Here is a 113,174-nt window from a genome sequence, read left to right as displayed (position 1 = left end):
GCGCAGCTGGTAGCGGGAGTACCGGCGGTGTCCGCCCGCGGAGCGCAGCGGGGTGATGAGGCGGGCCTCGCCGATGGCGCGCAGGAAGCTCTGCGTGGTGCCGAGCATCTCGGCGGCCCGGCCCATGGTGTAGGCGGGGTAGTCGTCGTCATCGAGACGGCCGAACGCGTCGTCTGCTGTCATCGCACCTCTCTGCGGAACGCGTAGGGGGCCCTGGTGCCGTACCTGGCACCAGGGCCCCGAAGGAACTGGAACTACTACACCATCTGCCGGCCCGGAACGTGCACCCGGCCCTGAACTCCGCCGGGTCCCGGCGGACCTCCCGGTGCGCGCGCCCGCAGCCGACGCCTTCACCGGGGTACTGCTCACCGACTTCGCTGCTGTGTCCTGCGAACCTGCACTTACGGGTACTGCCACTGCGGTACTGCCGATGGCGGCCCCTGATCACTGCGGGCCACCCGGTCCGGTCGTCAGTCCCGTCGCCGTCCTGCGACCGCTCTGGCTCCGGAACTCCACCACCGAACCGTCCTGCCAACTGCACCTTCGTGTACTGCTGCCCGGCAGTTCGTCTCCTGCCGGGCCTCGCTCGATCTCGGCTACGGGAGAAACCATAACCACACTGCCATCCAATGTCTACTGTGGCTGGCATAGATTTTCGCGCGTTCGAAGGCGAGGTAGTCCGCCTCGCTCGTTCGAGCCTCGCCGGGGGTACGGACGGTTCGGGCAGCTCCCGGGCTCGCGTCCGGGCGCCGCCGGGGCCGCCGCGCGCGGCCCGGTGGCGGTACCGCCCAAGCAGCCGAACGGCGGGCGAAATATAGTCCGCCTCATGTCGAAGCCTGACGAACTGCTCGTTGACGTCGCCGCCCTGGTGGAGTCCGCGCAGAGCAACCAGATGTCCCTGACCGTGGTCACCGGTGGCACTGTCATCACCGGCCGCCTCGCCCCCGAAGCGGTGTGGAGGGAGAGGGTGTCGGAGGTGCTGAAGGACTCCGCCCGCCTGGGCGGGTTCGCCGCCGTGTTCGACTCCCCCGCGGAGAAGGACGGCCCCCCCACCCATCTGCACTTCCACGTCGCCCGCATCCTGCAAGGGACGGTGGGCATTCCGGAGACGGGCGGGATGTACCGGGTGGCGATCGAGGACGTCAGCGCCTGGACGGTGGGTGACTTCAGCTACTCCGACCACTGAGCGCGGCCCCGGGAGCCCACCGCACGCGAAGGGTGGCCCGGCCGGTACGCCGGCCGGGCCACCGGCCGTGTCATTCGGGGGGAATGCGGAACTCGAACTCGGGGCGGTCCCACGGCACGGCGGGCGGGTTCGCGAGCACGGTCCCGGTCCGTACCGCACCGACGCGGTGGTAGAAGTCCTCGGCGGGTGCGTGCGAGACGACCGTGAGCCGGTCGAGCCCGGCGGCCCGGGCCTCGGACCGCATGTGCGCGACGAGCAGCCGCCCGATACCCCGTCCCTGCACGTCGTCGGCGACGAACAGCAGGTCCAGCTCGGGTGGATCGAGGACGAGCGAGTAGAACCCGAGGACCCGGCCCTCGTGCTCACCGGAGCCGGCGCCGACGGCCACGAAGGCGCGGTGGGCCTCGATGTAGTCGGGACCGACCCGGTAGCCCGCGACCGCGGCCGCGTACTTGCCCTCGTAGGCGCTCGAGCCACGCACCAGCCGCGTGAGCCGTCTGGCGTCCCGCGCGACGGCCCGCCGTATCGTGACCGCCTGGCCGACCGGGGAAGTGCGTGACCTCATCGGGCCAGTATGCGCTCCTCGGCGACCGGTCCGGTCGGTCGCGGCCACCGGCCGGTCGCGGTCGGCTGCCACGACCGGGACGCCCCTCCTACGCACCGGACGCCATCCGGTGCAGGCCCCGGGCACTGTCAGTGGCGGGTGGCAGCATCGGGCGCATGACGGACACCACCACGGCATTCGGCTGGCGCTCCTTCCTGCGCAGGTGGAGCGGGGAGTGGGCGGATTCCCTGCCGGACGACGAGAGCCGGAGCGAGGACGACGAGGCCGCGCGGCAGGCGCGGTGGCTGGGGTTTCCTCCCGCGTCCGAGGAACGGATCGCCGCCATGGAGCGGCGCCTCGGCCGGCGCATGCCCCCGTCGTACCGGGAGTTCCTCCAGGTCAGCGACGGATGGCGGCACGCGGGCGGGTTCGTGTGGCTGCTGGCGGGGACCGGGGAGGCGCGCTGGCACGAGGACGCGCCGGGACTCGGGGCCTCGTTCGAGGAGGACCTGGACGAGACTTCCGGACCCGAGGAACGGCAGGAGGCGGGAATCTGGCGGCGCGGGTTGCAGCTGGACCTCGCGTCCGACGCCACCTACGTCCTCATGGACCCCGAGGACGTGGACGAGGACGGTGAGTGGGCCGTGTACACCTGGGCGCCCTGGCGGGCGGCGCCACCCGAACGGCACGCGAGCTTCCTGGAGTTCATGCGGGACGCGTACCGGGAGTTCCACAGTCTGCGGGCCCGCCCGGCCGACGGGGTGCCGGTGTTCGCCAACGACACGACCCGAGAGCTGGACGCGCTGGTGGACCGGGCCCGGCTGGAGGCGCTGCGCGGCGACTGGGAACGGGCCGTGCGGACGCTGGACGAGGCCAAGGAGTACGGCAGGCCGCGGGCCGCCGGACTGGGCGACCAGATACGCCGCCTGCTGGGACAGGGCCACCCGGTCCACTTCGACGGGCTGGTGACCGATCCGCGGTACACGCCCGAACTGCTGCCACCGCTGGTCGCCGAGCACGCGGCCCACTCCTACCGGGACGATTCGACGCTGCGGTTCCTGCTGCGGAGCGCCGACGAGGATCTGCTGTCACGGGCTCACGTGCTCCTGGCCGAGGTGCGGGACGGCACCTACCGGTACTCGGCGACGGGTCCGTTCGGCGAGGCGGTCGAGCGGGCGCGGGAGCTGGCGCGCTGGGGGGACTGCGACGGTGCCTGGCGGGTCCTGATGCACGCCCTGCCCCGGTGGGAGCCGCTGGGACCGGACCACCTGGCGCCGCTGGGATGGGTGGCCGATCCGCTGCTCGGGCCCCTGCTGACCCCGGAGCGGGGCCGGGAGCTGCTGTCCGTGCCGAGGGGCGGGCAGGCGGGTGAGGCACCCGGACCGGCGGCCGGGCTCGACCCGGGCGGTCTGGGCTGGCTCGCGGAGCCGGACCCGGGTGCCACCCGCACGTCCTACCGGTTCGTCCTGGTGGAGGGGGTGGAGCCCGCGGAACTGCCCCGGCGCCTGGCGGACGGGGAGAGGGAGGGGAAGGGGGACGAGGTCGGGGAGGGCTTCCTGCTGGACGTGCCCATGGCTCACTGGGAGGCACGGCGGAAGTCGCTGCGGGGCCGCACGGAGTTCTCGTCGTACGACGACCGGGCCCTCATGGCGGTCGGCCGGGCCGGTTCCGGCTGGAGCTTCGCCTTCGACGCCGATCCCGCCGGGTTCGACCGGCGGCGGTTCGTCTCCCCTGCCGCGGCCGCCAGTGCGGGCACCCGCGCGGTGGTGGTGTGGAGCGGGCTGAGGCCGGAGCACCGGGAGCCGTTCTGCGCCCTGTCGGTGGCGCGCGACGGCGCCGTGGAGTACGCGTTCACGTACGTCGGCGGAGAGATCCGGCGGAGCGGGGAGATACCGCGGGCGCTCGATCCGGGCCGGTTCTTCGGCTCCCCGGACTCCGCGGGCGAGGCGGAGGGGCCGTTGCTGGAGGCGGTGGCCGGGGAGTTCGGGGTGTCCCTGCCGCGGCACGCCCTCGTGCGGGGGCGGCTGCACACGTTCACCAGCCGTTCCTGGACGCGTCCGCCGGAAGCCGGCGAGGTGTACGGGGTGATCCGGGTGGGTCTGGGAGTCACGCGCCCGGCGGAGGACCTGTAGGCGGAAGCCCGGCAGGCCGGGAGAGGTGGGCCGGGAGACGGTGGGCCGCGTCCGGTGGGCCGGCTGATCGCCGGCGCGTTTCCGTCGTCCGCGCAGGGGGACTCGCTTCCGCGCCCGGTGTCACCCCGGCGCCGGGGCAGCGCGAACGAGCGGCGGAGCGAGTCCGCAGTGCCAGGGAGGCCGACATGAGTGAACACACCCCGTCCCAGGCGGAGGGCGAGCGGCCGCAGGACACCTCGGCCGGTGACCGGCAGGAGTCGTCCGGGCAGCGGGACGTGCCCCGCACCACCCCTTCGCAGGCGGAGGGCGACGACTCCGAGGACGACGGCCCGGCGGGCCCGGCCACGCGGGCCGAGGGCGCGAAGGGCAGCGAGGAGTGGGAGGCCGGCTGGTCCGGGCCCTGAGGGCCCGGGCGCGTGCTGGGACGCGGGGCCGCGCCGGGGCGGGCGCGGCCCCGGCGCGGTCAGGGCATGCCGGCCTCGATGAGCAGGCCGACCACGGCGTCCATACCGCCCTCGGCCAGGGCCTGGCGCTGACGGTCCGCGCCGGTGCCCTGCTGGAGCAGCCGGTGCACCAGCGAGGTGACCACCCGGGTGTCACCCGCCGCCTCCAGCGCCGGGCCGACGTGCTCCAGCAGCCGGTACACGGCGTCGCCCGCGCGCCGGCGTTCGCCCCCCGGCAGCACCAGGTCGCCGCCGAGTCCGTACCGGGCGGCCTGCCACATCGCCACGTCCAGCAGCTCGGGCGGGGTGTCCGGCGCCTCCCCGTCCGCCGCCGCCTCCGACAAGGCGGTGTCGACCAGGGCCCGTACCAGCCCGGCGAACATCACCGCCTCGTCGGTGCGCAGCTGGACGTCCAGGCAGCGGACCTCCACCGTGGGGTAGGTCTCGGACACCCTGGCCTGCCAGTACAGCTGACCGGTGTCACTGATCACCCCGGTGGACAGCAGCCGCCCCACCCGGGTGTCGTAGTCCGTCTCGTCGAGGAAGCGCGGCGGGACACCGCTGACCGGCCAACGGTCGAACACCACCGTCCGCCAGCTCGCGAAGCCGGTGTCGTGGCCCTCCCACAGCGGGGAGTTCGCCGCCATGGCGGTCAGGACCGGGAGCCAGACGCGGATCCGGTTGAGCACCTGGACCGCCATGCGCCGGCCGGGCACCGCGACGTGCACGTGCATGCCGTTGACCAGCTGCTCGGCCACCAGTTGCGGGGCCTGCTGCTGCATGGTGCGGTACCGGGCGCGGTCGGTGACGGGCACCGGCAGGGCCTGACGCGTCGGCGGCGTACCGGCGGCCATGATGCGGCAGCCGTGCGCCTCCGCCGCCCCGGCCACGGCGTGCCGCAGCCGCAGCAGATGGCCGCCGACCTCCTCCAGCGACTCGCACACCGGGGTGGCCACCTCGACCTGCGCCTGGAGCAGCTCCGCCTGGATCTCCCGGGCGGCCACGAACGGCTCGAGTCCGGCCGCGGACCGCACCTTCTCCGCACGCGCCACCAGACGGCCCATCACCGGGTCGACCAGCATGTACTCCTCTTCGACACCGACGGTCGTCATCGAGGACCTCCCGTTCCGGCGGCGCGCCCGCCTGCCCGCCCACCTGCCGGCCCGCCGGCCTGCCGCCCCGAAGTACCCGGCCCCCGGCGACTCATTCTCGGCCACCGCGGGCCGCCCCGCCTGCCGAGGCGGGACGCGGCTGCCTACGACCCCGCCGGGCGGCGTCGCCGCCGTCCGGCGGGGTACTTGGCGCTCATGGGCCCTCTCCAGCGCCTGGCGGCGCCACCTCACCGTTCGGCAGCTCGTGCATCCGGTTCCGCCCGGCGACGGAGGTCCGGATGACGAACGGGATCACGAAGGCCGCCCGGCTCGTGACGCGGGCGGCGGCCGACGCACCCGTCCGGGACGTCCCCCGGCGGGTCTGCGAGGCCGTGCGCGACGGGCTCGGCATGGACGGCGCCACGCTCGCGCTGCTCACCGACACCCCCTCCCGGCAGCTGCTCGCCGCCTCCGACGACGCGGCGCTGCTGCTGGAGGAGATCCAGTTCACCGTGCTGGAGGGGCCGTGCATCAGCGCGGCGCACACCGGCGGTCCCGAGGCGGTCGACGACCTGCCGAACGAGCTGACGCCCTGGCCCCTGTTCGGGGCGACCATGCGGGAGCGGCTGCCGCAGGTCGCGTCGGTGTACGCGCTGCCCGTCTTCTTCGGCGACTACGTCCTCGGCACCGTCGACCTGCTGGCCTACCGGCCGTACGCCCTCAGCAAGGAGACCCTGGAGCAGGCCGCCGACGTGGCCGACGCCGTCTCGGCCGCCCTGCTGCCGACCCGCGAGATGATCATCACCGGCGCCGAGGGGCCCTCCTGGGAGCCCGAGGAGGTCGTCCGCGCCCACTGGTTCGACACCGCGCGGGCGGTGGGTGCGCTGGTGGCCCGCCGAGGGCTCACGCGCGAGGACGCGCTGGCCCTCATGCGCGCCGAGGCCTTCCGCACCGGCAGGTCCCTGGCGGAGATCACCACGGACATCCTGCGGGACTCACCGGGCGGCGCGTAGTCGCGCGGTGCCGGCTCACAGGTCCGTGGGGACGCCCAGGCCGGTGAGCGCGCCCACCGGGTCCAGGTCGGGGGTGCCGCGGGGCCACCAGTCGTCGTGGCCCGGCTCGGACTCGTAGGCGTACCACAGGCCGTCGCGGCCGAGGCGGAGCTGGACGTGGCCGCCCGGGTGGGTGAGGCGGTTGCGCCAGGGGCGGAAGGCGGGGAGGTCGGCGGCCAGCAGCAGCGGGCGCGCGCGGTCGAAGCGGCCCGCCGGCGGGTCCCAGGCCTCCTCCAGGACGGCCAGCCCTTCCAGCCCGCCCTGACGCCAGGCGGCGACCGCGCGCGCGAGGTCGGCCGGGGTGCGCCCGGTCGCGGAGGCGAGCGTGGCGTAGAGCGCGCGGGTGGCTGCGGTCAGTCCCGAGCCGGGGCGCGCGGCGGCCAGGCGCACCGCGTCCTGCCACAGGGTCAGCGCGCCGACCGGGTCGCGACCGGTGGTCAGCAGGGCGTGGGCGCGGGCGGCGGCGTCCGTGGCCAGCTGGTCCAGCGCGAAGGGGTCCGGTCCGCCGGGCGAGGCCGGGTACGCCGGTGGCTGCCCGGGGTGGGCCGGGGCCGGTGACGGCGGCGGCAGCGGGGGCAGCCGGCGCGGGGCGAGCGCGTCGGTGGCACGCACCCCGGGCAGGGACCGGGGCGAGCGCTCCCGGGCGGTACGGGCCGCTCGGGCGGCGCTGCGGCGGGAGAGCGCGTCCAGCAGCTCCCGCTCGCCGCGCCCGCGCAGCAGGAGCAGGACGAACGGGTCGGCGTCCAGCAGCCGTGCCGTCTGGTAGCAGAGGGCGGCGGCGTGCTTGCAGGGGTGGCCGGAGTCGGGGCAGCTGCACCGGGGGGCGAGGTCGCCGGGGCCGGGCAGCAGCGGCACCCCGCAGTCGGCGAGGGAGTGCGGCAGCTCCTTGTCGAGCAGCGCGGCGATGTGTCCGGGCCGGTCGGCGGCGGCGTCCAGGAACCGCTCCCAGTCGTCCTCGTCCAGGGTGCGCAGCCGCACCTGCACGCGGTACGGCCGCGGCCGGCTCCCGCGCACGTACGCCAGCACGGTCCCCGGCGTCACGGTGATCGCGTCCACGTGTCCCTGCTCGGCGTATCCGCGTCCGCGTGCCAGCCGCTTGGCGTCCAGGGCGCCCTGTTCCAGCGCCCCGACCCAGGCGTTGCCCCACCAGGTGTCGGCGAACCCGGGGTCTCCGGCCGCGGCCGTCCGGGACGGGACGGCGGGGAAGGCCGGGAAGGTCCGGCGGAGGTCGGTGTCGCGGTGCGGGGTGGCCATGCTCCGGGGGACCTGGGGGTGCGCGGGCACGGCGGCCGCCGGGGCGCCGGGCGGTGCGGGCTCCTGGGCCGCAGGCGCGAGGGCGGGGGGAACGGAGGGCTCGGGGCCGGAGGGCGCCGGGGGTGCGGGGGCAGCCGGGGCGGGGGCCCCGGGCGCGTCCGTCGGCTCCGGTGGGTCGTCGGCCGGGGGCATGCGGAAGGCGTCGGCGAGGAAGTGCCTCAGCTCACGGGCCGGCCGGGCTCGGTCGGGCAGGTCACGGGTGGCGCGGCCGGTGGCACCGGTCGGCCGGGAGGATGCGGCGGCGGAGCGGGACGTCCCGGACGAGGCGCCCGCCCCGGCACGTGACGCCGCTGCCCTGCGGCGGGCGGCGTGCAGCGCCTCCCGGGCCGTGTCACCGGGGCGCGTGCCTGCCCTCCCCGCTTCGGGGGAAGGGTCCGCCGCTGTGAGCCCGGGCGGGCGCCGGCCGACGCCCGCCTCCGCCTCGCCGCCGCCCTCGTCCGGCCCGCCCCGCCCGTCCGGGTCGCTCGGCTCGGTCCGCTGCTGGTCCCGTGCGTCCTCGTCCTTGTCCATGTCCTCCCGGGACGGGGCGTTCTCGGCGTTCGCCTCGTCCTGGGGGGCGCGCCGTGCGGAGAGGGCCGAGCGGAGCGCGGCCCGGGCCGCGTCGGCCGGCCTCGGGCCGTCGCCGGCCGACGACCGGTGCGGGGCATCCGTGGCGCCGGGGTCCGCCGCGGGCGCGGTGGACCCCGCCACCGCCTTCGGCGCCGCCGCTTGCTCCGCGTCCCCGGCCCCCGGCGCCGCCTCTTCCTCCGCAGCCCGGCCCACCGGTGCGGCGGCCTCCGCTGCCTCCCCGTCGGCCGCTCCCCCGGGCCCCGCATCCCGCAGGTCCTGCTCCGCCGCCCCGGCCTCCGCGTCCGCCGCGGACCGTTCACCGGACCGTTCCCGTGCCGCTCGCAGGGCGCGGCGGACGGCGTCCGCGGGACGCTCCCCGCCGGGCGTCATGACGTCCTGCGCAGGGAGACGAGGTCGGCCAGTTCGCGGTCCGTCAGTTCCGTGAGGGCCGACTCGCCGGAGCCGAGCACGGCGTCGGCGAGGGCGCGCTTGGCCTGGAGCATCTCGGCGATGCGGTCCTCGACCGTGCCCTCGGTGACCAGGCGGTGCACCTGGACGGGCTGGGTCTGGCCGATGCGGTAGGCGCGGTCGGTGGCCTGCTCCTCCACGGCCGGGTTCCACCAGCGGTCGAAGTGGATGACGTGGCCCGCGCGGGTGAGGTTGAGGCCGGTGCCCGCGGCCTTCAGGGACAGCACCAGGACGGGTGTCGCGCCGCTCTGGAAGCGGTCCACCATCCGTTCCCGCTCCAGGACCGGGGTGCCGCCGTGCAGCAGGTCGACGGGGACCGCGCGGGCGGTCAGGTGGGCGGTGATCAGGCGGGCCATCCCGACGTACTGCGTGAAGACGAGCGCCGAGCCGTCCTCGGCGAGCAGGGTGTCCAGCAGTTCGTCGAGGAGGGCCGTCTTGCCGGAGCGGGCGGCCAGCCGGTCGTCGTACGCCGTCTCCTTGAGGTACAGCGCGGGGTGGTCGCAGATCTGCTTGAGCGCGCCGAGCAGTTTGAGCACCAGGCCCCGGCGGGCGATGCCCTTGGAGGTCTCGATGGCCAGCAGCGACTCCCGGACCACCGCCTCGTACAGCGCGGCCTGTTCGCGGGTGAGCGGCACCGGGTGGTCCGTCTCCGTCTTCGGCGGCAGCTCGGGCACGATGCCGGGGTCGGACTTCTTGCGGCGCAGCAGGAAGGGCCGGACCAGGCGGGCCAGGCGCTCCACGGCCTCCGGGTCCTCGCCGTTCTCCACGGCGCGGGCGTGCCGGGCTCGGAAGGACTTCAGCGGGCCGAGGAGGCCGGGGGTGGTCCAGTCGAGCAGGGCCCACAGCTCGGAGAGGTTGTTCTCCACCGGGGTGCCGGTGAGGGCCACGCGCGCGGGGGACGGGATGGTGCGCAGTGCCTTGGCGGTGACGGAGTAGGGGTTCTTGACGTGCTGTGCCTCGTCGGCGACGACCATGCCCCAGCTCCGCTCGGCGAGCCGTGGCGCGGTGGAGCGCATGGTGCCGTAGGTCGTCAGGACGAAGCCCCCGTCGAGGCCGTCCAGGGTGCGGTCGGGGCCGTGGAAGCGGCGCACGGGGACTCCGGGGGCGAAGCGGGTGATCTCGCGCTGCCAGTTGCCGAGCAGCGAGGCCGGGCAGACGACCAGCGTCGGCTCGGTGCGCGCCCGCTTCAGGTGCAGGGCGATGAGCGTGATCGTCTTGCCGAGGCCCATGTCGTCGGCGAGGCAGCCGCCGAGGCCGAGGGAGGTCATGAGGTCCAGCCAGGCCAGGCCGCGCAGCTGGTAGTCGCGGAGGGTGGCGTGCAGGCCGGGGGGCGGTGCGGCGGGGTGCGGACCGGCGGTGAGGCGGTCGCGCAGGGCGGCGAGCGCGCCGACCGGGACCGCCTCGACGCTCTCACCGTCGACCTCCGCCGTGCCGGTGAGCGCGACGGACAGCGCGTCGACCGGGTCGAGCAGGCCCAGCTCGCGTTTGCGGGCCTTGCGGACCAGGGCGGGGTCGACCAGCACCCAGCGGTCCCGCAGCCGGACGACCGGGCGGTGGGCCTCCGCGAGGGCGTCCATCTCCGCGTCGCTCAGCGGGTCGCCGGCGAGCGCCAGCTGCCAGCGGAACTCGAGCAGTTCCTCGCTCTCGAAGAAGCCGCTGCCGTCGGTCGCCGAGCCGGGGGCGGGCCGTACGACGGCGGCGGCGGTGAGGTCCTGCGCGAGGTCCCTGGGCCAGTGCACGGCGACTCCGGCGGCCGCGAGCCGGGAGGCGGCCACGCCGAGCAGTTCGCCCAGTTCGTGCTCGGAGAGGGCGAGGACGTCGGGGACGTCCTGTTCGGCGAGCCGGTCCAGCGGGGGCCACACGCGTGCGGCGCGCCGCACGGCCAGGGCGGCGTCCACGCGCGCGCGTGGCCCGAACGCGGCGTCCGCCTCCCCGGCCCAGAGGGCGGCCGCGTCGGCCACCAGGGTGGGGTCGGCCAGGCTGTGCACCTGGAGGACCGCCGCGCCCGCCCCGCGCGCGTCCTCACCGCCGGGCGCGGCGTCGAACAGGTCGTGGGCGGACAGGTCCAGGCGCAGGGAGACGCGGACGCCCGCGTCCATGCCGGCGGCGACCTCCGCGGCCCAGTCCTGGGCTCCGGGCAGGGCCTGCGGTTCGCGGGCGGCGAAGGGCCGGCCCGAGGTGTGGGGGGCGGCCGGGGTGCGGGGCAGGGTGTCGGCGACCGCGTCCAGGAAGCAGCGGACCAGCGCCTCCGGCTCGGGCAGCTCCAGCGGTCCGGGGCCCGGCAGGGGGACCGCGTGGCCGTCCGGGGGCAGGGCGGCCGCCACCGCGCGCAGGTGGGCGATGTCGGCGGGCTCCAGCGGGCCGGCCCGCCACGCGTCGTGCCCGCAGGGGGTCAGGCCGGGCAGCAGGCGGCCGCGGGCGACGAGCCGCAGGGCATGCAGGGCGGCGGCGCCCCAGCAGGCGGTCGCCGGGTGGGCGGCCGGGTCGTGCCGGGCGCGCACCAGCAGCGGGAGGGCGTCGCCGAGCGGCAGGGTCAGCGCGGGCACCTGCCGGCGGCGCACGCCCGCGCCGTGCGGTCGTACGACGGTCAGGTCGCCGTCGGCGGCGGGCAGCGGCGCTCCGTCGGGGTCCCAGAAGGCGACGCGGCCCTCGCGCGGCAGGGGCGCGGGCAGGAAGACGGCCGCGAGGCGCGGCGGGACCGGCCGCCCGGTCTCCGGGGAGCCTCCCGCGCGCTCGGTCACCGCGAGGGTGCCACCACTCATCGTCCTGCCACCTCCCGCCCGTCCACGACCCGGCCCGACGGGGGACCGGTCGTCTTCGACTCTACGGGCGGGCTCTGACAATCGGTCCCGGCGGCCGGCCGGGGCGCGGGTCAGGGGACGGTGCGCGAGACGACGTAGACCATGGGGAAGTTCGGGTCGGACGTGTTCACGACCACGTCCTGGGTGGGCGCCGGGTTGCGCTGGGTGTGGGTGAGGCCCGCCCAGGGGCCGGGGCCGGTGAAGTGCCAGCCGCTGACCTTGCGGTCGCGGGCCCCGATGGTGATGTGGTCCTTCTTCAGGTCGTCCCGGGTCACGCCGGTGGCCTCCAGGAAGCTGTCCAGGCCCGCGCTGTTGGTGCGGAACTGGACGTAGAGGCGGCTGGTCTTCCAGTTGTTGGTCTCGTAGTAGGCGATGTAGTCGGCCGGGTGCGGCACGTTGACCTGGTAGAGGCGGCGCTGCACCTTCGAGGGCCAGCCCGCGGTGAGGCCGGTCGCCGAGTACTTGGCCTGCTTGTCCTTGCCGCTGTCGCGGCTCTGCGCGGCGGAGATCACCAGGTAGCCCGCGGGCACGCCGATGAGCAGCCCGATGATGAGCAGGGTGAGCGCGCGGCGGCGGGTCCGGTGGCGCGGGTCCTCGGGCGGCCGGGCCGGCTCGTCGGGGGGCGTCGCCTGGCGGGGCAGGGCGGCGGTCACATGGTGTCCTGGATGCGGCGGTCCTGGGTGTAGCGCTCGTAGCGCTCGTAGCGCTCCACCCGGCGCCGTTTGGCCCGCCGGAACCGGCGGGCGACCAGCCGGGCGAGGTCGGCGGCGCCGACCATGCCCGCCTCGGGGCCGAGCTGGGCGCGGGTGATGCGGGCCTCGGGGCGGTAGCCGCGGCCGGTGAGGTGGCGTTTGAAGGCGTCCCGGGCGGGGCCGATGAGGAGGTCGTCGGCGGCCGAGACACCGCCGCCGATGACGAAGCAGGACGGGTCTAGGGCGGCGGCCAGGTTGGCGATGCCGACGCCGAGCCACTGGCCGATGTCCTGGAGCAGTTCCACGCACATGGCGTCGCCCTCGCGGGCCAGCTCGGTGATCATCGGGCCGCTGATGTCGGCGATGCTGCCCTTGACGTGCTCGATGATCCCGTAAGCCACCGGGGAGTCCGCGGCGGCCATCTCGCGGGCCTCGCGCACCAGCGCGTTGCCGGAGCTGTACTGCTCCCAGCAGCCGCGGTTGCCGCAGGGGCAGCGGTGGCCGCCGGGGACGACCTGCATGTGGCCGAACTCGCCGGCGACGCCGTACTTGCCGCGCTTGACCTGGCCGTCCTCCAGGATCGCGCCGCCGATGCCGGTGCCGAGCGTGATCATGACGAGGTGGTCCTCGCCGCGGCCGGCGCCGAAGCGCCACTCGGCCCAGGCGGCGGTGTTGGCGTCGTTGTCCACGAGCACGGGGACGGAGAGGCGGCCGGAGAGGCGGTCGCGGAGCGGCTCGTTGCGCCAGGACAGGTGCGGGGCGAACAGGACGCGGTTGCGGTCGGCGTCGACCCAGCCGGCCGCGCCGATGCCGACCGCGTGCACGTCGTGCCGGTCGGAGAGGTCCAGCACCAGTTCGACGATGGTGTCCTCGACGACCTTGGGGCTCTTGGACTTGTCCGGGGTCTCCGCGCGGAGCTTCTCCAGGATGTTGCCGTCGGCGTCCACGACGCCCGCCATCACCTTGGTGCCGCCGATGTCGATGCCGACGGTGGGGACGCGGGGGGCGGTCAGGTGTGACCGGCGTTCCCGGGTGCCCGTGGTGCGCAGCACGGTGGCCCGGCGGGACCCGATGGGGGCGGTGAGGTCGCGGTAGGTGCTCATCGTTGGTCGATTCTGCCTCAAGCCCCCGCCGGGCGCCGTGCCGGGCCGCGGCCGGTGCCCGCGGGTGACGGGACCCGGCCGCGGCCGGGCAGGGCGCGGGCCGCGGCTCGACGGCCGGCGACGGTGCACCGGCTCGCGTCCGCGTCAGTCGCGTTCCAGCTCGTGCCGCAGGGCGTCCAGTTCCGAGCCGCCCGCCATCTGCTGGGTCAGTTCGTCCAGTGTGATCTCGTCGCGGGTGTGGCTGCCGACCATGGTTCCCCGCTTGAGCAGCACGAAGTGGTTGCCGACGAGGTAGGCGTGGTGCGGGTTGTGGGTGATCAGTACGACGCCCAGGCCCTGGTCGCGTGCCGCCGCCACATATTTGAGGACCACACCGGACTGCTTGACCCCCAGTGCCGCCGTCGGCTCGTCGAGGATCAGCACCTTGGCGCCGAAGTACACCGCGCGCGCGATCGCCACGCACTGGCGTTCGCCGCCGGACAGCGTGCCGATCGGCTGGTCCACGTCCCGCAGGTCGATGCCCATGCGCAGCAGTTCGGCGTGGGTGGTGCGGCGCATGAGGTCGACGTCGAGGCGCTTGAAGGGGCCCGCGCCCTTGCGGGGCTCGGAGCCGAGGAAGAAGTTCCGCCACACCGGCATCAGCGGTACGACCGCCAGGTCCTGGTAGACCGTGGCGATACCGCGGTCCAGTGCCTCGCGCGGGGAGGACAGGCGGGTCTCCTCGCCGTCGATGCGCAGGACACCGCCGTCGTGCTGGTGCAGCCCTGAGATGATCTTGATCAGGGTGGACTTGCCCGCGCCGTTGTCCCCGAGGACGCAGGTGATCTCCCCGGGGTGGACCTCCAGGCTGACGTCCTCCAGGGCCCGGACGCTGCCGTAGCGCTTGTCGACGCCGGACAGCTCCACGAGCGCCGTGCGTTCCGCGGTGATGGTCACTTCGTCGCCTCCGCGCGCTTGCGGACCCAGGCGTTGAGCAGGGTCGCGAGGAGCAGCATCGCCCCGAGGAAGAACTTGAACCAGTCGGGGTTCCACTCGGCGAAGACGATGCCCTTGCTGGTCATGCCGAACAGCAGCGCGCCGACGGCCGAGCCGACCGCGCTGCCGTAGCCGCCGGTGATCAGGCAGCCGCCGATGACGGCCGCGATGATGTAGATCAGCTCGTTGCCGACGCCCTCGCCGGACTGGACGACCTCGTAGCTGAACAGCAGGTGCTGGCCGGAGATCCAGGCGCCGAAGGCCACGCCCATGTAGAGGCCGATCTTGGTCTTCTCGACCGGGACGCCGACCGCGCGGGCCGCGTCCTGGTTGCCGCCGACCGCGAAGATCCAGTTGCCGACGCGGGTGCGCAGCAGGACCCAGGAGCCGGCGGCGACCAGGACGAGCCACCACAGGATGGTGACCTTGAAGTCGACGCCGCCGACGGTGAGGGTCGAGGCGAAGACGTCGTGGGCGCTGGTGAAGCCCTCCATGTCGGCGATCGTCTTGGTGGAGACGGTGCCGTCGATGAGCTTGGTGAGGCCGAGGTTCATGCCGGTCAGCATCAGGAAGGTGCCCAGCGTGACGATGAAGCTGGGCAGCCGGGTGCGGGTCAGCACGAAGCCGTTGAAGGCGCCGACGGCCAGGGTCACCAGCAGGGAGACGCCCACGCCGACCCAGGTGTTGGCGGTCATCTGGTAGCTGAAGATCGAGGAGATCAGCGCCGACGAGGTCACCATCACACCGGCCGACAGGTCGAACTCGCCGCCGATCATCAGCAGCGCGACCGGTACGGCCATGATGCCGATGGTGGACGAGGCGTACAGGACCGTGCTGAGGCTGGAGGCGCGCAGGAAGCCGTCGGCCGCGCAGGCGAAGAAGACGAAGACGGCGACGGCGCCGACGACCGACCCCAGCTCCGGGCGCGCCAGCAGGCCGCGCAGCGGCGAGGTCTTCAGCAGGCGCTCGTCGGTGGAGACGAGGGCGCTCATCGGGTGCCCCGCTGGGTGTACTTCGCCAGCGCGGCGGCCTGGTCCTTGGTGATGATCTGCGGGCCGGTGAGCACCGGCCGGCCACCGCCGAGGACGTCGTCGTTGTACTTGTACAGCCACAGCAGGTCGACGGCCTGGTAGCCCTGGAGATAGGGCTGCTGGTCGACGGCGAAGCCCAGCGTGCCGTCCTGGAGTCCGGCGGCGACCTTGGCGTTGAGGTCGAAGGTGTCGACCTCGGCCTTGCTGCCCGCGTCGGTCCGGGCCCGGACGGCGGTGTCGGCGTAGGGCGCGCCGAGCGTGACGACGGTGTCGATGCCCTTGTCGGCCTGGAGCTTGGCCTCGATGCCGGACTGCACGTCGGGCATGTCGGTGCCGTTGACGTAGAGGTTCTGCACCATGCCGTGGAAGGTCTTGGCGACACCGGCGCAGCGCTGCTCGTGGCCGACGTTGCCCTGTTCGTGCAGCACGCACAGGGCCTTCTTCCTGCCGCGCTTGTTCAGCTCGTCGCCGACGGCCTCACCGGCGATGGTCTCGTCCTGGCCGATGTGGGTGAGGGCGCCGAACGCCTTGGACTCGGCGGACCCGGAGTTCACGGTGATCACCGGGATGCCGGCCTTCTCGGCGCGGGCCACGGCGGCCTTCAGGGCGTCTGGCTTGGCGAGGCTGACGATGATGCCGTCGACCTTCTTGTCGACCGCCGCGTCGACCAGCTGGGCCTGCTGCTGGCCCTCGGCGTTGTGCGAGTACAGGAACTTGATGTTGTCCTTGACGGCGGCCTGCTTGGCGCCGCTCTGCACGATGTCCCAGAAGGTGTCGCCGTCTCCCGAGTGGGTGATCATGGCGAAGGTCCAGCGGGGTGTGCTCACCGCCGCCCTGCCCTGTGCCGCCGCGGCCTCGCGGGCGTCCTCGGCCCGTTTGCCGCCGGTGCTGCTGCACCCGGCCAGCGACAGGCAGGCCAGGGTCAGCACCCCCGTCGTCGCTATGCCCACCCAGGTCCGAAACCGTGTCACGAGGCCGTGCCCTCCTTGCTGTGTCCGTTCGTACGCGCGGGGCCGGCGCGGATCGTCGCGGCGGCCCCAAACGCTCCAGTATCGACCACGGCCCGTCCGCTTCCCACCCCCGGGCACGTCCCGCTTTCACCGGGTGAGGACGTCGTGATGTCCGGACATTGAGACGAAGGAGCTGCGACCGGAGCAGGCTCAAGGGCGCACGAGGAGCTGGAGACGGAAGCGGATTCAGGGGCGCACGAGGAGCTGGAACTCGAAGGAGTAGCGGGCCGGCCGGTACAGGTGGTCACCCAGCTCCACCGCGCGGCCGGTGTCGTCGAAGGTGGTGCGCCGCATGGTGAGCAGCGGGGCGCCCTCGGCCTCGGCGAGGCGCTCGGCCTCGGCCGCGGTGGCGGCGCGGGCGCCGATGGACTGGCGGGCGCTGTGCAGGGTGATCCCGGCGGCGCGCATCATCCGGTACAGGCCGGTCGCCTCGAGCCGGCCGGTGTCCAGGTCGAGCAGGCCGGACGGGAGGTGGTTGGTCAGGTAGGCCATCGGTTCGCCGTGGGCCAGCCGGAGCCGCTCCACCCGGTGGACCTCGCCGCCCTCGGGGACGCCGAGCGCGGCGGCCACCTCGGCGGAGGCCGGGACGAGGGTGTTGACGAGCACCGTGGTGGCGGGGCGCCGGCCGGCCGCCTCCAGGTCGTCGTAGAGGCTGCTCAGCTCCAGGGGGCGCCGGACCTGGCTGTGCACGACCTGGGTGCCGACGCCGCGGCGGCGGACCAGCAGGCCCTTGTCGACCAGGGACTGGATGGCCTGGCGGACGGTGGGCCGGGACAGGCCGAGCCGGGCGGCCAGCTCGATCTCGTTGCCGAGCAGGCTGCCGGGGGTGAGGCCGCCGTGCTCGATCGCGGCCTCCAGCTGCTGGGAGAGCTGGAAGTAGAGCGGCACGGGTGAGCCGCGGTCCACACGGAGGTCGAGCGCCGCGGTGGGGCCCGCATCTGGTTTCGGCACGGGCCCGAGCGTAGCCGTGCACCCGGTTGACGGGAAGTCGTGTAGTCCGATTGTCAGGACATACGCATTGACAGGGCGCGGGGTGGGCCCTCACTTTGGTCTCATGCGCATCGGGGTCATCGGTACGGGCCGTATCGGCACCGTGCACGCGAACACGCTCAGCCGCCACCGCGAGGTCGGATCGCTGATCCTGACGGATGCCGACCCGGCGCGGGCCCAGGAGCTGGCGCACCGCCTCGGGGAGACGGCGGCGCCGGGAGTGGACGAGATCTTCACCTGGGGCGTCGACGCGGTCGTGATCACCACGGCCACCGCGGCGCACGCGGAACTGATCGGCCGGGCGGCGCGTTCGGGACTGCCGGTGTTCTGCGAGAAGCCCATCGCCGTGGACCTGCCGGGCTCCTTGCAGGCGCTGGCGGAGGTGGAGGCGGCCGGCACCGTGCTGCAGATGGGTTTCCAGCGGCGCTTCGACGCCGGCTACGCAGGAGCCCGGGAAGCGGTGCGCTCCGGGCGGCTGGGCCGGCTGCACACCGTGCGGGCGATGACCTGCGACCAGTCCCCGCCCCCGCCGGAGTGGCTGCCGCTGTCGGGCGGGCTGTTCCGCGACGCGCTGATCCACGACTTCGACGCGCTGCGCTGGGTGACCGGCCGGGAGGTCGTCGACGTGCAGGCGACCGGGTCGGACGCCGGGCCCGCCATGTTCCGGGAGGCGGGCGACGTCGACACGGGCGCGGCCGTGCTCACGCTGGACGACGGCACGCTGGCCTCGGTCACGGCGACCCGGCTCAACGGCGCCGGCTACGACGTGCGGATGGAACTGGCCGGGGAGCGGGACACGGTCGTCGTCGGCCTGGACGACCGGACACCGGTCGCCTCCACCGAGCCGACCGGACCACCGGCCGCCGACAAGCCGTGGCCCGGATTCCTGGAGCGGTTCGGGCCCGCCTACGAGGCCGAGCTGTGCGCCTTCGTCGAGGTGGTGCGCGGTGAGCGCGCGAACCCCTGCGACGGCCGCGAGGCGCTCCAGGCGCTGCGCGTCGCGGAGGCCTGCGAGATCTCCCGGCGCGAGCGCAGACCGGTGGCGCTCGCGGAGATCCCGGACCGGCCGGCACCGGCGACCGGCTGACCACCGGGACCGCCGGGGCAGCCCTTCGCGGCGTACGACGCCGACGCCCGCGCCCGGCTACCAGCGCACCGGCAGGCTGCGCACCCCGCGCATCAGCGTGCCCGGGAGCCAGTCGTCGGCCGGGCCGTCCAGGGCCAGGCCGGGGGCGCGGGCCAGCAGAGAGCCGATCGCGATGCGCCCCTCCAGCCGGGCCAGCGGCGCGCCGAGGCAGTAGTGGATGCCGTGGCCGAAGGCGAGGTGGCCGCGGGTGTCGCGGCGGATGTCGAAGCGGTCCGGCCCGGCGTAGCGGGCGCCGTCGCGGTGGGCGGCGGCGAGTCCGATCATCACGGGCTCACCCTGGGCGATGCTGCGGCCGGCGATCTCCAGGGGCTCGGCGGCGAACCGGTAGGTGGCGTTCTCCACCGGCCCGTCGTAGCGCAGCATCTCCTCGACCGCGTTGTCGAGGAGGCTCGGGTCGGAGCGCAGGTCGGCCAGCTGGTCGGGGTGGGTGAACAGGGCGAGGACGCCGTTGCCGATGAGGTTGACCGTGGTCTCGTGACCGGCGATGAGCAGCAGGAAGGCCATGCCGCGCAGTTCGTCCGGGGAGAGGCGGTCGCCGTCCTCGGCGGTGGTCCGGATCAGGTCGCTGAGCAGGTCGTCGCTCGGCTCGGCGCGCTGCTTGTCGGCGATCAGCTCGGTCAGGTACTCGCCGAGGGCCACGAAGGCGCCGTACTCGCTGTCCGCGCCGGTGGGGGCGACGGCCTCCGTCGACAGCTTGCGGAACGCGGCGCGGTCCATCTCGGGGACGCCGAGCAGCTCGCAGATCACCGTGATCGGCAGCGGGTAGGCGAGGGCGTCGATGAGGTCGGCCCGGCCGTGCGGCAGCATCTCGTCCAGCAGCCGGTCGGTGATCTCCTGGACCCTGGGCCGCAGCCGCTCCACCCGGCGCATGGTGAAGGCACGCGCGATGAGACCGCGCAGGCGGGTGTGCTGGGGCGGGTCGGCGAACAGCAGGTGCTTGCCGATCAGCTCCTCCTCCTGGAACCGGACCCCGAGGGTGGTGGCGTCCTTGGCCAGCCGGGGGTCGGCGAGCGCGGCGCGCGCCTCCTCGTACCCGACCACCAGCCAGGCCTCCTGGTACTGGTCGGGGGCCGGTACCCGGACCCGGTGCACGGGACCGCGCTCGCGCAGCCGCGCGTACACGGCGTGCGGGTCGGTGCGGAACCGGTCCCCGAACTGGCCCAGGTCGATCACGTGCTCCATCGCTCCCCCATCGTCGCTCCCGGGCGTACCGGCGGCCCCGGCGTGGCCCGTGCACGGTCAACGCACGAGCGGCACGGCGGGTGCCCGGCTTCCCGCGGCGGGCGGCCGGCGCCCTGCCCTTCGTGTTCCTGCTCGCAGGGCGCGCGTCGTACACCGGCAGGGGCGGGCATTAGGGGGCGGCCGGGTCCGGCGGGGGCGCCCCTTAGGGGTGGCCGGCCGTCGCGTCCGGTGGGTCCCGCGGGGTGTCAGCCCGCCGCCCGGCGCCCCCACGCCGTCCCCAGCAGGACCAGCGCCCCGCCCGCGAGGCCCAGGAGCCCGAGCCGCTCCCCGCCGAGCGCGATCCCGGCCGCCGCGGCCCACAGCGGCTCGGTGCCCAGCAGCAGGCTGACCCGGGAGGGTGAGGTGCGGCGCACGGCCCACATCTGCACGAAGAACGCGAACAGGGTGCACAGCGCGGACAGGAACAGCAGGCCGGCCCACGCGCGGGGCCCGAAGCCGGCGGCCACGGTCCAGGGCGCCGGTCCGCCGCCCGCCGACAAGGCGGCGAAGACGGCGACGGCGGTGCCCAGCTGGACCGTCGTGAGGGACAGCGCGTCGGCGCCCCGGACGGCCCGGGCTCGGGACATGGCGAGCACGTGCAGCGTGCGGACGAGCGCGGCGAGCAGCATGAGGAGGTCGCCCGCGGAGGGCCGGGTGAAGCCGCCGGCCTGGGTGAGCAGGGCGACGCCGAGCACGGAGAGGGCCGCCGCGCCCAGGAAGGCCCGCGGGGGCCGGGTGCGGGTGACGGCGGCCTCGGCGAGCGGAGTGAAGACCATGGTCAGGCTGATGATGAGGCCGGCGTTGGTCGCCGAGGTGTGCACGACGCCGTAGGTCTCCAGCAGGAAGACACCGCTGAGGACGAGCCCGAGCAGGGCCGCGCCCCGCCACTGGACGCCCGTGAGGGCACGCAGGGACCGCCGTCCGGCGACGGCCAGCACGGGCAGCACGACGGCGAACCGCAGCACCAGGACGGCGAGCACGGTGCGCGCGGTGGTGATGTCCTTCGCGGTGAGGTAGCTGGCGCCCCAGAACACCGCGACGAGCAGGACGGGCAGGTCGGTGTGCCAGGCACGGCGGGGCGCCAGGGCGGCGCCCGGGACGGCGATCGACGACATGGGGGCGGCTCTCCCGGTCTCCGAGGGGCGGGGTGGAGACGTCGGCGGCTCGCACGCGGAAGCGCTCACCGTACCGGGCGCGATGATCTCCGGCCAGGGACTTTCACCGTCCGGGTCACCCGGTGTGGGTGGAGAACAGTCCGCCGGTCGGGCCCTGCTTGTCGCCGCCCTGGGCCTTCCTCAGGGCGTTGGCCAGGCTCTCGATGGTCAGGGACTGCAAAATGACCCGGCCGTGGCCCTCCAGGGTGGCCAGGGACAGGCCCTCGCCGCCGAACACCGCGTTCATGATGCCCTGCCGGTCGAGGCCGCCGATGCGCTGGACGCCGTACTGGATGCCCTCCTCGAAGGCGACCACGCAGCCGGTGTCGACCTCGATGCGGCCGCCGAAGTCGGCCGGGTTCAGGTCGATGAAGTTGCCGGCGCCCGCGATGATCACGGTGCCCCGGCCGGTGAACTTCTCCAGGACGAAGCCCTCACCGCCGCTGGTGCCGGTGCGTCCGCCCCGGAAGGCGATGCCGAAGTCGACGGTGGACTCGGCGGCCACGAAGGCGTCCTTCTCGGCGAACCAGGCGCGTGTGCCGTCCAGCTCCAGGGCGCGCATCTCCCCGGGCAGCACGCCCGCGAAGCCGACGGTGCCCTGGCCGCCCTGGGCGGTGAAGTACTGGAACGCCAGCGACTCGCCGGCCAGCATCCGCTGGCCCGCCTGCATGGCAGTGCCCATGGCCTGGCGCAGCATGCCGCCCATGCCGCCGCTGCCGCCCGCGCCGTCGGGCTGCCGGCCGCCGGACGGCCCGGACAGCCGCGTCTCCATGGTCACGTTCACCGTCTTGAACAGGAACTTCCCCGCCTCGCAGTACACGGTCTGCCCGGGGTGCAGGTTGACGACCGCCATCTGCATGGCGGTACCGACGATGTCTTGCTGAAGAGTCACGGGAGGGGAACGCCGCGGACGGAGTCAGAAGTTCCGGCCCGCCCGGGACGCCTGTCCCGGCGCCGCCGCCGGCTGCGGGCGACGCGTGGGGCGCACCGGTGCTGTCGAGCCGGTGCGCCCACGCGCGCGCGTGCGGGGGGTGTCAGCCGCCCAGTTCCTGGTGGCGGGCGGCCAGCCCGGCCGCGCCGTCCTCGGTCGGCGAGCCGAACAGGCGCAGCCGGGAGATGCCGCCGTCGGGGAAGATGTCCACGCGCGCGTGCGTGCCGACGGCCGGCTCCGGGAGGACGAAGCGGTGGTTGGTGTCGGGCTGGAGGCGGGTGCGCGGCAGGATCTCCCGCCAGGCGCCGTCCTCGCCGTCGCGCACCGACACGGCGGCCCAGCCCGCGCTGTTGCCCTTGAGGTAGGCGGTGTCGATCTCGACGGCGCGGATCCGGGACTGCGCGGCCAGCCGGTAGCGGATCCAGTCGTTGCCCCGGTCGCGGCGGCGGCGGGTCTCCCAGCCGTCGTCCATCTTGCGGGAGCGGCCCGGCTGGATGGTGTTGGTGGCCGGGGAGTAGAAGCGGTCGGAGGCGTCCTCGACCTGGCCGCCGTTCTCCAGGGCGACCACGTCGAAGGTGCCCAGGACGGCCAGCCACGCCGGGTCGGGGACGACCTCGCCGTACACCCGCAGCCGGGCGATGCCGCCGTCGGGGTGCTGGTTGACGCGCAGGTGGGTGAAGCGCTGCTCGGCACGGACGGCGAACCCGTTCGCCGCATGGCCGCCGACGGCCGTGCGCGGTACGAGCGTCGTCCACTTGACGTCGCCGGACAGCAGCTCCCGCGGCGACGGCGAGCCGGGCACCGAGGCGCCCTCGACCGACACGGCCTGCGGGTGGTTGCCGCGGAAGTGGGCGGTGTCGACGACGATGCCGCGGATCACGCCAGGGGCGCCCAGGCGTACCAGTGCCCAGTCGTGGTCCTCGGCGGTGGGCCAGGGGTCCTCGGCGCCGGTGCCGCGGCGGCGGCGGGTCTCCCAGCCGTCCATGATCTTGCCCTTGTGCCCGAAGTGCTCGGGGTCGAACTCGGCCCGCCCGGGCACCAGCAGGTTCTCGCGCTGGGCGAAGAACTCGTCGTTGGCGGCGATGACACCGGCACCGAGCCGCCGGTCGGCGAGGTCGGCGTACCGGGTGAAGGGGAAGTCGGCGGTGCGGTAGTCAGCGTAGGGGTCGCCGCCTCCGTAGGGGTTCGCGTCGCCGGTGAAGCTCGGTATCGCCGTCACGGTGATCAGGGGATCCTTTCGGGAGTCGGCCGCTGCGGTCGCGGAGGTCGGGAAGAGGTGGCCGGGGTCAGTGCGGGCGGGTGAGCAGCCGGCCCTTCGGCGCGGTGAAGCGGCCGTCCGCGAGGACGGGTTCGCCGCGCAGCCAGGTCGACCTCACCACGCCGGACAGCGTTCTGCCCGCGTAGGCGGTGACGCGGTTGCGGTGCTGGAGGCCGGCCGGGTCGACGGTGAAGGTCTCGTCGGGGGCGAGGACGGCGAAGTCGGCGTCGCGGCCCACCGCGATGGCGCCCTTGCGGTCCAGGCCGGCGAGTTCCGCCGTGCGCGTGGACATCCAGCGGACCACGTCCTCCAGGCCGTGTCCGCGTTCGCGGGCGGCCGTCCAGACGGCCGGCAGGCTGAGCTGGAGCCCGGAGATGCCGCCCCAGGCGGTGGCGAAGTCGTCCGTCTTGAGGTCGGCGGTGGAGGGCGAGTGGTCGGTGACGACGCAGTCGATCGTGCCGTCCGCGAGCGCCTGCCACAGCAGGTCCTGGTTGGCGGCCTCGCGGATGGGCGGGCAGCACTTGAACTCGCTGGCGCCGTCGGGGACCTCCTCGGCGGTCAGGGTGAGGTAGTGCGGGCAGGTCTCCACGGTGACCCGCACGCCCTCGGCGCGGGCGGCGGCGATCAGCGGCAGCGCGTCGGCGGAGGACAGGTGCAGGACGTGCACGCGCGCGTCGAGGCGCCTGGCCCGGTCGATGAGGCCGGCGATGGCCGTGTCCTCGGCGTCGTGCGGGCGGGAGGCGAGGAAGTCGGCGTACTTGGGGCCGGGGCGCTGCGGGGCGGCGGCCAGGTGGTGCGGGTCCTCGGCGTGCACGATCAGCAGGCCGTCGAAGCCGGCGATCTCGGCCATGGACCGGGCCAGCCCGTCCTGGTCGAGGTGGGGGAACTCGTCCACGCCGGAGGGCGACAGGAAGGCCTTGAAGCCGAACACCCCGGCGTCGTGCAGCGGGCGCAGGTCCTTGACGTTGCCGGGCAGCGCGCCGCCCCAGAAGCCGACGTCGACGTGCGCCTTGTCCCGGGCCACGTCCTGCTTGGTGCGCAGGTGGGGGACGGTGGTGGTCGGCGGGAGGGAGTTGAGCGGCATGTCGATCAGGGTGGTGATGCCGCCGGCCGCCGCGGCGCGGGTGGCGGTCCAGAAGCCCTCCCACTCGGTGCGGCCGGGATCGTTGACGTGGACGTGGGTGTCGACCAGGCCGGGCAGCAGGACGTCGTCGCCGAGGTCCGTCAGCCGGGCGCCGGCCGGCACCCCGGCGTCGTACGGCAGGACGGCGGTGATCGTGCCGGCGGAGACGGCGACCGTGGCCGGCCGCGTCCCTTCCGGGGTGATGACGCGCGTCGAGCGCAGCACCAGTTCGGCGTCGGACACCCGTACCCCTCTCTACGGAGCATGAAATTCAACGAACTGTTGAAGAAGTCTTCACTCCCGCTCGGGCGCCGTCAAGAGGCACACTTCTGGACGGCGGACCCCGAGTGCCCACTCTGGACGTTTCCACAAAGCGGAATTACAATTCCGATAGACAGAACGTAGCTACGTCCAAGCGGGGAGTCAACCGGCCGCCGGGTAGGCTTCTGCCCTTCCGCCAGTTCGAAAGGAACGTGCCGTGCCGACGTCCAGCGCCAGCACCACCGACTCCGCCCGGTCCGCCAACGGCGGCGGGGTCCAGTCCCTCGAGCGCGCCTTCGATCTGCTCGAGCGGATGGCGGACGCGGGCGGCGAGGTCGGCCTCAGCGAGCTGTCCGCGACCAGCGGGCTGCCCCTGCCGACCATCCACCGGCTGATGCGCACGCTCGTCGCCTGCGGATACGTACGCCAGCAGCCGAACCGCCGCTACGCCCTCGGCCCGCGCCTGATCCGCCTCGGCGAGTCCGCGTCCCGGCTGCTGGGCACCTGGGCACGGCCCTACCTGGCGCGACTGGTGGAGGAGACCGGCGAGACGGCGAACATGGCGCTGCTGGACGGCGACGAGATCGTGTACGTGGCCCAGGTGCCGTCGAAGCACTCGATGCGCATGTTCACCGAGGTCGGGCGCCGGGTGCTGCCGCACTCCACGGGCGTGGGCAAGGCCCTGCTGGCCGGGGTGCCGGACGACGAGGTGCGCGCCCTGCTCGCCCGGACGGGCATGCCGGCCGCGACGGACCGGACCATCACCACACCGGACGGCTTCCTCGCCGCCCTCCAGGACGTGCGCAGCCAGGGGTACGCCGTCGACGACAGCGAGCAGGAGGTGGGCGTGCGCTGCCTGGCGGTGTCGGTCCCCGACTCCCCCACCGCGGCCGCCATCTCGATCTCCGGCCCGGCCGGCCGCGTCACCGAATCGGCCACCGGCCGGATCATCCCGGTGCTCCAGCAGGTCGCCGACGAGCTGTCCGCCGCACTGGTCAGCCAGGGACAGGGCTGAGCCCAGGGCCCGTCCGCCCGGACGCCCGGGCGGGGCACACCCGCCACCAGGTCCGCGGGGCCACTCCGGCCCGGTTCGCGCTCCCGCGGTTCCTACCGCCGCGGCGGCTCGCCGAAGAGGTCCACGGCGGCGCGTACCTCCGACAGGTCCCGCGCCAGCGCGCTGACCGAGCCGACCGCGCCCGCGACCAGTAACAGGGAGCGGCGCAGGCGCCGGATCTCCGGCACGCCCCCGGCGGCCGTCGCGGCCAGCGCCGCCAGTTCGTCCTCGGCGACGGCCCGGTCGGGGAACCCCGCGGGGAGCGCGGCGAGTCCGCGGCGCAGCCGCGACACCGCCGTCCGCAGCCGCGCCACCCGCACGTCCTCGTCGCCGCCGGTCACCGGCCTCTGCTCCACGTCGTGCAACACAGTCCGCCCCCTCACGCCTCGCCCGCGCCCGCACCCCGCGATCCCCCCGTCGCCCCGGTGGCGTCGGTCAGGCGCCGGGGACGCGGGTCAGTAAACGCCACCCGGCGCCGCACGCGCCACAGCGCGGACCGAAATTCAGCCCCCCGCGACCGGCCGCCCGTCCCGGCGTCGGGTATGCAGGACGGATGACGGACAACCAGGACCAGCGCGCCCCCGAGGTGGCCGGGCTGCTGCTCGCCGCCGGCGGCGGCAGACGGCTCGGCGGACGGCCCAAGGCACTGCTCGAACACCGGGGCCGCCCGCTGGTGGAGCACGCGGTCGGGGTGCTGCGCGCGGCCGGCTGCGCCCGCGTCCACGTCGTCCTCGGCGCCCGGGCGGAGGAGGTGCGCGAACGGGCCGACCTCACCGGCTGCGTGCTGGTGGACAACCCCGGCTGGGCCGGGGGCATGGGCTCCTCGCTGCGTGCCGGACTCGCCTCGCTGGCCGGCACCGGCGTGCCGGCGGCCGTGGTCAGCCTGGTGGACCAGCCGGGCATCGGGGCGCGGGCGGTGGCCCGGGTGCTGGCCGCGGCCGGGGACGAGACGTCCCTGGTGTGCGCCGCCTACGACGGGGTGCGCGGCCATCCGGTGCTGTTCGGCTCCGCCCACTGGGCCGGTGTCGCCGAGGCCGCCACGGGGGATCGCGGCGCGCGCGCCTACCTCGCGGCGCGGGAGCGGCAGATCCGGCTCGTGGAGTGCGGCGACGTGGCCGAGCCGTACGACATCGACACCGCCGAGGATCTGGCGCGCCTGGAGTGAACCTCCGGTGAGCGGGGTGGCACCGAGCGCCACCTTGCCTCGACCCGGAGAATCTCGATATCAACAAACCATTGAACTTCCACCATGAGGAAACTATTATCCACTGTTCAGAAGCGCCTGGCCGCTCCGCGGGCGCCTTATGCCCCTGTTCCTGCCCCTTGGCACCCAGTGCCAGGGCATGGTGGCGTTGCCCATGGTTCGCTGAAACAGCTCGCTCGAAGGAAGTGACCGCTCATGTCCGCACCAGCGCCGTCCCCGCTGGCCATCGTCGACGCCGAGCCCCTGCCCCGGCAGGACGAGGTCCTCACCGACGCGGCGCTCGCCTTCGTGGCCGAGCTGCACCGGCGGTTCACGCCGCGCCGTGACGAACTCCTCGCCCGCCGCGCGGAGCGCCGCGCCGAGATCGCCCGCACCTCCACGCTCGACTTCCTGCCGGAGACCGCCGCGATCCGCGCGGACGACTCCTGGCGGGTCGCCCCCGCCCCGGCCGCGCTGAACGACCGCCGGGTGGAGATCACCGGCCCCACCGACCGCAAGATGACCGTCAACGCCCTCAACTCGGGTGCGCGCGTCTGGCTCGCCGACTTCGAGGACGCCTCCGCGCCCACCTGGGAGAACGTGGTCCTCGGCCAGCTGAACCTGATCGACGCCTACACCCGCCGCATCGACTTCACCGACCCGCGCTCGGGCAAGTCCTACGCCCTGCGCCCGCAGGAGGAGCTGGCGACGGTCGTGATGCGCCCGCGCGGCTGGCACCTCACCGAACGGCACCTCACCGACGCCGGCGGCCGTCCGGTGCCCGGCGCCCTGGTCGACTTCGGGCTGTACTTCTTCCACAACGCCCAGCGCCTGCTGGACCTCGGCAAGGGCCCCTACTTCTACCTGCCGAAGACCGAGTCGCACCTCGAGGCCCGCCTGTGGAACGACGTGTTCGTCTTCGCCCAGGACTACGTCGGCATCCCGCAGGGCACCGTCCGCGCCACCGTGCTGATCGAGACGATCACGGCCGCGTACGAGATGGAGGAGATCCTCTACGAACTGCGCGAGCACGCCTCCGGGCTGAACGCCGGCCGCTGGGACTACCTGTTCTCCATCGTCAAGAACTTCCGTGACGGCGGGGAGAAGTTCGTGCTGCCGGACCGCAACGCGGTGACGATGACCGCCCCGTTCATGCGGGCGTACACCGAACTGCTGGTGCGCACCTGCCACAAGCGCGGCGCGCACGCCATCGGCGGCATGGCGGCCTTCATCCCGTCCCGGCGCGACGCCGAGGTCAACAAGGTGGCGTTCGAGAAGGTCCGCGCCGACAAGGACCGCGAGGCCGGCGACGGCTTCGACGGCTCCTGGGTCGCCCACCCCGACCTGGTCCCGATCGCCATGGAGTCCTTCGACAAGGTCCTCGGCGACCGGCCGAACCAGAAGGACCGGCTGCGCGAGGACGTCCACGTCGAGGCGGCCGACCTGATCGCCGTCGACTCCCTCGACGCCCGGCCGACGTACCCGGGCCTGGTCAACGCCGTCCAGGTCGGCATCCGCTACATCGAGGCCTGGCTGCGCGGCCTCGGCGCGGTCGCCATCTTCAACCTGATGGAGGACGCGGCCACCGCCGAGATCTCCCGCTCGCAGATCTGGCAGTGGATCAACGCCGGCGTCGAGTTCGAGAACGGCGAGAAGGCGACGCCCGAGCTGGCCCGCGAGGTCGCGGCCCAGGAGCTGGCCCGCATCCGCGAGGAGCTGGGCGAGGAGGCCTTCGCGGCCGGGCACTGGCAGCAGGCCCACGACCTGCTGCTCCAGGTCTCCCTCGACGAGGACTACGCCGACTTCCTCACCCTGCCGGCCTACGAGCGGCTCAAGGGCTGACGGGCGGCCGCCCGGCTCATCCCAGGTGCGCCGACCAGTCCTGCCGGGCGGCGGGCTTCCCATGCAGGTCGGGGACGTGCCGGAGCCAGTCGGGGCGGGCCCGCCGGCTCCGCGCGGCGCGCCGGGCGTCCTCGTCCGCCAGCTCCTCGCGGCCGGGGAAGTCGGTCGGCAGCCAGTCGGCCGACGCCCGCACCCGCGCGAGCAGGTAGGCGACGTACGCCTCCCGCATCCGCTCCGGGGTGGCGAAGTCGGTCAGCCAGGCGTCGGGCACCTCGGCGACGACCGCGCGCAGCAGCTCCTCGGTCACCCGGGGGGCGAGCGCGGCGTCGGCGGCGCGGACGTCGGGCCCGTACCGCCCGAGGGCGTGGTGCCGGAAGTCGTACGCCTTCCGCGGTTCCGAGGTGTCCCAGCGGTGGTGGAAGACGAGGGCGGCGCCGTGGTCGATCAGCCACAGCCGCGGCGGCGCGACGCCGAGCGTGGGCCAGACCATCAGGTTCGAGCTGTGGACCGTGCGGTCGACGTTGACGGTGAGGGCGTCCAGCCAGACGATCCGGCCCGCCTCCAGCGGGTCGACGTCGAAGACCTCCGCGACCTCGGGGGTGAAGTCCCGGGCGCCCGGCAGCCAGTCCATGCCCAGGTTGACGCCCGCGCTGGCGCCGTGCAGCTCCCGCACCTCCTGGAGGGGCTCGTCCGCCGCGATGGCCGGGTCGAAGTGCGCCAGCACCAGCTCCGGGAAGCGCAGTCCGAGCGCCCGCGCCAGCTCGCCCACGATCACCTCGGCGACCAGCGCCTTGCGCCCCTGCGCCGAACCGGTGAACTTCACGACGTAGGTGCCGAGGTCGTCGGCCTCCACGACCGCGGGGACGGAGCCGCCGGACCGCAGCGGGGTCACGTATCGCAGGGCAGTCACGTCGCGCAGCACACCCGCAAGGGTAAGTCAGCGCTCACCCGGACAGCGGATTGGGCAGCGGCAGGTAGCGGGCGTCGGCGCCGTCCGCGCCGGTCCAGCGCAGCAGCAGGTTGGTCTTGCCGGGCAGGGTGGGGGCGGCCAGCAGCGCCGGGATCTCCGGCAGGGGGTGCCGGGCGAGTTCGCGGCGGGCGGCGGGCCAGGGGTCGAACCCGGGGTGCCGCTCGGCCAGGGCGGCGGCGATCTCGGTGAGGTGGTTGACGACCAGGCAGTACACCAGCCGCTCCCACCCCTCGGCCCGGGTGACCTCCGGCAACAGCTTGACGCCCTCGGCGTCCCGGAACAGCGCCCGCACGGGCAGACCGGCCGCGTCCACGGCGATCAGGCAGTTCTGCAGGTGCGCCTCCAGGACGACGCCGTGGTCGGCGAAGGCGGTCAGCGCGGGCGGCACGACCTGGCGCAGGTACGCCTCCCACCAGGCGGCCGGATCGGGGGCGGCGGTGAGCGGGTCGCCGTCGAAGCCCTCCGCGAGGGCGGCGGCCAGCAGCGGGGTCGCGCCGGGCGGCAGGTGGCCGCGCAGCCCGTCGCGGACCAGGACGGCGAGTTCCTCGAAGGCGAAGCGGGCGGTGCGGTAGCCGCGGTCGGCGAGCCAGGCCGCCGGGGAGCCGTCCGCCGCGAGGGCGAGCCGGGCGGCCCGGTCGGCGCGGCCCAGCCGGCGCAGGTCGTGGCGCCACAGGCGGCGGATGTCGTTGGTGATGCGGACGTCGAGGCTGAACTTCAGGAACAGGTCGCGGCCGGGCTCGTACACGGTGCGCACGGCCGCCGTCGGCCAGACCTCGAAGGAGGTGGTGCCCAGCCGGAGCAGCCGGCCGTCGGCGAGGGCCGGGGCGAGCACGGGGGCGACGAGGTCGAGCTGCCAGGGGTGGGCGGGCAGCAGCCGGTAGCCGGGCGGGGCGCTGCCCAGGGCGTCCAGCGCGCCGGTGTCGCCCTCCTCGGCCACCTGGTCCTCGCGCACGCCCAGCAGCGCCAGCGGGAAGCGGGCGTGCGCCTCGGGGGCGTACGGCAGCCAGGCGGTGACCGGGCCGCCGCCGCGGGCCTTGGGGGCGGGGTGGTAGGGGTGGCCGGTGATCAGGGACTGCTCCGAGCACAGATAGCGGTCGGCGGGCGGGGTGGCCCGGGCGCGGGCGGCGAGCAGCGCGGCGACCGCCTCCCAGCTGTCGATCATCTCGGTGGGCAGGTCGTCGTTGGGGACCCCGGTGTGCCGGCGCAGCTCCTCGGCCACCAGTTTGACCAGTTCCGTGTGGTCCAGGCGGTGCCAGGCGCCCCGCGCGCGCACCTCGGGGGCGGTGGGCCGGCGGCCGGGGCGCACCCGCAGCAGCCGGCCGCTGCCCGGCAGCCGGTGGACCGGACCGTCCCCGGCGGCGGCCGGGACCGGCTGGGCCACCTCGCGCAGCAGGCAGTTGAGCAGCGGGGCGGCCGCGTAGGCGTCGGCGCGCTCCGCGTCGGGGTCGCTGGGGGGCATGGGGTCCACGCGGATCCACTTTTCTGACGTCCGGGTCCGATCGCGATCAGTATGTCTTCTGTGCTGTCCGCTTCCGTGCTGTCCGGCCGACATGAGGAGCCCTCCGTGTACCGTCCCCCCGCCGCCGAGACCGAGGTCGCCGAGGAACTCGCCGCGGTGCGCCCCGCCCTGGTGGCCCGTTACGCGGCCGAGCTGCCCGGAGCGCGTGCCGCCGTGCTGACCCGGCTGTGGCGGGCCCTGGCCCATGAGCCGCTGCCCTGGATCACCGGCCGGTCGGCCGGGGCCGGGGGCCTGGCCCTGCGGCTCGCGGACGGGCGGACCCTGGACGGCCCGCCCGCCGACCCGTACGCGACCGGCGCGTACGTCACCGAGGTCCGGGCGGCGGGGGTGCGCCACGACGATCCGGCGCGTCTGATGGCGGACCTGGCGGTACCGCACGGAACGTCCTTCGCGGCCGAACTCGCGCACAGCGTCGCTTCGTTGGCGCTGTCCCGGGCCAACCGGGAGGATCACCCGAAGGAGTGGCCGGCGGCGGACTGGGAGTGGGAGCAGCGGGTGGTGGACGGGCATCCGTTCCACCCGGGCTGCCGTTCCCGGCCGGGGTTCACGGTGGCGGACGAGCTGGCCTACGGGCCGGAGCACCGGCCGGTGGTGGAGCTGGGGACGGTGCCGGTCGCGGCGGCGCAGTGCCTGGTGTCGGGGTCGTGGCCGGACGAACTGCGCGACCGCGAGCGGCTGTTGATCCCGGTGCACCCGTGGCAGGCGGCCCACGTGCTCAAGCGCGACTGCGACCGCTGGCGGCCGGCGCATCCGCTGATGTCGCTGCGCACACTGGCCCTGGCCGGCGGGCCGCAGGTGAAGACCGCGCTGAGCGCCCGGCTGACCTCGTCGGTGCGGGACATCTCCCGGTACTCGGTCGGCGCGGCGGCGGCCCTGTCGTCGTTCGCGGCCGGCCTGGCGGCCCGCACCGACGGGCTGCTGCACGTCACCCGCACGCTGGGCGCGGTGACGGCCGGCTCCCCCGACCTGGCGGCGATGCTGCGCGAGTCGCCGCTGCGGTACGCGGCGCCGGGCGAGCACGTGCTGCCGGTGGCCGCGCTCCCGGCCACCGGACTGCCCGCGTCCCCCGGCTGGCAGGCCGCGTTCACCCGGCTCGCCCTGACCGTCGGGCTACGCCTGCTGGACCTCGGGGTGGCGCTGGAGGCGCACGGCCAGAACCTCCTGGTCGTCCTGTCCGCGTCCGGCACCCCGCTGCGGCTTGTCTACCGCGACCTCGCCGACGTCCGGATCAGCCCCGCCCGCCTCACCCGGCACGGCATCGCACCACCACCCCTGACGGGCCGTCTGGTCACCGACGACCAAGCCGCGCTGCGCCGCAAGCTGTTCGGCTCCCTGGTGGCCGGGGCGCTGGCCGCGACGGCGGGCTCCCAAGCGGCGCTGGGCGCGGCGCTGCGGGCGGCCGTACCCGGGCTGCCGTCCACGCCCGACCTGACGGCGCTGTGCGAACAGCCGCTTCCGGCCAAGGCGCTGACGCTGATGCGGCTGTCCCCCGAGAGCCCGGGCGACCTGTGGACCGCCTTGCCGAACCCGCTGTGCTGAGCGGCCCGGGACGGGCCGTTTTGGAGCACGGCGCATCCGGTCAATAAGATCCGCCGATGATCACAAGACAACGGCTGGCGGCGGGAGTCGGTGCCCTCCTCGCCGTCCTGACGGCCGGGATCGCGTTCCCGCTCCCGGCGGCCGCCGGCGAGACGGACCAGGCCGCCCCCAAGGTGGAACTGGTGCTGGACGTCAGCGGGTCCATGCGCACGCGGGACATCGACGGCGGGACGCGGATGGCCGCCGCGAAGCAGGCGTTCAACGAGGTGCTCGACGCCACCCCGGAGGAGGTCCGGCTCGGCATCCGCACACTCGGCGCGAACTACCGCGGCGACGACCGCAGAACGGGCTGCCAGGACACCGCACAGCTCTACCCGGTCGGCCCGCTGGACCGCACCGAGGCGAAGACGGCGGTGGCCACGCTGTCACCGACCGGCTGGACCCCCATCGGTCCCGCGCTGCGCAAGGCGGCCACCGACCTCGACGGCGGGGACGGCACCCGCCGGATCGTGCTGATCAGCGACGGCGAGGACACCTGCCAGCCGCTCGACCCGTGCGAGGTGGCCCGCGAGATAGCCGCCAAGGGCATCGGGCTGACCATCGACACCCTCGGCCTGGTGCCGGACGCCAAGACCCGCGACCAGCTCAGCTGCATCGCGGACGCGACCGGCGGCACCTACACCTCCGTGCAGCACAAGGAGGAACTCAGCGACCGGGTCGGCCAGCTGGTGGACCGGGCCGCCGATCCGGTGGTGACGCCGGTGGCCGCCGAGGGCGCCGGCGAGTGCGCGAAGGCGCCCGCCCTGAAGTCCGGTCTGTACAGCGACCGCGAGGAGTTCGGGCAGCAGCGCTGGTACCGGGTCGACCTCGACCCCGGCCAGGAGCTGCGGGCCTCGGTGAGCGTGGCGGCGGACCGGGCCGTGAACCCCCACTACGGGGTGCTGCTGCGGGCCGTCACGGAGCACGGCCGGGAGATCGTGCGGGGCGAGTCGGCGGGCACCGGCCGTACGGACGTGATCTCGGCGGGGCTGCGCTATCCGCGGCCGGAGAGCGACGACGACACGGCGACCGCCGAAGCCGTCTGCCTCCAGGTCACCCACTCCTTCTCGGCGGCCGCGGGCGTGAAGACGACCCCGGGCCTGCCGCTGGAGCTGACGGTGGACGTCGTGGACGGACCGTCCCCGGCGCACGACGTGGCCGCCTTCGGTCTCGGGCGCGGCTGGTGGCTGCTGGGCGCGCTGGTACTGACCGGCTTCGTCGCGGGTCTGCTGTGGGGCTGGCTGTCACGCTGGCGGGTCGCGGTCTGGAGGACCAACTGATGCGTATCACCCGGGTGCTGAGCACCCTCCTGCTGACCCTCCCGCTGGCCGCCGGCCTGACCGCCGGGGCGGCCGCGGCCGACTCCTCGCCCTCGCCCGGCGCCTCGGACGACGCCGCCGCCCCCACCCAGGCGGGCACCTCGTTCCGCACCGCGGCCGAGATCGACCAGGGGCAGCGGGCCACCGCGTCCGGCTCGGCCGGCGACTACCTGTACTGGTCGTTCCCGGCCGACACGGGTCAGCGCCCGACCGTGAAGGCGACGGTCCGGCTGCCCGGCAGGCACGCCGCCCAGACCTGGCAGATCGACGTGTACGACGGTCTGCGGCGCCGCCAGGCCTGCCAGTACGGCGCCCAGACCCGCACCGCCGCCGAGGGCACCGCCTCGGTGGACCTCGCCTGCGTGCTGCGCACGGTGCGCGCCTGGTCGGAGCCGTGGGCCGACGACCCGCTGCCCGGCACGTACTACCTCCGGCTGACCGTGGTGAACCTCGGACAGGGCGACCTGGGCCAGCCGGTGAACGCCGAGGTCCGCGTCGACTCCAAGGACGTCGGGGGCGCGGCGGCCGTGGACGGCTCGCTGGCGAAGCCCCTGGTCCCGGGGATCGCGGTGAAGTCCGCCGACGACGAGGACGAGTCCGGTTCGCAGGCCGTGCTGTCGGCCGTCGACCCCGACGACGGCTGGTCCTCCGGCTGGTGGACCGGCCGGTGGGTGTGGACGGCCGTCGGCGGTGTGCTGGCCGCGCTGGCGGGCATCGGCGGCTACGCGCTGACCCGCGGCGCCGGACGGCCGTCCCGGGTGCCGCCGGGCGCCTGACCCCTCTCCCTCACCCCCGTCACGGCACCGGAAGGCCCGCCCCCGCGGCGGGCCTTCTCGTTTCCCGGGCGGCGCGTGTCCCGCGCCGCCGGGTCGCCTCTCAGCCGGTCGCCTCAGCGGTCCCGGGACTCCCGCAGGGCCTTGGCGACGGCGCCGTCCCCGGACACCTCGATCCGCCCGTCGCGGACCGCCTCCCGCAGGCTCGACTCGCCCCGGGCGACCGCGGCGCAGGTGGCGGAATCCATGACCAGCCGGGCGTCCGGTTCACCGGGGGCCCGCCCCTCGCCGTACACGGGTCCGGACTCCGCGCCGGCGTACAGGTGGAACTCGCCCTCCTCCAAGGACACTTCGACCAGACCGGTGCCCTCGATGCCGCGCAGCAGCGGCAGCGCGAACCAGTGGGCGCGCACCGCGTCGGTGGGCCGGCGCTCCCCCAGCTCGGCCTGCCCCCATGCGCCGAGGGCCTGCAGCACGGGCAGCAACGCGGCTCCGCGCGGGGTGAGTTCGTAGACGTAGGCGGCTCCCGGGGGCGGCAGCCGCCGCCGGGTGGTCAGTCCGTCCCGCTCGGTGTCCTTCAGCCGCGAGGCGAGGACGTCGGTGCTCACGCCGGGCAGGTCCGCGTGCAGGTCCGTGTAGCGGCGGGGGCCGCCCAGCAGCTCCCTGACGATCAGCAGGGTCCAGCGGTCGCCGACGAGATCGAGGGCGCGGGCGGCGGAACAGTACTGGTCGTAGCTTCGGCGCGGTGACATGCGACGCAGTCTAGACATGTTGTTGGACTTTCCAAGCTCGAACTTGGTAAAACCAAGCAACACATCAACCGGAGGGGCGAGCGCGCATGGAGTTCCGGCAGTCGAACAAGCTCAGCGAGGTCTGCTACGAGATCCGCGGCCCGGTGATCGAGCACGCCGACGCGCTGGAGAAGGCGGGCCACAGCGTGCTGCGCCTGAACACGGGCAACCCCGCGCTCTTCGGCTTCGAGGCGCCGGAGGAGATCCTCCAGGACATGATCCGGATGCTGCCGCGGGCCCACGGCTACACGGACTCGCGCGGCGTCCTCTCCGCCCGCCGGGCGGTAGCCCAGCGCTACCAGACGCTCGGCCTCGAGGTCGGCGTCGACGACGTCTTCCTCGGCAACGGCGTCTCCGAGCTGGTGTCGATGGCCGTGCAGGCACTGGTGGAGGACGGCGACGAGATCCTCGTCCCGGCCCCCGACTTCCCCCTGTGGACGGCCGTCACCACGCTCGCCGGCGGCACCGCGGTGCACTACCTCTGCGACGAGCGGGCCGAGTGGTACCCGGACCTCGCCGACATGGCCGCGAAGATCACGGACCGCACCAAGGCCATGGTGATCATCAACCCGAACAACCCCACCGGCGCCGTCTACCCGAAGGAGATCGTCGAGGGCATGCTCGACCTCGCCCGCCGGCACGGCCTGATGGTCTTCGCGGACGAGATCTACGACCAGATCCTGTACGACGACGCGGTCCACCACTCGGCCGCCGCCCTCGCCCCCGACCTGGTGGTGCTCACCTTCTGCGGCCTGTCCAAGACCTACCGGGTGGCGGGCTTCCGCTCCGGCTGGCTGGTCGTCACCGGCCCCAGGCAGCACGCGCGCGACTACCTGGAGGGCCTGACCATGCTGGCCTCCATGCGCCTGTGCCCCAACGCGCCCGCCCAGTACGCCATCCAGGCGGCGCTCGGCGGCCGCCAGTCCATCCGCGAACTCACCGCCCCGGGCGGGCGGCTGCGCGAGCAGCGCGACGTGGCCTGGGAGCGGCTCAACGAGATCCCGGGGGTCTCCTGCGTCCGGCCCAAGGGCGCGCTGTACGCCTTCCCGCGCCTGGACCCCAAGGTCCACCGCATCCACGACGACGAGAAGTTCGTCCTGGACCTGCTGCTCCAGGAGAAGATCCAGGTCGTCCAGGGCACCGGCTTCAACTGGCCCGCACCCGACCACTTCCGCATCCTGACCCTCCCGCACGCGGAGGACCTGGAGGCGGCGATCGGCCGGATCGGCCGGTTCCTCAGCGGCTACCGGCAGTAGCGGGCCCGGGCGGACGGATGCAGCGGCCCGGAAGGATCTAGCCTGGGACCATGGGTGATCTCTTTCTGGTCCGGCACGGTGAGACCGAGTGGTCGCGTTCCGGACGGCACACCGGCCGGACGGACGTGCCCCTCACCGAGCACGGGCGCGAGGAGGCACGCCGGCTGATGCCGCTGATCCGCTCGCACCGCATCGGGGCCGCCCTGGTCAGCCCGCTCCAGCGCGCCCGGGAGACCGCCCAGCTCATCGGGGTGCACGACGCGCGCGTCGACACCGACCTGCGCGAGTGGGACTACGGCGGGTACGAGGGCGTGACCACCGTGGAGATCCAGCGCGAGCGGCCCGGCTGGTTCCTGTTCACCGACGGCGTCGCCCCGGGACCGCCGGAGCGTCCCGGAGAGACCCCCGAGCAGGTCGGGGAACGCGCCGACCGGGTGCTGGCCAAGGTGGACGCCGCGCTCGCCAACACCGAGGGCGTCGTCCTGCTCGTCGCCCACGGCCACTTCCTGCGGGTGCTGACCGCCCGCCGGCTGGGCCTGCCGCCGTCGGACGGCGCCCTGTTCCAGCTGGCGACCGGGACGCTGGGCCGGCTGAGCACGGAACACGGGCGTCCGGTGATCGCGGGCTGGAACATCCGGCCACCGGGCTGAGGGGCGCGGCCGGCTGTCGTACCCCGGTCGTAGGCTTCCCCCGGGCCGTTCGCCGGGCGCTCGACGCGCGCGGGCGGCGGGTGTTCGCCGCGCCGGGTGGCAGGCGCCGGGGAGGAGTACGCCGTGACACGACCGCCGACCGCCGCGCAGCGGCGGGTGATCGACGCCGCCGATCCGGACACCGGGCGGCTGCGGGGCACCCCGGCGCAGCTGGCCGCGCTGGTGCGCCAGGGCCTCGCCTTCCGGCATCCGCGGCCGCCGCACGACCACTTCCTGACCCCGGCCGGGCACCGCGTGCGGGAGGCCCCGCCCGAGGCCGCCGAGCCGGTGCCGCGGGCGGCGCCCGCGGGGACGTTCGCCGCGCGCGTCGGCGGTGAGCCGGAGGCCGCGGACAGCGGCCCGGCCCGGCTGCGGGAGGTGCGCGGCGCCTGGGAGGGGCTGCTGGAGCTGCGCCGGATGACCCGTCCCGACGGCGCCACCGACCGCCTGTGCGGATGGGAGCGCGCGCACCTGGTGCGGGCCGCGGCGCTGGCCCTGGAGGCGGCCGGACACCGCCCCGCCGGGCCGGCGGACGACGGCTACCGGGTGCGCGTCACCCCGCAGCCGGAGGCCGTCGCGGTGTACGCGCCGGACGGCGCGGCGCTGCGGGCCTGCGCGGCGACCCTGGAGGCGGTGGGCTGGCAGGCCGGGGAGTACACCGAGCCGCGGACGCGCGTGCGCTACCTGCTGGCCTCCCCGCGCAGGGCGTGAGGCGCGGGGCGTGAGGCGCGGGGCGCCGGAGACCGGGCGGGCGGCGTGGGGCAGGCGGCGCGTGCCAGGATCGGCAGGGCAACAGTGCGGTGTACGAGAAGGGGAAGCCGTGAGCGAGCCGTTTTCCGTCCGGGTGACCGTCCGCGGGTACGAGACCGATACGCAGGGCCACCTCAACCAGGCCGTGTACCTCAACTACGCCGAGCATGCCCGCTGGTCGCTGCTCCAGGCGGCCGGGATCAGCCAGACGGGCCTGACCGGGCGGGGCGTGGGCCCGGTGGCGCTGGAGACGACGATCCGCTACCGGCGGGAGCTGCTCGCGGGCGACGAGGCCGACGTGAGCTGCGCGTTCGAGTGGGGCGAGGGCAAGACGTTCCGCATCCGGCAGACCGTCACCAAGGCCGACGGCACGGTGGCGGCCGAGATCACCGCGGTGGGCGGGCTGCTCGACCTGCGGGAGCGCAAGCTGATCGCCGACCCGAGGGAGATCTTCAAGGAACTGGCCGCCGAACCGGGCCTGTTCGGCCTGTAGCCGCCCGGCCCGGTCACCTCACCGGGCGTCCAGCAGCCCCGGCCGGTGCTCGGCGTCGTAGGCAACGGCGCCGTCGGATGGACGGTGCGCGTCACCAGGCCGTCGCGTTCGAGGTTGCGCACGGGTGGCGGCCGGGACCGCGCCGGCGGCGCCGGCCCTGGCGGCGGTCGTGCTGCGGCCGCGGCGCCGGTGAGGCGCGCCGCGAGGGGTGCGGCGCGCGGCCGTACCCCTCGGGCGGTCGGTGCGGGCCGGTCAGTGGGCCACCGCGATCTCCTCCCCCGCCTCCATCGGGTGCGTGACGTCCCGCGCCTCGTTGTTCCTGCCGAGGTGGTTGAAGACCAGGTTGAGGACGACCGCGGTGACGCAGCCGGTGGAGATGCCGGAGTCGAGGACGATCCTCGCCGTCTCCGGGAAGGCGTGGTAGAACCCGGGCGCCGTGATGGGGATGATCCCGACGGCCAGGGACACCGCCACGATCAGCACGTTGTTGTCCTTCTCCAGGCCGGCCCGGACCAGGGTCTGGATACCGCTGGCGGCGACCGAGCCGAACAGCACCACGCCGGCGCCGCCGAGCACCGGGCGGGGTACGACGGCGATGAGTGACGCGGCCATCGGGCACAGGCCCATCAGGACCAGGAAGCCGCCACCGGTGGCGACGACGAAGCGGCTGCGGATGCGGGTCATGGCGACCAGCCCGATGTTCTGGGCGAAGGCGCTGCACATGAAGCCGTTGAACAGCGGGCTGAGGGCGGAGCCGAGGGTGTCGGCGCGCAGCCCGGCCGCGATGGTCCGTTCGTCGGCGGGGCGCTCGACGATCTCGCCGAGGGCCAGCATGTCGGCGGTGGACTCGGTCATCGAGACCACCATCACCACGCACATGGACAGGATCGCGGCGATGTGGAACTGCGGGGCGCCGAAGTGGAACGGGGTGGGGAAGCCGACCACGTCCGCGTCCGCGACCGGGCCGAAGTCCGTGACGCCGAACGGAACGGCGATCAGCGTGCCCGCCACCAGGCCGAGCAGCACGGCGATCTGTTTGACGAAGCCCCGGGTGAAGCGGCGCAGCAGCAGCACGATCAGCAGGGTGACCCCGGCCAGGGTGAGGTAGGTCGTCGAACCGTAGTCGTCGGCCGCCGGGTTCGGGCCCTGGGCCCAGCCGAAGGCGACGGGCAGCAGCGAGACGCCGATCAGTGTGATGACCGTGCCGGTGACCACGGGCGGGAAGAAGCGGACGGCCTTGCAGAAGACGGGGGCCGCCAGGAAGCCGAGGAGGCCCGCGACGACGACGGCGCCGAAGATGACCGGCAGGGCGTCGGACTTGTCCTTGGTGGAGGCGACGACCGCCGTCATGGGGGCGACGCCGGCGAAGGTGACACCGTTGACGAAGGGCAGCCGGGCTCCGATCTTCCAGATGCCCAGGGTCTGCAGGAACGTGGCGAGGCCCGCGGTGAAGAGGCAGGCCCCGGTGAGGAAGGTCAGTTCGGTGCCGGACAGGCCGATGGCCGCGCCGACGATCAGGGGTGGGGCGACGACTCCCGCGTACATGGCGGCCACGTGCTGCAGACCGCTGGTCGCCATCTTCAGGGCGGGGAGTTTCTCGTCGACGGGATGGGTCCCGTCGAGCGGATGGGTGGCGGACACGGCGGCTCCTCCGGGCGGTTAACACGTCGGCTCTGACGTGGGTGTCATGGAGGTGGTGCGTGTGGTCGTGCGGGACCGGGGACGGGTGGGCGCACCGGGGCGGGAGGGCCCCGGTGGCGCGACGGTGACCGGTCCGGGACGCGCGTGTCACGCGCGTCCCGGAGGCGGCCGCCATGAACCCCGCTCGGGTCCACGGCTGCCGGCCAGGAGCCGTCCCTCCCGGCCGGAGTCCGGCGGTGCTCAGTCCTGGGCGGCGATCCGCGCCAGGCGCTGGGCCTCTTCCCGCGTGGAGCGGGCGATGGCGTCCTCGTCGGCGGTCAGCAGGCGGCCGTCCTCGACGATCTGGCGTCCGTCGACGAAGGAGGCGGTGACCGGGGCCGCGGCACCGAACACCAGGGCGGTGACCGGGTCGGCGATGGAGGCGTGGGCGAGCGTGTCCAGCTTCCACAGCACGAGGTCGGCGAGCTTGCCCGGCTCCAGCGAGCCGGTCTCGGCGGCGCGGCCGAGGACCTGGGCGCCGCCGAAGGTGCCCAGGCGCAGCGCCTGCCGGGCGGTGAGGGCGGCCTCGCGGTGGGCGCCGAGGCGGTTGACGAGGAGGGCGTTGCGCAGTTCGGTGTGGAGTTCACCGGACTCGTTGGAGGCGGTGCCGTCCACGCCGAGGCCCACGGGGACGCCGGCCCTCAGCATGTCGGGCACGCGGGCGATGCCGGCCGCGAGCCGGGCGTTCGAGGAGGGGCAGTGGGCCACGCCGGTGCGGGTGCGGGCGAAGGCGGCGATGTCGGAGTCGTTCATGTGGACGCAGTGGGCCATCCACACGTCCTCGCCGAGCCAGCCGGTGGACTCGAAGTAGTCGGTCGGGCCCATGCCGAACAGCTCGTGGCAGAACTTCTCCTCCTCCACCGTCTCCGAGCCGTGGGTGTGCAGCCGTACGCCGAGGCGGCGGGCCAGGTCGGCGCCCTGCTTCATCAGCTCGGTCGAGACGGAGAACGGGGAGCAAGGGGCGACGGCGACCTGGGTCATCGCGTCGAAGGAGGAGTCGTGGTGCTCGCGGACGGTGCGCTCGGTGGCGGCCAGCGCGCCCTCGAGGGTCTCGACGGCGAAGTCCGGCGGCAGGCCGCCGTCCTTCTCGCTGCGGTCCATCGAGCCGCGGGCGAGGGTGAAGCGGACGCCCATGTCGCGGGCGGCGCCGATGATCGCGCCGGAGAGGTCGCCGGAGCCCTGCGGGAAGACGTAGTGGTGGTCCATGGCGGTGGTGACGCCGCCGCGGGCCATCATGGCCAGCGAGCCCTGGGCCGCCGCGTGCACCATCCGCTCGTCGATGCGGGCCCACGTCGGGTACAGCGCGACCAGCCAGTCGAAGAGGTTGTGGTCGGTGGCCAGGCCCCGGGTGATCCACTGGTAGAAGTGGTGGTGGGTGTTGACCAGACCCGGGGTCACCAGGTGACCGGTGGCGTCGATGCGGCGTACGACGTTCTCCAGGCCCTCGGGGGCCTTGCCGGCGCCGACCGCCTCGATGCGGTTGCCGGCGATGACGACGTGTCCGCCGGCGTACTCGGTGTCGTCCGCGTCGACCGTCGCGATCGAACAGTTCTCGATGACGATGCGCCGGGCTGCTGCCATGACTTCGTCCTTTTCACTCAGTGGACTCGTGAGAGAGGGCACGGCAGGACCCTGGGAGTTTTGAGTGCCGCGGCCGGGGGACGGGCCCGCCGGCCGCGGGTGCCGAGAGAGGGGGTGGATCAGAGGTTGGTGAGGTCCACCGGGATCCTCGGCTCGCAGCCGTCCCGGATGACGGTCGCCTCGATCAGGCCGTAGGGCCGGTCGGCGGCGAAGTAGACCTCGTTGTCGTTCTTCAGCCCGAAGGGCTCGAGGTCGACGAGGAAGTGGTGCTTGTTCGGCAGCGAGAAGCGGACCTCGTCGATCTCGCTGCGGTTGTTGATGATGCGCGAACCCATCTGGTACAGGGTCTGCTGGAGCGACAGGGAGTAGGTCTCCGCGAAGGCCTGGAGCATGTGCGCCCGCGTCTGCTCGTAGGACTTCTCCCAGTGGGGCATCCGCTGCTCGTCGTCGCTCCAGTTGAACCGCCAGCGGGCGGAGACCTGGGTGGCCAGGATGCGGTCGTAGGCCTCGGGCAGCGTCGTGTACTTGTCCTTGACGTAGCCCCAGAACTCGGAGTTGGTCGAGTTCATCACGACCAGGTCCTTCAGTCCGGAGACGACCTCCCAGCGCTCGCCGTCGTAGGTGATCTGGGTCAGCCGGGTCTCCTGGCCCTTGCGGACGAAGGAGTGCTTGACCTCGTCGGCGCCGATGAACCTGCTGCCGGCGTCGGAGGCCTCGATCCGCTCCCAGCCGTACTCCTCGATGCGGATGCGGGCCTGGTGGATCGGTTCCTGCGAGGTGACGAAGTGACGGGCGAGGTGGATGCCGAACTGCTCGGCGGACTCGATGCCGTGCTCCTTGGCGAACGCGTACACCGTGTTCTTGGTGGTGTCGGTCGGCAGCACGTTGGCGTTCGAGCCGGAGTAGTGGACCTCCTCCATGTCACCGCTCAGCGCGACGGAGACGTTGAGGTCCTTGATGTGGTGGGTGGCGCCGTCCCGCGTGATCTTGACGACACGGTTCTCCGCCTTGCCGTACTGGTTCTGTCCCAGGATCACAGGGCGGGCAGGGCGGGAAAAGTCGGTCATGGTCTGCTAGCTCCCTCGGTAAACGGAGTAGCCGAACGGGTTGAGCAGCAACGGCACGTGGTAGTGCTCCCCGGGGCGCACGGCGAAGGTGATCGCCACCTCGGGGAAGAACACGGCACCGCTGTCCCGATTCGCGGGGGCGTCCTGCTGCGCATCGGCTCGCTTCTTCGCGGATGTCTCGAAGTACGGCTCCACCGCGAAGTCGAGCCGTACGTGGGTCGTGCCCTCCGGCAGGTCAGGGAGGTCCTTGCACCGGCCGTCGGCGTCGGTCGCCGAACCGCCGAGCGCCCGCCAGTCCGCGTCCGGCCCGGTGCGGGCCAGCAGCCGGACGGCGACGTCCTCGGCCGGCCGGCCGATGCTGGTGTCCAGGATGTGGGTGGACACGGAGGCGGTGGTGCTGGTGCTCATGGTGTCAGGCGTCCTCTTCGACGAGTCGGGCCAGTCGGATGCGGTTGATCTTGCCCAGCTCGGCGCGGACGATCTCCCGCTCCCGCTCCGGTGTGTTGCCGATCCGCGCCCGGACCGCGTCCCGCATCTGCTCGCCGGTCCGGCCGGTGGCGCAGATGAGGAAGACGTGACCGAACCTCTCCTGGTAGGCCAGGTTCAGTTCGAGCATCTCCGCCCTCAGGTCCGCGGACGCGCCGGCCATACCGCTCTGTTCCCGGGCGGAGGCCGGGTCGCCGGGCTTGGGGCGGCCGATCGGCGGGTGCCCGGCCATCGCCTCCGCGAGGTCCTCGGCGCTCAGCTCCGCCGTGGCGGCGTCGCTGGCGGCGAAGAGGCCGTCGGCGGTGGCGTACGGGCGGGCGGCCAGCAGCCGCTTCGCCCACGTCGTGGAGGCGCACGCCTCGTGGAGGGCGGCGAGGGCCGCCTGCTCCTCCAGGACGTTGAACCGGGCCAGGCCCGGGGGCGTGGAAGTCGACATCACGGGAGCCTCCGTGGCCGCGGTGGGCCTTCGTGCTGAACGGGCTGCCGATAGCTAACGCCCTCGGAAACACCACGTCAACACTTTGTTGAAAATTCCGCGTAACAAGCGGGGCGCCCCCGCGGGGGCCCGCTCCACGGGGGCCGGGACGGCGGGCCCGGAACGGCGGGGGCTCAGCCCTGCTTCTCGCGGTTGAGGTAGTTGTAGACCGTGAAGCGGCTGACCCCGAGCGCGCCCGCGACGGTCTCCACGCCGTGCCGCACGGAGAAGGCGCCCCGCGCCTCCAGTATGCGCACGACCTCCTGCTTGCCCTTGCGGTCCAGGTCGGCCAGCGGCCTGCCCCGCCGGCGCTCCATGGCGGCGAGGATGTGGTCCAGGGAGTCGGCGAGCTGCGGCAGCCGTACGGCGACGACGTCGACGCCCTCCCAGGCCAGCACCACGTCCTCCGGACCGGCCTCGTCGGGCGGCAGCAGTTCCCCGCCCATGGCGTCCACCAGCGGCTTCACCGCCGTGATGAAGGGCTCGTCGCCGCTCACCCCTCACCCTCCCCGACCACGTTGACCTGGAGCGAGATCCGGGTGGCCCCCGCCTCCAGGCTCCTGCGCAGCAGGACGTCCACGGCCGTCAGCACGGCGTCGGCGCCCCCTTCGGCCGTGTTGCCGAACGGCCCCACGTCCACGGCATCCAGCTCGGCCGCCTCGACGACCTCCCGCGCCACCAGCGCATGCGCGGGCGCCTCGTCCAGGTCGAACGGTTCGGTAGTGAACTCCACTCGCAATCGCACGCGCACAACCTAACCCGCCACCGGGCCGCGCGGGCAGGGCCGCCGGAGCCGGGAGCGGTCCCCGGCGCGGCCACAGGGCCCCCGGGTGGGCCGGCGGACAGGCGGCAGCCCGGGCGGCGCCCCTTGACAAGCGGCGACATGCGGCGGCAATCTTCCATTAAGCAGAAACGAACTTCCGTAATACGGAATTTAGACCCCACGGAAGGGAGCGCGGCCCGAATGGGATTCGCAGACCAGCGCTTCAACGTCAACCTGTCGATCCTCTTCACGGAACTCCCGCTCCCGGAGCGTCCCGCGGCCGCCGCCGCGGCGGGCTTCTCCGCGGTCGAGCTGTGGTGGCCCTGGATCGACACCCCCACCCCCGAGCAGTCCGAACTGGACGCCCTGCGCGGGGCCGTCGAGGACGCCGGGGTCCGGCTGACCGGCCTGAACTTCTACGCCGGCCGGCTGCCCGGCCCCGACCGCGGCGCCCTGTCGGTGCCGGGCGCGGAGTCCGAGCGCTTCCGCGCCAACATCGCCGTGGCGGCCGGCTTCGCCCGCTCCCTCGGCTGCACGGCGCTGAACGCGCTGTACGGCAACCGCGTGGACGGCGTCGACCCCGCCGAGCAGGACGCCCTCGCCCTGGAGAACCTCGCCCTGGCGGCCCGGGCCGCCCACGACATCGGCGCGGTGCTCCTGATCGAGGCGCTCAACCGGCCCGAGTCGCCGCTGTACCCGCTGGTGTCGGCCCCGGCGGCGGTCGACGTCGTCGAGCGGGTCAACGCGGCGACGGGCCTCGGCAACGCGCGGTTCCTGATGGACCTGTACCACCTGTCGATGAACGGCGAGGACCTGCCGTCGGTGATCGAGCGGTACGCCGCCACGACCGGCCACGTGCAGATCGCCGACAACCCCGGCCGCGGCGCCCCGGGCACCGGTTCGCTCCCGCTGGAGGAACTGCTCGACCAGCTGGCCAAGGCGGGTTACGACGGCTGGGTCGGCCTGGAGTACAAGCCCGGCGACCGCCCGAGCGCCGAGGCCTTCGAGTGGCTCCCGCGCGAAGCGCGCCCAGCGCGCTGACGGCACCGCACGCACCGAGGGCGCCGAAGGCCCCGCACGCGCCGGACCCCCGACTTCCGCACAGCAGCAAGAGAGGCACCCCCGTATGAGCACCCTTCCCAAGATCGCGTGGATCGGCCTCGGCATCATGGGCTCCCCCATGTCCGAGAACCTGGTCAAGGCCGGATACCCCGTCACCGGCTACACGCTGGAGCAGGACAAGCTGGACCGCCTGGCCGCCGCCGGCGGCGCCGTGGCCGCCTCCGTCGCCGAGGCCGTCCGGGACGCCGACGTGGTCATCACCATGGTGCCCGCCTCGCCGCACGTCGAGGCCATCGCCTACGGCCCCGACGGCATCCTGGAGAACGCGCGGTCCGGCGCGCTGCTGATCGACATGTCCTCGATCACCCCGCAGACCTCCGTGGACCTGGCCAAGGCCGCCCGGGACAAGGGCATCCGGGTCCTCGACGCCCCCGTCTCCGGCGGCGAGGCCGGTGCCGTGGAGGCCGTACTGTCGATCATGGTCGGCGGCGAGCAGGCCGACTTCGCCGAGGCGAAGCCCATCTTCGAGGCGCTGGGCAGGACCATCGTGCTGTGCGGCCCGCACGGCTCGGGGCAGACCGTGAAGGCCGCCAACCAGCTCATCGTCGCCGTCAACATCCAGGCGTGCGCCGAGGCGGTGGTCTTCCTGGAGAAGTCCGGCGTGGACCTGAAGGCGGCCCTGGACGTCCTCAACGGCGGCCTGGCCGGCTCGACCGTGCTGACGCGCAAGAAGGACAACTTCCTGAACCGCGACTTCCGGCCCGGCTTCCGCATCGACCTGCACCACAAGGACATGGGCATCGTCACCGACGCCGCCCGCACCGTCGGCGCCGCGCTGCCGGTCGGCGCCGTGGTGGCCCAGCTGGTCGCCTCGCTGCGCGCCCAGGACGACGGCGGCCTGGACCACTCGGCCCTGCTGCGGGCCGTGGAGCGCCTCTCCGGCGCCCAGGTCTGACCCGCGGGCCCACAGGCCCGCAGGCCCACCCACAGACTTCCGGGCGGCGCCGCCGCCGACACCTGTCCTGTCGCGCCCAGGCGGCGGCGCCGTCCGGAATCATCTTCAACAAAGTGTTGACGTTCAGATCGCCCGAAATCTAGGCTCCACGAAGCGGAAGCAGGTTTCCGCTGCCCCTCGCACGGAAGGTGCACGATGTCGAAGCGCGTGCTCACGACAGAGTCCGGCGCCCCGGTCGCCGACAACCAGAACTCCGCCACCGCCGGCGTCGGCGGCCCGCTCCTGCTCCAGGACCAGCACCTGCTGGAGAAGCTGGCCCGCTTCAACCGCGAGCGCATCCCGGAGCGCGTGGTGCACGCCCGTGGCTCCGGCGCGTACGGCCACTTCGAGGTGACCGACGACGTCACCGGCTTCACCCACGCCGACTTCCTGGACACCGTCGGCAAGCGCACCGAGGTGTTCGTGCGCTTCTCGACCGTGGCGGACTCCCTGGGCGGCGCGGACGCGGTGCGCGACCCGCGCGGCTTCGCGGTGAAGTTCTACACCGGTGAGGGCAACTACGACCTCGTCGGGAACAACACCCCGGTGTTCTTCATCAAGGACCCGATCAAGTTCCCGGACTTCATCCACTCGCAGAAGCGCGACCCGTTCACCGGGCGGCAGGAGCCCGACAACGTCTGGGACTTCTGGGCGCACTCCCCCGAGGCCACGCACCAGGTGACCTGGCTCATGGGCGACCGCGGCATCCCGGCGTCCTACCGGCACATGAACGGGTACGGCTCGCACACCTACCAGTGGACCAACGAGGCGGGCGAGGCCTTCTTCGTCAAGTACCACTTCAAGACCAACCAGGGCATCCGCTGCCTGAGCAGCGAGCAGGCCGCCGAGATCGCCGGCCAGGACCCCAACTCCCACCAGACGGACCTGCTCCAGGCCATCGAGCGGGGCGTGCACCCGTCCTGGACGCTGTACGTGCAGCTGATGCCGGCGGCCGAGGCGGCGGACTACCGCTTCAACCCCTTCGACCTGACCAAGGTCTGGTCACACCGGGACTACCCGCTCCGACGGGTGGGCCGCCTGGTCCTCGACCGCAACCCGGACAACGTGTTCGCCGAGGTCGAGCAGGCCGCGTTCTCCCCGAACAACTTCGTCCCCGGCATCGGCCCCTCCCCGGACAAGATGCTCCAGGGCCGCCTGTTCGCCTACGCGGACGCGCACCGCTACCGCCTGGGCGTCAACCACACCCTGCTGGCCGTCAACGCCCCGCGGGCGACGACCGCGCAGAACTACGGCCGGGACGGTCTCATGGCGGCCAACGCCCAGGGCCGCCACGCCAAGAACTACGAGCCGAACTCCTACGGCGGCCCGGTGGAGACCGGCCGCCCGCTCTCGGCCCCCCTCGCGGTCGCCGGCCACACCGGCACCCACGAGGCCCCGCCGCACACCAAGGACGACGACTTCTTCCAGGCGGGCGAGCTGTACCGGCTGCTGTCGGAGGAGGAGCGGTCGCGCCTCGTCGCGAACATCGCCGGCGGCCTCTCGCAGGTCTCCCGCGACGACGTGATCGAGAAGAACCTGGCCCACTTCCACGCCGCCGACCCCGACTACGGCAAGCGGGTGGAGGAGGCGGTCCGCGCCCTGCGCGAGGACTGAGCGGCCGGACACAGACCGCGCACGGGAGACTGACGGGAGGTCATGACCCCGGACGCGCAGCCCGCCGCCGAACGGCCCGGATGAGGGGTGGCCGAACGGACGGCGGGCAGGGCGAGGACCGCGGCGGCGTGCGAGCCAGTGCGGTGGTGAAGGTGCCGGATCTCCTTCTCGACCAGAGGGAAGGACTCCCGGCTCCGTCGCAGCCGCCGCGGTCCCAGCCATCACCCGCCCCGCCAGGGGCCCCGGCTCCGTCCGGCGGCGCGAACGTCCTGTCGCGCCCAGCCTCGCGCCGTCGGACGGCAACAGCAGGAACCGGCCTCACCGGCCACCGCGCACCGCGCGGTACGGGAGAGCGCCGGGTGCGGACGGTCCCGCACCCGGCGCTCTTTTCCGCGTTCCCCGGCACCCGTGCCGGCCTGCGGTGTGCGCCGCCGGAGGTGCGGGCGGCTCCGGCTCGCAGGACTCTGAAGGCATGACGTATCCACCGACGGAGTTTCCGCACATCGTGGTGCACAGCCCGGCCCTGGACGGCTCGCGGCGGGTCACCGAGGGCAGAACGACGCTCGGGATCGCCTCCCATCTGGACGACGTGGTCGAGATCCTGCGCATGGCCGACCTGGACCGCGTCGAGGTCGAGGAGAGCGACCTCATCGAGTGGCAGGGCGGCGGACCGGAGGACTGGCCGGGCCTGTCGGAACACGAGCTGTAGCGGCGGCCGGCGCCCCGGGCGGGCACGGCCGAGGGGGCGGCCGTCCGGTGCGGACGGCCGCCCCCTCAGGGTGCTGGGCCGGGTCGTGCTGTGCCGGGTCGTGCTGTGCCGGGTCGTGCTGTGCCGGGTCGTGCTGTGCTGCGCCGGGTCCGTCCGACGTGCGCGGTCAGACCTTCAGCGGGCGGATCGAGGTCGGGGCGTGCCCCGGCTCGGTCGCGATCTCCTCGAACTCGACGACGTTGCCGATGTCGTTGGTCTTCGACATGGCGATGTTGGTGACCCGCTCCAGGATCGCCTCGACGACCACCGGGACCTGGAACTGGGCGGCGAGCTTCTTCGCCTGCTCCAGGGCGGCGCCCAGCTCGCCGGGGTCCGTCACCCGGATGGCCTTGCAGCCCAGCCCCTCGACGACCTTGACGTGGTCGACGCCGTAGACGCCCAGCTCGGGCGAGTTGATGTTCTCGAACTCCAGCTTGACCTGGAAGTCGATGTCGAAGGCCAGCTGCGCCTGGCGGATCAGGCCCAGGTAGGAGTTGTTGACCAGGACGTGGACGTAAGGGATCTTGTGCTGGGCGCCGACGGCCAGTTCCTCCATCATGAACTGGAAGTCGTAGTCCCCGGAGAGGGCGACGACCTGGGCCTCCGGGTCGGCCTTGGCGACACCGAGCGCGGCCGGGACCGTCCAGCCCAGCGGGCCCGCCTGGCCGCAGTTGATCCAGTGCCGCGGCCGGAAGACGTGCAGCAGCTGGGCGCCGGCGATCTGGGAGAGGCCGATGGTGGAGACGTACCGGGTCTCGGGGCCGAAGGCCTTGTTCATCTCCTCGTAGACGCGCTGCGGTTTGATCGGGATGTCGTCGAAGTGCGTACGGCGCTGGAGGGTGGCCTTGCGCTCCTGTGCGGAGGCCGCCCACGCGGAGCGGTCGGGCAGCCGGCCGGCGGCCTTCAGCTCCTTGGCGACCTGCACGAACAGCTCCAGCGCCACCTTCGCGTCGGAGGCGATGCCGTAGTCCGGGGCGAAGATCTTGCCGATCTGGGTGGGCTCGACGTCGACGTGGACGAACGTGCGGCCGGCGGTGTAGACGTCCAGCTTGCCGGTGTGGCGGTTGGCCCAGCGGTTGCCGATGCCGAGGACGAAGTCGGACTCCAGGAAGGTCGCGTTGCCGTAGCGGTGCGAGGTCTGCAGGCCGACCATGCCGGCGTTCAGCTCGTGGTCGTCCGGGATGACGCCCCAGCCCATCAGGGTCGGGATCACGGGGGTGCCGGTCAGTTCGGCGAACTCCACGAGGAGGGCGGCGGCGTCGGCGGTGATGACCCCGCCGCCGGCCACGATCAGCGGCCGCTCGGCGGAGTTCAGCAGGCCGATCGCCTTCTCGACCTGCGCGCGGCCGGCGACCGGCCGGTAGACGGGCAGCGGCTGGTAGGTCTCCGGGTCGAACTCGATCTCGGTGAGCTGCACGTCGATCGGCAGGTCGATCAGCACCGGGCCGGGGCGGCCGGAACGCATCAGGTGGAAGGCCTGCTGGAAGACGCCGGGTACCTGGGCGGCCTCCAGGACGGTGACCGCCATCTTGGTGACCGGCTTGGCGATCGAGGCGATGTCGACGGCCTGGAAGTCCTCCTTGTGGATCACCGCGGTCGGGGCCTGGCCGGTGATGCACAGGATCGGGATCGAGTCACCGATCGCCGAGTACAGGCCGGTGATCATGTCGGTGCCCGCCGGTCCCGAGGTGCCGATGCACACGCCGATGGCGCCGGGGCGGGTGCGGGTGTAGCCCTCGGCCATGTGCGAGGCGCCCTCGACGTGCCGGGCGAGGGTGTGGTTGATCCCGCCGGAGGCCTTCAGCGCCGCGTAGAAGGGGTTGATCGCCGCGCCCGGCACACCGAAGGCGTCCGCGACGCCCTCGAGCTTGAGGATCTCAACTGCCGCTCGGGCAGCGGTCATACGAGCCATCGAGTACTCCTGCTTCGGCTGTCGGATGCCTGCTCCCGTCGCGCCCCGCGGTGAGCCTGGTCTCCAGATGTCCAACTCCGCATGTTTCCACATTGCGGAAATTAACTTCTACTATCTGGAAGCAATGTAGGGGTGGGGGCGAACGCCGTCAAGAGCGGGACAAGCGGGGCACGGCGGGAGCACGATGGGAGGCGCTGTCCGACGCGACGTCCTTCGGTGGGGGCCATGGAGAGAACCGTGCCGGTGCGCTGTCCGGCCTGCCGGCGCGAGCACCGCTACACCGCGCCGTCCTACCCGTGCGCCTGCGGCGCCCCGGTCGCCCCGTCGCTGGACGACGCGGCCCGGCCGGCCGTGGTGGCGCACCGCGCCTGGGACGAGGACTGGGTCACCGTGTGCTGCGGCTCCTGCGGGCGCCGGGACCAGTGGCCGCAGCCGGAACTGGGCTGCCCCTGCGGCACGGTGCTGCGCATCCCGGTCACCGGGGAGCCGGCCGGGGCCGCCGCCGCGCCGGGCTCCGGGCCGCCCGCGGCCGGGCCCCGGCCCGCCTTCCGGCCCGTCACGATCCGCACCGCCCGCGACGCGGTCACCGCCACCGCGCTGTATCTGCGCTGGCTGGGCTACCGGGACGTCCGCCGCGCCGAGCGGCGCCCGCCCTCCGGCGTCGGCCTCGCCGCGCCCGGGCTGCTGGCCCACGTGGACCCGACGGTCCGCCCGGCCTCGACGCGGGACGTGGAGTGCCTGTGGCTGACGGCCATGTCGGAGTCGGTGGCCTGCGCCTACTTCTCGCTCGCCGGGTACGCCGGCGACGCCCGCCGCGGCGCCGACGCGCTCGGCGTACCGCTGTTCGTGCTGGACCTCACCGGCGCCCCGCAACCGGTGAACGGCCCCGCCGCCGACCTGGACGCGGCGAGCACCTGAACCGGCCGGGACGAGCGGACCCCGGCCGGCCCGGGCGCCCGCTCACCCCACGGCCGTCACACCCGCTCCACCCCACCGCGTCACGCCTGCTCCGGGTCCGTTCCGGTGGCGTAGCGCCGGCGCAGTTCGACCTTGCGCACCTTTCCCGACACCGTCATCGGGAAGGCGTCGAGGATCTGGAGCCTGCTCGGGATCTTGTAGTGCGCGAGGCGTCCCCGGCAGAAGGACCGCAGGTCCTCCAGGGTGAGCGGGTCGGCCGGGTCCCGGGGGACGACACAGGCGAGGACCTCCTCGCCGTACGTCTCGTGCGGCACCCCGACGACCTGGACGTCCCGGATACCGGGGTGGGCGTAGAGGAACTCCTCGATCTCGCGCGGGTAGACGTTCTCGCCGCCCCGGATGATCATGTCCTTGATGCGGCCGACGATCTCGACGTACCCGTCCTCGCGCATCACCGCCAGGTCGCCGGTGTGCATCCAGCGCCCGGCGTCGATCGCCTCCGCGGTCTTCCCGGGTTCGTCCCAGTAGCCGAGCATGACGCTGTAGCCGCGGGTGCACAGCTCGCCCGCCTCGCCGCGCGGCCGGGTCACCCCGGTCGCCGGGTCGACGACCTTGACCTCCAGGTGGGGCAGCACCCGGCCGACGGTGGCGGTGCGGTGCTCCAGGTCGTCGTCGACGCGGGTCTGGAGGGAGACCGGGGAGGTCTCCGTCATGCCGTAGCAGATGGCGACCTCCGCCATGTGCATCTCGCTGATCACCCGTTTCATCACCTCCACCGGGCACGGCGAGCCCGCCATGATGCCGGTGCGCAGCGACGAGAGGTCGTAGGCGGCGAAGTCCGGCAGGTTCAGCTCGGCGATGAACATGGTCGGCACGCCGTACAGGGACGTGCAGCGCTCCCGCTGCACCGCCGCCAGCGTCGCCGCCGGCTCGAAGGAGGGCGCGGGGATGACGATGCAGGCGCCGTGCGAGGTGGCCGCGAGGTTGCCCATGACCATGCCGAAGCAGTGGTAGAAGGGCACGGGGACACAGATGCGGTCCTGCTCGGTGTAGGCGACGGACTCGCCCACGAAGTAGCCGTTGTTGAGGATGTTGTGGTGCGAGAGGGTGGCGCCCTTCGGGAAACCGGTGGTGCCCGAGGTGTACTGGATGTTGACCGGGTCGTCGCAGGACAGCTCCGCCTCGCGGGCGGCGAGGTCGCCGCGGTGCCCGGGCGTCGCGCGGGCGGTGAAGTCGTCCCAGCCGGGGTCGCCGAGGTGGACGGTCTCCCGCAGCCCCGGACAGCGCCCGCGGACCTCCTCCACCATCGCCCGGTAGTCGCTGGTGCGGTGGCGGACGGAGGCGAACAGCAGCCGGACGCCGGCCTGCCGCAGGACGTACTCGACCTCGTGCGTGCGGTACGCGGGGTTGATGTTGACCAGGACGGCGCCGACGCGGGCGGTGGCGTACTGCACCAGCACCCATTCGGGGCAGTTGACCGCCCAGATGCCCACCCGGTCGCCCTTGGCGATGCCGCCGGCCAGCAGCGCGCAGGCCAGCCGCTCGACGTCGGCGGCGAACGCGGCGTAGGTCCAGCGCCGGCCGGAGGGCACGTCGACCAGCGCCTCGCGGTCCGGCCAGGCGGCCGCCGCGCGGTCCAGGTTGACGCCGATGGTGTCGCCGAGCAGCGGTGTCGTACCGGTGCCGTGCGCGTACGAGAGGCCGCTCACCGCACGTCCTCCTCGCGGTACTCGTGGGCCGAGCCCGCGGCCGTGGCCTCGCGCAGCTCGATCCGGCGGATCTTGCCGGAGACCGTCTTGGGCAGCGGGGCGAACTCCAGCCGCCGGATGCGCTTGTACGGCGCCAGGACCTCGCGGGAGTGCTCGAACAGCGCCTTCGCCGTGTCCGCGTCCGGCTGCCAGCCCTCGGCGAGGACCACGTAGGCCTTGGGCACCGCCAGGCGCAGGTCGTCCGGCGCGGGTACGACCGCCGCCTCGGCGACCGCCTCGTGCTCCAGCAGGGCGCTCTCCAGCTCGAAGGGGGAGATCTTGTAGTCGGAGGCCTTGAAGACGTCGTCGGAGCGGCCGATGTAGGTGAGGTGGCCGTCCGCGTCCCGTGCGGCGACGTCACCGGTGCGGTAGTAGCCGCCCGCCATCGCCTCCGCCGTGCGGTCCGGGTCGCCGTGGTAGCCCGCCATCAGGCCCACCGGCCGGGCCGACAGGTCGAGCGCGATCTCGCCCTCGGTGGCGCCGGGGGCGCCGGAGACCGGGTCGAGCAGCTCGACGCGGTAGCCGGGGCTGGGCCGGCCCATCGAGCCGGGTTTTAGCGGCTGGCCGGGGCTGTTGGAGACCTGCACGGCCGTCTCGGTCTGCCCGAAGCCGTCGCGCACCGTCACCCCCCAGGCGGCCCGGACCCGTTCGATGACCTCGGGGTTGAGCGGCTCCCCGGCGGCGACCACCTCGCGGGGCGGGGTCCGCAGCCGGTCCAGGTCGGCCTGGATCAGCATCCGCCACACCGTCGGCGGGGCGCAGAACGTCGTCACGCCCGCCCGGTCCATCTCGGCCATCAGCCGGCCCGCGTCGAACCGGGTGTAGTTGTGGATGAACACGGTCGCCTCCGCGTTCCACGGGGCGAACAGGTTGGACCAGGCGTGCTTGGCCCAGCCCGGGGAGGAGATGTTCAGGTGCACGTCGCCGGGTCGCAGGCCGATCCAGTACATGGTGGCCAGGTGCCCGATCGGGTACGAGGTGTGGGTGTGCTCGACCAGCTTGGGGTGGGCGGTGGTGCCCGAGGTGAAGTACAGCATCAGCGGGTCGTCGGCGAGGGTCGGACCGTCCGGGAGGAACTCGGCGGGCGCCGCGTACGCGTCCTCGTACGGCTCCCAGCCCTCGGTCGGCAGGCCGCCGACCGAGATCCGCGTGTAGGCGCCGGGCACGTCGTCGAACGTGGCGGTGTCCGCGGCGCGGGTGATGACGTGCTTCACCCGGCCCCGTGCCACCCGGTCGCGCAGGTCGGCGGGGCCGAGCAGGGGGGTGGCCGGGATGACGACCGCGCGCAGCTTCATCGCCGCCAGGGCCGTCTCCCACAGCTCGGCCTGGTTGCCGAGCATGACGAGGACGCGGTCCTCGGCGGCGACGCCCCGGGCGCGCAGCCAGTTCGCCACCCGGTCGGAGCGCTCGGCCAGCTCGGCGAAGGACAGCCGGGTGTCCGGGCCGTCCTCCTCCACGATGTGCAGGGCGGTGCGGCCGTTGCCCCGGGCGATGACGTCGAACCAGTCCAGGGCCCAGTTGAACCGGTCCGGGCGCGGCCACTCGAACCCGGCGTACGCGGTGGCGTAGTCCTCGCGGTGTTCCAGCAGGAAATCCCTGGCGCTGCGGAAGAGTTCCGTCGCCGTCGTCATATGCCCTCCTCGCTTCCTCGGTCGCTCGCCCCGGGGACACGGCCCCCCGCGGTTCACTCCCGTGCTGCCGGACCATTGCCGGGCGGCTCTCTGGCATCGTGTAATCCGTGACGCAGGTCTCACTACCCCCGAACGGGGGTGTGGGCCTCACCCGAGCCGCGACGAAGGGGCGAACAGGTGGCAGCAGATGCCGCTGGGGCGGTGGACATACGCAGCGCGCTGGCCCGGCTGCGGTACGCCACGGGCCTGCCGGTCGCCTTCGGCGGGCTGGTCGACTCCGGGCGGCCCCGCATCCGCATCAGCGAGCTGAGCGGTACGGCCACCCCGGCCCTGCGCTCGCTCGCGGTGACCTCCGGCAACGGCCTGGGCGGCAAGGCGGTGGCGCTGGCCCGCCCGTGCGCCGTCACCGACTACTCCGTCTCCCGGCAGATCAGCCACGAGTACGACGCCCCGGTGGCCACCGAGGGGCTGCGCTCGGTGCTGGCCGTGCCGGTGGTGGTGCGGCGCCGGGTGCGCGGCGTGCTCTACGGCGCGCTGCGCACCGCCCAGCCGCTGGGTGACCGGGCGCTGGGCGCGGCGGTGGCGGCGGCGCGGGACGTGGAGCAGGCGCTGGTGGTCCGGGACGAGGCGCGGGGGCTGCTGGCGGCGCTGCGGCCGGCGCCTGCCGCGGTGGAGGCGGGGGCGGCCGCCGCGTGGGAGCAGGTACGTGAGGCGCACGCGGCGCTGCGCGCGCTGGCGCCGCGCATCGACGACCCCGTGCTGCGCGCCGACCTGCTGGCGGCGTGCGGGCTGCTGACCGCGCCGGGCGGGGTGGCGGCGGTGGGCCTGGCGCCGCGCGAGCTGGACGTGCTGACCTGTGTGGCGGCGGGCGCGACCAACGCGGCCGCGGCGGAGCAGCTGGGCGTGCGCCCGGAGACGGTCAAGGGCTATCTGCGTTCGGCGATGCGGAAGCTGGGCGCTCACACCCGGGGGGAGGCGGTGGCCATGGCGCGTCGGGCCGGGATGCTCCCCTGACAGAAGGGCGGCGGCGCGAGCAGCCTCACCCGCGCCGGCCGGGTGGTCGTAAGGAAGCGTGTCCGTCAGTGCCGGTCCGCCGGGAATTCGGCCGGGCCCGGCCCCCTCCTGTTATTTCCCTCACCACGGCTTCCGTCCGAATTTCAAGGATCGTTGCCTAGAATTTGGCCCGGACACGACATCGAGGGGAGCGGCACCGTGCGACGGGACTTCCAGGAGCCTGCGGGATGCCGCCCCGACCTGGTCATCGGCCGGGAGGAGCTGTTCGCGGCCGCGCGGGAACAGCTCGCCTCGGGCGGCAGTGTCCTGCTGCACGGCCCCGCCGGAATAGGGAAATCGACCGTCCTGCGGGCATTGGCCGAGGAATACGGCGCCACCGCCCGTACGGTCCTTCGCTGCTCGGCCACCGAGTCCGAATCCCACCTTCCCTTCCTGGCCCTCGCCGACCTGCTCGGCCTGGTCCTCGAGGAGGTCGCCGCCCGCATCCCGGCCGCCCAGCGCACCGCCCTGGAGTCGGCGCTCACCGGGCGCGGCGAGTCCAGCCTCCAGCGCGACGGCCTGGCGCTGCGCCTGGCGGTGCTGTCGGCGCTGCGCGCGCTGGCCGACGACGGCCCCGTCCTCGTCGTCGCCGACGACCTTCAGTGGCTGGACCCGGCCAGCGCCGAACTCCTCGGCTTCGCCGCCCGCCGGCTGGGCGGCACGCCGGTGCGGATGCTGTGCGCGGTCCGCACCGAGGGCCAGGAGGCGTACGACCGCCAGCTGCGCGCGTCCCCGCCGGACACCCTGGCCGTCCGGCTGGGCCCGCTGACCCGCGCCCAGGTCTCCCGGCTGCTCGAGCACCGCGGCCACACCGGCCTGCCCCGCTCCACCGTCCGCGACATCCACCGCACCAGCGGCGGCAATCCGCTGTTCGCCCTGGAACTCGGCCGCGCCCTCGCCGAGAGCCCCACCCCGCCCCGGCCGGGTGAGCCGCTGCCGGTGCCGACCTCACTGCGCGCCCTGGTGCTCAGCCGCCTGGACATGCTGTCGGTCGAGGCCCGCCGCACCCTGCTGGTGGCCAGCGCCGGCGCCCGCCCCACCCCGGCGCTGCTGCACGCGGCCGGGCGCACCAACGCCGAGGCGGAGTGCGCCCAGGCCGCCGAACTGGGGCTGCTGGCCACCGACCCGGAGGGCCCGGCCGTACGGTTCGCGCACCCGCTGATCTCGGCCGCGCTGTACGCGGAGGCACCGGCGCAGGAGCGGCGGGCCGCGCACGCCGCTCTGTCGACCGCGGCCTCCGACCCGATCGAGCGGGCCCGGCACCTGGCCCTGGCCACCACCGGCACCGACCCGGAGGCGGCCGCCCGGCTCGCCGAGGCCGCCGCACTGGCCCGGGACCGCGGGGCGCCGTCGGTGGCCGCGCAGCTGGGGCTGCTCGCCGCCCGGCACACGCCCGCCGGGTCCCTGCCCGGCCCGGACGAGCGGCGGTTGCAGGCCGCGGAGGACGCCATCACCGCGGGCGAGGTCGACCTCGCCCGGGACATCGCCCGCGAGGTGCTGACCCGGGCCACCGGGCCGGCGGACCGGGTGCGGGCCTGGATCATCGTGATCGACACGGCGGGCCACACCATGTCCGAGGTCGACGCGGCCTTCCCGCAGGCCCTGGCCGACGCGGGCGACGACCCCCGGCTGCTGGCGCTGGTGCACTACCAGCTGGCCTGGCGGGCGCTGATCGTGCAGGGCGACTTCACCGAGGCCCGCGAGGGCGCCGCGCACGCCGCCGGGCTGGCCGCGCGCGGCGCCGACCGGCGCACCGAGCTGCTGGCGCTGGCGCTGCAGGCCCAGATCGAGACGCTGATGGGCCATCCGGCCGCGCCGGAGACCATCAAACGGGCGCTGAAGGAGCCGCAGGACCCCCGGGTGGCGGGCCATCACAACGGGGCGGGCAGCGCCCGGTTCCGCTGGCTGGTGATGGGCGACCAGCTGGCCGAGGCCCGGGCGACCGTCACCGCGCTGCTGCGCGAGGTGCGCCGGCGCGGGTCGGTGGAGAGCGAGGTGCACTTCCTGCGCGGGCTCGCCGAGACCGAGCTGCGGGCCGGGCACTGCGGCCAGGCCCTGGACCTGGCCCGGGAGGGGCTGCGGCTGGCGCAGGACTGCGGGATCGGCGAGACGGCGTCGGCGATGCTCACCGCACTCGCCGAGGCCTCGGGCGGCGATGTGGACCGGGCGCTGGCGCTGGCCCGGGAGGCGGTGCGGCACGCCGAGGAAGACGGCGACCAGATGTATCTGTCGCGCGCCCTGGGCGCCCTCGGATACGCCCAGTTGGTGGCCGGTGACCCGGCGGGCGCCGTCCGCTCGCTGCGCCGGGTGCGCGAGCTGGAGGCGGGTCTGGGCATCACCGACCCGGCGCGCGGCCGCTGGCACGGCGACCTGGCCGAGGCACTGGTCCGCATCGGTGAGGCAGCCGAGGCGCAGGACGTCATCGACACCAGCCGCGGCCATGCGCTGCGGCTCGGCCGGGCGAGCGTGCTGGCGGTCCTGGACCGGGCGGAGGCGCTGGTGCGGGCCGCCCGGGGCGACCAGGAGGCGGCCGTCTCCCAGCTGACGTCCGCTCAGGACCGGCTCACCGCGCTCGGCTACGGCCTGGAGGCGGCGCGGGCCGCGTTCGCCCTGGCCCGGCTGCGCGGCCGACGGCCCGGACCGGTGTCGTACGACGAGGCCGCCCGGCTGTTCCGGCGCTGCCGTGCGCTGCCGTGGCTGCGCCAGGTGGAGGAGGCCGCCGCCGCGCCGGAGCGGCCGGCCGCGGCGGTGCCGGACACCCTGGACGCGCTGGCGGGGCTGGCCTCGATGGAGCGTCAGGTCGCGGCGCTGGTGATGGAGGGCGCCACCAACCGGGAGATCGCCGCGCGGCTGTTCGTCAGCGTCAAGACGGTCGAGGCGACCTTGACCCGGGTCTACCGGAAGCTGGGCATCCGCTCCCGCGTCGACATCGTCCGTTTGGCGGCGGGCCGGCGCGCGAAGTGAGGGCGCTGCCGGTTAACTGAGCCGGACCGAGGGTTTTCCCTCCCCTACTCCCTTAGGGGGTTCCCTCATTGGGAGCCGAGGGTTCCGGGTCCTAGCGTAAAGGGCGTGCCGCTCGCCCGGGCACACGGGGTCGGTCCCTCCCCCGCACTCGACGTTCACTCGAGCGGGGGGTCCCGCCCCCGTGCACCACCCCCCACGCCCGTGCGACCCCCCACCGGCAACCCCACCGAGGAGACTCATGTCCGGGTTCACTCGTGCCAGAAGGACCGCGGCCACCCTGGTGGCCACCGCCGCTGCCGCCGCCGGCGCGCTGATCGCCGCCCCCACCGCGACCGCCGCCCCGCAGCCCATCGTCGGCGGTACGACGACCACCACGACCGCCTACCCGTTCATGATGCAGATCACGGACCCATCCGGTAACCAGTTCTGCGGCGGCACCCTGGTGGCGGCGCGGAAGGTCGTGACGGCGGCGCACTGCATGGTCGGCGAGAGCACCGGCAGCGTCCGCGTGGTCGGCGGCCGCACCTACCTCAGCGGCACGAACGGCACGGTCAGCAAGGTGAGCAGGATCTGGGTGAACCCGGACTACACGGACGCCACCAACGGCGACGACGTGGCCGTCCTGACCTTGTCGACGTCGATGTCGTACACCCCGGCGTCGTACGTCTCCTCGTCCCAGACCGGCGTGTACGCGGCGGGCACCACCGCCCGCGTCCTGGGCTGGGGCACCACCTCGGAGAGCGGGAGCTCCTCCAACCAGCTGCGGACCGCGACCGTCCCGGTCGTCTCCGACTCCAGCTGCAAGAGTTCCTACGGTTCGGACTACGTCCCGACCGACATGGTCTGCGCCGGATACCCGTCCGGCGGCGTCGACACCTGCCAGGGCGACAGCGGCGGTCCCCTGCTCATCGGGGGCGTCCTGGCAGGGATCACTTCCTGGGGCGAGGGGTGCGCGGAGGCGGGCTACCCGGGTGTGTACACCCGGCTGGCCACCTTCTCGAACCTGGTGACCGCACAGGTCAACTCGTGACCCGGAGGACTTCCCGAGCACCCCTCGGGTAACTGCCAGGGGGGCGTTGCGAGCCACCACGAGCGGCCCGCAGCGCCCCCCTACCCACCGTTCGGCCAGCGTTTCCGCGGCCCCCGGACGCCCGGTCCCGGGGCCGCCGGGCTACTTGTCGGCGGTGAGCTTGCCGGCCACGCCCCAGCTGTCCGCCGGGACCTCGTGGATCCACACCTGCACGCTCTCCGCCGGGACGCGCAGCGCGTCGACGAAGGCGTCGGTGACCCGCTTGACGAGGTCCCGCTTGAGTTCGGTGTCGCGCGGGCCCTGCTGGATGGTGACGATCGGCATGACTGGCTCCTTCGGCCGGATCCCACCGCGGCGTTCGCGGTGTTCGGTGCGGGACCAGTCCATCGCGGCAGGCCGCCGCGACCAAGGGGCAGTTCGCGACCGCCGCGATCAGTTCTCGTGATCGCCGCAGGCCAGCAGCAGGGTGTCCAGGTGCTCCGCGGTCCGTCCGGCGGGTACGGCGAGCCCGGTCGACAGGGCGAGACCCGGCGCGCGGAACGGTACGAACGCCACGCGCGGGGTGTGCAGCACGCGCGCGTGGGAGGCGTACACGACCGTCCACAGCGGCCGGGTGCCGATGGTGGCCAGCGTGTCCTGCAACGAACCGCTCACCGGTCCGGGCAGCGGCTCGAACCCGGCCTCGTGGCAGGCACCGACGACCAGGTCCACCAGGGCGGGGTTGACGCGGCGTTCGACGAGGCTCAGCGGCAGCGCGGCCAGTTCCCGGACGCTCGTCTCGGCGCGGGCGGCCAGCGGATGGCTCGCGGGGAGCGCGGCCACCAGCGGGTCCGACCACAGCGGCACCACCCGTACGCCCGGCACCGGCTCCACGGCCCGGACGAACGCCGCGTCCAGCTGCCCGCCCGCCACCCGGGTGAGACGCTCCGCGGCCGGCAGCGACACGAGTTCCACGGGCGCGCCGGGCGCCCGGCGCGCGAACGCGGCGAGCACCCGGTCGAGATGGGCGCCGAGCCCGGTGCTGGTGCCGATCCGCAGCCCCGCGGGGGCGGTCACGGCGGCCCGCGCCCGGTCGGCCGCCGTCAGCACGGCCCGGGCCTCGGGCAGCAGCCGCTCCCCCGCCGCGGTCAGTCTGACCCGGCGCGGCGAGCGGTCGAACAGCTCGGCGCCCAGCTCGCGCTCCAGCCGCTGTATCTGCTGGCTGACCGCCGACTGCACGATGTGCAGCCGCGCCGCGGCCCGCCCGAAGTGCAGCTCCTCGGCGACGGCGACGAAATAGCTGAACTGCCGCAGTTCCATGGCCCCGACTGTAGAGGTGCGGTACCCGGGGGCGCCGCACCGGGCGACGGGCGCTCACGGCGGCGGGGGCGGGGTGATCGGGCCGAAGCGGATGGTGTGCGGCGTGTCCGGGTGCAGGGTGGTGAGCATGCGTTCGGCCTCGGTGGTGACCTCGCGCCTCTGGGCCGTGGTGAGGGCGGCGAAGGGTTCGACGACCAAGCCGTCGCCGGCCAACTTCCACAGGCCGGCCACGAAGCCGTCGAGCAGCAGCGTGCGGTGGGCCTGGTTGCCCTGCCAGGTGCGGCCGTGGTGTTCGGGCGGTACGACGCGGCCGCGCTCGGCGTGGGAGAGGAGCAGGTTGTCGAACTCGGGCAGGAAGCGGGGCGGCGCCGGGGTGTCCGGGTCGGGGCGGGGGGCGTCGGGGAGGTCGAACAGCTCGGTGCCGGCGGCGTCGCGGAAGGTGACCAGGCGCGGACGCAGCCGTTCGAAGGCATCGCGGAGCCGGGTGAGTCCGGCCCAGGTCTGCATGTCCCGCACGGACGCCGGCCCGAAGGCGGCGAGGTAGCGCAGCACCGCGGCGTCGGGTGCGGGGGCCGGTCCGGCGGCGCGGCCGAGCCAGTGCTCGGCCGTGGTGAGGGCGACCTGGCCGCTGCGGCCCCACAGTCCGCGCGGGGTGACCTGGACCAGGGGCAGCGAGCAGCGGGCGGCGACGCCGAGCGCCTGCGGATCGGCGCCCGGCCACCGTTCGTGCAGGGCCTCGCGCAACTGCGCCATGGTCCGCGGCTCGGCCTCCACCAGCGTCCGGGTGAACGCGGCCAGCCGGTCCAGGTCGACGCCGGCCAGTCCGCGCCGGAAGCCGTTGAGTTCGCGCTCCCGGGCGGGCTGCACGAGCGGGCGCAGGGTCAGGCAGTCCTCGGCGGTGTGGGCGTGGATGGTGGAGCGCAGGGTGACGATGCGGACGATCTCGCGGTCGGCGAGCAGCCCGGACAGCTGCCCGGGGGTGAAGCCGTCGAGGCGGGCGGCGAGGGCGTAGTAGGGCGGCTTGACCGCCTGCGCCTGAAGGCCCACCAGGTGTGCCACCGCGTCCCGCGCGGACATCGGGGAGCGGTGCAGGAGCAACTGCCGGGCGAGGGTGGCGCGGTTGAGGGCGCGGGCGTCGAGGAGGGGGGCTGTCGCGGCGGTGCTCCGTTTCGTCATGGCCGCACGCTAGCGGCCCCCGCGGACAGGGCGTGTCCGCGACGGCCGCCGGGTGCGGTGCGGGGGCGGGGCGTCAGGGGGCGCGGTCGCACACCGACGGCAGCCAGGTCAGGCCGTCGTCGGCGCTCAGGGTGTCCAGGGTGGCGAGGAGGTGGCCGAGGTCCGCCGGATGGGCGAGGTAGCCGATGGTGGCCTGGGCGAAGGCGTCGCGTACGGCCGGGGGCATGGCGTCGGAGGCGTCGAAGCAGTGGACCGCCCGCGGGTCGAGCAGGGTGGCGGCCAGCGAGCGGTGCCAGCCGCCGGCGCCCCCGGAGGTGTCCGGTGGCAGCCCGGTGTGGACGGAGAAGCCGGAGCCCGCGCGGCTCCAGGCCCGCTGGGTCCGCGCGTCGGCGAGGTAGCGGATCAGCTCCCGCGCCTCCGGGGTGGCGTGCAGCAGCGCCACCAGGTCGCCGGAGACCTCCCAGGAGCCGGAGGCGGTGGCGCCCGGGATCAGTTGGGCGGAGGGCACGTACTCCCCCTGGGCCTGGCGCCACGGCCGCCGGTCGCGGATGAAGGACGCCTGGTGCTCCAGGGTGCACTGCCGGGGGCTGCGCGCGAGCAGGGCGGAGGCGCTGCGGTAGTCGGTGACGAGCGCGCGTCGCGCCAGGTTCTCGTCGCCGGCCCCGACCAGCCTGCCCCAGGTCGTCCAGGCGTCCCGGACCGGGGCGGAGTCCCAGGCGAGCCGGCCGCTCGCCCACTTCTCGTAGGTGTCGCGGCCCGAGCGCTGGAGCAGGATGTCCTCGATCCAGTCGGTGCCCGGCCAGCCGCTGGTGGCGCCGGACCCCATGCCCAGGCACCACTGGCCCGGCTGCTTCGCGGCCGCCCTGACCTGCCGCGCGCCGGTGTCCCCGGGATGCCAGACGATGCTCTTGAGGTCCGCCTTGAGCGGGAACCAGTAGACGTGCCCGCCGATGTGCGTCGCCCAGGACTCGTTGAAGTCCCCCGTGCCGAGCAGCTGTTCGACCGGCTGGAGCTGCCGGTCGGCGGCGTAGGCGGCGAGTTCGCCGGGACCGGTCAGCACCACCACGTCGGGCGGGGTGCCCGCCTCCACGTCGGCGCTGAGCACCTGGCTCTCGGCGGAGCTGCCCTCGTAGGCGACGTGGATGTGGTGAGCGCGCTCGAAGGGTTCGAGGACCGCCGTGCGGAAGTTCTTCTCGTCGGTGTCCGTCCAGTTGGCGAGCAGGCTGACGGTCGGCTCCCGGCCGTAGACGCGCACGCCCGCCACGACCGCCGCCGCCAGCAGCACCAGGCAGCTCGCGACGACGGTCAGGGTGCGCGTCAGGCGGCGCCGGGTGCCGTTGGCGGCCGGCGCGGGGCCGGTGCCGGGCGCGTTCACCGGGCACCGAACCGGTAGTCGTCGATGTGCGGCCGCAGCCCCGTCTCGGCCAGCGCCATGAGCAGGCCCCCTCCGATCACGATCCAGGTGGCGGCGGCCGCCCGGTAGCCGGTGTGCGCCAGGTGCGCGGCGGTGTCCTGCCCGGCCCCGGGGATGGCGGGCCCGGACAGCGGGCCGGACAGCAGTGCGCGGGTTTCGGCCATGCCCTCGTGGGTCTGCGCGGTGAACAGCACCAGGACCGTGAACCCGCCCGCCAGCAGGGCCGCGGCGGCCAGCAGCGGCCGGTTGTAGCGGCGCCGGAAGCGGTGGCGCAGGAAGCGCTGGGTCTCCAGCAGGGCCGCCGCCAGCGCCAGGACGAGCAGCGCGGTGACGCTCCAGGCGAGCCACAGCAGCACGCCGAAGGACGTCTGGTGGCGGACGACCGCCCGCTGCTGGCGCTGGAGTTCGCCCAGGCGCGCCAGGATGCCGGAGCCGTCCGCTGTCATGATGCCTTTCGCGTAGCTGAGGTACGCGTCCCGCAGGACGTCGCCCGCGGGGTACAGCTGGGCCGTCTGCACCATGCCGGTGTACTCCGTGATCAGCCCGGCGACGTTCTGCAGGGCCTGCCGGGCGGCCTGGCCGCCGACGTCCTCGGAGGCGGCGACGGCCAGGCTGTGCGCGGCGACCGAGATCTGCTTCCGGAACTCGCTGGTCGCCGGGGTGCCGACCGTGGTCTCCGCCTGCGCCAGGCCCAGCGCGTACAGCGCGGTGTCGATGGCGAGGACGGCCGGTGCGGTGGAGGTGCGCAGCGGGCGGGCGGCGCCGTGCACGCCCTGGTAGGAGACGAAGAGGCTCAGCGTCAGCAGGGCGCTCAGGGCGAGCAGCAGCCGGCGGCGCACGGACAGGTCGCGGGCGGTCGTACTGCCGCCGTCCGGGACGTGGTGCCCGGCGCCGAGGAGCCGCAGCAGGGGGCGGGGCAGGCCGACGGGGCCCGCGGTGCGGCCGGTACGGGCGTCGCTGGGTCCGCTCATGCCGGGCCGCCCAGGCGCTGCCCGCAGTCGCCGCCGCAGTAGACGGCGTCGGCCGGGCCGCGCCAGTGGCAGTGCGGGCACTCGACGAGGCCGTCGCCGCTTTCCGCCGGGGTGGCGGGCGGCTCGGCCCGCGGGCGGTCCGGCGGGCGCGGCGCGGCGGCCGCCCGCTCCGGCGGGGTGGTCATCGCGCTGGAGAGGATCAGGTGCTGCCAGTCGACGTCCTTCAGCCCCTCGCGGACCCGGCCCGTGCCGGGTCCCTCCTCGATCCGCCGCAGCGCGCCGAGCAGTTGGGCGTCGTCGAGCTGCCCGGCCAGCGCCAGGGCCCGGGCCAGCGCGCGGTCCGCCGCCGCGCTGCCGTCGTCGCCGCGCAGCCATGCCCGGTAGGCCCGCGCCACGGCCGCGCTGGCCTCCTGGTACAGCTCGTGGCGGCGCAGCGCGGGGTGCTGCCGGGAGACGTCGGCGGGGTTGTCGGTCCAGTGGACCAGGACCGGTTGCGGGGCGGGCAGCCGCACGGTCCGCCCGTGGTCGGGTACGACCACCTCGACGGCGGCGAGTTGCAGGTCCTCGCCGATCTCGTGGCCGGCGGGGTCGGCGGCCAGCACGACCTGGTAGTGCCGGACCTCCTCGCCCCAGGCCCGGGTGACGTACTCCACGCCGCGTTCGCCGGTCTCGGGGGCGGTCGCCAGGAGTTCCTGCTCGGTCGGCACCACCTGCCTGACCTGGCGGATCACCGTGCCGGCGGTGGGGGTGAGCCGGATGCGCAGCTCGGGCAGCGCGGTGCCGAGCAGGGCGTGCACCAGTTCCTCGTAGGCGGCGGGCAGTTCGGACTCGTGGCGGACCGCGCCCGCCCGGCCGTGCAGCCGCCGGGTGATGCGCAGCAGCAGCTCGGCGTCCCAGTCGTCGCCGATGCCCCAGGCGTCGCACACGAACCGTCCCTCGCAGGCTTCGAGGGCGCTCTCCAGCCGCATCGCGGCCCGGTCGTCGTGCTCGTTGCGGCCGTCGGTGAGCAGCAGGACGTGTCTGACGGGTGCGCGCTGCTCGGTCAGCAGCCGCCGGGCGAGGTCGAGCCAGTTGCCGATCGCGGTGCCGCCGTCCGCGTCCAGGATGCGTACGGCGTACTCGGCGGCCTCCCGCTGCTCCGGCCCGGCGACGGCCATCGCGGCGCTGCCGGTGCCGGGGTGGACGAGGGTCGCCTCGAAGCGCCCCGACAGCACGGCGAAGGCGGTGCCGTCGGGCAGCAGCCTGAGGGCCGCGACGGTGGCGTCCTTGGCCGCGTGCAGCTTGGACTCGGGGTGGAGCATCGACCGGGAGGTGTCGATGACCAGCACCTCGGCGAGACCGGAGGAGGTGCGGGGCGGCGTGCCGCCGGGGCGCCCTTCACCCGCGCCGTCTCCGCTACCGCCGTCGCCGCCCGTGTCACGGACTCCGGTGTCGTGGACGCCGATCTCCAGGACGGCGTGCATCTCGCTCTCCCGCGGTGGGCCGGTGGCGGTCCGCTCGGCGGACAGGAACTTGTTCTGGCCGACGGCCAGGGTCACCTCGATGCCACCGGTCGCGCTCATCGCTGGTGTCCTTTGGGACGGCTCGTCATGGGTTTCCTCTTCAGAAGGTGGTCATCGGCCGGACCGCGTGGGCCAGGTCGAGCAGCCGGCCGTGCTGGTCGGCCGTGCGGGCCTGGGCGGCCAGCTGCCGGAAGGACCGCTCCAGCAGCTGGCGCAGCCCGTCCCGCGTGCCGGGGCCGAACAGCTCGCCGGCCGGGAACCCCGCTGCCCCGCCCGGCCCCTCACCGCCGTGGTGCAGGACGGTGTCCCGCACCTCGGCCACCAGCCGGGCCCTGGACTCGCCGTGGGCGGTGCCGCCGTCCAGGCGCAGCTCGGGCAGGCGCCGGGCGGCGTCGCGCAGGTCGGACTCCGAGGGCGGCCGGCCGTGCAGGACGCCCGCGCGGACCCGCACCGCGGCGATCCGGGCGGCGTCGTGGTGCCGGGAGGTGGAGGGGACGTCGTCCAGGACGCGTACGGCCGCGTCGCGGTCCCCGGCCCGGAGGTGCCCGCGGGCCAGTCCGAAGGCGGCGGCCGCGTGGGCGAAGTCCCGCTGCCACACCGCCTCGTAGCAGCGCATGGCCCCCGGCGCCGGTGCTCTGCCGCCCTGTTCGGCGCAGTAGCCGAGGGCCAGCTTGGGTGCCGACTCGCCGGGCAGGGCCCGGTACACCGCCTCGAAGCAGGTGCCGGCCGACCGCACGTCGCCCCTGCTCAGGTGCAGCACGCCGCGGTGCCAGGCGATGCGCCAGTCGTGGCGGGCGGCGGGCTCGCCGAGCTGTGTCTCGGCCTCGGTGAGCCAGCTGGCCGCCTCCTCCTGGCGGCCGCCGCGCAGATAGGCGCGGCACAGCCACAGCGCGGTCTCGGGGGTGCCGAGCCGGGACTCGCGGCGCCACTGCCCGGCGACCCGGTCGGGGGCGTCGGGCGGAAAGGTGTCCAGCAGCAGCGCGGCGCCGTCGTCGGGGTCGGGCACGGGCTGCGGGAGGGCGGCGGCGACCTCGGCGGCCGGGGGCGGGGAGATGTCCAGGGCGCGGGGGCGGCCGCCGGGCCGGTCGGTGAAGCGGCCCAGGGACGGGATCGCGCCGAGGCCGCCGTCGAGGCCCGCGCCCGTGACGCGGAACCGGGTGGAGCTCTCCGGCAGTTGCTCCCCGAAGCGCAGGGAGCGGAACTCCCGCAGGACCTCCCACAGCTGGCGGGACATCTCGGCCGCCGAGCGGAACCGGGCGCCGGGGTCGGCGTGGGTGGCGCGGTCGACGAGGCGGCGGAAGGACTCGGGGGCGAGTCCGCGGCCCTGGTCGGCGCGCCGGGCCAGGGCCTGCAGGGTCATGCCGACGGTGTACAGGTCGCTGTCGACGTGCCAGCCGCGGGCGTCGATCTCCTCCTTCGGCGGGGCGAAGGAGGGCGTGTAGACGTAGGCGGAGGCACGGTCGCCGATCGCGCGGACCGCGCCGAGGTCGATGACCTTGACGGCCCGGCCGAAGTGGATGACGTTGGCCGGCTTCATGTCGCAGTACAGCAGCCCCCGTTCGTGCATGTACTGAAGTGCCCCGAGGATCTTGCAACCGTAGGTGAGCACGTGGTCCAGGCGGGGGCGGCCCTGGAAGACGCGGTCGGCGTCGTCGGCGTCGAAGAGCTGCTGCAGGGACCGGCCGCCGATGTAGTCCATGACGAGGTAGCCGGTGGGCGAGCGGCCGGGGACGCGGTGTTCGGCGTAGGTGATGATGCGGACGATGTCGGGGTGGTGCAGGTCGGTCAGTGAGCGGCGCTCCTCGACGGCGTTGCGGCGGGCGAGCGCGTCGTGGACGTTGATCAGTCCCTTGAGGACGACCCGGTAGCCGTCGGCGCGGACGTCCTCGGCGAGGTGTATCCAGCCGAGGCCGCCGCGGGCGAGGCAGCCCAGGACGCGGTAGTGGTCCGCTACCACGTCGCCCGGCTCCAGCTGGGGCAGGAACGAGTAGGGCGTGCCGCAGCGCGGGCAGTGGCCGGTGGGGCGGGCGGGCGCGCCGCCGTAGCCGACGCCGATCGTCATCGTGCAGCCGTTCGCCCCGCAGCGGCGGCCGCCGGTGGGCGGCCGGGGGTCCTCGACGAGCGCCTCGGCGGCCGGCGGGGCGACCTCGGGCAGCCGGACCAGCCCGTGCTGGTCGAGGTCGCCGACGCCCGCGACGGCGTGCAGGGGCCCGGGGGCCGGCGGTTCGCCGGCTTCCGGGCCGGGGCCGGTCCGTCCGCCGCCGGGGCCGGCCGGGGGCGGGGCGGCCGGCTCGGTCCGGGCGGCCGTGTGCCGGTGGCCGCAGGTGTCGCAGTAGCCGGTGCCCATGATGAGGCCCGCGCAGCCGGGGCGGACGCACGACGTCACGACGGTCCCCCTTCACCGGACGGCGCGCGGGGCGGTGTGCCGGACGGTGTGCCGGTCGCGGCGGTGGCCGGGCCGCAGGAGCAGTGGCCGACGAAGCGTTCCACGGCCGTCTCCGCCTCCTCCAGGTCGCAGGGGGACCGCTGGAGCAGGGTGAGGGCCCTCTCGTAGAGCCGGTAGGCCTCCAGCAGGCGGTCGTGGTCCGCGGCCAGCCGGGTCCGGCACAGCCGCCACTCGGCGGTGACGAGGCCGAGGAGTTCCTCGACGCGGTGGACGCGGGGGGCGAGCAGCCCGATCGCCTCCTCCAGGCGCTGCCGCCGGCGTTCGGCGGCGTCCTCGAAGGTGAACAGCAGGTCGACCCAGCGGGGCTCCTGTTCGCGCTCGGGGGTGTGGGCCACTCCCTCGCGCAGCAGCCGGGTGCGGGTGACGCCCTCGTGCGCCTTGGCGAGCAGGCGGGCGGCGCGCGGCTGCGGGCCGCCGGTCACCCGGTCCCGGTGCCGTTCCAGGGTGGGACCCAACTCGTCGAGGATGCGGTCGAGTTCACCGTGCAGCCGGTCCCAGCGCTCCCGCAGCGGGCGGTGGACGAGGGACTCGGCGGCGTGTGCGGCGCGGCCGCCGCGGCGGCGGAACACCAGCAGCAGACGCGCTCCGTGCTGGGCGAGCCGGTCCAAGGTGGCGAGCAGCGCGTCCGGTTCCGCCGCCTCGTCGACGCCGACGAGGACGGCGGTGAGCGGGGCGCGCAGGGCGCCGATCCGCTCGGGCAGCGGGTCGAGGGGGTCGTCGTGCAGCCCCAGGCGGTCGGCGACGCGGTCCATGACCTGGGTGACGGTGAGGTCCTTCACGTCCAGGGCGAGGTCGTGGCCGCCGGCGGGCGGGACGGTCTCGGGAGGGTCGCCGGCGAAGGCGCCGGTGTGCTGCCGGGTGCGTAACTCCCGGTCGGCGAGGGCGATCGCCCGCTTGAGCGTCCAGGCGCGGCTGCCGCGGGCGGGGACGACGGTGACGAACACCGGCCAGCCCTCGCCGCGCAGCCAGGCGGCCAGCTCCCGGGCGAAGGGCACGTCGAGTTCGCCGGTGGGCCCGCGGGTGCCGGGGCGCAGGGTGCGGTCGACGGCCTCGGCGCCGTCGGTCCAGGCGGCGGCCCGCGGGAGGTGGCTGAGGATGGTCTCGGTGGGGCTCATGTAGCTGAACGCGGGGCGCGGGCCCTCGTCCACGCTGAGCACGATGCCGATGACCCCGTCGGTCGCGTGGTCGACCACTCCCCCGCCGCTGAAGCCCGGCCCGGCCAGCTCGCCGGGCGTCTCCGGGCGCAGCTGCACCTGGTTGTCCGCGCCCCGGCCGCCGACCAGGGTGGCGCCGTGCCAGCGGCCGCCGTCGTGGCCCTCCGGGAAGCCGTACATGGCGACGCGGCGGTGCGGGGCGGCGAGCCGGCGCAGCCGGGTGGTGTCCTGGGCGGGCCGGGGCGCGGCCAGCCGGAGCAGTGCGAGGTCGCCGCTGCGGTCGCCGAACGAGTCCTCCTGCACGGGGACGTAGGCGCCGTCCTCCACGGTGGCCAGGACGCCGGGCGCCCCGGGCACGCCGACGAAGTGGGCGAGGTAACGGGTGCCGGGGCCGACGAGGTGGGCGGCGGTCAGCACCAGGTCGGGTGCGAGCAGCACCCCGGCGCCCAGGATCGTGCCGTCCGGCCGTTGAATGCGGGCGACCCAGCGCGGTGTGTGCCACCACGAGGTGACGACTCGCTCCCCCGTGCGCGTCATGTCACGAGAGGTTACTCCGGGTGCCGGTGCGCCACCACCGATGTGCACACAGTCGTGACCACCGGCCGCGGGAGGGCGTCGTCCGGGTGGGCGCGGGGCCCGGTCCGGGGGCGGCGTCCGCCCCGACGACCCCGGCGCGCCCCGCCGGTCGGCGGCGCCGGCGCCGGCGGGGGCCGGCCGTTCCCTACGATCGTGCCGTGGTCATCTTCTCGCTCGAACGCACCGCGCCGCTCCCGCCGGACGAGGCGTGGCGCCGCCTCACGCGGTGGCCCCGCCACGCCGACGTGGTCCCGCTGACCCGGATCACCGTCGCCACGCCCGGCCCCACCCGGGAGGGCACCCGCTTCGTGGCCCGCACCGGCGGGGGGCCGCTCTCCTTCGACGATCCCATGGAGGTCACGCTCTGGCAGCCGCCCGCCGACGGCGGGCCCGGCCGGTGCCGGCTGGAGAAGCGCGGCCGGGTGGTGCTGGGCTGGGCCGAGATCGAGGTCCGGCCGGAACCGGGCGGCCGCAGCCGCGTGCTGTGGCGCGAGGACATCCGGCTGCGGTTCCTGCCGTCCGCCGCGGACGGCCTGCTGCGCCGGGCGGGCGGTGTGGTCTTCGGGCGGGCCGTCGACGGGCTCCTCGGACGCCCGTGAGCCCGCGGCGCACCGGCGTGCGTTCGGCTTCAGACCTTGCGGCTTCAGTCCTTGCGGCCGGTGACGGCGACCGTCACGCCCAGGCCGATCATGGTCAGCCCGCCGGCCCCGCCCACCGCGGACAGGCGGCGCGGTGAGCGGGCGAACCAGTCGCGCGCGCCCGCGGCCACCAGGCCCCAGAGGCTGTCGCAGGCCAGCGCGATGACGTTGAAGACCAGGCCGAGCAGCAGCATCTGGACGGGCACGCCGCCCTGCCCGCGGTCCACGAACTGGGGCAGTACGGCGGCGAAGAAGACCATGGTCTTGGGGTTGGCCACGCCGACCGCGAACCCCTCCCACAGTGTGCGCAGGCTGCCGCGCCCGGGTCCTGCGGTCTCCTCGAACGCGGCCCGCAGCGACCCGCGCCGCCGCCAGGCCCGGACGCCGAGGTACACGAGGTAGGCGGCGCCCGCGAGCTTCAGCGCCGTGAAGACGAGCAGCGAGCGCGCGACGACCGACCCGACGCCGAGGGCGACGGCCAGGACGAGGACGTAGGAGCCGGCGGTGTTGCCGACGACCGTGGTCAGGGCGGCCCGGCGGCCCTGCGCCAGCGCCCGGCCGATCACGAACAGCACGCTGGGGCCGGGTATCAGGATCAGCAGCAGGGACAGGGCGGCGAAGGCGAGCAGCCGGTCGGTGGACACCATGCGGCCATGCAAGCCAACGGAGGTGCGGCACGGCAAGCCCTTTTCGGGATGCCTGCCTGACAGCGGTGCCCCTCGCGCCGCCGGGGCCGGGTCAGGCCACCGAGCCGATCCGGCGCGCGGGGCGGGAGGCGGTGTCGTGGTGGATGGGCGTGTGGGCGCCGGTCAGCGAGGCACCGCTGCCGCCGCGCCGGGCCGCGACGATCTCCGCGGCGATGGACAGCGCCGTCTCCTCGGGGGTGCGGGCGCCGAGGTCGAGGCCGATCGGGGAGCGCAGGCGGGCCAGTTCCAGGTCGGTGACGCCGACCTCGCGCAGCCGCTCGTTGCGGTCCAGGTGGGTGCGGCGGGAGCCCATCGCGCCGACGTAGGCGACCGGCAGCCGCAGCGCCAGCTTCAGCAGCGGTACGTCGAACTTGGCGTCGTGGGTGAGGACGCACAGGACGGTACGGCTGTCGACGTCCGTGCGCTCCAGGTAGGTGTGGGGCCACTCGACGACGATCTCGTCGGCCTCGGGGAAGCGGGCCCGGGTGGCGAAGACGGGGCGGGCGTCGCACACGGTGACGCGGTAGCCCAGGAAGGCGCCGACGCGGACCAGCGCGGAGGCGAAGTCGATCGCGCCGAAGACGATCATGCGGGGCGGCGGGACGGAGGACTCCACCAGGACGGTGAGCGGTGCTCCGCAGCGTGAGCCCTGCTCACCGATCTCCAGGGTGCCGGTGCGGCCCGCGTCCAGGAGGGCGCCGGCCTCGGCGGCGACGGTGCGGTCCAGCCCGGGGTGGGCGCCGAAGCCGCCGTCGCTGGAGCCGTCGGACCGCACCAGCAGGGCGCGGCCGGTCAGCTCGGCGGGGCCGGAGACGATCCGGGCCAGCGCCGCCGCCTCCCCGCGCGCGGCGGTGCGCAGCGCGGCGGCCAGCACCGGCCGGGCGGGGTCGGCCGCCCGTACCGGGGTGACCAGGATGTCGATGACGCCGCCGCAGGTCAGGCCGACGGCGAAGGCGTCCTCGTCGCTGTAGCCGAAGCGTTCCAGGACGGTTTCGCCGTCCTGGAGCGCCTGCCGGCACAGCTCGTACACCGCCCCCTCCACGCACCCGCCGGAGACCGAGCCGACGGCCGTGCCGTCGGCGTCCACCGCGAGGGCGGCGCCGGGCTGACGCGGGGCGCTGCCGCCGACCGCCACCACGGTGGCCACGGCGAAGTCACGCCCTTGCTCGACCCACCGGTCCAGCTCGTCGGCGATGTCCAGCATCTCTCGGTCTCCTTCACAACGGGTGCGTAGAGGGGGTTTCCACGAGCGGCTAGTGCACGCCCAGCCAGCCCTCGATGGGGTGGAGGGCGAAGTAGACCAGGAAGATCACGGTCAGGCCCCACATGAAGGCGCCGATCTCCCGCGCCTTGCCCTGTGCGGTCTTGATGGCCACGTACGAGATGACACCGGCCGCGACACCGGAGGTGATGGTGTAGGTGAACGGCATCAGCACGACCGTCAGGAAGACCGGGATCGCCGTGGCCCGGTCCGCCCAGTCCACGTGCCGGGCGTTCATCAGCATCATGGCGCCGATGACGACCAGGGCGGCGGAGGCCACCTCCTGCGGCACGATCGCGGTGAGCGGGGTGAAGAACAGGCAGGCCGCGAAGAACAGGCCGGTGACGACCGAGGCCAGCCCGGTGCGGGCGCCCTCGCCGACGCCCGTCGCCGACTCGATGAACACGGTCTGGCCGGAGCCGCCCGCCACCCCGCCGACCGCGCCGCCGGCGCCGTCGATGAACAGCGCCTTGGACAGGCCCGGCATCCGGCCCTTGTCGTCGGCGAGCCCGGCCTCGGTGCCGACGCCGATGATGGTGGCCATGGCGTCGAAGAACCCGGCGAGCACGAGGGTGAAGACGATCATGCCGACCGTCATCGCGCCGACCTCGCCCCAGCCGCCGAACTCGACGTGCCCGAACAGCGAGAAGTCGGGCATCGACACCGCGCTGCCGTGCAGTTCGGGTGCCCCGCCGGCCCAGGCCTTGGGGTCGATGACGTCGAGCCCGTTCAGGACGGCGGCGACCACGGTGCCGCTGACGATGCCGATGAGGATGGCGCCGGGCACGTTGCGGGCCTGCAGCATGAAGATCAGCAGCAGGGTGCCGGCGAAGAGCAGCACGGGCCAGCCGGCCAGTTCGCCCGCCGGGCCGAGCGTGACGGGGGTGGCCGCGCCCTGGTGCACGAAGCCGGACTTGTAGAAGCCGATGAGGGCGATGAACAGGCCGATGCCCATGGTGATGCCGTGCTTGAGCGCGAGCGGGATCGCGTTCATGATCATCTCGCGCAGGCCGGTGACGACCAGCAGCATGATCACGACGCCGTACAGCACGCACATGCCCATCGCCTGCGGCCAGGTCATCTCCGGCGCGACCTGCGAGGACAGCACGCCGGAGACGGACAGGCCGGCGGCGAGCGCCAGCGGCACCTTGCCGACGAAGCCCATCAGCAGCGTGGTGAAGGCCGCCGCGAACGCCGTCGCGGTGATGAGCGCCTTCTGGCCGAGCGTGTCCCCCGCCGCGTCCTTTCCGGACAGGATCAGGGGGTTGAGCAGCAGGATGTACGCCATCGCCATGAAGGTGGTGATGCCGCCGCGCACCTCACGCGCGATCGTGGACTGGCGCCTGGATATGTGGAAGTACCGGTCGAGCCAGGACCGTCCGGCGGGGACACGGGTGCCCGTGCCCGCGTCCGCCGCGACGGTCTCCGGCTCCAGTGACTGCTGGGTCATGTGGGCCTACTCCCAAGGTTCAAAGGGGCACCCGCGCGTCTGGTCGCCTTCGGCGGTGTGGCGGGATTTGGGAAGGTGCTGTGGCCGCACGACCCGGGGGACGGCCCGGAGCGAACGAGGTGGGGTGGGGGGTCCGGGCACCGCGAGCGGTGCGGTGCCCGGGCTCCGGGCGGCGCGGAGTGTGTGACGTTCCGTGCGCCGCCCGGAGAGTCCTACGCGGTGCCGGTCAGGTGCTCGGGGCGCACCGGGGTCCGGTTCAGCTCCAGCCCGGTCGCGTTCCGGATCGCCGCGAGGACGGCCGGGGTGGACGACAGGGTCGGGGCCTCGCCGATGCCGCGCAGCCCGTACGGGGCGTGGTCGTCGGCGAGTTCGAGGACGTCGACCGGGATGGTCGGCGTGTCGAGGATGGTGGGGATCAGGTAGTCGGTGAAGGAGGGGTTCCTGACCTTCGCCGTCTTGGGGTCGACGATGATCTCCTCCATCACCGCCACACCCAGGCCCTGCGTGGTGCCGCCCTGGATCTGGCCGATGACGGACAGCGGGTTGAGCGCCTTGCCGACGTCCTGGGCGCAGGCCAGCTCGATCACCTTGACCAGGCCGAGTTCGGTGTCGACCTCGACGACCGCGCGGTGGGCGGCGAAGGAGTACTGCACATGGCCGTTGCCCTGGCCGGTGCGCAGGTCGAAGGCTTCGGTCGGCCGGTGCCGCCACTCCGCCTCGACCTCGACGGCCTCGCCCTCCAGCACGTCCACCAGGTCGGCGAGGACCTCGCCGCCGTCGGTGACGACCTTGCCGCCCTCCAGCAGCAGCTCCGCCGTCGCCCAGGCCGGGTGGTAGGAGCCGAACTTGCGGCGCCCGAGGGCGAGGACCCTCTCCCGGACCAGTTCGCAGGAGTTCTTCACGGCGCCGCCGGTGACGTACGTCTGCCGGGAGGCGGAGGTGGAGCCGGCGCTGCCCACCTGGGTGTCGGCCGGGTGGATGGTCACCTGGGCGACGCCCAGCTCGGTGCGGGCGATCTGCGCGTGGACGGTGACGCCGCCCTGGCCGACCTCCGCCATCGCGGTGTGCACGGTGGCGACGGGCTCACCGCCCACCACCTCCATGCGGACCTTGGCGGTGGAGTAGTCGTCGAAGCCCTCGGAGAAGCCGACGTTCTTGATGCCGACCGCGTAGCCCACCCCGCGTACGACGCCCTCGCCGTGCGTGGTGTTGGACAGGCCGCCCGGCAGCTGCCGTACGTCCGCGCCCTCGCTGGACTCCCACTGGCGCTCCGGCGGCATCGGCATCGCGCTGACGCGGCGCAGCAGTTCGGCGACCGGCGCCGGGGAGTCGACCGGCTGCCCGGTCGGCATGAGGGTGCCCTGCTCCATGGCGTTGAGCTGCCGGAACCTCACCGGGTCCAGGCCGAGCCGCGCGGCCAGCTTGTCCATCTGCGCCTCGTAGGCGAAGCACGCCTGGACCGCGCCGAAGCCGCGCATGGCGCCGCAGGGCGGGTTGTTGGTGTAGAGGGCGACGGCCTCGATGTCGACGTCGTCGACGACGTACGGGCCGACGGCGAGGGAGGAGGCGTTGCCGACGACGGCCGGGGAGGCGGAGGCGTAGGCGCCGCCGTCCAGCACGATCCGGCACTTGATGTGGGTGAGCTTGCCGTCCCTGGTCGCGCCGTGCTCGTAGTACAGGCGGGCCGGGTGGCGGTGGACGTGCCCGAAGAAGGACTCGAAGCGGTTGTAGACGATCTTGACCGGCTTGCCGGTGCGCAGCGCCAGCAGGCAGGCGTGGATCTGCATCGACAGGTCCTCACGGCCGCCGAACGCGCCGCCGACGCCGGCCAGCGTCATGCGCACCTTCTCCTCGGGCAGGCCGAGGACGGGCGCGATCTGGCGCAGGTCGGAGTGGAGCCACTGGGTGGCGATGTAGAGGTGGACGCCGCCGTCCTCCTCCGGCACGGCGAGGCCGGACTCGGGACCGAGGAAGGCCTGGTCCTGCATGCCGAAGTAGTACTCGCCGCGCACGACGACGTCGGCCCGCGCCGCGGCCGCCGCGGCGTCGCCGCGGACGATCGGCTGGCGGTGCACGATGTTGGGGTGCGGGACGTGCCCGATGTGGTGGTCGTCGCGGTCCTCGTGGACCAGGATGGCGTCCGGCGCGGTCGCGGAGGCCTCGTCGGTGATGACGGGCAGCTCCCGGTACTCCACCTTGATCTTGGCGGCCGCGCGGCGGGCGGTCTCCGGGTGGTCGGCGGCGACGATGGCGACCGGCTCGCCGTGGTGGCGTACCTTGCCGTGCGCGAGGACCGGGGTGTCCTGGATCTCCAGGCCGTAGTTCTTCACCTCGGTGGGCAGGTCGTCGTAGGTCATGACGGCGTAGACGCCGGCCGTGGCGAGCGCCTCGCTGGTGTCGATGGAGACGATCTCGGCGTGGGCGACCGTGGAGCGCAGGATCTGGCCCCAGAGCATGTCCTCGTGCCACATGTCGGACGAGTACGCGAACTCGCCGGTGACCTTGAGGGTGCCGTCCGGGCGGAGCGTGGACTCGCCGATGCCGCCCTTGGTCGGGGTGCCCTGCGTGATCTTCGTAGGAGCGCCGTTGGCCGGCATGTCAGACCCCCTCGGACTGGCGGGCGGCCGCCAGGCGGACCGCGTCCATGATCTTCTCGTAGCCCGTGCAGCGGCACAGGTTGCCCGACAGCGCCTCACGGATGTCCGCGTCGGTCGGGTTCGGGTTGTTCTCCAGCATCTCGTCGGCGGCGACCAGCAGCCCTGGGGTGCAGAAGCCGCACTGGACGGCGCCGGCGTCGATGAACGCCTGCTGCACCGGGGAGAGCGCGGCGCCCTCGCCGGCCTGCGAGTCTCCCTTGGCCTGCCGGCTCCCGGCCTCGTCCGGGGAGGTGCCGCAGGCGCCGCTCGCGCAGCCCCCCGCCGCGCGCTGCCTGGCGAATTCCGCCAGGCCCTCGACGGTGACGACCTCGCGGCCCTCGACCTGGCCGGCCGCGACCAGGCACGAGCACACCGGTACGCCGTCCAGGCGGACCGTGCAGGAGCCGCACTCGCCCTGCTCGCAGGCGTTCTTGGAGCCGGGCAGGCCCAGGCGCTCGCGCAGCACGTACAGCAGGGACTCGCCCTCCCAGACGTCGTCGGCCTCCTGCGGGCGTCCGTTGACGGTGAAGTTGACTCGCATTACGCAGCTCCCTCCGTGGTGCGGCGGGCGCCGCGGTACGACTCCCAGGTCCAGGTCAGCGTCCGGCGGGCCATGACGCCGACCGCGTGGCGGCGGTAGCTCGCGGTGCCCCGGACGTCGTCGATCGGGTTGCAGGCGCCGGCGCACAGGTCCGCGAACTGCTTGGCGACCGACGGGGTGATGATCTTGCCGTTGTCCCAGAAGCCGCCCTCCTCCAGGGCCGCGTTCAGGAACTCCTCGGCGGCCTTGGCGCGGACCGGGGTCGGGGCGGCCGAGCCGATGCCGGTGCGCACGGTCCGGGTCCCCGGGTGCAGGGCGATGCCGAAGGCGCACACGGCGATCACCATGGCGTTGCGGGTGCCGACCTTGGAGTACTGCTGCGGGCCGTCGGCCCGGGCGACGTGCACGGCGCGGATCAGCTCGTCGGACTGGAGCGCGTTGCGCTTCACCCCGGTGTAGAAGGCGTCGATCGGGATCAGGCGGGTGCCGCGGGCGGCCGACTCCACCTCGACCTCGGCGCCGGCCGCGAGCAGGGCGGGGTGGGCGTCACCGGCGGGCGATGCGGTGCCGAGGTTGCCGCCGACACCGCCGCGGTTGCGGATCTGCGGGGAGGCGACCGTGTGCGAGGCGAGCGCGAGGCCCGGCAGCTCGGGACGCAGGTGCTCCATGATCCGGGCGTACGGCACGGAGGCGCCGAGCCGCACGGCGTCCTCACCGACCTCCCATTCGTAGAGGTCGCCGATGCGGTTGAGGTCGAGGAGGTACTCGGGCCGGCGGTGGTCGAAGTTGATCTCGACCATCACGTCGGTGCCACCCGCAATCGGCACAGCGGTGGGGTGCTCGGCCTTGGCGGCGAGCGCCTCCTCCCAGCTGGCGGGGCGAAGGAAGTCCATGACCGGCTCTCTTCTTCGTCTTGTGTGTCCTACAGATTGAGCCAATCCGGGTGCGGCGGTGGCGGCTCGTTCATGTGCTGTTCACGCGCAGTGGTCCCAGTACACCGCCGCGTACTCCGGCGGGGTCAGTCACCGAAACCATGAAGGAGTTGGCTGGCCACAGCGGGCATCTTGTAGATTCGTATGAACGGAGGTCATCAGTAACCTCTCCGTTTTCCTGGGGAAACGCGGAAAACGGCCCGGCGACCCGGCGGTGCGGCCCGTGTGCGCACCGGCCCGCACCCGCCCGGGCCCTCCGCGGCACCTCCGCGTGATCCATCGTAGATTTCGAGACAAAGAACGGCGGCGACGAGATGCGGCTGCGCGCACTGCTGGACACCGACGCGCTGGGCCTGCGGCTGCTCGGCGGCGAGGACGAACTGGACCGCTCGGTCCGCGGGGTCATGACCACCGACCTGCGCGACCCCAGCCGCTACCTCTCCGGCGGCGAGCTGGTGCTGACCGGCCTGGCCTGGCGCCGCGACGCCGCGGACTCCGAGCCCTTCGTGCGCATACTGGCGCAGGCCCAGGTCGCCGCCCTGGCCGCCGGCGAGGCGGAGCTGGGGGACGTGCCGGAGGACCTGGTGCTGGCCTGCGCCCGGCACCGGCTGCCGCTGTTCGCGGTGCACGAGTCGGTGGCGTTCGCCACGATCACCGAGCACGTCGTACGGCAGGTCTCCGGCGAGCGCGCGGGCGACCTGGCGGCCGTGGTGGACCGCCACCGGCGCATGATGACCTCGGGGCCCGCGGGCGGCGGCCCGGACGTGGTGCTGGACCTGCTCGGCACCGACCTGGACCTGCGCGCCTGGGTGCTCTCCCCCACCGGCCGGCTGATCGCCGGCTCCAAGGCCGGGGACCCGGCGCTGCCCGCCGCCACCTGCGCCCGGCTGGCCGGCGAGCACCTGGCCGCCGCCCGCACCGGCCGGCGCGGACCGCACCGGGTGGCGCTGGCCGGGACCACCTACTCGCTGTTCCCGGTCCGCGGCTCCGGCCGGTCCGCGCCGGGCGCCCGGGAGGCGCGCGCGAGCGTGCTGTCGGACTGGCTGCTGGCCGTCGAGGCGGACGCCGGGGACTGGCCCGAGGAGCGCCTGGACCTGCTGCAGGGCGTCACCCAGCTGATCGCCGTGGAACGCGACCGCCGGGACGCGGCCCGCACGGTGCGCCGGCGGCTGGCCCAGGAGGTGCTGGAGCTGGTGCAGACGGGCGCCGCGCCCGCCGAGATAGCCGCCCGGCTGCGGGTGGCGGCGCCGGTGCTGCTGCCCGGCCTCGGGGCGGCCCCGCACTGGCAGGTGGTGGTCGCCCGGGTGGAGTGGGACGACGGCACGGCGGACGGCGGACCGGTCGCCCAGTCGCTGCTGGAGGAGATCCTGGTCGACCCCCTGGCGACCGGGCCTGAGCCGCTGGACCGCATCGCCGTCGCGCAGACCGGCGGCGAGGCCATCGCGCTGGTGCCGCTGCCGGCGGTCTCCGCCGAGCACGACGGCTCGGAGGCCGGCATCCTCGCCGACACGCTGCTGCAGTCCGTGCGGGAACCCCTGTCGGGGGGCCTGGACGACAACGGGCGGCTCACCCTCGGCGTCAGCGCGGCCGTGCACTCGGCGGAGGGGCTGCGCGGCGCGCTGGAGGAGGCCCGGCACGCCCGCCGGGTGGCCGCGGCCCGCCCGGGCCGGGTCTGCGCCGCCGGCCACCAGGAGCTGGCCTCGCACGTCCTGCTGCTGCCGTTCGTCCCCGACGACGTCCGCCGCGCCTTCACCGCGCGCCTGCTCGACCCGCTGCGCGACTACGACCGCCGGCACCGCGCCGAGCTGATCCCGACCCTGGAGGCGTTCCTGGACTGCGACGGCTCCTGGACCCGCTGCGCCACCCGGCTCCACCTGCACGTCAACACACTGCGCTACCGAGTGGGCCGCATCGAGCAGTTGACGGGCCGGGACCTGTCGCGGCTGGAGGACAAGCTGGACTTCTTCCTGGCGCTGCGCATGAGCTGAGGCCGCCGGGCCGCGCCGGGAGCCGCGCCCGCCGCCGTCCGCGTCCCACGACTTTGTGAAATCCTTCACCCGCCCCCTTGGCCCCGCCCGCCGATCGGTGCTGGAATGCGGCCACCACTCAACAGCTCGACGGCGTGCTAGGGGAGGGCAACGTGGCGCACACCGCCATGTCTGGTAACGGAACGACCCCCGGTGACGATCCTCTCCAGACCGCGGTGTGGCGGCTGCGCTCGCGGGCCTGCTGGGCCGACGCGGCCGCCCTGCTCCCGCCCGACACCCCGCCCGCGTCGCTCCAGCGGGCCGCGCTGCTGGTGGAGCGGTGCCTGTACACCGAGGGCGGCTGGCAGGAGGCGGAGGACGCGCTGCGCACCGCCGAGGCGCTGGCCCACACCGACGAGGAGCGCGGCGCGGCCGCCTGCGAGCGCGGGCAGCTCGCCTACGCGGCGACCCTGCACGGGGTGCGGGACCGGGCGGACGAGGCGCGGGCCGCGCTGGGCCGGGCGGCGGCCCTGATCCCGCCGGGGGCGCGGGGCCGGGCCCTGCTGGACTTCCGCCGGGGCCTGCTGGCCGAGAACCTGACCCGCTCCCCGCAGGCGGCCCGGGCGGCGTACCGCCGCGCCCACGCGGCCGCGGCGGCCCACACCGACCCGCTGCTGCTGTCCTTCACCTGGCGGCACCTCGCCGGACTCGCCCTGCGCGACGGCGACGTCGCCGAGGCCCGCCACGGCTTCGCCGAGTCCCTGCGCATCCGGGAGGAGCTGGGCTACCTGGTCGGTACGGCGCCGGCCCTGGCCTCGCTGGCGGACGCGGAGTGCGAACCGGAGGCGTCCCGGCTGCGGGAGGAGGCGCGGCGGCTGTTCCGGCTGCTGGGCGGCGTGCCGACCTGGCTGGCCCACCAGCTGACGCCCCCGGCCCCGGGAGCCGCGACCGCCTGAGCGCAGCGCCCCGCTTGAGCGCAGCGCCCCGCTTGAGCGCGGCGCGCCGGCGGGGTCAGCAGGCGCCGGTGACGGGTCAGCAGGCGCCGGTGACGGGTCAGGCGCCGGTGAGGTGGGACGTCGCCAGGTGCCGGACCGCGTCCAGGTCCCGCGCGATCAGCGCCCGCAGCAGGGCCGGGTGCCCGGCGGCGTCGGCCGCGAGGTCGGCGCGGCCGGGGCGGGCGGCTGCTCCGGCCGGGGGCCACTGCGCCCGCCGGTGCAGGTCCCCGGCGATCCGGACGAGCTGCTCGTTGCCGGACAGGGACAGCACGGCCCGGTGGAAGGCCCGGTCGCTGTCCGCGTACGCCGCCGGGCAGCCGGTGGCCGCGGCCCGTGCCGTCTCCTCCGCCAGCGGCCACAGCTCGGCCCACCGGTCGGCCGGTACGGTGCCGGCGAGCCGCAGCAGTACCGGCACCTCGATCAGGGCCCGCACCTCGGCCAGCTCGGCCAGCTCCCGCGCGCCGCGCTCGACCACCCGGAACCCGCGGTTGGGCACGACCTCGACGGCGCCCTCCAGCGCCAGCTGCTGCATCGCCTCGCGCACGGGCGTCGCGGAGACCCCGAACCGCTCGCCCAGCACGGGCGCGGAGTAGACCTCGCCGGGCGTCAGCTCCCCCGCCATCAGCGCCGTGCGCAGCGCGTCCAGGACCTGCCCGCGTACGGAGGACCGCCGCACGCCGGCGCGCGCCCGCTCGCCGTGCGGGTGCTCACCGCGTGCGCCGGGCGTGCCCGTGCCGGGCTCCCGGGTCGCGTCCGGCGCGCCGGGCTGGTCGGGCACCCGGTGCGGGGGCGTCCGCGTACCGGTGAGGCCCCGCGCGCTCCGCGCACCCTGCGCACCTCGCTGCACGGGTTCCTCCTGGGGCTCGTCGGCACTCGGGTCATTAACGGCTTGTTGTCACTTGTCCGTCAAGCACCTTAGGCGCACCGGTCGGCGGTTCAAACTCCCTGAGCGACGAGTAAGGTTAGCCTTACCTCTCGGCCCGCCCATCCGACCGCGACCCAGGACCGGTGATCCCGACGTGCCCGCTGCGGACTCCCCCTTCGCCTCCGCGTACGCCCGCCTCACCGCGGCGTTCCCCGGGCTGAGCGTCACCGAACTGGGCCCGGGCGATCCGGCGCCCCGGGGCGCGGGCTGGGTCGGCGCCGCCGGGCTCGCGCGGGGCGGCGCCGAGCTGGACGCGTTCCTGGCCTGGGACGACGCCCAGGTGCTGCGCGACCACGGCCGGCGGGCCCGCCCGGACGTCGTGGCGAGCTTCGGGCTGCACCGCTACGCCTGGCCCGCCTGCCTGCTGATCACCGTCCCGTGGTTCCTGCACCGCCGCGTCCCGCGGCTGCCCGTGACCCACGTTCACCACGACCGCGCCGCCGGCCGCATGGCCGTCCGCGTGACCTCCTTCGCCTGCCTTCCGGGCGACCCGGCCGCCGCCCTGCCCGGCGCCACCGTCGTGACCGGCGAGGAGGAGCTGCGGGCCGAGGTGCGCGCCGCGGTCGCCGAACACCTCGGGCCGGTCCTCGACGCGTTCGGCCCCCGCGCCCGGCGGCGCGGGCGCGCGCTGTGGGGCCTGGCGACCGACGAGGTCGTGGAGGGGCTGTGGTACGTCGCCCACCTGCTGGGCCGGGCGGAGGAGGCGCGGGCCGTGCGTGAGCTGGAGCTGCTGCTGCCCGGCGCCACCCGGCCGTACGCCGGCTCGGCGGGCTTCCGGGCGCCTGCCGGGCCGGACGGCGGGCCGCCGGCCACCCGCGACCGGGTGAGCTGCTGCATGTTCTACACCGTGCGGCCCGAGGACACCTGCGCCACCTGCCCGCGCACCCGCGACACCGGACGCGCGACCGGACGGACGGCGGACGCGGCCGACCGGACGGCGGACGCGGCCGCCTGACGCCGGCTCAGGCGCGGACCGGCCCCCGGCCTTCCCGGCCCCCGGCGTCCACTAAGATCATCCGGAGGATGACCCCCTGTCCGGACCGGCACATCACAAGTTCCTCACATGCCACGGGAACTTTCCGCGGAACCATCCGTACGGGTAGTCTTATTCGAACTCAACTCTCGCCCCTCACGCGGCAGTTCGAGCAGATCGCCGCCCTGGGCATCCCCTTGCACCTCCTTGGCGGCCTCTTGCCCCGAAACCCCCTGAGGGCCGGTGGGATTGGGCCACTATGGCGGGCGTTACGCCCTATCCCAATGCAAGGGACCCCAGATGAGATTGACCGACATATCGCTGAACTGGCTGCTTCCGGGCGCCGTGCTGCTCCTGGGCATGCTGGCGGCGGTGGCGGTGCTCGCGCGCGGCAAGCGCTCCTCGGGGGAGAACACGAGTGCGGACGACTCGTGGGAGCGCAGCGAGGAGCGCCGCCGACGCAAGGAGGCGATCTACGGCACGGCCTCCTACGTCCTTCTGTTCTGCTGTGCGGCGGTCGCGGCCGCCCTCTCCTTCCACGGCCTCGTCGGCTTCGGGCAGCAGAACCTCGGCCTGAGCGGCGGCTGGGAGTACCTGGTGCCGTTCGGGCTGGACGGTGCGGCGATGTTCTGCTCCGTGCTCGCGGTGCGCGAGGCCAGCCACGGTGACGCGGCGCTCGGCTCCCGGATACTCGTGTGGACGTTCGCGGGCGCGGCGGCCTGGTTCAACTGGGTGCACGCGCCGCGGGGCGCCGGGCACGACGGCGCGCCGCAGTTCTTCTCCGGCATGTCGCTGTCGGCGGCCGTGCTGTTCGACCGCGCGCTGAAGCAGACCCGCCGGGCCGCGCTGCGCGAGCAGGGCCTGGTGCCGCGTCCGCTGCCGCAGATCCGGATAGTGCGCTGGCTGCGCGCCCCGCGCGAGACGTACAGCGCGTGGTCGCTGATGCTCCTGGAGGGCGTGCGCAGCCTGGACGAGGCGGTCGAGGAGGTCCGCGAGGACAAGCGGCAGAAGGAGGAGACGCGACTGCGCCGGCGCGACCAGCAGCGCGTGGAGCGTGCCCGGCTGAAGGCCATCAGCCGCGGCCAGCGCGGCCTCCCCGGCCGCGGCCTGGGCCGGCAGGTCGAGGTGCAGGCGGTGGAGCGCGGCTCCGGCCAGGCCACCGCGGAGCCTGCCATATCCGCGCCGGAACAACTGCCCGTGCGGTCCCGTCCCTCCCTCCAGCCGGTCCGCAAAGGGTCTGACCCGCTGGCGGTCGACCTGACCGCGGAGGACGACACGATGGCCCTGCCGCGCCTGGACTCCCTGGAGCGCAAGCTCAAGGACCTGGAGCAGCAGTTCGGCTGACCGCCGCTCACCCTCCCCCGAACAGGCGGGTGTTACGGGACGGGGGCGTGACCGCGCGGGTCACGCCCCCGTCCCGTTGTTCCCCGTCTGCTGCCGCCCGGTCTCGGCGTCGAGTTCGAACCACACCGACTTGCCGACCCCGTGCGCGTCGATGCCCCAGGCGTCCGCCAGGGACTGCACCAGCACCAGGCCCCGGCCGTGCGTGCCGTCGCCCGTGCCGGGCGGGCAGGGGCGCGGTCTGCGGGCCACGAAGTCCCGTACCTCCACGCGCAGTCCGGCCGGTCCGACGACGGCCGTGAGCACGGCCTCGCGGTCGGTGTGGACGAGCGCGTTGGTGACCAGTTCGCTGGTGAGCAGTTCGGCTATCTCCGAGCGGCCGGGCTTGCCCCAGTGCCGCAGCAGCCGGCGCAGTTCCCGGCGCGCCTCGGGCACCGCCCTGAGGTCCGCGCGCCCGAGCCTGCGCCTGAGCCGGGGCGGCTGCGCCCGTCCCGTGCCGTCGCCGGTGTCCTCTTCCCCCGTCGCCTTCGCCGAGAAGGCCCCGATGGCCGCGGGACCGCCTCCTCGCGCCTGCCTCTTCATGACCCCCGCCCGCACGATATCGGCCGCTGTCCCTTCTGCTCGAACACGTTCACGGGGATCCATGCCCAATGTGTCCCGGGGCACGCATGCCGTCCCGGCGACGGCCGGTTCTTCGGCCACGGACCCACCGGGACCGCACCGCGGCGGTGTCCGCCCCGCACGGGGGTCCCGGTACCGCCTCGCCCGTCACACGGCCGCCGTCAGTGCCGTACGACGTCACCGGCGGCCCGCGGCGGGCGGGGCGGACGCCTCCGCCACGTACGGTCGTCGTGCCGCCACCGGGGGTGAAAGTGGCCGGAAGACGCCGTTGCCGCGCCGGACCCGGCTCAGGGCCGGGGGACGTTGCGCAGGTTGGATCTGGCCATCTGGAGCATGCGGCCGACGCCGCCCTCCAGCACGATCTTCGACGCGGACAGCGCGAACCCGGTGACCATCTCCCTGCTGATCTTCGGCGGGATGGACAGCGCGTTGGGATCGGTGACGACGTCGACCAGCGCGGGCCCCTTGTGCCGGAAGGCGTCCTTCAGCGCGCCGGCGAGCTGCTTGGGCTTCTCCACCCGCACCCCGTGGGCGCCGCAGGCGCGGGCGACGGCGGCGAAGTCGGGGTTGGTGGCGTCGGTGCCGTACGAGGGCAGGCCCGCGACGAGCATCTCCAGCTCGACCATGCCGAGGGAGGAGTTGTTGAACACGACCACCTTCACGGGCAGGTCGTACTGCACGAGGGTGAGGAAGTCGCCCATCAGCATGGAGAATCCGCCGTCCCCGGACATCGACACCACCTGGCGGCGCCGGTCGGTGAACTGGGCGCCGATCGCCATGGGCAGGGCGTTGGCCATCGAGCCGTGCGAGAAGGAGCCGATCACCCGGCGGCGGCCGTTGGGCGTGAGGTAGCGGGCCGCCCACACGTTGCACATGCCGGTGTCGACGGTGAACACCGCGTCGTCGTCGGCCATCTCGTCCAGCACGGCCGCGACGTACTCGGGGTGGATCGGAACGTGCTTGTCGACCTTGCGGGTGTACGCCTTGACCACGCCCTCCAGCGCGTCGGCGTGCTTCTTCAGCATCCTGTCGAGGAAGCGCCGGCCGGTCTTCTCCCGCACTCGCGGGATCAGGCAGCGCAGCGTCTCGCGGACGTCGCCCCACACCGCGAGGTCGAGCCGGGAGCGCCGGCCGAGCACCTCGGGCCGGATGTCGACCTGGGCGATCCGCACGTCGTCCGGGAGGAAGGCGTTGTACGGGAAGTCGGTGCCGAGCAGGATCAGCAGGTCGCACTCGTGGGTGGCCTCGTAGGCGGCGCCGTAACCGAGCAGGCCGCTCATCCCGACGTCATAGGGATTGTCGTACTGAATGTGCTCCTTGCCGCGCAGGGCGTGCGCCACCGGGGATTTGATCCGCCCGGCGAACTCCATCACCTCGGCGTGCGCGCCGGCCGTGCCGCTGCCGCAGAACAGGGTCACCGTGCCGGCCGCGTCGATCATCTCGACGAGCCGGTCGATCTCGGCGTCGCCGGGCCGGACGGTGGGCCGGGAGGTGACCAGGGCGCTGTGCGGGACGCCGGCCGGGGCGGGCTCCCCGGCGATGTCACCGGGCAGGGACACCACGCTCACCCCGCGCCGGCCGACCGCGTGCTGGATGGCCGTCTGCAGCAGCCGGGGCATCTGCCGGGGGCTGGAGATCAGCTCGCAGTAGTGGCTGCACTCCTGGAACAGCCGGTCGGGGTGGGTCTCCTGGAAGTAGCCGAGGCCGATCTCGCCGGAGGGGATGTGCGAGGCGAGGGCGAGCACCGGGGCCATGGAGCGGTGGGCGTCGTACAGCCCGTTGATCAGGTGCAGGTTGCCGGGGCCGCAGGAGCCGGCGCAGGCCGCCAGCCGCCCGGTGACCTGCGCCTCGGCGCCGGCCGCGAAGGCGGCGCTCTCCTCGTGCCGGACGTGGACCCAGTCGATGCCGGAGGTGCGCCGCACCGCGTCGACGACCGGGTTGAGGCTGTCCCCGACCACGCCGTACAGGCGGCGGACACCGGCGCGGACGAGGAGGTCGACGAACTGCTCGGCGACGTTCTGCTTGGCCATGGTGATCGTGGGCCCCTTCGGTCCGCGCGGCCCCCCTGCTCCGTCCCTGTGCCGTCGCCTCCCATCCATCCACAGGGCGCGCGCTCACGCCTCCCAGACGGCGGCCGCCGTACGGTCGTCGGAGTAGCCCTTGACCCGCACCTGGGTGTCCGCCAGGAACTCGGCGAGGCCCGGCGGAGCGCCGTCGGACCAGCGCCGGGCCAGGTAGGCGCAGAGGGCGGGCTCGCCGCGCAGCGGATCGGCCAGGCCGCTGGAACACATCACCAGGACATCACCCGGGCGGGCTACCGAGGCGCGGAAGCGGAAGGGGTCGCGGGGCGGCTGCGGTGCGGGCTCGTAGGGGCTCGGCGGGGTGGGGATGCCGAAGTCCATGGTGAGCCGGTCGCCCTCGGGGGTCTCGGCCGGCGGCGAACCGAAGCCGACGACCGGTTCGCCGGTGGTGCCGGCGCTGCTGACCTGCGGCTCTATGTCCTGCCAGGCGCCGTCCCTGAGCCGGAACAGCCCTCCGTCCCCGACGCCGAAGAACACCCGCGTACGGCAGTCCGGGTGGGCGGGCAGCAGCAGGCAGCGCAGCCCGGCCGCGTAGTCCGCGGGGTCGATACCCCGTTCGGCGGCGCCGGCCCGGAGCCTGCCGAGGCTGCGGTCGGTCAGCCGGTGCAGCCCCGACTTCAGGTCGCCGCGCCGGGCCGCCCGGATGTCCTCGGCGAGCCGCCGGTGGCTGCGGCCCACCGCCCGCCCGATCCACCGGCACACCTCGGCCGCCGCCAGGTGGGCGTCCGGCGTGGCCCGAGCCCCGGTCGCCATCGCGACCAGCAGCAGCGCCTGGTCCCCGGTGCCGAACCGCGCGGTCAGCAGCGCGTCGCGGCGCGGCTCGCCCCGGTAGCGCGCCGAATCGCCGCGCAGCGACACCGCCCGCAGCGTGCTCGCGCCGTACCGGGCGCCGTCCAGGACGGTGTCGGCGACCAGTTCTCCCAGCGCGTCCGGGTCGGCGGCCGGGAGCGCGGTGGGCTCGGCGTCGTAGGTGGGCGGCCCGGAGCCGAGGTAGGCGACGGAGGACGCGGGCGGCGGCGGTGGGGCGGAGTCCGGGGCGGGCGCTCCGCGGTGCCGGCGCGGCCGGGCGGCGTCGTCGCGGGGCTCCGGTGCCGGGGACGCGGGCGCCGGGGCCTGTTGCGGCGGCCGGGCCGGCTGCGGCGGTTCCGGCGGGGCGGTGGCGGCGCCCGGCGCGCTCACCGGGGGCGCGGCGGGCATCGGAGGGCCGGGCGGGAGCGGTGGGACGGCGCCGGACGCCCTGGGGTCCGGCTGCGCCGCGGGCGGGGCGGCGGGCTCCGGTGCCGGTGCCGGGGCCGCGGGGGGCGGCGCCGGGGGCTCCGGGGCGGGTTCGGCGGGCTCGGTGTCCCACGGCCAGCCCGTCGGGTCGGACCCGGTGTCCTCCCGCCGCCCGGCGGGCGCCGCGCGGTCCGGCGGCGGGGAGGACCCGGGAACCGGGGGTCCGGGAGCCGGGGCTTCGAAGGCCGGGGCTTCGGAAGTCGGGGGGCCGGAAGTCGCGGGTTCGGAAGTCGGAGGTCCGGAAGTCGGGGGTTGGGGGGGTGGTGGGGGCTCCCAGGGGGTCTCCCGGCGGGCCGGTGGGTCGCCCGGGGCCGGGGCGCCGCGCTGGGCGGGAACCGCGGGCACCGCGGGCTCCGACGGCGCCGGCGGCGGCTGCGGCTGCGGCTGCGGCTGCGGCTGCGGGGCGGAACTCACCGCCCGCCGGGGCGTCGTGCGCTCCCCCGGCCCCGGGTCCCGCGCCGCGGCCTGCCGCCCCGTCACCGCGTTCCGCGCCGAGGCGAAGCGGTCGTCCAGCGAGTCGGGCGCGGTCGTGGCGCCGGTGTCCTCGGTGGTCTGGTCGTAGAGCTGTCCCCACCAGTCGTCCTCGCGACGGGCGGGCCTACCCCCCTGCTGGTCCATGTTCCTGATTGTCCACCGCCGGGGCCGGATGAAAACGGGGCATCGGGAAAATCCCGCGGGTCGGCCCTCACCGGACGGCGTGTCAGGTGGCGGGGTGAACCGGCGTCCGAGGCGGGAGAGATGAGGCCGCCGGACGGTTCCACCCCCCACGGGAGAACCGTCCGGCGACACCCGAGTGACCCGGCCCCGGATCCCCGTTCCACGCGTGTGCGCGCGTGCGGTCCCGGGTCACTGTCCGCGCGACCGGGCCCTGGGGCACCGGCCGGGTCGGTCGCCGTGCGGCCCGCCGTCCTGGACGGCGGTCGTGCGGCGGGCGAGCGGTGGCCCGCGCGCACGGTGATCACCGCTGCGGTGACGCCACCTTGGCAGAGTGACCACCGGTACGGCGATGATGTCCCGCGGCGGGTTTACGCCGTGGCCGGTTCCCGCCACGGCGGGCCGCCGCGGTGGCGGGCCGGCGGTGGCCCGCCCAGGGGAGGAACGAAGGCCGATGCTGGCAGCGATAGGGCTGGACGAGACGCACGAGTCGGCGTACCGGGCGCTGGTGTCCCTGGGCGCCGCCGACGTGCCCGACCTGGCGCGGCGTCTGACGCTGCCCGAGCACGACACCGAGCGCGCCCTGCGCCGACTGGAGCGGCACGGCCTGGCGGCCCAGTCCTCGGCCCGCCCGGGCCGCTGGGTGGCGGCGCCGCCGGGCGTGGCGCTCGGCGCGCTGCTCACCCAGCAGCGGCACGAACTGGAGAAGGCGGAGCTGGCGGCGGCGCTGCTGGCCGAGGAGTACCGGTCGGTGGCCGCCGAGCCCGCCGTCCACGACCTGGTCGAGGTGGTGACCGGTGCCCCGGCGGTCAGCCAGCGCTTCCTCCAGCTCCAGCTCGGCGCGGCGGACGAGGTCTGCGCGCTGGTCACCGGCGACCCGGTCGTCGTCTCCGGCACGGACAACGACGCGGAGGAGCAGGCGGCCGGACGCGGGGTGCGCTACCGGGTGGTGGTGGAGCGGTCGGTGCTGGACCTGCCGGACGGCCTCACCGAGCTGACGGCGGCGCTGGGCCGGGGCGAGCGGGTGCGGGTGGTGGACCGGGTGCCGACCAAGCTGGTGGTGGCCGACCGCGCCCTGGCGATGGTCCCGCTGGCCTCGACGGCCACCGGTCCGGCCGCGCTGGTGGTGCACGCCAGCGGGCTGCTGGAGCTGCTGTCGGGGCTGTTCGAGTCGGTGTGGCGGCAGGCGCTGCCGCTGCGGCTGGGCCCGGCCGGGGTCGCCGAGCAGCGCCCCGACGGACCCGACGCCACCGACCTGGAGATCCTCTCCCTGCTGCTGGCCGGGCTGACGGACGCCAGCGTGGGCAAGCAGCTCGACCTGGGGCTGCGGACCGTGCAGCGGCGGGTGAAGCGGCTGATGGAGCTGACCGGGGCGACCACCCGGCTCCAGCTCGGCTGGCACGCCTACGAGAAGGCGTGGGTGGCCCGCGAGGACCGGTGAGGCGGTGCGCCGCCCGGCGCCGGTCTGCGCCCGTGGCCGTCCTCCGTCAGGCTGGGCAGATGGGAGCGTGGGAACTCCTGCCAGTCGCGGTGGTGCTCGTGCTCGGCCTGTGCGGGGTGCTGGTGCCCGGGGTGCCCGGGTCGTGGCTGGTGTGGGCCGCGGTGCTGTGGTGGGCGCTGGCGGACCGCGGGCCGGTGGCGTGGGGCGTGCTGGTGGGCGCCACCGCGGTGCTGCTGGTCGCGCAGGGGGTGCGCTGGGCGCTGCCGCACCGGCGGCTGCGGCGCGGCGCCGCCGGGCCGGGTCTGGCCGGGTGCGCCGGCGCGGGCGCCGTCGTCGGGTTCGTCCTGCTGCCGGTGCTCGGCGCGGTCCCCGGCTTCCTCGCCGGGATCTACCTGCACGAGCGGCTGCGGCTGGGCGGCCACGGCGCCGCGACGGCCGCGACGCGCACGGTGCTGCGCTCCGGCGGCTGGGGTGTGCTGGCCGAGCTGTTGGCCTGTCTGCTGGTCGTGGGCGCGTGGGTGGCCGCGGTGGTGCGGGGCTGAGGCTCAGCTCAGGGCGGCGAGGTCGACGGCGTCGGCGAGCCCGCGCATCCCGGCGTCGTTGAAGTGCAGGTGGTCGCCGGGGTCGTAGGCGGGCAGGACGCGCTGCGGCCGGGACGGGTCGCGGACGGCCGCGTCGAAGTCGGCGACGGCGTCGAAGGCGCCGCCGGTCCGGACGAACGCGTTGACCCGCTGCCGTACCGCCTCGCGGGCCCTGGTCCAGGCGCGGTGGCCGGCGTACGGCGTGGTCGTGGCGCCGACGACCCGGATGCCCCGGGCGTGCGCACGGGCGACGAGCGAGCGGTAGGCGGCCTCGAAGGCGCCGGGGTCGTCGGACGCCGGGGTGCCGTTGATGTCGTTGACGCCCTCCCAGACGATCAGCGTGCGCACCCGGGCCCGGTCCAGGGCGTCGGCGTCCAGCCGGGTCAGGGCGGCCGGGCCGGTGCCGTCGCGCAGCAGCCGGTTGCCCGCGACGCCGGCGTTGAGGACGCCGAGGCGGCGGGGGCGCAGCCGCTCGGCGAGCCGGTCGGGCCGGCGGTGGTCGGTGTCCGGGGTGGAGCCGGTGCCGTCGGTGAGGGAGTCGCCGAGCGCGACGACGCTGCCTGCGGCGCGGCCTCGGACGTCGACGCCGGTGACGTAGTACCAGTGGGCGGTGGTCGCCGTGTACGCGGAGCCGTCCTCGTCGGCGGCCCGCCCGGTGCCCTCGCGGGCCAGGTAGCTGGTCCGCAGGGCGGTGCGGTGGTAGGTGACGCGGCCGGAACCGGCCGGGGCGAGCACGGTGACGAGCAGCTCGGCGGCGTCCGGCACCACCAGCGGGACCGGGTCGGACAGCAGGTCCCGCCCGGCCGGGACGACGGCGGTGCGGGCGCCGCGGAAGGTGACGTGGCGCATGCTGCCGGGCACGGCGTCCGGGCCTGCCGCCCGCCGCAGCGCGACCGTGACCGCGGCGAGCGTCAGGGGCGCGCCGCCGAGCCGGTTGCCGAGCCGGACCCGTACGGCGGTGCCGCCCACGCTGAGCCGCACGACGTTGCGGACGGCGGTGCCGGGCAGTGCGGCCGCGGTGCCGGAGGGCGCGGTCTCCCGGCTGCCGGTCCACGCGCGCCGGGCGCCCGGCGCGGGCGCCGCGTGCCCGGCCGGCCCGGCGGGGCGGGCCCGGGCGGGTCCGGCGGGGCGGGCCCGGGCGGGTCCGGCCGCGGCGGGATCGGCGGCGGCCGGCAGCAGCGTCCCCGTCAGCGCCAGCACGAGTGCCGTGAGGACCCGTCCGCCCCTGGCCATGTGTGCCCGCCCTTCCGAGGGTCCGCCGCCGCGGTGTTCCGCCGGAGGTGAAGGTGCCACACCGGCCGGGCGCGCCGGGGCGAATCACCGGGCACGACACCCGCTCGGCCCAGCGGGGAACCGGCCCGGGGCACGGGGGCAGGATGCCGGCGATACCTCTAAGGAGCCTGTCCGGGAAGCGGGCCGGCGGGCAGGACGCCCTCCAGGGTCAGCAGGCGGATCTTCCGCTCCAGGCCGCCCGCGTAGCCGGTGAGCGAACCGTCGGCGCCGATGACCCGGTGGCAGGGGCGCACGATCAACAGCGGATTGGCGCCGATGGCGCCGCCGACGGCCCTGACGGCCGCCCGGGGCGCGCCGACGCGCGCGGCGATCGCCCCGTAGGTGGTGGTCGCGCCGTACGGGAGGGCGTCGAGCGCGGCCCAGACGCGCTCGCGGAACGCGGTGCCGCGGGTGCGCGACAGCAGCCGGAACTCCTTCAGGTCACCGGCGAAGTAGGCGGCCAGCTGCTCCTCGGCGGCCCGGAAGGGCCCGGGGTCGTGCACCCAGTCCTCGCGCACGGTCCGCCCGCCCTTCTGGCCGGGCACGGAGAGCGAGGTCAGCGCGCCGTCGGCGTCGGCGGTGAGCAGCATCGGCCCGACGGGTCCGGCCACCTCGGTCCAGTACGTGACGTCCATCAGGCGGCCGCCTCCCCCGCCGCGTCCAGGTGCCGTACGGCGTACGACCGCCAGGGCCGCCAGGCGTCGGGCAGCCGGGCACCGGGCGGGGCCACGTCGGGGTCGCCGAGGGCGCGGGCCCGGACGGTGGCGACGACGGCCGGGTCCAGGCCGGGCAGCGCCAGCAGGGCCTGCTGGGCGTCGTCCCGGTCGGCGCCGGGGTCCAGGCGCACGGTGCCGTCGGCGAGCGCGGCCGCGAGCGCGCCCAGCGGGCCGTGCGGTTCCGCCTCGGCGAGGACGGCGGGTTCCGGGAAGAGGTGGGTGAGGCTGCCGCGGGGCGCGTCGAGGGCCTTGCCGTAGCGGCGCACCAGCTCCGCCGCACCCTGCGGGCCGGCCAGCGCCCGTACGGCGGGTTCCAGCGGGTCGGCGGCGCCGGGCGAGCGCAGCCCGGGGCGGGCGGCGACCAGCGGGGCGAGCCTCGGGTGGGCGCCGAGCCGCTCGTCGATCGCGTACGGGTCGGCGTCCAGGTCGAACAGGCGCCGCAGCCGCTGCACGGCGGTGGTCAGGTCGCGCGGGTCGGTCAGGTGCAGCCGCGCGTCCAGCCAGCCGCCCGGGTGGGCGCCGCCGGCCGGGCGGGGGGTGCGGGTGCGCTCCTCGACGGCGACGAGGCCGGTGCCGTAGGGCAGCCGCAGGGTGCGCCGGTAGGTGCGGACACCGGGGGCGCCGGACACCTCCTCGACGCCCGGCACCGCCTCGCGCCGGAGCAGGTCGAAGACGACCGCCGCCTGGTAGGGCCCGCGGTGGGCGAGCCGCAGCGGGATGCCGGCGCCGGGGGTGGCCCGGCGGGCGTCCCGGCCCCGGGGCGCGGCGGCCCGCAGCGCGGTGGGCGTGGCGGCGTACACCGCCCGGATCGTGTCGTTGAACTGGCGGACGCTGGCGAACCCGGCCGCGAACGCGATCTCCGTGACCGGCAGGTCGGTGGTCTGGAGCAGCACCCGCGCGGTGTGCGCCCGCTGGGCCCGGGCGAGCGCCACCGGTCCGGCGCCCAGTTCGGCGGTGAGCTGCCGCTGCACCTGCCGGGCGCTGTAGCCGAGCCGCGCGGCGAGTCCGGCGACGCCCTCGCGGTCGACCACGCCGTCGCCGATCAGCCGCATGGCGCGGCCGACGACGTCCGCGCGGACGTTCCACTCCGCCGAGCCCGGCACCGCGTCCGGCCGGCACCGCCGGCAGGCCCGGAAGCCCGAGCCCTGCGCGGCGGCGGCGGTCGCGAAGAAGCGCACGTTGCGCCGTTTCGGGGTGACCGCCGGGCAGCTGGGCCGGCAGTAGATCCCGGTGGTCTCGACCGCGAAGAAGAACGCCCCGTCGAACCGCGCGTCCCGGCTGCGCACGGCCTCGTACCTGCTGTCGTCGTCCATCACGCCCTCCAGTGTGGGCGACGGCGGGACGCGCGGCTGGCGGAAATCGGACGCGGCACCGGTCACCGGGACCCGGGGCCGTCCCCGCGGCCGGCGCGCGCCCCCCGCACGGGGTCCGTCAGCGGGTGCGGCCCCGTTTCGCCTCCATCGCCGCCCGTCCCTCCGCTCCCCGGCGCTTCCAGTCCCGCTTGATCTCGGCCCGCAGCCGCGCGTCGGTCTTGGCCACGATCCACTGGTTCTCGCGCATCAGCTTGCGGTAGCTCTCCAGGCGCCGGGCCGGCAGCTCGCCGGCGTCCACGGCGGCCAGCACGGCGCAGCCGGGCTCGCTGTCGTGGGCGCAGTCGTGGAACCGGCAGCGCGCGGCCAGCTCCTCGATCTCGGCGAAGACCTGCCCGACCCCGCTCTCGGCGTCCCAGAGGCCGACGCCGCGCAGCCCGGGGGTGTCGATGAGCACGCCGCCGCAGGGCAGCGCGAGCAGGTTGCGGGTGGTCGTGGTGTGCCGGCCCTTGCCGTCGACGTCCCGGGCGGCGCGGACGTCCATGACGTCTTCGCCGAGCAGCGCGTTCGCCAGCGTGGACTTGCCCGCGCCGGACTGCCCGAGCAGCACGGAGGTGCCCGAGCCGACCAGAGCCACGAGCACGTCGAGTCCCTCGTCGCGCAGGGCGCTGACGGTGAGCACCGGCACCCCGGGCGCCGCCGTCTCGACGTCCTGGACGAGGTGGGACAGCGTCACGGGGTCGGGGACGAGGTCGGCCTTGGTGAGCACGACCACGGGCTGGGCCCCGGACTCCCAGGCCAGGGCCAGGAACCGCTCGACGCGGCCGAGGTCGAGTTCGACGGCGAGGGAGACGGCGACGACCGCGTGGTCGACGTTGGCGGCGAGGATCTGTCCCTCGGACCGCTTGGAGGAGGTGGACCGCACGAAGGCGGTGCGGCGCGGCAGGCAGGCGCGCACGTAGCGGGGGTTGCCGCCGGGTTCGACGGCGACCCAGTCACCGGTGCACACCACCCGCATCGGGTCGTGCGGGGTGACGAAGGCGGTGTCGGCCCGCAGGACGCCGCCCGCGGTGACGACGTCGCACTGGCCGCGGTCCACCCGGACCACGCGGCCGGGCAGCAGGCCCTGGGTGTCGTACGGGGCGAACGCCTCGGCCCAGGCCGCGTCCCAGCCGTAGGGAGCGAGCGCCGCGGCGACGGCGGACGGAGCCTGGGACGGGGAGGTGGAGGCGGACGGCGAGGTGGAGGGGAGCGGTGAAGCGGAGCTGGAAGTCAAGGGAGACCCTTCACAGGGTGACCCCGGCAGGACGCGCCGGTGCGGCGCGATCGCTGGATGTGTCAGCCGGCGGTCACGGAGGTGGACTTGATGAGTTCCTGGATTCGGGCAGCGCCCAGCACAGTGACAGCCATCGGTCACACCTCCTTCAGCACACTCGTACCGCACGACCGCGGTCCCCGGCCGTTCGGGAGAACTCTAGCCGGGCCGCCCCACGGCCCGTCAACGCCTTTTCCGCGGGTCCCGCGTCAGCCCGTCACGCAGGTCTCGCCGTTGAGCGTGAAGGCGCCGGGCGCGGAGTTGCGGCCGGTCCAGGACGCGAGGAAGCCGAAGGTCAGGGTGGTGTGGGCGGCGACGGACCGGTTGTAGTCGGCGGCGTCGGCGGTGACCCGTGAGCCGTGCTGGCCGACCGTCGCGTCCCACATCTGGCTGACCCGCTGGCCGTCGCGGAAGGACCAGGCGACCCGCCAGCCGCTCAGGGCCCGGGCGGTGGTGACGGTGACGGTGGCCTGGAAGCCGTCGGGCCACTGGTTGACGAGGTCGTAGGCGACCCGGCAGCCGGCGGCGCGGGCCGTGGCGGAGGTGGTGCCCTGGGGTTCGGGGTCGGGGGCCTGCCGGGCGGGCGTGGTGGCCGGACGCGTGCCGGCGGCGGTGGTCCTGGCGGTGGACGGGGAGGCGGGCGCGGAGGGCGAGGCGGACGCGGAGGCGGACGCGGAGGCGGAAGCGGAGGCGGAAGCGGAGGGGAGGCGGTCGGCCGACGGGGGCAGCGAGGGGCCGCGGCCGGCGACGGGCCGGCGGTCGTCGGGGGCGGCCGCGTCGTCGTCGGAGCCGCCGAACGGCATCATCGACACGCCGAGCGCCAGCGCCGACAGCAGCACGGCGGCGGCCAGCAGGCCGTTGCGCAGCACGGTGTTCCTCGGCGCGCCGTCCTTCGGTTCGCCGCCGTCGGGCTCCGCGCCGGGCGGGCGGCCGGCGCCGAGGCGCACCTCGGCGGCGCGGCGGCGGCGTTCCAGGTAGGCGAGGCCGCCCCAGCCGATCACCCCGCCGGCCAGCGCCGCGGGCAGGCCGCCGCCGTGCAGCCGCAGACAGGCGGCCGCCTCGGCGCACCCCACACAGGTGGCGAGGTGCCGGGAGAGGTCGGCCGGGGTGTCGGCGGCGGGCGAGCGGGTGACGGCGTCCAGCAGGCGCGCGTAGCTGCGGCACTGCGCGTCCATCGGGGAGTCCAGGTGGGCGCGGTGGCAGCGGTCCCGGAACAGGCCGCGTACCTGGTCGAGTTCGGCGGCGGCGGTGGCCGGGTCGAGGCCCAGGCGGCGGGCCACGACGGGCAGCGGGAGCGCCTCCACCTCGGCCAGCCACAGCAGCGAGGCGTCGGATTCCTGCATGTCCCGCAGTCCGCGCAGCGCGACCGGGCGTTGCAGGGGCGGGCCGGTGTAGCGGGCGGCGCTGCCGGAGTTGAGCCAGAGCCGGAGGTCGGGGTCGAGGCGGTGGCCCCGGCCGTCGGCCTCCCAGCCGGCGGCCGTGGTGCGGACGGCGGTGAGCAGCAGGGGGATCACCGGCAGCCGGGCGGCGCGGCGTCCGGTGCCGCGCACGGGCGCCTGGGCGGCGCGGACCTCGCGCATGCCGAGGGCGAACGCGTCCGAGGCGAGCTGATGGGCCGTCAGGGAGCCGGAGGTGCACAGGTCGGCGTAGGAGAGCACCGCGTCCCAGCACTCGGAGAACAGCGCTGCCTCGGCGGCGTCCTGAGGGGTCGGCAGGTCGGGCATGGGACTCCTGCATCCACGAGCGAGGTCAACTCACCACAGGAAAAGGGGAGTTGGGCGGAACCATCGCGGCAGGGCCCGAGCCTTTCACGTCGCCGACACAACTGACAAGCGCCTCACTCGATTCCGCTTACCGAGCGTGGCGCGGCCGTGACGGCAGGGGTCACGCCTGCGCCGGTGCCTGCTCCTGTTCCGGTGCCTGCTCCTGCTCCGCGAGGCTGTCCATGAAGGAGCTGACGGAGAAGACCGCGCGGCCGGGGCCGGGCGGGCCGTAGCCGGGCGGCGAGGAGAGCCCGAAGTCGTCCATCGTCGCGCGGTAGGCCTCCAGGAGCCGGATGTGGTACTCCAGCGGGGCGCCCTGCGGGTTGACCTTGCCCAGCGGGGTCGTGGGCTCCGGGCACCAGGTGGTGAAGCGGGGCGTGATGCCGTGCGACATGAAGAAGCGCAGGCCCTCGGTGGTGGAGGCGATGGCCTCGTCGACCGTGGTGAAGCCGAACGGCTCGGCCATCTCCACACCCGCCACGAAGTTCGGGATCACGTTGCGGGCGCCGAAGATCTCCGCCGAGTCGAGGATCCGCTTGTGCCACTCGTCGCGGCCGACGTAACGCTCCTTGCCGGGGCAGTACAGCTCGAACAGGCGCCGGTCCCACACCTCGAAGTTGGGGTGGTAGATCTGCACCCCGTAGTCCTTGAAGCGCTGGACGTCGTCCTTGGGCAGCGCCTGGGCGACGACCTTGCCGATCCAGCGGCCCGGGAAGCGCTCCTCGATGGCCTTGGCGTAGTGGCCGTAGAAATCGGCCTCGTCCCGCCCGGCGACCGTCCTGGTGATCGCGCCGCCGGTGAGCGTGTAGGCGGTGGACGCCCTGGCGGTGTCGTACCGGTCGATGATCTCCAGGGCCTCGAGGACCTCCTCGACGTCCTTGACCCCGGTGTACGGCCGCCCGGCCGCCTTGTGCTGGCGCCAGTTGTGGTTGATGTCGCAGTACTGGCACTCCTCCTTGGCGCCGAAGTACTGGCAGACCCGGAAGACGGTCAGGTAGATCAGGTAGCCCCACTGGATGGTGGGGGCCACCTCCATCACGGACTTCCCGTTGGAGAGGGTGTGCCGGTAGTACTCGGGCATCGGCGGCACACCGACGTCGGCGATGCGCCGGCCGTCGAGGTAGAGGCCGAGCATCCCGTCCTCGTCCGCGGCCACCCGGTAGGGCGAGGCCGGGTTCACCCGGACGGAGACGACGGTCCGCCGCAGGTCGTGGGGGCCGCCGGTGAGGACGATCTCCTCGGGCGGGCGCCGCAGCGCGGCCTCGCCCAGCTCCGGCAGGGTGCCGTGGTCGAAGGAGAAGATGAAGTACGACTTCGGCTTGACGTCCCCGCCCTCGTTGTCGCTCAGGGCGGACTTGTCGAAGGCGACACCGCCCCTGAGCAGGTCCTCCTTGAAAACGGCTTCCCGCGGAACGTGCGGGAACCGCTCCATCAGATCCTCGACCAGCGCGGTGCGGCTGCCCATCCGTAATCTCCTCCCGGCTCAGGCGTTCGACTCCTCACGGTATGCCCCCGCCCGTCCGCCGACCGTGCCGGGTCCCCTCTCGGCGGGCGATGTGCGCCGGTACGGGCGTGCCCGCGGGCAGCAGCGGGTCGGCCTCGGGGGCGCCCCAGGTGCTGACCAGCGGCAGCACACCGGCCCACAGCCCCAGCGCGGCGTCGGGTCCGTCGCCGTCGTCGGGCGCGCCGGTGCGGATCTTGACGGAGGCCTCTTCGAGGGAGAGGGCGAGCAGGGTGGTGGCGGCGAGTTCCTTGCGGCTCGGCGACCGGGCGTACGACCACTGGCCGGGCGTGACGTGCTCGGTGAGCCTGCGCAGACCCGCCAGCTTCTCCCCGGGGTCGGTGACCCGGCGGGCCTCGCCGTGGATGACGGCACTGCGGTAGTTCACCCCGTGCTCGAACACCGAGCGGGCCAGGACCAGGCCGTCGACGTGGGTGACGGTGACGCACACCGGCACCCCGCCGGCCAGGCTGCGGCTGGCCACGGAGCCGTGGAGGTACAGCTGCCGCTCGTCCCGCCCGTACACCGTCGGCACGACCAGCGGCCGGCCCTCGACGACCACCCCGAGGTGACAGAGGAACCCGGCGTCCAGGATCGCGTCCAGGTCGGCCCGTTCCAGGCTGCCCTGCTCGCCCAGGCGGCGGTGACGGGTGAGGCCGGTGCGGGGCAGCTCGGGCGGCAGGGGTGGCTGAGGCGTCGTGGTCATGAGCGCGCAGACTACTGATATCGCAAGCTCGGCACCATGACATTGCCGATATCGGCGCTCCAGAGCAGGTTGGCAACGGTATTCGCACCACCCGGGCCGGCCGGTGCGGGTGCCGGTCAGGCCGTGTGCTCCAGGGCGCTCTCGTCGATCCGGTGGTGCAGCGCGTCGCCCGCCACCAGCCGCTCGGCCTCCTCCGCCACCGCCGCCCCGAGCCGTGCCACCTCGTTGCCCTGGGAGCCGGCGAGGTGCGGGGTGACGAAGGCGTTGGACAGCTCGAACAGGGGTGACCCGGCGGGCAGCGGCTCGGGGTCGGTGACGTCGAGGACGGCGGTGAGCCGCCCGGTGCGCAGTTCGGCCGTCAGGGCGTCGTGGTCGACCAGCGCGCCCCGGGCGGTGTTGATCAGGACCGAGCCGGTGGGCATCAGGGCGAGTTCGCGGGCGCCCAGCAGGTGGCGGGTCGCCGGGGTCAGCGGGGCGTGCAGGGTGACGACGTCGCTGGTGCGCAGCACCTCGTCCAGCGGCCGCACGGGCACGCCGAGCCGGGCGGCCTCCGCCTCGTCGACGTACGGGTCGGCGAGGGTGACCCTCAGGTCGTGGGGGCGCAGCAGTTCGAGCAGCCGGCGGCCGACCTGGGAGGCGCCGACGACACCGACGCGGCGGCCGTGGTTGCCGATGCCGGGCAGGACGTCGCCGTAGGGGAAGGAGCGCCGGGCGCGCAGCAGGTCGCGGAGGGCGAAGACGTCCTTGCCGGTGAGCAGGATCATCGCCAGCGTGTACTCGGCCACGGGCCGGGCGTTGGCGGCGGCGGCCGAGGAGACGGTGATGCCCCGCCGCCAGACCTCGGAGGTGGTGAAGCCCTTGACCGAGCCGGCCGAGTGCAGCACGGCGCGCAGCGCGGGCGCCGCGTCCAGGGCGGCCGCGTCCAGGCGGGGGCAGCCCCAGCCGGTGACGAGGACCTCGGTGCGGGCGAGGGTGGCGCGCAGCCCGGGGTCGTGGAGGTCGTGCGCCACCAGGTCCGGGTCGATGTCCAGGCACGCGCGCAGCCGGGCGAGCACCGCCGGCGGGAAGACGTGCGGCACGTTCTCGGCCGTCATCGCGAACAGCGCCTGCGGGCGGTCGGGCAAGGAAGGGCCTTCCGGCTCGGTGACGGACGGCCTCCGCGCGGTGCGGGCAGAAACCGGTGTCTACGGTAGGTCGCGGCGGACGAGGGGGTCAACGGCGCCCACCCGTACCGGTGATGGACGGCTCCGCGCCCGGCGCACGCACCTGCGGACCGCCGGCGGCCACGGGCGCCGCGACGGGCGTCCGGGCACCCGCACGCCCGCGCGCCCGGCTTCGTCGACCCCCTTCCCTCACTCCTTGTCGAACGCGGACGGCAGCCCATAGCCTGGCGCCGCGCCGGCGCCGGCGCCGTTGCCCCGGCCCGGGCGCCCGGCGGCAGGGGGAGGGGCAGCGTTCCGTGAAGCGCACGTCACGCGACATCCGTACCGCGAACCGGTACGAGGTGCTGCGCCAGATCATCGCGGAGTCCCCCACCTCCCGGCAGGAGTTGGCGGCCGCCACCGGACTGAGCCTGGCGACGGTCGCCACGCTGGTCGGTGAGCTGCTGGACCTGCGGATGATCACCGAGGTCGGCTTCGAGGACTCGGCCGGCGGCCGCCCGCGCGGCCTCGTCGCCGTCAACGCCTCCGGCGGCGCGCTCATCGGGGTGGACATCGCGGAGACCTACGTCCATGTCGAGCTGTTCGACCTGGCGCTGACCCCGCTCGCCCGCGCCGACGCCGGCATGCGCCCCGGCGAGAGCCGCCCCGAGCAGGTGGCCGCCCGGGTCGCCGCCGCCGTCGACCGCGTGGTCGCGCGGGCCGGGGCGGCGGCGGCTCGGGTGCTGGGGGTGGGGGTGAGCGTGCCGGGACAGGTGGACCGGAACACCGGCAGGGCGCAGTACGCGCCCAACTGGGACTGGCACGACGTGCCGCTGCGCGACCTGCTCGCCGGGCACCTCGGTCATCCGCTGTACCTGGACAACCCGTTGCGCGCCTGCACGGTGGCCGAGCTGTGGTTCGGGGCCGCCCGGGGCCGCGGGGACGCGGTGGTGGTGAACCTGGGCACCGGGGTGGGCGCCGGTCTGGCGCTCGGCGGCGGGCTGCACCGGGGCGTCAGCAACAGCGCCGGCGAGTGGGGCCACACCACGCTCGTCCTGGACGGGCGGCCGTGCCACTGCGGCAACCACGGGTGCGTGGAGACGTACGTCGGCGCCCCCGGCATCATGCGCAACCTGAGTGAACTCAGCCCGGGAACCCCGCTGCTGCACCCGGAGGACCAGACGGCCACGGTGGACGCGCTGGCCCGCGGGGTCGCCGCGGGCGACCCGGTGGCCGTCGAGGTCGTCCGGGAGACCGCCCGTTACCTCGGCGCGGGCATCTCCGACCTGGTCAACCTGCTCAACCCCGAGGTGGTGGTGCTCAGCAGCTGGGTCGCCGCCCGGCTCGGCGAGCCGCTGCTGGCGGAGGTGCGCGCGGCCGTCGCCCGGTACGCGCTGCGGCGCCCGCTGGCCGCCACCGAGATCGTGCTGTCCCCGATCCCCACCGACCCGGTGTCCCTGGGCGCGGCGACCTTCGCGCTGGAGGGCGCGCTGCGCTCGGTCGGGCAGCGCGCCGGGGGCCACCGCTCGGCTTCCTAGTAACCTCGGGCGCGTCTGCACAGACACCAGCAAGGGCAGGGGGTCCGTCATGGGCAGGGCCGGGCTCACGACCGACCGGGTGGTCAGGGCCGCCGCCGACCTCGCCGACGAGGTGGGGTTCGAGAACGTCACGCTGTCGGCGCTGGCCCGCCGGTTCGGCGTGAAGGACGCCAGCCTCTACTCGCACGTCAGGAACGCCCAGGACCTGCGGACCCGGCTCGCGCTGTTCGCGGGCGCCGAGCTGGTGGACCGGATCGCGGCGGCCGTGGCCGGGCGGGCCGGGAAGGACGCGCTGGCCGCCTTCGCCGGGGCGTACCGGGAGTACGCCCTGGAGCGGCCGGGCCGGTACGCGGCCACCCAGATCCGCCTCGACCAGGCGCTGATCGCCGACTCCCCCGCCCTGCGCCGCACCGCCGACGTCACCTACGGCATGCTGCGCGCCTACGGCCTCGACGAGCCCGACCTCACCGACGCCGTACGCCTGCTGCGCAGCACCTTCCACGGCTACTGCGCCCTGGAGTCGGCCGGCGGGTTCGGCGCCTCCCGCGATGTGCGGACCTCCTGGGAGCGGGCGATCGACGCCCTGCACGTCACCCTCGTCAACTGGCCGCGCGAGAGCGAGCGGTGAGGACGCAGGCGGTGGGGCTCGGGCGGTGAGGTCGCGGGCCGGGAAGGAGCGATCGCTCGCTCACCCGGGCGTCACCGACCACTCCGGCGCCCCCGCGGACGGTCCGGGCGGCCGGGTCGCCGTGAAGCGGAAGACCGAGGACCCGCCCGCCGCCCAGCGGACGCGCAGTTCGTCGTGCCCGCGCGTCTCCACGGTCACGGTCCCGGCCAGGGGCGGGGGGTCCGGTTCGGCGGTGAGGCGGGCGAGGGCGACGAAGAGGGTGGGCCGCTCGCCCATGACGCCCTCCAGGTCCGCCGACAGGCCCGCGGCGGGCGCCAGTTCGGTCCGGGTCCCCGGCGCCGCAGTCCAGCCCGTCACCCTTACCGGGGTGCCGGGAGCCGCGCCGGCCACCAGGTGGGCCCGCACCTCCACCGCACCCTCGGCCACCACCAGGCTGGTGACCGTGACGCCGTCCCGGACCGTGTGCCGGGAGGCCGCCCAGCCGTCGCCGGTGCCCAGCGGCACGATGTCCGTACGGCTCGGATCGCCGCCGACGATCACGCTGTTGTCGTAGGTGCCGGCGGGCGCCGTGACCGTCGAGTAGGCCAGCCGGGTGTAGTACGGGTCGTAGCGGACGTCCTCGCTGCCGTGGTTGTGCAGGCGCACCAGCCCGTCCGCACGGGTGGACTGCACCAGCCAGTTGGGGGCGGCGAGCGGGGTCACCGCGTCCGCGCGCTCCGCCGGGCCCGGCTCCTCGGGCGCCGTCCACACCGGGTGTTCGGGCGGCAGCAGCAGGCCGAGGAAGCCCTTGCTCGCCCAGTACGGCGACCCCGGCCCCGAGTAGGGCTGCAGGACCGTCTCGTCGGGGCCGTGCCAGCCGAGGGTCAGCACGCCCCGGTCGTCGGTCGCGCCCCGCTCCAGGAAGTACCGCAGCGCGCCCGAGGCGAGCCTGCGGGTCTCCCCCGGCGCCAGCGGCGTACGGCCGGTCAGCGCGCCCAGCCAGAGCGGGGCGGCGGTGGCGAAGCGGTAGGTCAGGGAGCGGCCCTGGCGCACCGGGGCGCCGTCGCCGCCGAACAGCCGGGCGTAGCCGGCGAGGTGGGCCTCCAGGCGGCCGCCGTACAGCTCCAGCAGGGCCGGGTCGCCGGCGAGCCAGGCGTGCAGCACCGGGTAGAGGTGCATCGCCCAGCCGTTGTAGTAGTCGAACGTGCGGCCGTCGCCGTCGGTGTACCAGCCGTCGCCGACGTACCACCGCTCGATGCGTTCCAGGCCGCGGTCGACGGCCTTGCGGGCGGCCTCGGCCGCGTGACCGGTCCCGGCGAGGAAGCCGCCGACGGTGACCGGGAACAACTCCCAGTTGCAGGGCCAGGGTTCGGCCGTCAGCGCGTCGGCCAGCCAGGCCGCCGCCCGCTGCCGCACCGCGTCGTCCAGGCGGTCCCACAGCAGGGGGCGCGTCAGCCGCAGCGCCAGGGCGACGGAGGCGGCCTCGACCAGGGGCTGGCCGCGGTCCTCGACCCTCGGCCAGACGCCCGCGGTGCCCGCGGCCAGGCCCTCGGCGTACCGGCCGAGGACGGTCTCGTCCCGGCGCAGGGCGGCGAGCAGGAAGGTGCGGGCGTACCCCTCCAGGCCGTCGGAGAGGCGGCCCGACCGGCTCTCGCGGCCGCCGGGCAGGTGGTAGAGGGCGCGGTCGGCGGTGGCGTACGGCGCCACGGCGGCGAGCAGGCCGTCCGCCGCGGCCTCCCAGTGCGCCCGGGTGTAGCCGGTGCGGGGGCTGAGGGCGCGGTCGTCGGCGGGCAGGTGCGGCAACGCGGGTCGTCCTTCCGGGCGGGTGCTCGGGCGGCGGGGCCCGGGCCGCCCCGGTTCCGGTCGGGGCGACCCGGCACCCGGACCCGTGGCGGGGTGCCCCGGCCGGTGGACCCTACCCCCTTCCGCAAGCGCTTTCTAGAGCACGTTCCGGCCTCCCGGTGCGCCCGCACCCCCGCGGGGCGGGACGTATGTCCCGGTGGCCGGACGTCCGCCCTGGCCGGAGCCCGGGTGGACTAGCGTCGGGTCATGACCAGCGACACCACCCCCGGCCTCGCCGCGGCGCTCGCCGCCGAAACCCTCGTCCTGGACGGCGGCATGTCCAACCAGCTCGCCGCGGCCGGACACGACCTGAGCGACGAGCTGTGGTCGGCGCGGCTGCTCGCCGAGCGGCCCGAGGCGGTCACCGAGGCGCACCTGGCCTACTTCCGGGCGGGCGCCGACGTGGCGATCACCGCCAGCTACCAGGCCACCTTCGAGGGGTTCGGCAGGCGCGGGATCGATCGCGCGGAAGCGGCCCGGCTGCTCGCGCTGAGCGTGGAGCTGGCCCGCCGGGCGGCCGGACGGGCCCGCGCCGAGGGGATCACCCGCCCGCTGTGGGTCGCGGCGTCGGCCGGGCCCTACGGGGCGATGCTCGCGGACGGCTCCGAGTACCGCGGCCGGTACGGGCTGAGCACCGGCGAGCTGGAGCGCTTCCACCGGCCGCGCCTGGAGGTGCTGGCCGCGGCCGCGCCCGACGTCCTCGCCCTGGAGACGGTCCCGGACGCCGATGAGGCGGCCGCGCTGCTGCGGGCGGTGCGCGGGCTCGGGGTGCCGGCCTGGCTGTCGTACACCGTGGACGGTGACCGCACCCGCGCCGGTCAGCCGCTGGAGGAGGCGTTCGCCCCGGCCGCCGACGCGGACGAGGTGATCGCGGTCGGCGTCAACTGCTGCGCGCCCGGCGACGCGGAGCACGCCGCGCGGGTCGCGGCCCGGGTGACCGGCAAGCCGGTCGTCGTCTACCCCAACAGCGGCGAGACCTGGGACGCCCGGGCGCGCGCCTGGACCGGGAGCGGCACGTTCGGCCCGGAGCAGGTGGCCGTCTGGCGCGCCGCCGGGGCACGGCTGATCGGCGGCTGCTGCCGGGTCGGACCGCAGGCCATCGCCTCGGTCGCGCGCACGCTGCGCTCCGCCTGAACCGGCGCCCTCCCGGTGCCCGGCGCCGCCCGTTCGGACGTGCCGCGGTGACCGTGTACGGCCATGATCGTTGCCCCGGCATGAACCTCAGCACGCGCACCGCAGCCTCGTTCGCGCTCGCCGCGGTGGCCCTGGTCACCGCCTTCGGCACGGCTGGGGCCGCCACCCGGACCCTCGCCCCGGGACCGCACCGCGTCGCCGTCGCCACCCCCGGCGTCCGGGCGGACGGGCCCGCCCGGCCCGCTCCCGCCGGGCACTGAGCGGCCGGGCACCTCCCGCAGGGGGGCCCGGCCGCCGCGAGTCCCGGCGCCCCGGCCTCAGTCCTCCCGGTCCGGGTCCGCGCCGGGGTCCGGGCGGGCGTCCGGGCCGGGGTGGTCAGCGGTGACGAGCGCCTCCACCACGTCGACGGCGCTGCCGTCGTGGTCGCTGCCCGCGGTGCCGTCGCCGATCTCCACGTTGCCCGCGCGGTCCACCTCCAGGATCGAGTCGGCCCGCGAGTTGTCGATGACGGTGACCAGGCTCCCGGTGGCGGCCGCGGGCCCGGCGGCGGCGCACAGGAACGCCGCCGCGATCAGCGCGGCGGCCGCCGGCCGGGGGGCGGTACCGGTCACACGCCCACGCCCTCGGGCACCGACCGGTCCCGGGCGATGTTGCGCTCCAGCAGCCTGGTGGCCGCCTGGACGCCGATCCCCCTCGACGCGTCCACCTCCGGCAGCCGGCCGTCCGCCGCCTTCAGCCCGGCCAGCGCGGAGTCCACCGCCTCGTGCGCGGCGAACAGGCACGGCGTGCTGTAGATCGCTACGTCGACGCCGAGCGCGGACAGCTCGCCGAGCGAGAGCCGGGGCGACTTGCCGCCGGCGATCTGGTTGAACAGCAGCGGCTTGTCGCCCACGACCTCCCTGATCCGGTGGATCCACTCCACGCTGCGCACCCCGTCGACCAGGACGACGTCGGCGTCCGTGGCGGCCAGCCGCGCGGCGCGGTGCAGGATGTCGTGCTCGTCGGTGGCGTCCGTGCGGGCCACGACCACCAGGTCCCCGCGGGTGGCGAGCACCTTCTCCAGCTTCTCCAGGTACTCCTCCAGCGGCAGCACCTGCTTGCCGTCGGCGTGTCCGCAGCGGCGCGGCCGCTTCTGGTCCTCGAGGATCACGCCGGAGGCGCCGATGCGCTCGAGGCCCTCGACGACGTGGCAGGCGACCTCCGGGTCGACGTACCCGTCGTCGATGTCGACCAGCAGGTGGTGGTGCGGGAACGCGCCCCGCAGCCGCTGGACGAAGGCCACCATGTCCGGCCAGGCGATGAAGCCGATGTCCGGCAGTCCGTAGTACGACGCCGCGAACCCGAAGCCGGAGACGAACATCCCGTCGTAGTGCTTCGCCGCGATCGACGCCGAGTACATGTCGTAGACGCCGATCAGCGGTGTGGTCCCCGGCCCGGCGATCCGCTCGCGCAGCTTCTTCCCGTACGACACAGTCCGGCTCCTCCTGTGGGGGTGGCGCGGGTCCTCGCGGTCCCCGCGCCTCGACAGTCCTTTACCAGGACAAGAGCATCTCTGGGTCTTTACGTGACCTTCTCGCAGGACAGGCTTTACTCACCCCGATGGCGCAAGCGGTTCACCGGAGAAACGTCACGCGAGGACACCGGCCGCCCAGCCGATGCCCCCGCGCAGGTGGGCGAGGAAGTCCGGGTCCCGGTAGAGCTCGCGCGCGTGCCCGAGCGCGGTGTAGAACACCCGCCCGTCGCCCTGTGCGCGGCACCAGGCCAGCGGGTGGTCGGCGCCCATGCCGCCGCCCTCGTACGAGGACTCGTCGGCGCACAGCAGGACGCGCACCCGGTCGCGCGGGTTGTCGCGGAAGTCGTACCACTCGTCGGTGAGGTGCCAGGCGGCCGGCAGGTGCCGGGTGGCGGGGTGGGTGCGGTCCTCGGTCACGACCCGGCCCGGCTGGTACTCCGGGTGCCGCGCGAAGCGGGCGCCGAGCAGCGTGCCGTAGGACGGCCACCCGTACTCGGTGCAGGCCGCCGCGTGCACCCCGGCGAACCCGCCGCCCGAGCCGACGTACGCGGCCAGCCGGTCGCGGCCGGCGGGGGTCAGCACGTCGCCGCTGGTGGAGAGGAAGACGACGGCCGCGAACCGGTCGAGCGGCCGCTCCAGGTCCGCGGGGTCCTCGGTGTGCTCCGCCTCGAACTCCCCGAGGCCGCGCACGGCGTCCACGGCGTCCGGGATCGACTCGTGCCGGTAGTCGGTGGTGCGGGTGAAGATCAGCAGTCGGTGCGTCATGGCGTCCCATCCTGCCGCCCGGGCGGACCGGCGCCGCCGTGCGGGTCCCGCGGCTGTGCGGGTCCCGCGGCTGTGCGGTCCTGTCCGATTCGTTCAAGACCGGGTGGCGGGCCGCCGCCTACGGTGGCCGCATGACTCCTACGACTGCGCAGTGCGCCGTGATCGGCGTGGTGGTCTCCGACCTGGCCGCTTCGCTCGCCTTCTACCGCCGCCTCGGGCTGGACTTCCCCGCGGGCGCCGAGGAGCAGCCGCATGTGGAGGCCCGGCTGCCCGGCGGGCTGACGCTCGCCCTGGACACCGAGGACACCGTCCGCTCCTTCCACCCCGGCTGGCGCCCGCCGGCCGGGGGCGGGCGGATCTCGCTCGCCTTCCACTGCGGCTCGCCCGCCGGGGTGGACGCCGTCCACGAGGACCTGGTGGGCGCCGGGTACGACAGCGGGCTGAAGCCGTTCGACGCCTTCTGGGGCCAGCGGTACGCCACCGTGCACGACCCGGACGGCAACGGCGTCGACCTGTTCGCGCCGCTACCCGGCGGCGAGTAGCTCGCCCAGCGTCATACCGGCGAGGTCCCGTACGTCCCGGGCGAGGTGCGGCTGGTCGGCGTACCCGGCGCGGACCGCGGTCTCGGCGTAGGGCAGCCCGGAGCGGGCGAGGGCCAGGGCCCGTTGCAGCCGCAGGACGCGGGCGAGGGTCTTCGGGCCGTAGCCGAACGCGGTCAGGCAGCGGCGGTGCAACTGGCGGGCGCCGATGCCGAGTCCGTCGGCGGTGGCGGCCACCGGGCGGCCCGCGTCCAGCGCCGCGACCAGCCGTCCGAGCAGCGGGTCGGGCGGCTGCGGCAGGGCCGCCCGCTCCAGGGCGGCCTCCTCCAGGCCGGCCGCCGGGCCGGTCGCCGCCTCGACACGGGCCCGCAGCCGGCGCACCTCGGCGGCGGGCCACAGGTCGGCCAGGTCCACCCGCCGGTCGCGCACCTCGTGGGCCGGTACGCCCAGCAGGGCGGGGCCGGTGCCGGGGAAGAAGCGGACGCCCGCCCAGGAGCGCGGCGGGCCGCCGGGGACGTACGCGCGGGTGTCCGGGCCCGCGACCAGCAGCCGGCCCTCGCTCCACAGCAGGTCCATGCAGCCGTCGGGCAGCACGGGCCGGGCGGCGGAGTCCTCGGCCGTGCGCCGCCAGACCACCGCGCCGGCCAGCCGCGCGGGCCGTTCCCGGTACATGGGCGCCAGGCTACGCCGCCCGGCCCTGCCCGGCCGGGCCTACTGGTCGGACGGCGGGGTGTGGCCGTTGCTCCTGGGCCCGTGGTGGGTGTGCTTCAGGTGGGTGCGCAGGCGTGAGGTGACGTCCTCGGGGGGCAGGAAGCGGGACCAGCGCTCGGGGAACTCGGAGGGCATGTCCGGGTCGTCGGGGTCGGTCTCCAGGCCGGCGGCGGCGCGGGCGACGTACTCGGCGACCTGCGCCTCCCGCAGCCGCTCCTGCGCGGCACGGGCCGCGGCCGTGGCGGCGGCCGGCCAGACGCGGTCGATCGCGGCGTTGACGGCGGCGCCGACGAGCACGGCGAACGCGGACACACCGATCCACAGCAGGACGGCGACGGCGGCCGCGAGGGAGCCGTAGATCGTGGCGCCCTCGATGGTGTGGGTGAGGTAGATGCGCAGCAGGAAGCTGCCCAGGACCCACATCGCCAGGGCGACCAGGGCGCCGGGCACGTCCTCGATCCAGGGCGAGCGGACCGGCACCGAGACGTGGTACAGCGTCGTCAGGAAGGCGATGGACAGCACGATCACCACCGGCCAGTACAGGACCTGCACCACCGTCTCCGACCACGGCACCACCCGGACCACCGCGTCCGGCCCCGCCACCATCAGCGGCAGCGCGACCGAGCCGATCAGCAGGGCCACGATGAACAGCAGGAAGGCCATGATCCGGGTCCGCACGATGCCGCGGACGCCGTCGAGGCCGTACATCACGGTGATGGTGTCGATGAAGACGTTCACCGCGCGGGAGCCCGACCACAGGGCGAAGAGGAAGCCGATGGAGATGATGTCGGGGCGGCCGCCCTTCATCACGTCGTTCAGGATCGGCTCGGCGATCTCCTTCACGCCCTTGTCCGACAGGACGGTGCGGGAGGCGTCCAGCAGGTTGCTCTCCAGGCTGGCGATGGTGTCGGCGCCGGTCCAGTCGTCGACGTAGCCGAGCAGGCCGATCAGGCTCAGCAGCAGCGGCGGCACGGACAGCAGCGTGAAGAACGCCGCCTCCGCCGCCAGGCCGAGGATGCGGTACTCCATGCAGGAGTTGACGGTGTCCTTGAGCAACAGCCAGCCGGTCCTGCGCTTGGAGACGTTCCGGTACAGGGCTCTGGCCCGGTGGAGCCGGCCGCCGGGCCGCTCGGGGGATTCACTTGCTGGCTGCACGGTCCAACGGTATCCGCCGCGGCGGGACCTTCTCACCTCACGGGGCGGGGAGCGGGGCCGTCCGGTCCCGCCGGTGCGGGGTGGCAGCGCGGGGACGGGCCCGTGTGCCACCCTGGTGACCACCGCCGTCGCCCTTGAGTAGGTTCGCTGACATGGCAGGCAACACCACCCACACCGTGACGAACCAGCCGCCCCCGCTGGTCGGGTACGACCTCTTCACCACCGACCGCGCCCTCGTCGAGGCGGTCGAGCGCCACACCGATCCGTCGCTGCTCGAGGAGGTGCGCGCGGAGCTGTCCGGGCTCGGCCGCACCTCGGGCTCCGCGCAGGTGCAGGAGTGGGGGGCGCAGGCGAACGAGAACCCGCCCCGGCTGCGCACCCACGACCGCTACGGCAACCGGATCGACGAGGTCGACTTCCACCCGGCCTGGCACCGGCTGCTCGGCAAGGGCGTCTCGGCCGGGCTGACCGGCGCCTGGACGCGCCCGGCCGGGCATGTGCGGCGGGCGGCGGGATTCCTGATCTGGTCCCAGGTCGAGGCCGGCAACGGCTGCCCGCTGTCGATGACCCACGCGGCGGTGCCGGCGCTGCGCACCGACCCGGAGCTGGCCGCCGCGTGGGAACCGCGGCTGACCTCGGTGATCTACGACCGCGAGCTGCGCCCCGCCCACGAGAAGCCCGGCGCCCTGTTCGGCATGGGCATGACGGAGAAGCAGGGCGGCAGCGACGTCCGCGCCAACACCACCGCCGCGGTGCCGCTGGCCGAGGCCGGCACCTATCTGCTGACCGGGCACAAGTGGTTCTGCTCGGCCCCGATGTCCGACGCGTTCCTGGTGCTCGCGCAGGCCCCGGGCGGGCCCACCTGCTTCCTCGTCCCGCGCGTCCTGCCGGACGGCACCCGCAACGTCTTCCTCCTCCAGCGCCTCAAGGACAAGCTGGGCAACCGCTCCAACGCCTCCGCCGAGGTCGAGTTCGACGGCACCTGGGCGCGCCGGGTCGGCGAGGAGGGGCGCGGGGTGCGCACCATCATCGGGATGGTCGCCGCGACCCGGCTGGACTGCGCGCTGGGCTCCGCCGGGCTGATGCGGCAGGCGGTGGCGCAGGCCGTCCACCACTGCACGCACCGCCGGGCGTTCGGCGGCACGCTCGTCGACAAGCCGCTCATGCGCAACGTACTGGCCGACCTGGCACTGGAGTCGGAGGCCGCGACGGCGCTGGCCCTGCGGCTCGCGGCGGCCTACGACGACGGCGGCGAGACGGAACGCGCCTTCCTCAGGCTGGCGGTGCCGACCGCCAAGTACTGGGTGACCAAACGCTGTACGCCGGTCGCGGTGGAGGCCGCGGAGTGCCTGGGCGGCAACGGCTACGTCGAGGAGTCGGGGCTGCCCCGGCTGGTGCGCGAGTCACCGCTGAACTCCGTCTGGGAGGGCGCCGGGAACGTGCAGGCGCTGGACGTCCTGCGGGCGCTGCAGCGGGAGCCCGGCGCGCTGGACGCCTGCCTCCAGGAGATAGGGCGGGCACACGGCGCCGACCACCGCCTCGACCGGGCGGTGAAGGACCTGTTCGCCGAACTCGCCGACCTGGACGGCATCGAGGAGCGCGCCCGGCGGCTCGTGGAGCGGCTGGCGCTGGCGCTCCAGGGAAGCCTGCTGGTGCGCTACGCGCCGCCGGAGGTGGCCGACGCGTTCTG

The 113,174-nt window shown here is 74.7% G+C and carries 98 protein-coding genes (2 of these 98 only partly in view); 36 read left to right on the top strand and 62 right to left on the bottom strand.

All coding sequences use genetic code 11. The features are described 5' to 3' along the window. Positions 1–183, bottom strand: partial view of a MerR family transcriptional regulator gene (locus ACZ6CZ_RS10280; RefSeq protein ID WP_469017509.1) — the 5' portion only. 156 nt of this gene lie to the left of the window's left edge; only the first 183 of its 339 coding nucleotides appear in the window; the start codon lies at positions 181–183; the stop codon falls past the left edge of the window. 643 nt (positions 184–826) lie between these two features. Between ACZ6CZ_RS10280 and ACZ6CZ_RS10275 the strand changes: the two genes are divergently transcribed. Beyond that, positions 827–1,186, top strand: coding sequence for a hypothetical protein (locus tag ACZ6CZ_RS10275; RefSeq protein ID WP_469017506.1), 360 nt, complete (start codon positions 827–829; stop codon positions 1,184–1,186). A gap of 70 nt (positions 1,187–1,256) precedes the next feature. Here ACZ6CZ_RS10275 and ACZ6CZ_RS10270 read toward each other — a convergent pair whose 3' ends face one another. After that, positions 1,257–1,751 (bottom strand): GNAT family N-acetyltransferase, encoded by a 495-nt coding sequence (locus ACZ6CZ_RS10270; RefSeq protein WP_469017503.1) that lies wholly within the window; start codon positions 1,749–1,751, stop codon positions 1,257–1,259. A gap of 155 nt (positions 1,752–1,906) precedes the next feature. Between ACZ6CZ_RS10270 and ACZ6CZ_RS10265 the strand changes: the two genes are divergently transcribed. Both ACZ6CZ_RS10265 and ACZ6CZ_RS10260 read left to right on the top strand, forming a co-directional pair. Next, complete coding sequence (locus tag ACZ6CZ_RS10265) at positions 1,907–3,862, top strand: SMI1/KNR4 family protein (protein ID WP_469017500.1); 1,956 nt, start codon at positions 1,907–1,909, stop codon at positions 3,860–3,862. A gap of 185 nt (positions 3,863–4,047) precedes the next feature. Then, the gene (locus tag ACZ6CZ_RS10260) at positions 4,048–4,266 is read left to right on the top strand and encodes a hypothetical protein (protein ID WP_469017498.1); all 219 of its coding nucleotides are present in this window, start codon (positions 4,048–4,050) and stop codon (positions 4,264–4,266) included. A 59-nt stretch (positions 4,267–4,325) separates the two neighbouring features. On the opposite strand, the gene ACZ6CZ_RS10255 is transcribed toward ACZ6CZ_RS10260, so the two are convergent. After that, positions 4,326–5,417, bottom strand: a complete 1,092-nt coding sequence (locus tag ACZ6CZ_RS10255; RefSeq protein ID WP_469017496.1) for a carboxylate-amine ligase — start codon at positions 5,415–5,417, stop codon at positions 4,326–4,328. A 278-nt stretch (positions 5,418–5,695) separates the two neighbouring features. On the opposite strand from ACZ6CZ_RS10255, the gene ACZ6CZ_RS10250 reads away from it, so the two are divergent. Further along, positions 5,696–6,409, top strand: a complete 714-nt coding sequence (locus ACZ6CZ_RS10250; RefSeq protein ID WP_469017493.1) for a GAF and ANTAR domain-containing protein — start codon at positions 5,696–5,698, stop codon at positions 6,407–6,409. Between the two features lie 15 nt (positions 6,410–6,424). Here ACZ6CZ_RS10250 and ACZ6CZ_RS10245 read toward each other — a convergent pair whose 3' ends face one another. The 8 genes from ACZ6CZ_RS10245 to ACZ6CZ_RS10210 form a co-directional block, all read right to left on the bottom strand. Continuing rightward, the gene (locus tag ACZ6CZ_RS10245) at positions 6,425–8,701 is read right to left on the bottom strand and encodes an SWIM zinc finger family protein (protein WP_469017491.1); all 2,277 of its coding nucleotides are present in this window, start codon (positions 8,699–8,701) and stop codon (positions 6,425–6,427) included. Next, positions 8,698–11,541, bottom strand: a complete 2,844-nt coding sequence (locus ACZ6CZ_RS10240) for a DEAD/DEAH box helicase (RefSeq protein ID WP_469017490.1) — start codon at positions 11,539–11,541, stop codon at positions 8,698–8,700. The genes ACZ6CZ_RS10245 and ACZ6CZ_RS10240 overlap by 4 nt, the downstream gene beginning before the upstream one ends. 110 nt (positions 11,542–11,651) lie before the next feature. Further along, the gene (locus tag ACZ6CZ_RS10235; RefSeq protein WP_469017487.1) at positions 11,652–12,233 is read right to left on the bottom strand and encodes a sugar kinase; all 582 of its coding nucleotides are present in this window, start codon (positions 12,231–12,233) and stop codon (positions 11,652–11,654) included. Then, complete coding sequence (locus tag ACZ6CZ_RS10230) at positions 12,230–13,375, bottom strand: ROK family glucokinase (protein WP_469017485.1); 1,146 nt, start codon at positions 13,373–13,375, stop codon at positions 12,230–12,232. Before ACZ6CZ_RS10230 ends, ACZ6CZ_RS10235 begins: the two co-directional genes overlap by 4 nt. Positions 13,376–13,519: 144 nt before the next feature. Continuing rightward, the gene (locus ACZ6CZ_RS10225) at positions 13,520–14,311 is read right to left on the bottom strand and encodes an ATP-binding cassette domain-containing protein (protein WP_469017483.1); all 792 of its coding nucleotides are present in this window, start codon (positions 14,309–14,311) and stop codon (positions 13,520–13,522) included. After that, positions 14,308–15,342 carry an ABC transporter permease gene (locus ACZ6CZ_RS10220; RefSeq protein WP_469017480.1) on the bottom strand — a complete coding sequence of 345 codons (1,035 nt, stop codon included), beginning with the start codon at positions 15,340–15,342 and terminating at the stop codon, positions 14,308–14,310. The genes ACZ6CZ_RS10225 and ACZ6CZ_RS10220 overlap by 4 nt, the downstream gene beginning before the upstream one ends. After that, on the bottom strand, positions 15,339–16,352 hold the full coding sequence (locus ACZ6CZ_RS10215) for a sugar ABC transporter substrate-binding protein (RefSeq protein WP_469017477.1): 1,014 nt from the start codon (positions 16,350–16,352) through the stop codon (positions 15,339–15,341). Before ACZ6CZ_RS10215 ends, ACZ6CZ_RS10220 begins: the two co-directional genes overlap by 4 nt. Before the next feature lie 225 nt (positions 16,353–16,577). After that, entirely contained in the window at positions 16,578–17,342 is a 765-nt protein-coding gene (locus ACZ6CZ_RS10210) for a GntR family transcriptional regulator (protein ID WP_469017474.1), read from the bottom strand. A gap of 103 nt (positions 17,343–17,445) precedes the next feature. Between ACZ6CZ_RS10210 and ACZ6CZ_RS10205 the strand changes: the two genes are divergently transcribed. After that, positions 17,446–18,468, top strand: coding sequence for a Gfo/Idh/MocA family protein (locus ACZ6CZ_RS10205; RefSeq protein ID WP_469017471.1), 1,023 nt, complete (start codon positions 17,446–17,448; stop codon positions 18,466–18,468). A gap of 57 nt (positions 18,469–18,525) precedes the next feature. On the opposite strand, the gene ACZ6CZ_RS10200 is transcribed toward ACZ6CZ_RS10205, so the two are convergent. From ACZ6CZ_RS10200 to allB, 5 genes are all read right to left on the bottom strand, one after another. After that, the gene (locus tag ACZ6CZ_RS10200; RefSeq protein ID WP_469017468.1) at positions 18,526–19,710 is read right to left on the bottom strand and encodes a cytochrome P450 family protein; all 1,185 of its coding nucleotides are present in this window, start codon (positions 19,708–19,710) and stop codon (positions 18,526–18,528) included. A gap of 245 nt (positions 19,711–19,955) precedes the next feature. After that, complete coding sequence (locus tag ACZ6CZ_RS10195; RefSeq protein ID WP_469017466.1) at positions 19,956–20,864, bottom strand: DMT family transporter; 909 nt, start codon at positions 20,862–20,864, stop codon at positions 19,956–19,958. 115 nt (positions 20,865–20,979) lie between these two features. Continuing rightward, on the bottom strand, positions 20,980–21,795 hold the full coding sequence (locus ACZ6CZ_RS10190; protein ID WP_469017463.1) for an AIM24 family protein: 816 nt from the start codon (positions 21,793–21,795) through the stop codon (positions 20,980–20,982). A gap of 142 nt (positions 21,796–21,937) precedes the next feature. Then, positions 21,938–23,053: an allantoicase gene (gene alc / locus ACZ6CZ_RS10185; protein ID WP_469017460.1), complete on the bottom strand. Its 1,116-nt coding sequence runs from the start codon at positions 23,051–23,053 to the stop codon at positions 21,938–21,940. 67 nt (positions 23,054–23,120) lie between these two features. Then, positions 23,121–24,458, bottom strand: coding sequence for an allantoinase AllB (gene allB / locus ACZ6CZ_RS10180; RefSeq protein WP_469017457.1), 1,338 nt, complete (start codon positions 24,456–24,458; stop codon positions 23,121–23,123). 235 nt (positions 24,459–24,693) lie between these two features. Between allB and ACZ6CZ_RS10175 the strand changes: the two genes are divergently transcribed. After that, entirely contained in the window at positions 24,694–25,491 is a 798-nt protein-coding gene (locus tag ACZ6CZ_RS10175; RefSeq protein WP_469017454.1) for an IclR family transcriptional regulator, read from the top strand. 92 nt (positions 25,492–25,583) lie between these two features. On the opposite strand, the gene ACZ6CZ_RS10170 is transcribed toward ACZ6CZ_RS10175, so the two are convergent. Further along, positions 25,584–25,886: a DUF5955 family protein gene (locus tag ACZ6CZ_RS10170; RefSeq protein WP_469017452.1), complete on the bottom strand. Its 303-nt coding sequence runs from the start codon at positions 25,884–25,886 to the stop codon at positions 25,584–25,586. 197 nt (positions 25,887–26,083) lie between these two features. On the opposite strand from ACZ6CZ_RS10170, the gene ACZ6CZ_RS10165 reads away from it, so the two are divergent. Beyond that, positions 26,084–26,695, top strand: a complete 612-nt coding sequence (locus tag ACZ6CZ_RS10165) for a nucleotidyltransferase family protein (RefSeq protein WP_469017449.1) — start codon at positions 26,084–26,086, stop codon at positions 26,693–26,695. Positions 26,696–26,929: 234 nt separating this feature from the next. After that, positions 26,930–28,555 carry a malate synthase A gene (aceB, locus tag ACZ6CZ_RS10160; RefSeq protein WP_469017447.1) on the top strand — a complete coding sequence of 542 codons (1,626 nt, stop codon included), beginning with the start codon at positions 26,930–26,932 and terminating at the stop codon, positions 28,553–28,555. Between the two features lie 16 nt (positions 28,556–28,571). On the opposite strand, the gene ACZ6CZ_RS10155 is transcribed toward aceB, so the two are convergent. Then, positions 28,572–29,477, bottom strand: coding sequence for a HipA family kinase (locus tag ACZ6CZ_RS10155; RefSeq protein ID WP_469017444.1), 906 nt, complete (start codon positions 29,475–29,477; stop codon positions 28,572–28,574). A 22-nt stretch (positions 29,478–29,499) separates the two neighbouring features. Further along, positions 29,500–30,984, bottom strand: coding sequence for an IucA/IucC family protein (locus ACZ6CZ_RS10150; protein ID WP_469017902.1), 1,485 nt, complete (start codon positions 30,982–30,984; stop codon positions 29,500–29,502). 105 nt (positions 30,985–31,089) lie between these two features. Here ACZ6CZ_RS10150 and ACZ6CZ_RS10145 point away from each other — a divergent pair, with 105 nt between their 5' ends. Genes ACZ6CZ_RS10145 through ACZ6CZ_RS10135 form a run of 3 tightly spaced genes read left to right on the top strand, consistent with a single transcriptional unit; the run spans position 31,090 to position 34,717 of the window. After that, entirely contained in the window at positions 31,090–32,583 is a 1,494-nt protein-coding gene (locus ACZ6CZ_RS10145; RefSeq protein WP_469017442.1) for an IucA/IucC family protein, read from the top strand. A gap of 56 nt (positions 32,584–32,639) precedes the next feature. Further along, positions 32,640–33,902: a VWA domain-containing protein gene (locus ACZ6CZ_RS10140; protein WP_469017439.1), complete on the top strand. Its 1,263-nt coding sequence runs from the start codon at positions 32,640–32,642 to the stop codon at positions 33,900–33,902. Next, the gene (locus ACZ6CZ_RS10135) at positions 33,902–34,717 is read left to right on the top strand and encodes a hypothetical protein (protein ID WP_469017437.1); all 816 of its coding nucleotides are present in this window, start codon (positions 33,902–33,904) and stop codon (positions 34,715–34,717) included. The genes ACZ6CZ_RS10140 and ACZ6CZ_RS10135 overlap by 1 nt, the downstream gene beginning before the upstream one ends. Positions 34,718–34,830: 113 nt before the next feature. Here ACZ6CZ_RS10135 and ACZ6CZ_RS10130 read toward each other — a convergent pair whose 3' ends face one another. Further along, positions 34,831–35,466, bottom strand: coding sequence for a winged helix-turn-helix transcriptional regulator (locus ACZ6CZ_RS10130; RefSeq protein ID WP_469017434.1), 636 nt, complete (start codon positions 35,464–35,466; stop codon positions 34,831–34,833). A gap of 86 nt (positions 35,467–35,552) precedes the next feature. Between ACZ6CZ_RS10130 and ACZ6CZ_RS10125 the strand changes: the two genes are divergently transcribed. The 4 genes from ACZ6CZ_RS10125 to ACZ6CZ_RS10110 all read left to right on the top strand — a co-directional run bounded on the left by ACZ6CZ_RS10125 (position 35,553) and on the right by ACZ6CZ_RS10110 (position 38,693). Beyond that, positions 35,553–36,761 (top strand): pyridoxal phosphate-dependent aminotransferase, encoded by a 1,209-nt coding sequence (locus ACZ6CZ_RS10125; protein WP_469017431.1) that lies wholly within the window; start codon positions 35,553–35,555, stop codon positions 36,759–36,761. Positions 36,762–36,811: 50 nt separating this feature from the next. Next, entirely contained in the window at positions 36,812–37,411 is a 600-nt protein-coding gene (locus ACZ6CZ_RS10120; RefSeq protein ID WP_469017429.1) for a histidine phosphatase family protein, read from the top strand. Positions 37,412–37,534: 123 nt separating this feature from the next. Then, positions 37,535–38,161 (top strand): hypothetical protein, encoded by a 627-nt coding sequence (locus tag ACZ6CZ_RS10115; RefSeq protein WP_469017427.1) that lies wholly within the window; start codon positions 37,535–37,537, stop codon positions 38,159–38,161. 109 nt (positions 38,162–38,270) lie between these two features. Further along, positions 38,271–38,693, top strand: coding sequence for an acyl-CoA thioesterase (locus ACZ6CZ_RS10110; protein WP_469017425.1), 423 nt, complete (start codon positions 38,271–38,273; stop codon positions 38,691–38,693). Between the two features lie 252 nt (positions 38,694–38,945). Here ACZ6CZ_RS10110 and ACZ6CZ_RS10105 read toward each other — a convergent pair whose 3' ends face one another. The 7 genes from ACZ6CZ_RS10105 to ACZ6CZ_RS10075 form a co-directional block, all read right to left on the bottom strand. After that, a complete protein-coding gene (locus ACZ6CZ_RS10105; protein WP_469017422.1) occupies positions 38,946–40,334 on the bottom strand; it encodes a nucleobase:cation symporter-2 family protein in 1,389 nt (462 codons plus the stop codon). 240 nt (positions 40,335–40,574) lie between these two features. After that, positions 40,575–41,954: an 8-oxoguanine deaminase gene (locus ACZ6CZ_RS10100; protein ID WP_469017420.1), complete on the bottom strand. Its 1,380-nt coding sequence runs from the start codon at positions 41,952–41,954 to the stop codon at positions 40,575–40,577. 119 nt (positions 41,955–42,073) lie between these two features. Further along, positions 42,074–43,021, bottom strand: coding sequence for a factor-independent urate hydroxylase (pucL, locus tag ACZ6CZ_RS10095; RefSeq protein ID WP_469017418.1), 948 nt, complete (start codon positions 43,019–43,021; stop codon positions 42,074–42,076). 6 nt (positions 43,022–43,027) lie between these two features. After that, positions 43,028–43,429: a hydroxyisourate hydrolase gene (gene uraH / locus ACZ6CZ_RS10090; RefSeq protein WP_469017416.1), complete on the bottom strand. Its 402-nt coding sequence runs from the start codon at positions 43,427–43,429 to the stop codon at positions 43,028–43,030. A gap of 4 nt (positions 43,430–43,433) precedes the next feature. Further along, positions 43,434–43,946: a 2-oxo-4-hydroxy-4-carboxy-5-ureidoimidazoline decarboxylase gene (gene uraD, locus ACZ6CZ_RS10085; protein WP_469017413.1), complete on the bottom strand. Its 513-nt coding sequence runs from the start codon at positions 43,944–43,946 to the stop codon at positions 43,434–43,436. 170 nt (positions 43,947–44,116) lie between these two features. Next, positions 44,117–44,428 (bottom strand): helix-turn-helix domain-containing protein, encoded by a 312-nt coding sequence (locus tag ACZ6CZ_RS10080; RefSeq protein WP_469017899.1) that lies wholly within the window; start codon positions 44,426–44,428, stop codon positions 44,117–44,119. Between the two features lie 47 nt (positions 44,429–44,475). Then, positions 44,476–44,727, bottom strand: coding sequence for a YkoF family thiamine-binding protein (locus ACZ6CZ_RS10075; RefSeq protein ID WP_469017411.1), 252 nt, complete (start codon positions 44,725–44,727; stop codon positions 44,476–44,478). Positions 44,728–44,946: 219 nt separating this feature from the next. Between ACZ6CZ_RS10075 and ACZ6CZ_RS10070 the strand changes: the two genes are divergently transcribed. The 4 genes from ACZ6CZ_RS10070 to ACZ6CZ_RS10055 all read left to right on the top strand — a co-directional run bounded on the left by ACZ6CZ_RS10070 (position 44,947) and on the right by ACZ6CZ_RS10055 (position 49,124). Further along, positions 44,947–45,786 (top strand): TIM barrel protein, encoded by an 840-nt coding sequence (locus tag ACZ6CZ_RS10070; protein ID WP_469017409.1) that lies wholly within the window; start codon positions 44,947–44,949, stop codon positions 45,784–45,786. Positions 45,787–45,871: 85 nt separating this feature from the next. Beyond that, positions 45,872–46,762, top strand: coding sequence for a 2-hydroxy-3-oxopropionate reductase (locus tag ACZ6CZ_RS10065; RefSeq protein ID WP_469017406.1), 891 nt, complete (start codon positions 45,872–45,874; stop codon positions 46,760–46,762). Positions 46,763–46,957: 195 nt separating this feature from the next. Continuing rightward, complete coding sequence (locus tag ACZ6CZ_RS10060; RefSeq protein ID WP_469017403.1) at positions 46,958–48,415, top strand: catalase; 1,458 nt, start codon at positions 46,958–46,960, stop codon at positions 48,413–48,415. A gap of 472 nt (positions 48,416–48,887) precedes the next feature. Beyond that, positions 48,888–49,124, top strand: coding sequence for a hypothetical protein (locus tag ACZ6CZ_RS10055; protein WP_469017401.1), 237 nt, complete (start codon positions 48,888–48,890; stop codon positions 49,122–49,124). Positions 49,125–49,290: 166 nt separating this feature from the next. Here the strand turns inward: ACZ6CZ_RS10055 and gcl are convergent, their stop codons facing one another. Then, the gene (gene gcl, locus ACZ6CZ_RS10050; protein ID WP_469017398.1) at positions 49,291–51,075 is read right to left on the bottom strand and encodes a glyoxylate carboligase; all 1,785 of its coding nucleotides are present in this window, start codon (positions 51,073–51,075) and stop codon (positions 49,291–49,293) included. A 225-nt stretch (positions 51,076–51,300) separates the two neighbouring features. Here gcl and ACZ6CZ_RS10045 point away from each other — a divergent pair, with 225 nt between their 5' ends. Continuing rightward, positions 51,301–51,993 carry a hypothetical protein gene (locus ACZ6CZ_RS10045; protein WP_469017395.1) on the top strand — a complete coding sequence of 231 codons (693 nt, stop codon included), beginning with the start codon at positions 51,301–51,303 and terminating at the stop codon, positions 51,991–51,993. An 80-nt stretch (positions 51,994–52,073) separates the two neighbouring features. Here the strand turns inward: ACZ6CZ_RS10045 and ACZ6CZ_RS10040 are convergent, their stop codons facing one another. Both ACZ6CZ_RS10040 and ACZ6CZ_RS10035 read right to left on the bottom strand, forming a co-directional pair. After that, positions 52,074–53,702, bottom strand: a complete 1,629-nt coding sequence (locus tag ACZ6CZ_RS10040; RefSeq protein WP_469017393.1) for an AMP-binding protein — start codon at positions 53,700–53,702, stop codon at positions 52,074–52,076. Then, positions 53,699–55,372, bottom strand: a complete 1,674-nt coding sequence (locus ACZ6CZ_RS10035; protein WP_469017390.1) for an AMP-binding protein — start codon at positions 55,370–55,372, stop codon at positions 53,699–53,701. Before ACZ6CZ_RS10035 ends, ACZ6CZ_RS10040 begins: the two co-directional genes overlap by 4 nt. A 177-nt stretch (positions 55,373–55,549) precedes the next feature. On the opposite strand from ACZ6CZ_RS10035, the gene ACZ6CZ_RS10030 reads away from it, so the two are divergent. From ACZ6CZ_RS10030 to ACZ6CZ_RS10020, 3 genes are all read left to right on the top strand, one after another. After that, the gene (locus ACZ6CZ_RS10030; protein WP_469017387.1) at positions 55,550–56,386 is read left to right on the top strand and encodes a helix-turn-helix transcriptional regulator; all 837 of its coding nucleotides are present in this window, start codon (positions 55,550–55,552) and stop codon (positions 56,384–56,386) included. 198 nt (positions 56,387–56,584) lie between these two features. Next, positions 56,585–59,389 carry a helix-turn-helix transcriptional regulator gene (locus tag ACZ6CZ_RS10025; protein WP_469017384.1) on the top strand — a complete coding sequence of 935 codons (2,805 nt, stop codon included), beginning with the start codon at positions 56,585–56,587 and terminating at the stop codon, positions 59,387–59,389. A 238-nt stretch (positions 59,390–59,627) separates the two neighbouring features. Next, entirely contained in the window at positions 59,628–60,419 is a 792-nt protein-coding gene (locus ACZ6CZ_RS10020; RefSeq protein WP_469017382.1) for a S1 family peptidase, read from the top strand. Between the two features lie 141 nt (positions 60,420–60,560). Here the strand turns inward: ACZ6CZ_RS10020 and dmpI are convergent, their stop codons facing one another. From dmpI to ACZ6CZ_RS09980, 8 genes are all read right to left on the bottom strand, one after another. Beyond that, positions 60,561–60,743 carry a 4-oxalocrotonate tautomerase DmpI gene (dmpI, locus tag ACZ6CZ_RS10015; protein WP_469017380.1) on the bottom strand — a complete coding sequence of 61 codons (183 nt, stop codon included), beginning with the start codon at positions 60,741–60,743 and terminating at the stop codon, positions 60,561–60,563. A 108-nt stretch (positions 60,744–60,851) separates the two neighbouring features. Beyond that, positions 60,852–61,718 (bottom strand): LysR family transcriptional regulator, encoded by an 867-nt coding sequence (locus ACZ6CZ_RS10010; protein ID WP_469017378.1) that lies wholly within the window; start codon positions 61,716–61,718, stop codon positions 60,852–60,854. 54 nt (positions 61,719–61,772) lie between these two features. Then, positions 61,773–62,894, bottom strand: coding sequence for a winged helix DNA-binding domain-containing protein (locus tag ACZ6CZ_RS10005; RefSeq protein WP_469017376.1), 1,122 nt, complete (start codon positions 62,892–62,894; stop codon positions 61,773–61,775). Positions 62,895–62,967: 73 nt separating this feature from the next. Then, a complete protein-coding gene (locus ACZ6CZ_RS10000; protein WP_469017373.1) occupies positions 62,968–64,269 on the bottom strand; it encodes an extracellular solute-binding protein in 1,302 nt (433 codons plus the stop codon). After that, positions 64,266–65,279 (bottom strand): hypothetical protein, encoded by a 1,014-nt coding sequence (locus ACZ6CZ_RS09995; protein ID WP_469017371.1) that lies wholly within the window; start codon positions 65,277–65,279, stop codon positions 64,266–64,268. Before ACZ6CZ_RS09995 ends, ACZ6CZ_RS10000 begins: the two co-directional genes overlap by 4 nt. Beyond that, complete coding sequence (locus ACZ6CZ_RS09990) at positions 65,276–66,841, bottom strand: VWA domain-containing protein (protein WP_469017369.1); 1,566 nt, start codon at positions 66,839–66,841, stop codon at positions 65,276–65,278. Before ACZ6CZ_RS09990 ends, ACZ6CZ_RS09995 begins: the two co-directional genes overlap by 4 nt. Positions 66,842–66,881: 40 nt before the next feature. Then, a complete protein-coding gene (locus ACZ6CZ_RS09985; protein ID WP_469017366.1) occupies positions 66,882–69,167 on the bottom strand; it encodes a serine/threonine-protein kinase in 2,286 nt (761 codons plus the stop codon). Further along, positions 69,164–70,918, bottom strand: coding sequence for a trypsin-like serine peptidase (locus tag ACZ6CZ_RS09980; protein WP_469017364.1), 1,755 nt, complete (start codon positions 70,916–70,918; stop codon positions 69,164–69,166). The genes ACZ6CZ_RS09985 and ACZ6CZ_RS09980 overlap by 4 nt, the downstream gene beginning before the upstream one ends. Before the next feature lie 197 nt (positions 70,919–71,115). Here ACZ6CZ_RS09980 and ACZ6CZ_RS09975 point away from each other — a divergent pair, with 197 nt between their 5' ends. Continuing rightward, positions 71,116–71,556: an SRPBCC family protein gene (locus ACZ6CZ_RS09975; RefSeq protein WP_469017362.1), complete on the top strand. Its 441-nt coding sequence runs from the start codon at positions 71,116–71,118 to the stop codon at positions 71,554–71,556. Positions 71,557–71,600: 44 nt separating this feature from the next. On the opposite strand, the gene ACZ6CZ_RS09970 is transcribed toward ACZ6CZ_RS09975, so the two are convergent. The 6 genes from ACZ6CZ_RS09970 to ACZ6CZ_RS09945 form a co-directional block, all read right to left on the bottom strand. Beyond that, complete coding sequence (locus ACZ6CZ_RS09970) at positions 71,601–72,242, bottom strand: LysE family translocator (RefSeq protein WP_469017360.1); 642 nt, start codon at positions 72,240–72,242, stop codon at positions 71,601–71,603. Positions 72,243–72,333: 91 nt separating this feature from the next. Then, complete coding sequence (locus ACZ6CZ_RS09965) at positions 72,334–73,485, bottom strand: XdhC family protein (protein WP_469017357.1); 1,152 nt, start codon at positions 73,483–73,485, stop codon at positions 72,334–72,336. 49 nt (positions 73,486–73,534) lie between these two features. Beyond that, complete coding sequence (locus ACZ6CZ_RS09960; protein WP_469017354.1) at positions 73,535–74,992, bottom strand: NCS2 family permease; 1,458 nt, start codon at positions 74,990–74,992, stop codon at positions 73,535–73,537. A gap of 212 nt (positions 74,993–75,204) precedes the next feature. Continuing rightward, on the bottom strand, positions 75,205–77,589 hold the full coding sequence (locus ACZ6CZ_RS09955) for a xanthine dehydrogenase family protein molybdopterin-binding subunit (RefSeq protein ID WP_469017352.1): 2,385 nt from the start codon (positions 77,587–77,589) through the stop codon (positions 75,205–75,207). Position 77,590: 1 nt separating this feature from the next. Beyond that, positions 77,591–78,169, bottom strand: a complete 579-nt coding sequence (locus ACZ6CZ_RS09950) for a (2Fe-2S)-binding protein (protein WP_469017349.1) — start codon at positions 78,167–78,169, stop codon at positions 77,591–77,593. Then, complete coding sequence (locus tag ACZ6CZ_RS09945) at positions 78,169–79,062, bottom strand: FAD binding domain-containing protein (RefSeq protein WP_469017347.1); 894 nt, start codon at positions 79,060–79,062, stop codon at positions 78,169–78,171. The genes ACZ6CZ_RS09950 and ACZ6CZ_RS09945 overlap by 1 nt, the downstream gene beginning before the upstream one ends. A gap of 353 nt (positions 79,063–79,415) precedes the next feature. Here ACZ6CZ_RS09945 and ACZ6CZ_RS09940 point away from each other — a divergent pair, with 353 nt between their 5' ends. Both ACZ6CZ_RS09940 and ACZ6CZ_RS09935 read left to right on the top strand, forming a co-directional pair. Continuing rightward, entirely contained in the window at positions 79,416–81,089 is a 1,674-nt protein-coding gene (locus ACZ6CZ_RS09940; protein WP_469017345.1) for a PucR family transcriptional regulator, read from the top strand. 167 nt (positions 81,090–81,256) lie between these two features. Then, positions 81,257–82,024 (top strand): hypothetical protein, encoded by a 768-nt coding sequence (locus ACZ6CZ_RS09935; RefSeq protein ID WP_469017342.1) that lies wholly within the window; start codon positions 81,257–81,259, stop codon positions 82,022–82,024. 97 nt (positions 82,025–82,121) lie between these two features. Here ACZ6CZ_RS09935 and ACZ6CZ_RS09930 read toward each other — a convergent pair whose 3' ends face one another. Continuing rightward, positions 82,122–82,910 (bottom strand): GntR family transcriptional regulator, encoded by a 789-nt coding sequence (locus ACZ6CZ_RS09930; RefSeq protein WP_469017340.1) that lies wholly within the window; start codon positions 82,908–82,910, stop codon positions 82,122–82,124. A 172-nt stretch (positions 82,911–83,082) separates the two neighbouring features. Here ACZ6CZ_RS09930 and ACZ6CZ_RS09925 point away from each other — a divergent pair, with 172 nt between their 5' ends. Continuing rightward, positions 83,083–83,943: a (2Fe-2S)-binding protein gene (locus tag ACZ6CZ_RS09925; RefSeq protein WP_469017338.1), complete on the top strand. Its 861-nt coding sequence runs from the start codon at positions 83,083–83,085 to the stop codon at positions 83,941–83,943. Between the two features lie 318 nt (positions 83,944–84,261). Then, positions 84,262–85,305, top strand: a complete 1,044-nt coding sequence (locus tag ACZ6CZ_RS09920) for a DUF2637 domain-containing protein (RefSeq protein ID WP_469017335.1) — start codon at positions 84,262–84,264, stop codon at positions 85,303–85,305. Positions 85,306–85,365: 60 nt separating this feature from the next. Here the strand turns inward: ACZ6CZ_RS09920 and ACZ6CZ_RS09915 are convergent, their stop codons facing one another. From ACZ6CZ_RS09915 to ACZ6CZ_RS09905, 3 genes are all read right to left on the bottom strand, one after another. Then, positions 85,366–85,884: an ATP-binding protein gene (locus tag ACZ6CZ_RS09915; RefSeq protein ID WP_469017332.1), complete on the bottom strand. Its 519-nt coding sequence runs from the start codon at positions 85,882–85,884 to the stop codon at positions 85,366–85,368. Positions 85,885–86,210: 326 nt separating this feature from the next. After that, entirely contained in the window at positions 86,211–87,953 is a 1,743-nt protein-coding gene (locus ACZ6CZ_RS09910) for a pyruvate dehydrogenase (RefSeq protein ID WP_469017329.1), read from the bottom strand. 84 nt (positions 87,954–88,037) lie between these two features. Beyond that, positions 88,038–89,897 (bottom strand): protein phosphatase 2C domain-containing protein, encoded by a 1,860-nt coding sequence (locus ACZ6CZ_RS09905; RefSeq protein WP_469017326.1) that lies wholly within the window; start codon positions 89,895–89,897, stop codon positions 88,038–88,040. Positions 89,898–90,387: 490 nt separating this feature from the next. Between ACZ6CZ_RS09905 and ACZ6CZ_RS09900 the strand changes: the two genes are divergently transcribed. Both ACZ6CZ_RS09900 and ACZ6CZ_RS09895 read left to right on the top strand, forming a co-directional pair. Further along, positions 90,388–91,374, top strand: a complete 987-nt coding sequence (locus ACZ6CZ_RS09900; RefSeq protein ID WP_469017323.1) for a helix-turn-helix domain-containing protein — start codon at positions 90,388–90,390, stop codon at positions 91,372–91,374. Between the two features lie 59 nt (positions 91,375–91,433). Further along, entirely contained in the window at positions 91,434–91,916 is a 483-nt protein-coding gene (locus ACZ6CZ_RS09895; protein WP_469017321.1) for a DUF456 domain-containing protein, read from the top strand. Between the two features lie 3 nt (positions 91,917–91,919). On the opposite strand, the gene ACZ6CZ_RS09890 is transcribed toward ACZ6CZ_RS09895, so the two are convergent. The 8 genes from ACZ6CZ_RS09890 to ACZ6CZ_RS09855 all read right to left on the bottom strand — a co-directional run bounded on the left by ACZ6CZ_RS09890 (position 91,920) and on the right by ACZ6CZ_RS09855 (position 101,662). Further along, entirely contained in the window at positions 91,920–93,188 is a 1,269-nt protein-coding gene (locus tag ACZ6CZ_RS09890; protein WP_469017319.1) for an SGNH/GDSL hydrolase family protein, read from the bottom strand. 158 nt (positions 93,189–93,346) lie between these two features. Continuing rightward, positions 93,347–93,862, bottom strand: a complete 516-nt coding sequence (locus ACZ6CZ_RS09885) for a methylated-DNA--[protein]-cysteine S-methyltransferase (RefSeq protein WP_469017316.1) — start codon at positions 93,860–93,862, stop codon at positions 93,347–93,349. Further along, positions 93,862–95,256, bottom strand: a complete 1,395-nt coding sequence (locus ACZ6CZ_RS09880; protein ID WP_469017314.1) for a bifunctional transcriptional activator/DNA repair enzyme AdaA — start codon at positions 95,254–95,256, stop codon at positions 93,862–93,864. The genes ACZ6CZ_RS09885 and ACZ6CZ_RS09880 overlap by 1 nt, the downstream gene beginning before the upstream one ends. Before the next feature lie 118 nt (positions 95,257–95,374). After that, a complete protein-coding gene (rsgA, locus tag ACZ6CZ_RS09875; RefSeq protein WP_469017312.1) occupies positions 95,375–96,529 on the bottom strand; it encodes a ribosome small subunit-dependent GTPase A in 1,155 nt (384 codons plus the stop codon). 248 nt (positions 96,530–96,777) lie between these two features. After that, a complete protein-coding gene (locus ACZ6CZ_RS09870; RefSeq protein WP_469017309.1) occupies positions 96,778–98,292 on the bottom strand; it encodes a cellulose binding domain-containing protein in 1,515 nt (504 codons plus the stop codon). 160 nt (positions 98,293–98,452) lie between these two features. Beyond that, positions 98,453–99,796: a radical SAM protein gene (locus ACZ6CZ_RS09865; protein ID WP_469017307.1), complete on the bottom strand. Its 1,344-nt coding sequence runs from the start codon at positions 99,794–99,796 to the stop codon at positions 98,453–98,455. Positions 99,797–99,830: 34 nt separating this feature from the next. Continuing rightward, positions 99,831–100,538, bottom strand: coding sequence for a pyridoxamine 5'-phosphate oxidase family protein (locus ACZ6CZ_RS09860; RefSeq protein ID WP_469017304.1), 708 nt, complete (start codon positions 100,536–100,538; stop codon positions 99,831–99,833). 116 nt (positions 100,539–100,654) lie between these two features. Beyond that, positions 100,655–101,662, bottom strand: coding sequence for a hydroxyacid dehydrogenase (locus ACZ6CZ_RS09855; RefSeq protein WP_469017301.1), 1,008 nt, complete (start codon positions 101,660–101,662; stop codon positions 100,655–100,657). A gap of 335 nt (positions 101,663–101,997) precedes the next feature. On the opposite strand from ACZ6CZ_RS09855, the gene ACZ6CZ_RS09850 reads away from it, so the two are divergent. Continuing rightward, positions 101,998–103,218: an ROK family transcriptional regulator gene (locus ACZ6CZ_RS09850; RefSeq protein WP_469017298.1), complete on the top strand. Its 1,221-nt coding sequence runs from the start codon at positions 101,998–102,000 to the stop codon at positions 103,216–103,218. Positions 103,219–103,267: 49 nt separating this feature from the next. Continuing rightward, a complete protein-coding gene (locus ACZ6CZ_RS09845; protein ID WP_469017296.1) occupies positions 103,268–103,846 on the top strand; it encodes a TetR/AcrR family transcriptional regulator in 579 nt (192 codons plus the stop codon). A 60-nt stretch (positions 103,847–103,906) separates the two neighbouring features. Here the strand turns inward: ACZ6CZ_RS09845 and ACZ6CZ_RS09840 are convergent, their stop codons facing one another. After that, positions 103,907–105,628 carry a DUF2264 domain-containing protein gene (locus tag ACZ6CZ_RS09840; RefSeq protein WP_469017293.1) on the bottom strand — a complete coding sequence of 574 codons (1,722 nt, stop codon included), beginning with the start codon at positions 105,626–105,628 and terminating at the stop codon, positions 103,907–103,909. Between the two features lie 246 nt (positions 105,629–105,874). Here ACZ6CZ_RS09840 and mmuM point away from each other — a divergent pair, with 246 nt between their 5' ends. Both mmuM and ACZ6CZ_RS09830 read left to right on the top strand, forming a co-directional pair. After that, entirely contained in the window at positions 105,875–106,801 is a 927-nt protein-coding gene (mmuM, locus tag ACZ6CZ_RS09835) for a homocysteine S-methyltransferase (RefSeq protein WP_469017290.1), read from the top strand. A gap of 80 nt (positions 106,802–106,881) precedes the next feature. Next, complete coding sequence (locus tag ACZ6CZ_RS09830) at positions 106,882–107,061, top strand: hypothetical protein (protein ID WP_469017287.1); 180 nt, start codon at positions 106,882–106,884, stop codon at positions 107,059–107,061. A gap of 57 nt (positions 107,062–107,118) precedes the next feature. On the opposite strand, the gene ACZ6CZ_RS09825 is transcribed toward ACZ6CZ_RS09830, so the two are convergent. From ACZ6CZ_RS09825 to ACZ6CZ_RS09815, 3 genes are all read right to left on the bottom strand, one after another. Beyond that, the gene (locus ACZ6CZ_RS09825) at positions 107,119–107,412 is read right to left on the bottom strand and encodes a hypothetical protein (RefSeq protein ID WP_469017284.1); all 294 of its coding nucleotides are present in this window, start codon (positions 107,410–107,412) and stop codon (positions 107,119–107,121) included. Beyond that, positions 107,409–108,272 carry an isocitrate lyase/PEP mutase family protein gene (locus ACZ6CZ_RS09820; RefSeq protein ID WP_469017281.1) on the bottom strand — a complete coding sequence of 288 codons (864 nt, stop codon included), beginning with the start codon at positions 108,270–108,272 and terminating at the stop codon, positions 107,409–107,411. Before ACZ6CZ_RS09820 ends, ACZ6CZ_RS09825 begins: the two co-directional genes overlap by 4 nt. A 156-nt stretch (positions 108,273–108,428) precedes the next feature. After that, positions 108,429–109,079 (bottom strand): ThuA domain-containing protein, encoded by a 651-nt coding sequence (locus ACZ6CZ_RS09815; RefSeq protein WP_469017279.1) that lies wholly within the window; start codon positions 109,077–109,079, stop codon positions 108,429–108,431. Between the two features lie 131 nt (positions 109,080–109,210). Between ACZ6CZ_RS09815 and ACZ6CZ_RS09810 the strand changes: the two genes are divergently transcribed. Further along, complete coding sequence (locus ACZ6CZ_RS09810) at positions 109,211–109,621, top strand: VOC family protein (protein WP_469017277.1); 411 nt, start codon at positions 109,211–109,213, stop codon at positions 109,619–109,621. On the opposite strand, the gene ACZ6CZ_RS09805 is transcribed toward ACZ6CZ_RS09810, so the two are convergent. Further along, positions 109,604–110,290 carry a helix-turn-helix domain-containing protein gene (locus ACZ6CZ_RS09805; protein ID WP_469017274.1) on the bottom strand — a complete coding sequence of 229 codons (687 nt, stop codon included), beginning with the start codon at positions 110,288–110,290 and terminating at the stop codon, positions 109,604–109,606. The genes ACZ6CZ_RS09810 and ACZ6CZ_RS09805 overlap by 18 nt on opposite strands. Positions 110,291–110,329: 39 nt before the next feature. Beyond that, complete coding sequence (locus ACZ6CZ_RS09800; RefSeq protein ID WP_469017271.1) at positions 110,330–111,484, bottom strand: YihY/virulence factor BrkB family protein; 1,155 nt, start codon at positions 111,482–111,484, stop codon at positions 110,330–110,332. Between the two features lie 152 nt (positions 111,485–111,636). Between ACZ6CZ_RS09800 and ACZ6CZ_RS09795 the strand changes: the two genes are divergently transcribed. After that, positions 111,637–113,174: the 5' portion of an acyl-CoA dehydrogenase family protein gene (locus ACZ6CZ_RS09795; protein WP_469017268.1), read on the top strand. It continues 100 nt past the right edge of the window; 1,538 of the gene's 1,638 nt are visible here — the first part of the coding sequence; the start codon lies at positions 111,637–111,639; the stop codon falls past the right edge of the window.

Source organism: Streptomyces sp. NPDC041135 (assembly GCF_055592085.1).
This window is presented reverse-complemented; position numbering and strand designations above follow the sequence as displayed.

Excerpts from the sequence above, each read along its gene's own strand:
- ACZ6CZ_RS10275 (WP_469017506.1), top strand. The coding sequence starts at position 827 with ATGTCGAAGCCTGACGAACTGCTCGTTGACGTCGCCGCCCTGGTGGAG.
- ACZ6CZ_RS10270 (WP_469017503.1), bottom strand. The coding sequence starts at position 1,751 with ATGAGGTCACGCACTTCCCCGGTCGGCCAGGCGGTCACGATACGGCGG.
- ACZ6CZ_RS10265 (WP_469017500.1), top strand. The coding sequence starts at position 1,907 with ATGACGGACACCACCACGGCATTCGGCTGGCGCTCCTTCCTGCGCAGG.
- ACZ6CZ_RS10260 (WP_469017498.1), top strand. The coding sequence starts at position 4,048 with ATGAGTGAACACACCCCGTCCCAGGCGGAGGGCGAGCGGCCGCAGGAC.
- ACZ6CZ_RS10255 (WP_469017496.1), bottom strand. The coding sequence starts at position 5,417 with ATGACGACCGTCGGTGTCGAAGAGGAGTACATGCTGGTCGACCCGGTG.
- ACZ6CZ_RS10250 (WP_469017493.1), top strand. The coding sequence starts at position 5,696 with ATGACGAACGGGATCACGAAGGCCGCCCGGCTCGTGACGCGGGCGGCG.
- ACZ6CZ_RS10245 (WP_469017491.1), bottom strand. The coding sequence starts at position 8,701 with ATGACGCCCGGCGGGGAGCGTCCCGCGGACGCCGTCCGCCGCGCCCTG.
- ACZ6CZ_RS10240 (WP_469017490.1), bottom strand. The coding sequence starts at position 11,541 with ATGAGTGGTGGCACCCTCGCGGTGACCGAGCGCGCGGGAGGCTCCCCG.
- ACZ6CZ_RS10230 (WP_469017485.1), bottom strand. The coding sequence starts at position 13,375 with ATGAGCACCTACCGCGACCTCACCGCCCCCATCGGGTCCCGCCGGGCC.
- ACZ6CZ_RS10220 (WP_469017480.1), bottom strand. The coding sequence starts at position 15,342 with ATGAGCGCCCTCGTCTCCACCGACGAGCGCCTGCTGAAGACCTCGCCG.
- ACZ6CZ_RS10205 (WP_469017471.1), top strand. The coding sequence starts at position 17,446 with ATGCGCATCGGGGTCATCGGTACGGGCCGTATCGGCACCGTGCACGCG.
- ACZ6CZ_RS10200 (WP_469017468.1), bottom strand. The coding sequence starts at position 19,710 with ATGGAGCACGTGATCGACCTGGGCCAGTTCGGGGACCGGTTCCGCACC.
- ACZ6CZ_RS10195 (WP_469017466.1), bottom strand. The coding sequence starts at position 20,864 with ATGTCGTCGATCGCCGTCCCGGGCGCCGCCCTGGCGCCCCGCCGTGCC.
- ACZ6CZ_RS10165 (WP_469017449.1), top strand. The coding sequence starts at position 26,084 with ATGACGGACAACCAGGACCAGCGCGCCCCCGAGGTGGCCGGGCTGCTG.
- aceB (WP_469017447.1), top strand. The coding sequence starts at position 26,930 with ATGTCCGCACCAGCGCCGTCCCCGCTGGCCATCGTCGACGCCGAGCCC.
- ACZ6CZ_RS10150 (WP_469017902.1), bottom strand. The coding sequence starts at position 30,984 with ATGCCCCCCAGCGACCCCGACGCGGAGCGCGCCGACGCCTACGCGGCC.
- ACZ6CZ_RS10140 (WP_469017439.1), top strand. The coding sequence starts at position 32,640 with ATGATCACAAGACAACGGCTGGCGGCGGGAGTCGGTGCCCTCCTCGCC.
- ACZ6CZ_RS10135 (WP_469017437.1), top strand. The coding sequence starts at position 33,902 with ATGCGTATCACCCGGGTGCTGAGCACCCTCCTGCTGACCCTCCCGCTG.
- ACZ6CZ_RS10130 (WP_469017434.1), bottom strand. The coding sequence starts at position 35,466 with ATGTCACCGCGCCGAAGCTACGACCAGTACTGTTCCGCCGCCCGCGCC.
- ACZ6CZ_RS10125 (WP_469017431.1), top strand. The coding sequence starts at position 35,553 with ATGGAGTTCCGGCAGTCGAACAAGCTCAGCGAGGTCTGCTACGAGATC.
- ACZ6CZ_RS10120 (WP_469017429.1), top strand. The coding sequence starts at position 36,812 with ATGGGTGATCTCTTTCTGGTCCGGCACGGTGAGACCGAGTGGTCGCGT.
- ACZ6CZ_RS10100 (WP_469017420.1), bottom strand. The coding sequence starts at position 41,954 with ATGGCAGCAGCCCGGCGCATCGTCATCGAGAACTGTTCGATCGCGACG.
- pucL (WP_469017418.1), bottom strand. The coding sequence starts at position 43,021 with ATGACCGACTTTTCCCGCCCTGCCCGCCCTGTGATCCTGGGACAGAAC.
- uraH (WP_469017416.1), bottom strand. The coding sequence starts at position 43,429 with ATGAGCACCAGCACCACCGCCTCCGTGTCCACCCACATCCTGGACACC.
- ACZ6CZ_RS10080 (WP_469017899.1), bottom strand. The coding sequence starts at position 44,428 with ATGGGCGGGGAACTGCTGCCGCCCGACGAGGCCGGTCCGGAGGACGTG.
- ACZ6CZ_RS10070 (WP_469017409.1), top strand. The coding sequence starts at position 44,947 with ATGGGATTCGCAGACCAGCGCTTCAACGTCAACCTGTCGATCCTCTTC.
- ACZ6CZ_RS10065 (WP_469017406.1), top strand. The coding sequence starts at position 45,872 with ATGAGCACCCTTCCCAAGATCGCGTGGATCGGCCTCGGCATCATGGGC.
- ACZ6CZ_RS10060 (WP_469017403.1), top strand. The coding sequence starts at position 46,958 with ATGTCGAAGCGCGTGCTCACGACAGAGTCCGGCGCCCCGGTCGCCGAC.
- ACZ6CZ_RS10055 (WP_469017401.1), top strand. The coding sequence starts at position 48,888 with ATGACGTATCCACCGACGGAGTTTCCGCACATCGTGGTGCACAGCCCG.
- gcl (WP_469017398.1), bottom strand. The coding sequence starts at position 51,075 with ATGGCTCGTATGACCGCTGCCCGAGCGGCAGTTGAGATCCTCAAGCTC.
- ACZ6CZ_RS10045 (WP_469017395.1), top strand. The coding sequence starts at position 51,301 with ATGGAGAGAACCGTGCCGGTGCGCTGTCCGGCCTGCCGGCGCGAGCAC.
- ACZ6CZ_RS10035 (WP_469017390.1), bottom strand. The coding sequence starts at position 55,372 with ATGACGACGGCGACGGAACTCTTCCGCAGCGCCAGGGATTTCCTGCTG.
- ACZ6CZ_RS10020 (WP_469017382.1), top strand. The coding sequence starts at position 59,628 with ATGTCCGGGTTCACTCGTGCCAGAAGGACCGCGGCCACCCTGGTGGCC.
- dmpI (WP_469017380.1), bottom strand. The coding sequence starts at position 60,743 with ATGCCGATCGTCACCATCCAGCAGGGCCCGCGCGACACCGAACTCAAG.
- ACZ6CZ_RS10010 (WP_469017378.1), bottom strand. The coding sequence starts at position 61,718 with ATGGAACTGCGGCAGTTCAGCTATTTCGTCGCCGTCGCCGAGGAGCTG.
- ACZ6CZ_RS10005 (WP_469017376.1), bottom strand. The coding sequence starts at position 62,894 with ATGACGAAACGGAGCACCGCCGCGACAGCCCCCCTCCTCGACGCCCGC.
- ACZ6CZ_RS09995 (WP_469017371.1), bottom strand. The coding sequence starts at position 65,279 with ATGAGCGGACCCAGCGACGCCCGTACCGGCCGCACCGCGGGCCCCGTC.
- ACZ6CZ_RS09990 (WP_469017369.1), bottom strand. The coding sequence starts at position 66,841 with ATGAGCGCGACCGGTGGCATCGAGGTGACCCTGGCCGTCGGCCAGAAC.
- ACZ6CZ_RS09980 (WP_469017364.1), bottom strand. The coding sequence starts at position 70,918 with ATGACGCGCACGGGGGAGCGAGTCGTCACCTCGTGGTGGCACACACCG.
- ACZ6CZ_RS09970 (WP_469017360.1), bottom strand. The coding sequence starts at position 72,242 with ATGGTGTCCACCGACCGGCTGCTCGCCTTCGCCGCCCTGTCCCTGCTG.
- ACZ6CZ_RS09965 (WP_469017357.1), bottom strand. The coding sequence starts at position 73,485 with ATGCTGGACATCGCCGACGAGCTGGACCGGTGGGTCGAGCAAGGGCGT.
- ACZ6CZ_RS09960 (WP_469017354.1), bottom strand. The coding sequence starts at position 74,992 with ATGACCCAGCAGTCACTGGAGCCGGAGACCGTCGCGGCGGACGCGGGC.
- ACZ6CZ_RS09955 (WP_469017352.1), bottom strand. The coding sequence starts at position 77,589 with ATGCCGGCCAACGGCGCTCCTACGAAGATCACGCAGGGCACCCCGACC.
- ACZ6CZ_RS09950 (WP_469017349.1), bottom strand. The coding sequence starts at position 78,169 with ATGCGAGTCAACTTCACCGTCAACGGACGCCCGCAGGAGGCCGACGAC.
- ACZ6CZ_RS09945 (WP_469017347.1), bottom strand. The coding sequence starts at position 79,062 with ATGGACTTCCTTCGCCCCGCCAGCTGGGAGGAGGCGCTCGCCGCCAAG.
- ACZ6CZ_RS09940 (WP_469017345.1), top strand. The coding sequence starts at position 79,416 with ATGCGGCTGCGCGCACTGCTGGACACCGACGCGCTGGGCCTGCGGCTG.
- ACZ6CZ_RS09935 (WP_469017342.1), top strand. The coding sequence starts at position 81,257 with ATGTCTGGTAACGGAACGACCCCCGGTGACGATCCTCTCCAGACCGCG.
- ACZ6CZ_RS09920 (WP_469017335.1), top strand. The coding sequence starts at position 84,262 with ATGAGATTGACCGACATATCGCTGAACTGGCTGCTTCCGGGCGCCGTG.
- ACZ6CZ_RS09915 (WP_469017332.1), bottom strand. The coding sequence starts at position 85,884 with ATGAAGAGGCAGGCGCGAGGAGGCGGTCCCGCGGCCATCGGGGCCTTC.
- ACZ6CZ_RS09910 (WP_469017329.1), bottom strand. The coding sequence starts at position 87,953 with ATGGCCAAGCAGAACGTCGCCGAGCAGTTCGTCGACCTCCTCGTCCGC.
- ACZ6CZ_RS09905 (WP_469017326.1), bottom strand. The coding sequence starts at position 89,897 with ATGGACCAGCAGGGGGGTAGGCCCGCCCGTCGCGAGGACGACTGGTGG.
- ACZ6CZ_RS09900 (WP_469017323.1), top strand. The coding sequence starts at position 90,388 with ATGCTGGCAGCGATAGGGCTGGACGAGACGCACGAGTCGGCGTACCGG.
- ACZ6CZ_RS09895 (WP_469017321.1), top strand. The coding sequence starts at position 91,434 with ATGGGAGCGTGGGAACTCCTGCCAGTCGCGGTGGTGCTCGTGCTCGGC.
- ACZ6CZ_RS09890 (WP_469017319.1), bottom strand. The coding sequence starts at position 93,188 with ATGGCCAGGGGCGGACGGGTCCTCACGGCACTCGTGCTGGCGCTGACG.
- ACZ6CZ_RS09885 (WP_469017316.1), bottom strand. The coding sequence starts at position 93,862 with ATGGACGTCACGTACTGGACCGAGGTGGCCGGACCCGTCGGGCCGATG.
- ACZ6CZ_RS09880 (WP_469017314.1), bottom strand. The coding sequence starts at position 95,256 with ATGGACGACGACAGCAGGTACGAGGCCGTGCGCAGCCGGGACGCGCGG.
- ACZ6CZ_RS09870 (WP_469017309.1), bottom strand. The coding sequence starts at position 98,292 with ATGCCCGACCTGCCGACCCCTCAGGACGCCGCCGAGGCAGCGCTGTTC.
- ACZ6CZ_RS09865 (WP_469017307.1), bottom strand. The coding sequence starts at position 99,796 with ATGGGCAGCCGCACCGCGCTGGTCGAGGATCTGATGGAGCGGTTCCCG.
- ACZ6CZ_RS09860 (WP_469017304.1), bottom strand. The coding sequence starts at position 100,538 with ATGACCACGACGCCTCAGCCACCCCTGCCGCCCGAGCTGCCCCGCACC.
- ACZ6CZ_RS09845 (WP_469017296.1), top strand. The coding sequence starts at position 103,268 with ATGGGCAGGGCCGGGCTCACGACCGACCGGGTGGTCAGGGCCGCCGCC.
- mmuM (WP_469017290.1), top strand. The coding sequence starts at position 105,875 with ATGACCAGCGACACCACCCCCGGCCTCGCCGCGGCGCTCGCCGCCGAA.
- ACZ6CZ_RS09830 (WP_469017287.1), top strand. The coding sequence starts at position 106,882 with ATGAACCTCAGCACGCGCACCGCAGCCTCGTTCGCGCTCGCCGCGGTG.
- ACZ6CZ_RS09815 (WP_469017279.1), bottom strand. The coding sequence starts at position 109,079 with ATGACGCACCGACTGCTGATCTTCACCCGCACCACCGACTACCGGCAC.
- ACZ6CZ_RS09810 (WP_469017277.1), top strand. The coding sequence starts at position 109,211 with ATGACTCCTACGACTGCGCAGTGCGCCGTGATCGGCGTGGTGGTCTCC.
- ACZ6CZ_RS09805 (WP_469017274.1), bottom strand. The coding sequence starts at position 110,290 with ATGTACCGGGAACGGCCCGCGCGGCTGGCCGGCGCGGTGGTCTGGCGG.